The organism is Pseudomonas sp. AK106 (genome assembly GCF_053903055.1).
In genome coordinates this window covers 2,225,224-2,340,566 of record NZ_CP096426.1, presented here as the reverse complement: position 1 = coordinate 2,340,566, position 115,343 = coordinate 2,225,224, and the positions used below count along the sequence as shown (strand labels likewise).

General features: G+C 60.6%; 98 protein-coding genes, 2 tRNA genes and 3 pseudogenes (2 of these 103 only partly in view). 59 read left to right on the top strand and 44 right to left on the bottom strand.

The annotated features are described in order from the left end of the window. From M1E04_RS10585 to M1E04_RS10570, 4 genes are all read right to left on the bottom strand, one after another. Positions 1-719, bottom strand: the 5' portion of a protein-coding gene (locus M1E04_RS10585; RefSeq protein ID WP_065988834.1) for an ABC transporter substrate-binding protein. Its footprint begins 286 nt before the window's first position; the window shows 719 of its 1,005 coding nt (coding positions 1-719); the start codon lies at positions 717-719; its stop codon lies off the left edge, out of view. Further along, entirely contained in the window at positions 703-1,734 is a 1,032-nt protein-coding gene (locus tag M1E04_RS10580) for a LacI family DNA-binding transcriptional regulator (protein WP_369319628.1), read from the bottom strand. The genes M1E04_RS10585 and M1E04_RS10580 overlap by 17 nt, the downstream gene beginning before the upstream one ends. A 280-nt stretch (positions 1,735-2,014) precedes the next feature. Beyond that, complete coding sequence (locus tag M1E04_RS10575; protein ID WP_296313378.1) at positions 2,015-4,597, bottom strand: M10 family metallopeptidase C-terminal domain-containing protein; 2,583 nt, start codon at positions 4,595-4,597, stop codon at positions 2,015-2,017. Between the two features lie 151 nt (positions 4,598-4,748). After that, positions 4,749-5,063 (bottom strand): hypothetical protein, encoded by a 315-nt coding sequence (locus M1E04_RS10570; RefSeq protein ID WP_456293240.1) that lies wholly within the window; start codon positions 5,061-5,063, stop codon positions 4,749-4,751. Here M1E04_RS10570 and M1E04_RS10565 point away from each other — a divergent pair. Beyond that, positions 5,049-5,204: pseudogene (locus M1E04_RS10565) on the top strand (DinB family protein); the annotation flags it as partial. The gene M1E04_RS10570 and the pseudogene M1E04_RS10565 overlap by 15 nt on opposite strands. 131 nt (positions 5,205-5,335) lie before the next feature. Here the strand turns inward: M1E04_RS10565 and M1E04_RS10560 are convergent. After that, positions 5,336-5,650, bottom strand: coding sequence for an RcnB family protein (locus tag M1E04_RS10560; protein WP_065988829.1), 315 nt, complete (start codon positions 5,648-5,650; stop codon positions 5,336-5,338). 398 nt (positions 5,651-6,048) lie between these two features. Between M1E04_RS10560 and M1E04_RS10555 the strand changes: the two genes are divergently transcribed. Continuing rightward, the gene (locus M1E04_RS10555; RefSeq protein ID WP_192130298.1) at positions 6,049-7,227 is read left to right on the top strand and encodes an MFS transporter; all 1,179 of its coding nucleotides are present in this window, start codon (positions 6,049-6,051) and stop codon (positions 7,225-7,227) included. A 44-nt stretch (positions 7,228-7,271) separates the two neighbouring features. On the opposite strand, the gene M1E04_RS10550 is transcribed toward M1E04_RS10555, so the two are convergent. Then, positions 7,272-7,646, bottom strand: a complete 375-nt coding sequence (locus tag M1E04_RS10550) for a MerR family transcriptional regulator (RefSeq protein WP_456292921.1) — start codon at positions 7,644-7,646, stop codon at positions 7,272-7,274. A 149-nt stretch (positions 7,647-7,795) separates the two neighbouring features. On the opposite strand from M1E04_RS10550, the gene M1E04_RS10545 reads away from it, so the two are divergent. Continuing rightward, entirely contained in the window at positions 7,796-8,170 is a 375-nt protein-coding gene (locus M1E04_RS10545) for a hypothetical protein (RefSeq protein WP_456292920.1), read from the top strand. A gap of 52 nt (positions 8,171-8,222) precedes the next feature. On the opposite strand, the gene M1E04_RS10540 is transcribed toward M1E04_RS10545, so the two are convergent. Beyond that, complete coding sequence (locus M1E04_RS10540) at positions 8,223-9,110, bottom strand: LysR family transcriptional regulator (protein WP_456292919.1); 888 nt, start codon at positions 9,108-9,110, stop codon at positions 8,223-8,225. 103 nt (positions 9,111-9,213) lie between these two features. On the opposite strand from M1E04_RS10540, the gene M1E04_RS10535 reads away from it, so the two are divergent. The 3 genes from M1E04_RS10535 to M1E04_RS10525 all read left to right on the top strand — a co-directional run bounded on the left by M1E04_RS10535 (position 9,214) and on the right by M1E04_RS10525 (position 11,096). After that, positions 9,214-9,876 (top strand): NADPH-dependent F420 reductase, encoded by a 663-nt coding sequence (locus M1E04_RS10535; protein WP_456292918.1) that lies wholly within the window; start codon positions 9,214-9,216, stop codon positions 9,874-9,876. Between the two features lie 95 nt (positions 9,877-9,971). Continuing rightward, on the top strand, positions 9,972-10,601 hold the full coding sequence (locus tag M1E04_RS10530; protein WP_410928882.1) for a LysE family translocator: 630 nt from the start codon (positions 9,972-9,974) through the stop codon (positions 10,599-10,601). A gap of 60 nt (positions 10,602-10,661) precedes the next feature. Continuing rightward, positions 10,662-11,096: a GNAT family acetyltransferase gene (locus M1E04_RS10525; RefSeq protein ID WP_456292917.1), complete on the top strand. Its 435-nt coding sequence runs from the start codon at positions 10,662-10,664 to the stop codon at positions 11,094-11,096. Between the two features lie 87 nt (positions 11,097-11,183). Here the strand turns inward: M1E04_RS10525 and copM are convergent, their stop codons facing one another. Then, the gene (gene copM / locus M1E04_RS10520) at positions 11,184-11,525 is read right to left on the bottom strand and encodes a CopM family metallochaperone (RefSeq protein WP_065988821.1); all 342 of its coding nucleotides are present in this window, start codon (positions 11,523-11,525) and stop codon (positions 11,184-11,186) included. A gap of 452 nt (positions 11,526-11,977) precedes the next feature. On the opposite strand from copM, the pseudogene M1E04_RS10515 reads away from it, so the two are divergent. Next, positions 11,978-14,463, top strand: a pseudogene (locus M1E04_RS10515) (PAS domain-containing protein). Positions 14,464-14,494: 31 nt separating this feature from the next. On the opposite strand, the gene M1E04_RS10510 reads toward M1E04_RS10515, so the two are convergent. From M1E04_RS10510 to M1E04_RS10470, 9 genes are all read right to left on the bottom strand, one after another. Further along, positions 14,495-19,720, bottom strand: a complete 5,226-nt coding sequence (locus tag M1E04_RS10510) for a DUF4011 domain-containing protein (RefSeq protein ID WP_456292916.1) — start codon at positions 19,718-19,720, stop codon at positions 14,495-14,497. A 179-nt stretch (positions 19,721-19,899) separates the two neighbouring features. After that, positions 19,900-21,093 (bottom strand): ABC transporter substrate-binding protein, encoded by a 1,194-nt coding sequence (locus tag M1E04_RS10505; RefSeq protein WP_456292915.1) that lies wholly within the window; start codon positions 21,091-21,093, stop codon positions 19,900-19,902. Continuing rightward, the gene (locus M1E04_RS10500; protein ID WP_456292914.1) at positions 21,090-22,094 is read right to left on the bottom strand and encodes a CobW family GTP-binding protein; all 1,005 of its coding nucleotides are present in this window, start codon (positions 22,092-22,094) and stop codon (positions 21,090-21,092) included. Before M1E04_RS10500 ends, M1E04_RS10505 begins: the two co-directional genes overlap by 4 nt. After that, entirely contained in the window at positions 22,091-22,390 is a 300-nt protein-coding gene (locus M1E04_RS10495; protein WP_065989066.1) for a hypothetical protein, read from the bottom strand. Before M1E04_RS10495 ends, M1E04_RS10500 begins: the two co-directional genes overlap by 4 nt. A 67-nt stretch (positions 22,391-22,457) precedes the next feature. Further along, entirely contained in the window at positions 22,458-23,204 is a 747-nt protein-coding gene (locus tag M1E04_RS10490; RefSeq protein WP_065988816.1) for an SDR family NAD(P)-dependent oxidoreductase, read from the bottom strand. A gap of 60 nt (positions 23,205-23,264) precedes the next feature. Then, positions 23,265-24,026: an SDR family NAD(P)-dependent oxidoreductase gene (locus M1E04_RS10485; RefSeq protein ID WP_296311131.1), complete on the bottom strand. Its 762-nt coding sequence runs from the start codon at positions 24,024-24,026 to the stop codon at positions 23,265-23,267. Between the two features lie 24 nt (positions 24,027-24,050). After that, positions 24,051-25,391, bottom strand: a complete 1,341-nt coding sequence (locus M1E04_RS10480) for an MFS transporter (RefSeq protein WP_456292913.1) — start codon at positions 25,389-25,391, stop codon at positions 24,051-24,053. Between the two features lie 27 nt (positions 25,392-25,418). Further along, positions 25,419-26,300 carry a polysaccharide deacetylase family protein gene (locus M1E04_RS10475; RefSeq protein WP_065988813.1) on the bottom strand — a complete coding sequence of 294 codons (882 nt, stop codon included), beginning with the start codon at positions 26,298-26,300 and terminating at the stop codon, positions 25,419-25,421. Continuing rightward, entirely contained in the window at positions 26,300-27,712 is a 1,413-nt protein-coding gene (locus M1E04_RS10470; RefSeq protein WP_456292912.1) for an amidase, read from the bottom strand. The genes M1E04_RS10475 and M1E04_RS10470 overlap by 1 nt, the downstream gene beginning before the upstream one ends. Positions 27,713-28,053: 341 nt before the next feature. Between M1E04_RS10470 and M1E04_RS10465 the strand changes: the two genes are divergently transcribed. Beyond that, the gene (locus M1E04_RS10465) at positions 28,054-29,046 is read left to right on the top strand and encodes a GntR family transcriptional regulator (RefSeq protein WP_432213748.1); all 993 of its coding nucleotides are present in this window, start codon (positions 28,054-28,056) and stop codon (positions 29,044-29,046) included. 714 nt (positions 29,047-29,760) lie between these two features. Here the strand turns inward: M1E04_RS10465 and M1E04_RS10460 are convergent. After that, positions 29,761-30,944 (bottom strand): IS3 family transposase gene (locus tag M1E04_RS10460; protein ID WP_456291595.1). Its coding sequence is split into 2 segments (ribosomal slippage): positions 29,761-30,680 and positions 30,680-30,944, totalling 1,185 coding nucleotides; the frame shifts between segments, so codons are not numbered across the junction. Between the two features lie 450 nt (positions 30,945-31,394). Continuing rightward, the gene (locus M1E04_RS10455) at positions 31,395-32,447 is read right to left on the bottom strand and encodes a GGDEF domain-containing protein (RefSeq protein WP_456292911.1); all 1,053 of its coding nucleotides are present in this window, start codon (positions 32,445-32,447) and stop codon (positions 31,395-31,397) included. A 263-nt stretch (positions 32,448-32,710) separates the two neighbouring features. On the opposite strand from M1E04_RS10455, the gene M1E04_RS10450 reads away from it, so the two are divergent. Then, complete coding sequence (locus tag M1E04_RS10450) at positions 32,711-33,736, top strand: YrzE family protein (RefSeq protein ID WP_065988809.1); 1,026 nt, start codon at positions 32,711-32,713, stop codon at positions 33,734-33,736. Positions 33,737-33,835: 99 nt separating this feature from the next. On the opposite strand, the gene M1E04_RS10445 is transcribed toward M1E04_RS10450, so the two are convergent. Further along, complete coding sequence (locus tag M1E04_RS10445; protein WP_456293175.1) at positions 33,836-34,135, bottom strand: ArsR/SmtB family transcription factor; 300 nt, start codon at positions 34,133-34,135, stop codon at positions 33,836-33,838. Between the two features lie 85 nt (positions 34,136-34,220). On the opposite strand from M1E04_RS10445, the gene M1E04_RS10440 reads away from it, so the two are divergent. Then, the gene (locus tag M1E04_RS10440) at positions 34,221-35,342 is read left to right on the top strand and encodes an NADH:flavin oxidoreductase/NADH oxidase (RefSeq protein ID WP_456292910.1); all 1,122 of its coding nucleotides are present in this window, start codon (positions 34,221-34,223) and stop codon (positions 35,340-35,342) included. Between the two features lie 99 nt (positions 35,343-35,441). Then, positions 35,442-36,320, top strand: a complete 879-nt coding sequence (locus tag M1E04_RS10435; RefSeq protein WP_192130286.1) for a LysR family transcriptional regulator — start codon at positions 35,442-35,444, stop codon at positions 36,318-36,320. A 17-nt stretch (positions 36,321-36,337) separates the two neighbouring features. Here the strand turns inward: M1E04_RS10435 and M1E04_RS10430 are convergent, their stop codons facing one another. Further along, positions 36,338-36,763 carry a VOC family protein gene (locus tag M1E04_RS10430; protein ID WP_065988806.1) on the bottom strand — a complete coding sequence of 142 codons (426 nt, stop codon included), beginning with the start codon at positions 36,761-36,763 and terminating at the stop codon, positions 36,338-36,340. A 299-nt stretch (positions 36,764-37,062) separates the two neighbouring features. On the opposite strand from M1E04_RS10430, the gene M1E04_RS10425 reads away from it, so the two are divergent. The 13 genes and pseudogenes from M1E04_RS10425 to M1E04_RS10365 all read left to right on the top strand — a co-directional run bounded on the left by M1E04_RS10425 (position 37,063) and on the right by M1E04_RS10365 (position 57,684). Next, positions 37,063-37,575 (top strand): acyloxyacyl hydrolase, encoded by a 513-nt coding sequence (locus M1E04_RS10425; RefSeq protein WP_065989064.1) that lies wholly within the window; start codon positions 37,063-37,065, stop codon positions 37,573-37,575. A 333-nt stretch (positions 37,576-37,908) separates the two neighbouring features. After that, positions 37,909-38,895 (top strand): annotated as a pseudogene (locus M1E04_RS10420) (cache domain-containing protein); the annotation flags it as partial. Between the two features lie 63 nt (positions 38,896-38,958). Continuing rightward, positions 38,959-39,798 carry a methyl-accepting chemotaxis protein gene (locus M1E04_RS10415; protein ID WP_410929048.1) on the top strand — a complete coding sequence of 280 codons (840 nt, stop codon included), beginning with the start codon at positions 38,959-38,961 and terminating at the stop codon, positions 39,796-39,798. 137 nt (positions 39,799-39,935) lie between these two features. After that, entirely contained in the window at positions 39,936-41,147 is a 1,212-nt protein-coding gene (locus M1E04_RS10410; protein WP_456292909.1) for a diguanylate cyclase domain-containing protein, read from the top strand. A 415-nt stretch (positions 41,148-41,562) separates the two neighbouring features. Next, positions 41,563-47,178 (top strand): putative Ig domain-containing protein, encoded by a 5,616-nt coding sequence (locus M1E04_RS10405; protein WP_456292908.1) that lies wholly within the window; start codon positions 41,563-41,565, stop codon positions 47,176-47,178. Between the two features lie 1,455 nt (positions 47,179-48,633). Beyond that, entirely contained in the window at positions 48,634-49,989 is a 1,356-nt protein-coding gene (locus M1E04_RS10400) for an iron-containing redox enzyme family protein (protein WP_456292907.1), read from the top strand. Positions 49,990-50,036: 47 nt separating this feature from the next. Then, positions 50,037-50,987 carry a methyltransferase gene (locus M1E04_RS10395; protein ID WP_456293174.1) on the top strand — a complete coding sequence of 317 codons (951 nt, stop codon included), beginning with the start codon at positions 50,037-50,039 and terminating at the stop codon, positions 50,985-50,987. Beyond that, positions 50,984-51,295 (top strand): hypothetical protein, encoded by a 312-nt coding sequence (locus tag M1E04_RS10390; RefSeq protein WP_065988801.1) that lies wholly within the window; start codon positions 50,984-50,986, stop codon positions 51,293-51,295. The genes M1E04_RS10395 and M1E04_RS10390 overlap by 4 nt, the downstream gene beginning before the upstream one ends. Positions 51,296-51,439: 144 nt before the next feature. Then, positions 51,440-51,955, top strand: coding sequence for a DUF4142 domain-containing protein (locus M1E04_RS10385; RefSeq protein WP_065988800.1), 516 nt, complete (start codon positions 51,440-51,442; stop codon positions 51,953-51,955). A gap of 135 nt (positions 51,956-52,090) precedes the next feature. Next, positions 52,091-52,333 carry a hypothetical protein gene (locus M1E04_RS10380; protein WP_065988799.1) on the top strand — a complete coding sequence of 81 codons (243 nt, stop codon included), beginning with the start codon at positions 52,091-52,093 and terminating at the stop codon, positions 52,331-52,333. An 801-nt stretch (positions 52,334-53,134) separates the two neighbouring features. Continuing rightward, positions 53,135-55,834 (top strand): DNA ligase D, encoded by a 2,700-nt coding sequence (gene ligD / locus M1E04_RS10375; protein WP_456292906.1) that lies wholly within the window; start codon positions 53,135-53,137, stop codon positions 55,832-55,834. A 358-nt stretch (positions 55,835-56,192) separates the two neighbouring features. Continuing rightward, positions 56,193-57,440 carry a zinc-dependent alcohol dehydrogenase gene (locus tag M1E04_RS10370; protein WP_456292905.1) on the top strand — a complete coding sequence of 416 codons (1,248 nt, stop codon included), beginning with the start codon at positions 56,193-56,195 and terminating at the stop codon, positions 57,438-57,440. Positions 57,441-57,465: 25 nt separating this feature from the next. Then, positions 57,466-57,684 (top strand): hypothetical protein, encoded by a 219-nt coding sequence (locus M1E04_RS10365; protein ID WP_456292904.1) that lies wholly within the window; start codon positions 57,466-57,468, stop codon positions 57,682-57,684. 82 nt (positions 57,685-57,766) lie between these two features. Here M1E04_RS10365 and M1E04_RS10360 read toward each other — a convergent pair whose 3' ends face one another. Further along, entirely contained in the window at positions 57,767-58,624 is an 858-nt protein-coding gene (locus tag M1E04_RS10360) for an SDR family oxidoreductase (RefSeq protein WP_296310538.1), read from the bottom strand. Positions 58,625-59,068: 444 nt separating this feature from the next. Here M1E04_RS10360 and M1E04_RS10355 point away from each other — a divergent pair, with 444 nt between their 5' ends. Both M1E04_RS10355 and M1E04_RS10350 read left to right on the top strand, forming a co-directional pair. Beyond that, positions 59,069-59,449 (top strand): RidA family protein, encoded by a 381-nt coding sequence (locus M1E04_RS10355; RefSeq protein WP_192130274.1) that lies wholly within the window; start codon positions 59,069-59,071, stop codon positions 59,447-59,449. A 122-nt stretch (positions 59,450-59,571) separates the two neighbouring features. After that, entirely contained in the window at positions 59,572-61,566 is a 1,995-nt protein-coding gene (locus M1E04_RS10350) for a peptidase U32 family protein (protein ID WP_065988793.1), read from the top strand. A gap of 55 nt (positions 61,567-61,621) precedes the next feature. Here M1E04_RS10350 and M1E04_RS10345 read toward each other — a convergent pair whose 3' ends face one another. Next, on the bottom strand, positions 61,622-61,951 hold the full coding sequence (locus tag M1E04_RS10345) for a hypothetical protein (protein WP_456292903.1): 330 nt from the start codon (positions 61,949-61,951) through the stop codon (positions 61,622-61,624). A 286-nt stretch (positions 61,952-62,237) separates the two neighbouring features. Between M1E04_RS10345 and pcsA the strand changes: the two genes are divergently transcribed. Then, on the top strand, positions 62,238-62,957 hold the full coding sequence (gene pcsA, locus M1E04_RS10340) for a phosphatidylcholine synthase (protein WP_065988791.1): 720 nt from the start codon (positions 62,238-62,240) through the stop codon (positions 62,955-62,957). Positions 62,958-63,053: 96 nt separating this feature from the next. On the opposite strand, the gene M1E04_RS10335 is transcribed toward pcsA, so the two are convergent. Continuing rightward, positions 63,054-63,515, bottom strand: coding sequence for an Lrp/AsnC family transcriptional regulator (locus M1E04_RS10335; RefSeq protein ID WP_192130271.1), 462 nt, complete (start codon positions 63,513-63,515; stop codon positions 63,054-63,056). Between the two features lie 206 nt (positions 63,516-63,721). Between M1E04_RS10335 and M1E04_RS10330 the strand changes: the two genes are divergently transcribed. Then, entirely contained in the window at positions 63,722-64,882 is a 1,161-nt protein-coding gene (locus M1E04_RS10330; RefSeq protein WP_456292902.1) for an aminotransferase class V-fold PLP-dependent enzyme, read from the top strand. Positions 64,883-65,051: 169 nt separating this feature from the next. On the opposite strand, the gene M1E04_RS10325 is transcribed toward M1E04_RS10330, so the two are convergent. The 4 genes from M1E04_RS10325 to M1E04_RS10310 all read right to left on the bottom strand — a co-directional run bounded on the left by M1E04_RS10325 (position 65,052) and on the right by M1E04_RS10310 (position 70,648). Beyond that, the gene (locus tag M1E04_RS10325; RefSeq protein WP_456292901.1) at positions 65,052-65,279 is read right to left on the bottom strand and encodes a hypothetical protein; all 228 of its coding nucleotides are present in this window, start codon (positions 65,277-65,279) and stop codon (positions 65,052-65,054) included. Between the two features lie 9 nt (positions 65,280-65,288). Next, complete coding sequence (locus M1E04_RS10320; protein ID WP_456292900.1) at positions 65,289-65,573, bottom strand: Imm15 family immunity protein; 285 nt, start codon at positions 65,571-65,573, stop codon at positions 65,289-65,291. A gap of 103 nt (positions 65,574-65,676) precedes the next feature. Then, entirely contained in the window at positions 65,677-66,309 is a 633-nt protein-coding gene (locus M1E04_RS10315; protein WP_065988789.1) for a hypothetical protein, read from the bottom strand. A gap of 1 nt (position 66,310) precedes the next feature. Continuing rightward, the gene (locus M1E04_RS10310; protein WP_456292899.1) at positions 66,311-70,648 is read right to left on the bottom strand and encodes an RHS repeat-associated core domain-containing protein; all 4,338 of its coding nucleotides are present in this window, start codon (positions 70,646-70,648) and stop codon (positions 66,311-66,313) included. 783 nt (positions 70,649-71,431) lie between these two features. Here M1E04_RS10310 and M1E04_RS10305 point away from each other — a divergent pair. From M1E04_RS10305 to M1E04_RS10295, 3 genes are all read left to right on the top strand, one after another. Continuing rightward, positions 71,432-71,776, top strand: coding sequence for a YggL family protein (locus M1E04_RS10305; RefSeq protein ID WP_065988787.1), 345 nt, complete (start codon positions 71,432-71,434; stop codon positions 71,774-71,776). 376 nt (positions 71,777-72,152) lie between these two features. Then, positions 72,153-73,619, top strand: a complete 1,467-nt coding sequence (dacB, locus tag M1E04_RS10300; protein ID WP_065988786.1) for a D-alanyl-D-alanine carboxypeptidase/D-alanyl-D-alanine endopeptidase — start codon at positions 72,153-72,155, stop codon at positions 73,617-73,619. A 226-nt stretch (positions 73,620-73,845) separates the two neighbouring features. Beyond that, positions 73,846-74,478 (top strand): DUF5666 domain-containing protein, encoded by a 633-nt coding sequence (locus M1E04_RS10295; protein WP_456292898.1) that lies wholly within the window; start codon positions 73,846-73,848, stop codon positions 74,476-74,478. A gap of 126 nt (positions 74,479-74,604) precedes the next feature. Here M1E04_RS10295 and M1E04_RS10290 read toward each other — a convergent pair whose 3' ends face one another. The 3 genes from M1E04_RS10290 to M1E04_RS10280 all read right to left on the bottom strand — a co-directional run bounded on the left by M1E04_RS10290 (position 74,605) and on the right by M1E04_RS10280 (position 75,931). Next, entirely contained in the window at positions 74,605-74,949 is a 345-nt protein-coding gene (locus M1E04_RS10290; RefSeq protein ID WP_065988783.1) for a hypothetical protein, read from the bottom strand. Positions 74,950-75,042: 93 nt separating this feature from the next. Continuing rightward, on the bottom strand, positions 75,043-75,600 hold the full coding sequence (locus M1E04_RS10285) for a DUF4174 domain-containing protein (RefSeq protein ID WP_456292897.1): 558 nt from the start codon (positions 75,598-75,600) through the stop codon (positions 75,043-75,045). Between the two features lie 254 nt (positions 75,601-75,854). Continuing rightward, positions 75,855-75,931 (bottom strand) — tRNA-Val (locus M1E04_RS10280). Positions 75,932-76,243: 312 nt separating this feature from the next. On the opposite strand from M1E04_RS10280, the gene M1E04_RS10275 reads away from it, so the two are divergent. From M1E04_RS10275 to M1E04_RS10235, 9 genes are all read left to right on the top strand, one after another. Next, entirely contained in the window at positions 76,244-76,567 is a 324-nt protein-coding gene (locus tag M1E04_RS10275) for a hypothetical protein (protein WP_065988781.1), read from the top strand. Positions 76,568-76,742: 175 nt separating this feature from the next. Next, positions 76,743-76,964: a hypothetical protein gene (locus M1E04_RS10270; protein WP_244160351.1), complete on the top strand. Its 222-nt coding sequence runs from the start codon at positions 76,743-76,745 to the stop codon at positions 76,962-76,964. A gap of 233 nt (positions 76,965-77,197) precedes the next feature. Continuing rightward, complete coding sequence (locus M1E04_RS10265; RefSeq protein WP_456292896.1) at positions 77,198-78,154, top strand: tyrosine-type recombinase/integrase; 957 nt, start codon at positions 77,198-77,200, stop codon at positions 78,152-78,154. Between the two features lie 723 nt (positions 78,155-78,877). After that, positions 78,878-79,312 (top strand): hypothetical protein, encoded by a 435-nt coding sequence (locus M1E04_RS10260; protein ID WP_456292895.1) that lies wholly within the window; start codon positions 78,878-78,880, stop codon positions 79,310-79,312. Then, positions 79,312-79,596, top strand: a complete 285-nt coding sequence (locus M1E04_RS10255; protein WP_456292894.1) for a hypothetical protein — start codon at positions 79,312-79,314, stop codon at positions 79,594-79,596. The genes M1E04_RS10260 and M1E04_RS10255 overlap by 1 nt, the downstream gene beginning before the upstream one ends. 142 nt (positions 79,597-79,738) lie before the next feature. Continuing rightward, positions 79,739-79,972 carry a hypothetical protein gene (locus M1E04_RS10250; protein ID WP_456292893.1) on the top strand — a complete coding sequence of 78 codons (234 nt, stop codon included), beginning with the start codon at positions 79,739-79,741 and terminating at the stop codon, positions 79,970-79,972. A gap of 313 nt (positions 79,973-80,285) precedes the next feature. Beyond that, a complete protein-coding gene (locus tag M1E04_RS10245; RefSeq protein ID WP_456292892.1) occupies positions 80,286-81,419 on the top strand; it encodes a hypothetical protein in 1,134 nt (377 codons plus the stop codon). A gap of 296 nt (positions 81,420-81,715) precedes the next feature. Next, positions 81,716-82,072, top strand: a complete 357-nt coding sequence (locus tag M1E04_RS10240; RefSeq protein WP_456292891.1) for a hypothetical protein — start codon at positions 81,716-81,718, stop codon at positions 82,070-82,072. A gap of 186 nt (positions 82,073-82,258) precedes the next feature. Next, the gene (locus tag M1E04_RS10235; RefSeq protein WP_456292890.1) at positions 82,259-82,891 is read left to right on the top strand and encodes a hypothetical protein; all 633 of its coding nucleotides are present in this window, start codon (positions 82,259-82,261) and stop codon (positions 82,889-82,891) included. A gap of 442 nt (positions 82,892-83,333) precedes the next feature. Here the strand turns inward: M1E04_RS10235 and M1E04_RS10230 are convergent. After that, positions 83,334-83,410, bottom strand: a tRNA-Val gene (locus M1E04_RS10230). Positions 83,411-83,657: 247 nt separating this feature from the next. Here M1E04_RS10230 and M1E04_RS10225 point away from each other — a divergent pair. Further along, the gene (locus tag M1E04_RS10225; protein WP_192130265.1) at positions 83,658-84,941 is read left to right on the top strand and encodes an NAD(P)/FAD-dependent oxidoreductase; all 1,284 of its coding nucleotides are present in this window, start codon (positions 83,658-83,660) and stop codon (positions 84,939-84,941) included. Positions 84,942-84,966: 25 nt separating this feature from the next. On the opposite strand, the gene M1E04_RS10220 is transcribed toward M1E04_RS10225, so the two are convergent. Then, positions 84,967-85,668: a peptidase C39 family protein gene (locus tag M1E04_RS10220; RefSeq protein ID WP_456292889.1), complete on the bottom strand. Its 702-nt coding sequence runs from the start codon at positions 85,666-85,668 to the stop codon at positions 84,967-84,969. Between the two features lie 226 nt (positions 85,669-85,894). On the opposite strand from M1E04_RS10220, the gene M1E04_RS10215 reads away from it, so the two are divergent. After that, positions 85,895-86,071: a hypothetical protein gene (locus M1E04_RS10215; protein WP_167355791.1), complete on the top strand. Its 177-nt coding sequence runs from the start codon at positions 85,895-85,897 to the stop codon at positions 86,069-86,071. Positions 86,072-86,200: 129 nt separating this feature from the next. On the opposite strand, the gene M1E04_RS10210 is transcribed toward M1E04_RS10215, so the two are convergent. After that, on the bottom strand, positions 86,201-86,965 hold the full coding sequence (locus tag M1E04_RS10210) for a TerC family protein (protein WP_456292888.1): 765 nt from the start codon (positions 86,963-86,965) through the stop codon (positions 86,201-86,203). 117 nt (positions 86,966-87,082) lie between these two features. Between M1E04_RS10210 and nhaR the strand changes: the two genes are divergently transcribed. Then, positions 87,083-87,979 carry a transcriptional activator NhaR gene (gene nhaR, locus M1E04_RS10205; protein WP_456292887.1) on the top strand — a complete coding sequence of 299 codons (897 nt, stop codon included), beginning with the start codon at positions 87,083-87,085 and terminating at the stop codon, positions 87,977-87,979. On the opposite strand, the gene M1E04_RS10200 is transcribed toward nhaR, so the two are convergent. Next, positions 87,976-89,133, bottom strand: a complete 1,158-nt coding sequence (locus M1E04_RS10200; RefSeq protein WP_192130262.1) for an MFS transporter — start codon at positions 89,131-89,133, stop codon at positions 87,976-87,978. The two genes, nhaR and M1E04_RS10200, sit on opposite strands and share 4 nt — an antisense overlap. Positions 89,134-89,322: 189 nt before the next feature. Further along, a complete protein-coding gene (locus M1E04_RS10195) occupies positions 89,323-89,832 on the bottom strand; it encodes a DUF1993 domain-containing protein (protein WP_065988776.1) in 510 nt (169 codons plus the stop codon). Between the two features lie 108 nt (positions 89,833-89,940). Between M1E04_RS10195 and M1E04_RS10190 the strand changes: the two genes are divergently transcribed. Continuing rightward, on the top strand, positions 89,941-90,618 hold the full coding sequence (locus tag M1E04_RS10190; protein WP_456292886.1) for a YceH family protein: 678 nt from the start codon (positions 89,941-89,943) through the stop codon (positions 90,616-90,618). Between the two features lie 5 nt (positions 90,619-90,623). Here M1E04_RS10190 and M1E04_RS10185 read toward each other — a convergent pair whose 3' ends face one another. Continuing rightward, the gene (locus M1E04_RS10185) at positions 90,624-91,436 is read right to left on the bottom strand and encodes a shikimate 5-dehydrogenase (RefSeq protein ID WP_456292885.1); all 813 of its coding nucleotides are present in this window, start codon (positions 91,434-91,436) and stop codon (positions 90,624-90,626) included. A gap of 227 nt (positions 91,437-91,663) precedes the next feature. Here M1E04_RS10185 and M1E04_RS10180 point away from each other — a divergent pair, with 227 nt between their 5' ends. The 3 genes from M1E04_RS10180 (at position 91,664) to pbpG (ending at position 93,709) form a co-directional block, all read left to right on the top strand. Further along, positions 91,664-92,014, top strand: coding sequence for a hypothetical protein (locus tag M1E04_RS10180; protein WP_065988773.1), 351 nt, complete (start codon positions 91,664-91,666; stop codon positions 92,012-92,014). A 239-nt stretch (positions 92,015-92,253) separates the two neighbouring features. Then, positions 92,254-92,436 carry a hypothetical protein gene (locus tag M1E04_RS10175; protein ID WP_065988772.1) on the top strand — a complete coding sequence of 61 codons (183 nt, stop codon included), beginning with the start codon at positions 92,254-92,256 and terminating at the stop codon, positions 92,434-92,436. A 337-nt stretch (positions 92,437-92,773) separates the two neighbouring features. Beyond that, positions 92,774-93,709, top strand: coding sequence for a D-alanyl-D-alanine endopeptidase (gene pbpG, locus M1E04_RS10170; RefSeq protein ID WP_065988771.1), 936 nt, complete (start codon positions 92,774-92,776; stop codon positions 93,707-93,709). Between the two features lie 44 nt (positions 93,710-93,753). Here pbpG and M1E04_RS10165 read toward each other — a convergent pair whose 3' ends face one another. After that, positions 93,754-94,686 carry a magnesium transporter CorA family protein gene (locus M1E04_RS10165; protein WP_456292884.1) on the bottom strand — a complete coding sequence of 311 codons (933 nt, stop codon included), beginning with the start codon at positions 94,684-94,686 and terminating at the stop codon, positions 93,754-93,756. 4 nt (positions 94,687-94,690) lie between these two features. Beyond that, positions 94,691-96,274 carry a RimK family protein gene (locus M1E04_RS10160; protein WP_456292883.1) on the bottom strand — a complete coding sequence of 528 codons (1,584 nt, stop codon included), beginning with the start codon at positions 96,272-96,274 and terminating at the stop codon, positions 94,691-94,693. Between the two features lie 89 nt (positions 96,275-96,363). Here M1E04_RS10160 and M1E04_RS10155 point away from each other — a divergent pair, with 89 nt between their 5' ends. The 3 genes from M1E04_RS10155 (at position 96,364) to M1E04_RS10145 (ending at position 98,310) form a co-directional block, all read left to right on the top strand. Next, a complete protein-coding gene (locus M1E04_RS10155; RefSeq protein WP_456292882.1) occupies positions 96,364-97,482 on the top strand; it encodes a GNAT family N-acetyltransferase/peptidase C39 family protein in 1,119 nt (372 codons plus the stop codon). Positions 97,483-97,596: 114 nt separating this feature from the next. Further along, positions 97,597-97,728 carry a hypothetical protein gene (locus M1E04_RS10150; RefSeq protein WP_274605101.1) on the top strand — a complete coding sequence of 44 codons (132 nt, stop codon included), beginning with the start codon at positions 97,597-97,599 and terminating at the stop codon, positions 97,726-97,728. A 123-nt stretch (positions 97,729-97,851) separates the two neighbouring features. Beyond that, entirely contained in the window at positions 97,852-98,310 is a 459-nt protein-coding gene (locus M1E04_RS10145; RefSeq protein WP_456292881.1) for a DUF2214 family protein, read from the top strand. 29 nt (positions 98,311-98,339) lie between these two features. Here the strand turns inward: M1E04_RS10145 and M1E04_RS10140 are convergent, their stop codons facing one another. Then, the gene (locus M1E04_RS10140) at positions 98,340-99,590 is read right to left on the bottom strand and encodes an Nramp family divalent metal transporter (RefSeq protein WP_244160361.1); all 1,251 of its coding nucleotides are present in this window, start codon (positions 99,588-99,590) and stop codon (positions 98,340-98,342) included. Between the two features lie 183 nt (positions 99,591-99,773). Here M1E04_RS10140 and M1E04_RS10135 point away from each other — a divergent pair, with 183 nt between their 5' ends. After that, a complete protein-coding gene (locus M1E04_RS10135; RefSeq protein WP_456292880.1) occupies positions 99,774-101,207 on the top strand; it encodes an MFS transporter in 1,434 nt (477 codons plus the stop codon). A 1,021-nt stretch (positions 101,208-102,228) separates the two neighbouring features. Here the strand turns inward: M1E04_RS10135 and norR are convergent. Then, a complete protein-coding gene (norR, locus tag M1E04_RS10130; RefSeq protein ID WP_456292879.1) occupies positions 102,229-103,785 on the bottom strand; it encodes a nitric oxide reductase transcriptional regulator NorR in 1,557 nt (518 codons plus the stop codon). A 373-nt stretch (positions 103,786-104,158) separates the two neighbouring features. Here norR and M1E04_RS10125 point away from each other — a divergent pair, with 373 nt between their 5' ends. The 7 genes from M1E04_RS10125 to M1E04_RS10095 all read left to right on the top strand — a co-directional run bounded on the left by M1E04_RS10125 (position 104,159) and on the right by M1E04_RS10095 (position 111,194). Next, on the top strand, positions 104,159-105,610 hold the full coding sequence (locus M1E04_RS10125; protein WP_065988484.1) for a UbiA family prenyltransferase: 1,452 nt from the start codon (positions 104,159-104,161) through the stop codon (positions 105,608-105,610). Further along, entirely contained in the window at positions 105,607-106,923 is a 1,317-nt protein-coding gene (locus tag M1E04_RS10120; protein WP_456292878.1) for an FAD-binding oxidoreductase, read from the top strand. The genes M1E04_RS10125 and M1E04_RS10120 overlap by 4 nt, the downstream gene beginning before the upstream one ends. An 8-nt stretch (positions 106,924-106,931) precedes the next feature. Beyond that, positions 106,932-107,672, top strand: a complete 741-nt coding sequence (locus M1E04_RS10115) for an SDR family oxidoreductase (RefSeq protein WP_065988738.1) — start codon at positions 106,932-106,934, stop codon at positions 107,670-107,672. Beyond that, on the top strand, positions 107,669-108,655 hold the full coding sequence (locus M1E04_RS10110; protein ID WP_456292877.1) for a lysylphosphatidylglycerol synthase transmembrane domain-containing protein: 987 nt from the start codon (positions 107,669-107,671) through the stop codon (positions 108,653-108,655). The genes M1E04_RS10115 and M1E04_RS10110 overlap by 4 nt, the downstream gene beginning before the upstream one ends. A gap of 38 nt (positions 108,656-108,693) precedes the next feature. Then, positions 108,694-110,178 carry a DUF2723 domain-containing protein gene (locus tag M1E04_RS10105; protein ID WP_456292876.1) on the top strand — a complete coding sequence of 495 codons (1,485 nt, stop codon included), beginning with the start codon at positions 108,694-108,696 and terminating at the stop codon, positions 110,176-110,178. 78 nt (positions 110,179-110,256) lie between these two features. Further along, complete coding sequence (locus tag M1E04_RS10100; protein WP_065988487.1) at positions 110,257-110,571, top strand: hypothetical protein; 315 nt, start codon at positions 110,257-110,259, stop codon at positions 110,569-110,571. 356 nt (positions 110,572-110,927) lie between these two features. Next, positions 110,928-111,194, top strand: a complete 267-nt coding sequence (locus M1E04_RS10095; RefSeq protein WP_065988488.1) for a hypothetical protein — start codon at positions 110,928-110,930, stop codon at positions 111,192-111,194. Between the two features lie 91 nt (positions 111,195-111,285). On the opposite strand, the gene M1E04_RS10090 is transcribed toward M1E04_RS10095, so the two are convergent. Next, positions 111,286-112,047: a carbon-nitrogen hydrolase family protein gene (locus M1E04_RS10090; protein WP_456292875.1), complete on the bottom strand. Its 762-nt coding sequence runs from the start codon at positions 112,045-112,047 to the stop codon at positions 111,286-111,288. A gap of 142 nt (positions 112,048-112,189) precedes the next feature. Next, complete coding sequence (locus M1E04_RS10085; RefSeq protein WP_065988490.1) at positions 112,190-113,734, bottom strand: EAL domain-containing protein; 1,545 nt, start codon at positions 113,732-113,734, stop codon at positions 112,190-112,192. A 222-nt stretch (positions 113,735-113,956) separates the two neighbouring features. Here M1E04_RS10085 and M1E04_RS10080 point away from each other — a divergent pair, with 222 nt between their 5' ends. Continuing rightward, positions 113,957-114,349, top strand: coding sequence for a RidA family protein (locus M1E04_RS10080; RefSeq protein ID WP_065988491.1), 393 nt, complete (start codon positions 113,957-113,959; stop codon positions 114,347-114,349). Positions 114,350-114,450: 101 nt separating this feature from the next. Here M1E04_RS10080 and rlmKL read toward each other — a convergent pair whose 3' ends face one another. Then, positions 114,451-115,343, bottom strand: partial view of a bifunctional 23S rRNA (guanine(2069)-N(7))-methyltransferase RlmK/23S rRNA (guanine(2445)-N(2))-methyltransferase RlmL gene (gene rlmKL, locus M1E04_RS10075; RefSeq protein ID WP_456292874.1) — the end only. 1,378 nt of this gene lie beyond the right edge of the window; only the last 893 of its 2,271 coding nucleotides appear in the window; its start codon lies off the right edge, out of view — the gene reads right to left on this strand; its stop codon occupies positions 114,451-114,453.

Here is a 115,343-nt window from a genome sequence, read left to right as displayed (position 1 = left end):
ATGACGAAGGCGACATTGGCCTTGTCCTTGTAGCGGGCGCGGTAGGCGTTGAAATCGTAATCCACCAGGATCGGCAGCTCGCCTGAAAGCACTCGGGCGTAGGCGGTTTGCTTGGGCACGATCGGTGCGTTCTTCGCCAGTTTCTGGAAATAGTCGATGGCCGGCGCGAAGTTATCCAGGGTGCCGCCCATGGCCTGATTGATCGCCACGGCCGACACGTAACCGACGAAGGCGCTGGACGGATCAAGGTAACCGACCATGCCTTTGTATTCGGGTTTGAGCAGATCAGCCCAACTCTGCGGGACCGGCAAGCCGCCCAGTGCATCGACGTTGACCATGATGCCGAGGGTGCCGGAGTGGATCGCGAACCAGTGGCCTTCCGGGTCTTTCAGGCCTTCGGGAATCTGCTCCCAGCCTTTGGGTTTGTAGGTGCCGACGACGCCAGCCTTCTGCGCCTGCAAACCGAAGGTCACGCCGTAATACACGACGTCCGCCACCGGCGCGGCTTTCTCGGCCACCAGTTGCGCCAGGGATTGGCCGGAGTTCTTGTTGTCCAGCGGCACTTGCACGCCGGTGCTGTCGGCGATCGCCTTGAGCTGGGTGCCCCAGTCCGCCCACTCTGGCGGGCAGTTGTAGCAAATCGCGGTTTCGGCGGCCTGGGTCAGGCTGGCCACGCCACACAGCAGCAGTGCCGCCAGGGTTTTACTGAAGCGGATCATGGAGCGTCTCCTCGTAGGGCTGATTGTAGGGTTGAGTACTTTCGCCAGGCCGGATGTGGCACGGCAGGCAATGGGAAGTCGGGGCGGCGCCGGCAATCTGCGCCAGCAATTGATCGATGACGGTGGTCGCCAGCGCAGCGATGGGCTGGACCACGCTGCACAGGGTCGGGTGCATCTGAGTGCCGATGTCGATGCCGTCGAAACCGATGATCGACAGTTGCTGCGGCACTGCCCACCCGTGGCGGCGCAGTTCGGCGATCAGGCTGATCGCCAGCAAATCGTTGGAGCAGACCAGCGCAGTCGGCGCGTCAGGGCCGAGCAACAATGGCGCAAGCGCGCTGAAGTCGGCCTGGGTGTGGCTGGGCATTTCGATGATGGGCATGGCGGCCAGGCCGTGTTCAGCCATTGCGTCGCAGTAGCCGGCGTAGCGCTGCCGCGCCCGGTCGGACTGCAGCGTCGGCCCCGCGACCATGCCGATGCGTCGATGACCGGCCTCCAGCAGATAGCGCGTGGCCAGGGCCATGCCGGCACGGTTGTCCACCGAGACGGCGCTGTATTCGGTGCTGCCGGGCTGGTGATAGGCGAGAACAAAGGGCGTGTCTTCGGTGCTGAGGCTTTGCAGCACGCGGTTGCTGTGGACGTCGGTGACCGTCAAGACCAGGCCGTCGACCCGTTGGCGCAGCAGCTCTTCAACCACCGCGCTTTCCCGCTCGGCGCTGTAGTCGGTGGTCGCCAGCAGCAGGTTGTAGCCCCGCAACCGCGCGGCGCGCTCCATGGCTTGAAACTGTTCGGCGAACACCGGGTTGAGCAGGCTCGGCACGACGACGCCAATGAGCTGGGTGGTTTGAAGGCGCAACTGACGGCCGAGCAGATTGGGCCGAAAACCCAGTTCTCGCGCGGCGGCGAATACTTGGTCACGGGTTGTCGGGCGTACCACTTCGGGGGAGGCGAAACAGCGGGCGGCGGTCGCTCTGGAAACCCCGGCCACCCGTGCGACGTCTTTCAGGTCACTCATGATCACTCGCTTGAGATCGATCTCATTGGCGAGGACATTACGGTGTCAATGTGGCAGTTCAGGGGCGAGGATGTGACAGATTGGAGTCATTGGGTGAGGCAGGACTGACTGCCAGGCGGAAGTCGGACTGGCTCAACCCACTGTAGGACCGGCTTTGGCCGGGAAGGCGTCAGGTGTCACACCGCAAATGTGAGGGTGTGCGGACTGACTTCTTCCCGGCTAATGCCGGTCCTGCAATGAGATCGCGTGCAGCCTGAGAGACCGCATGCATTGAAGGCGATCAGGCGTCGGACAGCACCACATGGTCCATCGGCGCCGCCACGCCCACCACCTTGATCTCAGCCGCATTAACGGCGGCGCTGAAGGCAAAGTCCTCGGCCTTCAGACTGTGGCTGTAATCCCCCGCCAGGGTGACCTGGAATTTCTGGCCAGCGCTGTCCGCTTCGTTGCTGCGAACGTAGGTGCGGTCGCTGTTGGCGTTGTAACTGACCTGCAGAGTGTCGTTACGCCCGTCGCCCAGGCCGGTGAAGCCCAGCGCCGAAACATCCAGCGTGTCGTGGCCAGTGGTGAAATCAGTGATCAGGTCCGCCGCCCCGACGTAGCTGTCGCTGATGTGATCAAAGCGGAAGGTGTCCTCGCCCGATCCGCCGGTGAGCTTGTCGCTGCCGGCACCGCCAACCAGTAAATCATCGCCGACGCTGCCGGCCAGCACGTCGTCGCCCGCCAGGCCAAACAAGGTGTCGTTGCCCCAGTCGCCATACAGCGTATCGGCGCCTGCCGTGCCGGTGGCGTTCACCGAGGTCAGCGGCTGGGACGAATCGGTGCGCGTGTCATCGGGGTTGGCGAACAGCACGTTGCTGGCGGTCAGGTCATAGAGGTGATTGCCGCTGAGCAGGATTTCGAAGCGGTTGCCGTCGGCGTCCGGCTCCAGCGACTTCAATGCCGTTTGATCGCCGGCGAGGTTCAGCACCACTTTCAGCGTGCCGTCGTAGCCGTTGCCCAGGCCTTTGTAATTCAAGGCGGTGAGATCCAGGCGATCATGGCCGTTGCTGTTGAAATCCGTGATCAGGTCGCGTTGCGCGTAGCTGCCGCTGGCATCGTTGCGCAGGCTGTCGCTGACGCGGGTGTAGACGAAGGTATCTGCGCCTGCGCCACCGGTCAGCGTGTCGCCGCCGCTGCCGCCGATCAGACGATCCGCGCCGCCGTCACCGGACAACGTATCGCGCCCTGCACCGCCGAGCAGCACGTCGTCGGCAGCGGTCCCCAGCAGCTTGTCGTCATTGGCCGTGCCGGTGATCGACGAAAAGAAGTTCGCCGCGCTCAGGGAGCTCAGGTGGTTGCCGTCCAGTGCCAGTTGAAAACGGTTGCCGGCGGCATCGGCGTCCAGGCTGGCGAGGTAGGTGATGTTGGTGCCAGCGTTATAGGTCGCTTTCAGCGTGCCGTCGTGACCATTGCCCAGGCCGGACAATCCCAGCAGGGTCAGGTCGAGACGGTCGCTGGTGTCGTTGAAATCGGTGATGCGATCGGTGAATGACGTGGTGGCCGTGCGGTAACTGTCGCTGACCGAGGTAAAGCGAAACACGTCGCTGCCCGTTCCGCCGCTGAGGCGGTCCGCGCCTGCACCGCCCTGAATGACATCATCACCGGCGCCGCCATCGATGCGATCGCGCCCTGCCCCGCCACTGATGAGTTCGTCCGAGCGGCTGCCGATCAGCGTGTCGGCGCCCGCACTGCCGCGCACGATCAGCACATCGCTGTTGTTGTAGACCTGGCTTGCGTTGCCCGCCGCGCTGATGTCGCCGGCTTGAGTGCCGTTGATGACGTTGCCGAAGATCACGCTGCCTTCGACGCTCGCCACGTCCGACGGCACCTCGGCCACGCCCCAGGTCGATCCGTTGCCGCCGGTGATCAGGTTGTCGTAGACGAAATTCTGCGTGCCGTTATCGCTGCCCAGGTTGCGGATGGCCACTTCCGGCACGTCATTGCCTTGCGCATTGGTGTGGATGACGTTGTTGGACACCTCGATGTGGGTCGTGCCTTGCAGATTGACACCCGAGCCGCCGTTGCCGTGGATGTCGAGGCGATACACGCCGCCGTATTCGATGCCGCGCATGTGCACGCCATCGCCGCCGTTGCCGGAGACGTCGCCACCGATGACGCTGAAAAAGCCGGTGTCGACGCCACTTTCTTCATGGACGTAAATCCCGTCGCCAGCGTTGCCGGACGCTTGGTTGTCGGTCAGCGAAACCGCTACGCCGCCCAGGCCGACATTGATGCCGTTGGCGCCGTTATCCAGCGCGCGGTTGTCCTGAAAGGTCAGTGCGGGCAGCGAACCTCCCACTGCAAACCCGTCGGAGGCGTTGTCGGTGGCCGTGCTGTTGCGCACTGTCAGATGCACCGACGCGCCGGTCAGGTCGAAGCCACTGCCGCTGAAGTTCGTCGCGGTGACGCCGTCGATCAGCAGGTTGGTACTGTTGGCCCCCGACTGGGACCAGCCACTGACCTGCCCACCGCCGTTGGCCTGATTGCCATCCAGCGTAAGATTGCTGACGGTGGCGTCTCGCACGGTGCTGCCTGCCACCACGCCCAGCAGAGACGTGGTGTTCGAACCGGTGCCATCGGCCAACTGGAGCACGCTGTCACCGGCACCCTCACCGGTGAGGGTGACGTTGCTTTTCAGCGCGAGCGCGTTGCCCGAACCGTCGCTGTCCGACACCCGCCAGGTGCCGCCAGGAATGTAAACCTTGCCCCCACCCGCGGCGCTTGCGGCATCAATTGCCTTCTGGATGGCGACGGTATCGTCAGTAGTGGCATCGCCCTTGGCGCCATAATTGCGGATATCAAAAGTGGGGGTGATGCTCATGCGCTGCTCCTGCCTGGAAAACTGACGACCTGTGAGCCGGTTGTCGCAACCGGCTCGGGGAACAGCTTGGACCGGTGGAGTTCCTGATTGTTAGTTCCCTTGAAGGGGCTTTCGTCGGATGGGCAGCACGATCCGCGATAACAGCGGCTCGTCAGTCCGCCTCCCCCATCAAGGCCACCGCATCCGCGCCCGCCGCGATGCGCATCGGCGAAGCAGGGTCGTTCGCCGCCCCCCAGATGGCTTCGGCGACATCCTGGGCCTCGGTCACCAGTGTCGATCGCGACCACTCGCTAAACACGCGTTGAGCCAGATCGGCATACGCGTCCGGAATGCTGCCCTGCATGCGGGGCTGTGCGTTTTTGCCGAAGTCGGTCCCCGGTGCGCGCCCCGGCAGTACCAGGTTGACGCGCGCGTGTTGCAGGCGACAGGCGTTATTCCTGAACGGGTGGATCGCTTGCTGCTGCACTTATTCCAGCATCAGATTCACCACCGTGGACAGGTTCACGGCATGCTGTCCGGTACCCGCATATCACCGCCACAACTGGATGAATTTTATCTGGATGGGGATTTGCCCTTAAGGGCCGCCGACAAGCCTCTTCCCGGCTGAAGCCGGTCCTGCTAGACCACACACATCTAGTCAGGCTAGCGGTGAGCCCACTGTAGGACCGGCTTTAGCCGGGAAGGCGTCAGACGTCACGCATCATTGGTTGGCTGAAGATGAGGTCTCAGCCAATGGCGTTACTTGTGCCCTTTGGCCTTCGGCACCATCTGTTTGATCGTTCCGGTAGGGATGTCGATCAGGGCATATTTGTCCTTGATTTCCACCCACTGCTGGTTCTTGTCCGGTGCAGTCAGGTGGCGTGCGCGCCAGTCTTTAACGGCCAGACTCGGACGTTGGTACTGGTCAGGGGCATTATCGCCTTCCTTGATTTCCTTGACCCCTGCGCCCGGTCGATCCATCGTCACGCTTGGCTGTTCGGCAGCGTACGAAAAGCTGCTGACGGCGCATACGGCGGTGAACAGCAGATGAGGGAGGTATTTCTTTCCGAGCATGATCAAGTCCTCTGGCAAACGAGTGCCGCTAACGGAGTGGAGATAGGTGGTGCATCCGTCATGCTCTGACCGGGGCTGATTCGCAGGAGTTCGATCGGATCACGGAGGTTCAGATCCGCCTCACCAGCTTGCGCAGCCTCACTGGCAGGTGCCCTAGAGCGATGTACCGGTCTCAACCGGATGCACGACGGGCTCGGTTTGGAGCCAGGGGGTTGCCTGATACAGCAATTGCTTCCATGTTCTGGGAATTGACGCGGGACGAATGGCTGGCGATGCAAGCGCGGACCTCGGGATGATGCAACAGCCCCAATTTTCTAGGGACAGTGACTTGATTGCCTGTTGACCTGCCCCGTCTCAATCCCTAGGGTAGCCGGCCTTCTTTACCCCTCGGGAACCCCATGTCCAGCCGCAGCAAACTCCCTTCCACCGTCTACCTTCTGGGCCTGACGATTTTCTCGCTGGTGACGGCCGAGTTCATGGTCGCCGGCATGATGCCGGCACTGGCCGATGCGTTCTCGGTCAGTCTCGCCCAGGTCGGCAACCTGATCGCCTTTTACGCCTTGGGCATGGCGATCGGCGGCCCGCTTGTGACCGTCCTGCTGCTGTCAAAAGGCGTCAGCAACAAACGCTCTTTGATCGCGCTGCTCGTCTGTTATGTGGTCGCCGGCGCAGTCGCAGCGGCCGCGCAAAGTTATCTGGTGCTCGCTGCTGCTCGCGTGGTCATGGGCATCTCCAGTGCCGTCTGCATCGGTTTGTGCATGACGGTGTGCGCAGGCCTCGTGACGCCGGAACGTCGCGGTCGGGCGGTGTCGGTGGTCCTTGCCGGGCTGATGCTGTCGCCCGTCGTAGGCGTGCCGCTGACTACATGGGTCGAGCAACACTTTGGCTGGCGTGCGAGCGCCTGGCTGGTGGTGGTGCTGGCGATGCTGTGCACGGTGCTGGCGAGCAAGCGCCTGCCGGCGAGCGCCAACGGCAGCGAACCGCCACTGCGCCAACAAGTCGCCGACATGAAGAACCCGCCCCTCTGGGCGGCGTACGTCACCAGCGGGTTGATCATCGGCGCTACGTTTGCCGCCTTCAGCTATTGCACGCCCATTTTGATTCAGGAAGTCGGCGTCGCGCCGAAATTCGTCGCACCGCTGCTGGCGCTGTACGGCGTCGCGAACGTGCTGGGGAACTGGGTGGTGGGCCGGCTGGCGGACCGCTACATGATGGCGATCGTCGGCTGGGGCTTGGCAATCATGGTGCTGGCGTTATCGGGCTTCGCCCTGGCCGGGGATCATCTGTGGCTCAACCTGATGTGCTTCCTTGCCCTCGGACTGACCGGTGTGGCACTGAATCCTGCGATGGTGGCGCGCGTCATGAAAGCGGCCGAGCCCGGCGCGCTGGTGAACATCATGCACACCTCGGTCATCACCGCCGGACTGGCGTTCGGTAGCTGGGCGGGCGGTGTAACGATCGACGCAGGCCTGGGCTTGCGCTCGCCGCTCTGGGTCGGTGCGGCCATGGCCCTGGCAGGATTGCTGAGCCTGGTGCGGCCGATAGCGATGCGTCGCAGCCAGGCGCTGTGCGACTGAAGGCGGCGTTACGGACGGCCGGGCATTGCCAGGTGATGCGCCCTTCAGGGCGAGTCAGCGGCGCCATTGCCCAACAGCGGACAGACCTGCCCGGCCCGCTCGGCCAACAGATTGCGCAGCGCGTGCATCTGCCCGATGCGCTCGTCCAGCAACGCGATTTTCTCGCTGAATAATCGAGCGAGCAGGTCGCTGGAGACCTGCTCGCTGTTCCACAGCAACGGCAGGTTTTCGCCGATTTCCTTCAGCGAAAACCCCAGCTGCTGCGCCAGCTTGATGTACCCCACCAGCTGCAGGGTCTCCTGCGGATAATGCCGATAGCCATTGGCACCGCGCCGGGGCTTGATCAGGCCTTTCTCCTCATAAAACCGCAACGCGTCCACAGACACGCCAGCGTGCAGTGCCACTTCACCTATTTTCATAACGTTCAATGCTCACGTTGACTCTGGACCTAAGACCAGGCTTTAGCCTGCGGGCTCAACTCTGAGGGATGATCATGATCAACGCAAAGACCAACAGGCACCTTGTCAGAGGCAGCGCCGTTTACGACTTGATAATGACGGCAGGCTTCATGACGCCATGGACTGCAACATGGGTGTTCAGCGCCTTTGCCGCGCTTTCGGCCGCTCTGGCACTGGAGCGGCCCGTGCCTGTGCTGGACGTCAGCGGGATGCTGTTCGCCAACCTGCTTGGCAGCGTGGTGGTGGTCTGGTCGTTGTGGCGCCTCGCGCAACCGAGCCGTCGCGTCGGGTTATACGACGCACTGGCAAGGGCGCTGTTTGCGGCCTGGCAGCTTTATGCAGTCGCTCAGGGAGCGAGTTTTCTGATTCTCGGGTTTACGGTTTTCGAGGTGCTGTTTGTTGTTGCACAGGTCTGGCCGGTCTGGCATTCAGGACAAGCCAGCCAGAGGGAGAAACAGGTGCCAGCGTCGTCCGGGGGGCACTAAACGGAATAGCTGCGTCCTCGAACCAAGCGCGGCGCCCACCTGCACGAAGCGCTCAACCGAACCGCAGCAGTGCCGCATCAATAAACCGGCGCAGCTTGGCCGTTCGCTGCCGGCTCCCGGTGTACAGCATATGCAGAGGCCGGCTCGGCGCCTCATAGTCAGGCAATACTCGCACCAGCTCGCCACTGCGCAAAGCGGGCTCCAGGAATATCAGCGGGCCGAGCACGATGCCGAAACCGTCCAGCGCGGCCGAGAGCAGCGCGCGGCTTTCGTTGACCCTCAATCGACTCGCCACCTGAACCCGCTCCACCGTCGAGCCGTAGCAGAACACCCATTCGCGGTCAGTCGGCTGCGACCACCAGGCGTACCCTAGGCACTCATGCTGGCTCAGGTCTTGCGGACGTTGCGGCACACCGCGTTCTGCCAGATAGCCAGGCGCCGCGCAGGCCACCAGTTGGTAAGGCGCCAACGGCCGGGCGGTCAGGCTGGACACCTCCACCGGGCCGATCCTGAATGCGATGTCAAACCCCTCCTCCACCAGATCAACGAAGCGATCGGTCAATTGCAGATCGATTTCAATCTCGGGGTGCAGCCGCAGGAATGTCGTGACGAAGGGCATCAGGCGAGAGGAGCCGAAGGTGATGGGCGCGCTGATTTTCAGCTTGCCGCGCGGGGTGTCATTCATCATCTCCCCAAGGGAATCCGCCGCTTTCGCCTCACTGAGGATGTGCTTGCAACGTTCCAGATACGCCTGGCCCAGTTCGGTCAGGCTCTGGCGTCGAGTGGTGCGGTTCAGCAACCGCGCGCCGAGCCGATGCTCTAGCGCAGCGACATGTTTGGCGACCATCTGCGGCGACAGCCCCATTCGCTCGGCCGCTTTGGCGTAAGACCCGTACTCCGCCGCCGTGACGAAGGCTTCCATGCTGCTGAGACGGTCCATGATTCAACACTCCTGGTAGCGAGACTATGTGCCTGATGATTATTTATCTGCCGCTGGTTCGCAATCATCATGGCCGCTTCCAGCACATCATCGGAGTTATCACATGCGCATCGGCATCATCGGGGCGGGCTTCATCGGGCGCGCAGTGGCGCAGTTGTTCATCACGGCTGGCCATGAAGTCATGATCAGCAATTCGCGCGGGCCTGAAACCCTGGAAAATGTGGCCACCGAGATCCCGCAGGCTCAAATTGGCACCATCCAAGATGCGACACGCTTTGGCGATGTTGTTCTCGTGGCGATTCCCTTCAAGCACTACCCCACCCTGCCCGCCGAATGGCTTGCGGGTAAAACGGTGCTGGATGCCAACAACTACTATCCCGACCAGGATGGCCCTATCCCGGCGCTGGACAGGTTCGAAACCACCACCAGCCGGCTGCTCGCCGAGCATCTGCGTCGCGCCCATGTGGTGAAGGTGTTCAACGCGATCCTGGCCGATGACCTGATGCGCGATGCTCGCCCAGTGAAAGCGCACGACCGACGTGCCTTGCCGGTGGCCGCCGATGACCCTGGGGCGAAGGCGCTGGGCATACAGCTGCTGGACGAGGTGGGATTTGACGCGGTCGACGCCGGCAACCTTGATGAAAGCTGGCGATTCGAACGGGCCAAGCCCGCTTACTGCATTCCGTTACGCAAGGAGGCGCTGAAGGCCGCGCTGGCCAAGGCTGAACGGCAAATTGAATTACCCCATGGGTCGTGGCGCCACTGAATGACGTCATCCCGCAAAGCCCTCCAGAGAAGCGCCACCGTCCGGTAACATGCGTGCCTGCACTAGCCGTTTACATGACCTCGGGAAGGGACGTGATGATTGATCTCTCGGTATTACTGCTTTTCGCTGGCGCCTGCTTGGCGCTCACGCTGACACCGGGCCCGGACATGCTGTTGATTGCATCGCGGAGCATGAGCCAGGGCAGAGCATCAGGTTTCGTTTCACTGGCGGGCATTCAGGTGGGCACCTACTGTCACGCGCTGGCTGCCGCACTCGGGCTGTCGCAATTGTTGATCAATGTGCCCGCCGCTTACGACGCGGTGCGGTTCGCGGGGGCTGCCTATCTGGTTTTTCTCGCCTGGAAAGCGTTCAGCGCCCCGTCGCCGCTGCATGCTGATGCCGACCTTGCGCCCACGCCGCTTCTGAGTATTTTCCGGCAGGGATTGGTGACCAATCTGCTCAACCCGAAAATGGCACTGTTCGTCTTGGCGTTATTTCCGCAGTTCGTTGATCCAACGAAAGCCTCGCTGGTCGTGCAGATGCTGATATTCGCCACGGTTTTGAATGTCATCGGTTTACTGGTGAACGGCGCAGTCATCCTCCTGGCCAGTCGGATCGGGCACAAGCTGGCGACCAATGTCCGTATCGCCAAGCGGCTGAATCAGGTGCTGGGTGCGGTTTTTTTGGGGCTGGCCTGTCGGCTGGCACTGGTCTCGGGACGATAAGTCGCGAGTGCCAGCGCAGAAAATCCCTTCGCCCACTACCGCTGAATAAGGAGCCTGACCATGGTTGCCATTACCAACTACTCCGACGCGCTGCATCGCCAGGCCGTGATCGAACTCTGGAACGCTGTATTCGGCTACGAAACCGCCCATAACACGCCCGGCCTCGCCATCGACAAAAAGCTGGCGGTTGCGGACGGTCTGTTCTTTGTCGCCCTGACGGACAATGAGGTGGTGGGTACTGTTCTGGCCGGGTACGACGGGCACCGCGGATGGCTGTATGCGGTGGCGGTGCACCCCTCACATCGCAGAAAAGGCGTGGGCGTGCAGTTGGTTCGTCATGCCGAGCACGCCCTGACATTGCGGGGGTGCATGAAAATCAACCTGCAGATCGTCAGCACCAATGCCAGCGTCCAGGCGTTCTATGAGTCTGTGGGTTACTCAACCGAACCGCGCATCAGCATGGGCAAGAAAATCGACGCGAACATCACGAATTGATGCGCACGCAGCAGCGCCTGCGTTGTCCTGCCACGCCGCATGGGCGGACATCAGCGCCCCTGATCAGGGGCGCAGGGTTTTGCCGCTTTACTTGGCCGGATGCGCTTTCAGCCAGGCCTTCATCTGCGCAATTTCCGCCGCCTGCGCCGCCACAATCTTGCGGGCCAGTTCCAGCATCTCCGGATCCTTGCCGTATTTGAGCTCGATCTTCGCCATCTCCACTGCGCCTTCGTGGTGAGGCAGCATGCCCGCCGCGAAGGCAACGTCAGGGTCGTCGCTCATCATCCCGTGATGCATGTCGTCTTTCATGGCGCCCATCGATTGCTGGTAGGCCTCATGCATCTGTTTGACGTCCTCCGCCTGATCGGCCCTGACGGCGGTTACGGCAAGCAGAGCAATCACGCTGACAACGGCGGCAATCTTTTTCATGACGAAGCATCCTGGATGAGGGTTGAGACGAAGCGGTCACGCTAGACCTTTCCACTGCGGCAAGGTCAAGGGCATTGAGCAGCCCATCGCCGCAGGCTCGATCAACACCGCCAAAACCAACGGAACAGACGCCCCGTCGGGTCTGGCAAATCAACCCTGTGGCTGGAACCTTTGGCTTTCTGCGCGAGTCCTTTCTGAAGCCGAATTGCATTCTGCCAGCATGCAGCGTAAAACGCTGGCCGCCGATACTGCTGGATCAACCGGCTGATGCAGTCCCGGAGGGCCGATGGCGCCCCTCGGTCTCAGGTCATAACGTTACGTTTACAGGTGGACACTTGAAGCATTTGACCCGGGAAGCCCTTGAGGCTGAAGTCATGCAGTTGCGTTCGGCATTGAAGAAAAGTGAAGCCCTCAGGCTGGAAAGTCTGTGCACCGGCATTCGACAGAATGCGATGGCGGGCTCGATCGACACTGCGGTTGAGCCCGCAGTCGACGGCGTGGCCGAGCAAGCGATCGAAGAGGCTCAGACCCGCTACCGCCTCGCGGTAAAGGCCACCAACGATGCCATCTGGGACTGGGACCTGAAAGACAACCACGTCCTGTGGAACGACGCCCTGGAACGGGTCTACGGGCATCCGCTCGCCACCATCGCCATGACCGGCGCTGGTGGATGGCACAGATTCACGCCGATGACAGGCAGCGCATCGTCACCTCGATCCACGACGTGATAGACGGCAGGCTGACAGGCTGGAGCGAAGAGTACCGGTTTCGAAGGGTGGACGGCACGTACGCCCAGGTCCTCGACCGCGGGCACGTCATCCGGGATGCTCAAGGCCAGGCGGTGCGCATGATCGGCGCAATGCTCGACCTCACGCCCATCCGCGACACCGAAGCGGCCCTGCGTCAGAGCGAGGAACGGTTCAGGACCATTCTGGAGACGGTCGATGCCGCCTTCGCCATCGTTCAGGTCAAGTTCGATGCCAATGACTACCCGGTCGACTATCGCTTTGTTGAAGCCAACCCGGCATTTGAACGTGAGGCTGGCGTCAACCTGCGGGGCAAATGGGTCAGAGAATTTGCCCCGGATCTGGAGCAATTCTGGTTCGACACCTATGGGCGGGTGGCCAAGACCCGTGTACCGGCCACCTTCGAAAGCTATGCCAAAGCCTTTCAGCGCTGGTTTGACGTGCGCGCCGTGCCCGTCGGCGATCCCGCCGAATGTCAGATCGCGATCATCTTCAATGACGTGACGGGGCGGCGGGATGCCGAGGAACGTTTGCGCCAGAGCGAAGCCATCGCCCGCGCCAACGTCGAGCGCGTGCAGCTGGCGCTTGAGGCCGGGGCGATTTTCGGCACGTGGCACTGGGACCTGCCCAACGACAGTTTCACCGTGGACGAAGCCTTCGCCCGGGCCTTTGGACTCGATCCGATGCTGGGCCACGAAGGGCTTAGCCTGGAGCAGGTGGTGGCAACCGTCCATCCCGAAGACCGGGCGGGGCTCATGACAGCGATCAACGAAGCGCTGGGTCGCGGCGGTGCCTACGCCCATCAATACCGGGTGCGTCGGGCGGACGGCAAATACTACTGGATCGAGGCCAACGGGCGCGTCAACTTCAGCGAGGACTGTCTCCCCCTCAGTTTTCCGGGCGTCTTGATCGATGTGGAAGAGCGGCGTTCGGTGGAAGCCCAGCGCGACCTGGCGATCGCTGCCCTGCGCACCCTCAACGACACCCTTGAACAGCGCGTGGCTGAACGCACCGCAGCCTTGATGCAGGCCGAAGAGAAACTTCGTCAGTCGCAGAAAATGGAAGCAGTGGGTCAACTCACGGGCGGGCTTGCCCATGACTTCAACAACTTGCTCGCGGGCATCTCCGGCTCGCTGGAATTGTTGAGCGCAAGGTTTGCCCAGGGTCGTCTGACGGATGTCGACCGGTACCTGACGACGGCGCAAGGCGCCACCAAACGGGCTGCCGCCCTGACCCACCGACTGCTGGCGTTTTCCCGCCGGCAAACACTCGATCCGCGCCCTACCGAGATCAACAGCCTCGTCGAAGGCATGACCGAGCTGATTCAGCGCACCGTGGGCCCCAGCATCACCGTGCAGACCGTTGGCTCGCCGGACAGCTGCGTGGCCTTGGTCGACGCGAGCCAGCTGGAAAATGCGCTGCTGAATCTTTGCATCAACTCGCGGGATGCCATGCAGGACGGTGGCAGCATCACCATCGAAACCCGCTGGCAGGTCGTGGGCTCCGCCGATGCGCCGCTGCTGGAGGTCTCCGAGGGCGAATACCTGACCCTCAGCGTCACCGACACCGGAACCGGCATGCCGGCCAACGTCGTGGCGAAAGCATTCGACCCTTTCTTCACCACCAAACCCATCGGCCAGGGCACGGGCCTGGGCCTCTCGATGATTTACGGTTTCGCCAAGCAATCCGCGGGGCAGGTTCGTATCGCCTCTGTGGTCGGGCAAGGCACCACGCTGTGCATCTACCTGCCCCGCCACCACGGAAATCCCGGCGCCCATGAAGCGCACATCCCGAATGCCGCCACCCAGACGGCTGGCGTTGGCGAGACGATTCTGGTTGTGGACGATGAACCCACGGTGCGCATGCTGGTGACAGAGGTGCTGGGCGAGCTGGGCTATTCCGTCATGGAGGCGGCGGACAGTGCCAGCGGACTGACGCTGCTTCGCTCGGACGTGCGCGTCGACATGCTCGTCACCGATGTGGGCTTGCCCGGCGGGATGAACGGACGCCAGATGGCCGACGCCGCGCGCGAACTCCGTCCGGGACTCAAAACGCTGTTCATCACCGGCTACGCGGAAAGCGCGGCCATCGGCGCCAACCAGCTTGAGCCTGGCATGCATGTGCTGACCAAGCCCTTCGCCATTGAAACACTGGCCGCTCGCGTGCGCGAACTGATGAACACGCCGATCTGATCCTCACGCCGGCATTGGCTGATCAGGCGCCTTAAACGGGGTCCTTATCAGCCACTGCCGGCGCAGCGACGGCTTCATCAACCCGTTCGGCCGCGCTGTCCCGTCGTGATTGATCCAATAGATCGTTCAGCGCGACGTGCAGTTTTTGCAACGCCCCGTGTTTATCCACCCACCAGTCGGTGGACCACAGCCGCAGCAGGTTCCAGCCCAGTCCGGTGAGAATGGCTCCGCGCACTTTGTCCCGGTCCCGGGCAGTGGCCGCGCTGTGATAGGTGGCACCGTCGCACTCAACACCCGCCAGGTAGTCGCCCGGACGATCGGGGTGAACGATGCCCAGATCGATGCGGAAACGTGACACGCCGATCTGCGGTACGACCTGCCAGCCCAGACGCCGCAGCCCTTGGGCGACCGCCTCCTCGAACGGCGAGTCATAGCCGCCGACCGAGCCTTGTATCGCCTCGGCCAGCGCTTTCGGCCCACGTTGAGCGAACTCGATGAAGTGCTTCAAATCCCGCACGGCCCGCGCGTTGGTCCGATTGAGGTCGATCATCGACGGATCGAACGAGGTGAACACCAGCATTTCCCGCCGGGACCGGGTGATGGCAACGTTGAGCCGGCGCCAGCCGCCGTCCTTGTTGAGCGGCCCGAAGTTCATCGACATCACCGGCGCACCGGGTTCGGTGGGGCCATAACCAATGCCGAGCATGATCAGGTCACGCTCGTCGCCCTGGACCGTTTCGAGGTTCTTGACCACCACCGGCTCGGTCTGGGTGTCTTGGAAGAACGGCTCGATCTGCGGGTGTTGCTTGCGGGCCGCGTCCAGCAGGTCGTTGATCAGCTTCTGCTGATCGGAGTTGAGGGTGATGATGCCGATGGAATACCCCGCCGCCACAAACGCAGGGTCGGTGAGGCGCTTGACGGTTTCATCGACGATGGCCTGGGCTTCGGCCTGGTTGTAACGCCCTTTGCCTTTCGCGTAGACGCCCTCGACCTTGCGCCACTCGACCGCACTGGCGCGGGTTTCCGCGGCCGGGAAGGTGATCAGGTTGCTGTCGTAATAACGGTGATTGGAGAAGGCAATCAGGCTTTCATGGCGACTGCGGTAGTGCCAGCTCAGACTGTGGCTCGGCACCCCTGCCCCCAGGCATTCGTCGAGGATGCTTTCCATGTCTTCGGCGGTGTCGTCGTCACCGGCGTTCGGGCCACGGTTGAAGAAGTTAGTGGGCGGCATCTGCCGGGGGTCACCGGCGATGATCACCTGCTTGCCCCGGGCAATCGAACCGATGGCGTCCCACGGCGCGATTTGCGACGCCTCGTCGAAGATCACCAGGTCGAACGGCGGCTGATCGGCGGGCAGGAACTGCGCGATCGACAACGGGCTCATGAGCATGCAAGGGGCCAGGCAATTCAGCGCATCGCCCATCTCGATCGCCAGCTGCCGGACCGGTTTGTGCCGGCGCGACTTCTGCAGCTCGTGTTTGAGAATGGCAAAGCCGCTGCTTTTGGGAATGTCGTTCTTGGACGGAATCAATCCGCAGAGTTTGGCGCGGATGTAGCGCACGGTCAGTTTCGCCAGCTCGTCGTCCAGGCGCACGAAGGCGCTGATGTCACTCATGTGCTCGGCCGCGACGAAATTGCGCAGCAACGGTTCGCCGTCGATGCCCTGGGTGGCGAACCAATGGGCATAGGCCGTGACGAAGGTCTCCTCGGTGGTAGACGGCAACAGACTGCCGACTTCCAGTTCCTTGGCAAGATTGGCCAGGCCGGCCTCGGCCGCCTGTTCGCGCACCCGGCACCAGTCGCACCACGCCTTGAGCTGCTCTTCCTGCTGCTGGATGGCAAGTGACATCGCCCGAAGTGTCGCCACGCTCAGGGACGTTTGAGTGCTTGTGCACGCCAGCGCGGCGAACAAACGCACGGCCACCTCAACGCGGGACAACCCCTGCTGCAAGGTCGATACCGCGGTAGCGAGTTGACCATTCGGCGCCAGCATGTCGTTCGCGTCGATTACCAGACGCGCCACGGCGCCGCGCAGGGCAACCAGGTGTTCGGGGGAGTCGGCCATCCCGATCAGCCTGCTGCGCAACCCCTCGGCCAGGGTCACGGCCTGCAGCGTGCGCACCGGGTCGCTCTTCAGCCCTTGCCAGCCAGGGATCGATTGCATGTCGCTGGCCAACGCGTCCATTTCCAGCAGCTGGGCGTGCAGGCGTTCAAAAATAGCGAGGTCGCCGACGGTGTCCGGCAGGCCCGCCGCGCCACCGAGAGAGGCGAGTTTCTTCGCCACCTTTTTCTGGGCCAGCGTTCCCAGGAACCAGAACTTGCCCTCGGCCTCATGCCACCCGCTGCGCAGTTGCGCGACCGGCACACGGCGGCACGCTTCATCGGCGTAATCCAGTGACAGGGTCTCTTCAAGCTCCCGATAGCTCTCGAGCAACTGGCAACTGCGCCGGGCGGCTTCGATACGCGCGGCAGCGTCGGGTGCAAAGGCAAACGACAGGTTCAGGCCATGGGATTCAAGGATCAGGGCGACAAGATCATGCAGCTGCTGGACCTGAGCCACTTCAGCCACCGGCAACGGCACGTGGGTCAGTGCCAGCAGCCGCTCACTGGCGGCGTTCAATTCATCGAGCGACAGGGGCACTTCCCGTGCGGCACCGGCAATCTGTGCCTGCCATGCGTTCGACCATTGGGTCTGCGCCAGGGCGCCAAACTTACCTGACAGGTCGCGGGCGGCACTGCCATTGAGTCCCAGGCGACGGGCGAGATCCAGCAACCCGGCGTACTCGGCCCCATCGTGTTCCGTGCCCGTTTCCCAGGCCAGCCTTGGCGTCTGCGGGCTGTGGTCGCGAACCACCCGGCCGATGGACTGGTGCAGGGTCAGGCCGTTATCCCAGCGTCGGTGCAGCACGTCGACCAGCTGATTGAGCCGTGAGCGCAGGGCCTGCAACCGCGCGGCTTCACGCTCCCATTCCTCGGCGCTCAACGCTTCACTCACGTCCCAGGCGCGGTCCAGCTGCTTGAGCACTTCAACCTTCGACGCCTTGCTGGAATGCAGCTCCAGACAGAACTCGCCGAGGCCCTTTTCCGCCAGGCGCCTAAACACTACGTCAAGGGCCGCGCGTTTCTCCGCCACGAACAGCACCCGCCGGCCGAGGGCCAGGTTGTGGGCGATCATGTTGGCAATGGTCTGGGATTTACCGGTGCCGGGCGGACCGTCCATGACAAAGCTACGGGTGTTGGCCGATGCCACCACCGCTGCCACTTGCGACGAATCGGCCGGCAAGGGTGCGAACAGCTGCGCCGGCGTAACGGTCGCATCCAGACGCTCGGGCCGGGGGAATTCGGCCGAACCGGAAAAGCCTTCTCCCGCCGTGTCGGGGTCCAGCAGATGCTTGACCAGAGGGCTTTGCAGCAGCTGCGCCGCGTTGGCGTTCAGGTCTTTCCACATCAGGTATTTGGCGAACGAGAAGGTGCCCATCACCAGTTCGGTGCTCACCTCGAATCCGGGAATATCGCGCACGGCCCGGCGCACGCTGTTCCAGATGCCGGCCACATCAATGCCGCTCCCGTCGCTGGGCAGCTCACCGTCCAGCCCGGGAATGATCAACTCGAAGTCGTGGCGCAGCAGCTCAAGCAAGGTCAGGTTGAAACGCGGCTCTTCGTCGAGCAGGCTCAGGGTGACGCCGGACAAGGCGCTTTTACGCTCGAGTTTGACCGGCAACAGAATCAGCGGCGCGGAATAGGTTTTCGGGTCGTCGGCGCTTTTCTTCCACTTCAGGAAGCCGATGGCCAGGAACAGCGTGTTGGCCCCGCCTTCCTCCAGATCGCTGCGGGCCTTGCGGAACAGGTCGATCAGCGTGGCTTCCAGCTTGACCTTCTCCAGACTGGCCAGGACTTCGCCGCGCGCCAGTGCCTGACGGGCCACTTCGTCCACCAGGCTTTCGTTGTTCTGCTGTTCATACAGGGCCTCATCGCGGCCGCCGCTTTTCAGGTCTGGGACGGCCACCACGCGGATGCGCTGACCGCTGGAGAGCAGGTCTTCGAGGGCCGCAGGGTCGGGGCACAGCAGACGCACGCCTTTGGCGCTGTCCGGCAAATGCAGCAGACGATTGCGCGTGGTCAGGTCGAGCAGTTTGCGTTGCCACAGCGTCAGTTTCCCGGCCGGGCCCGAGGCGTCTTCATTGATCTCGACATCGAACCCCGGCAGCGACGGCGCTTCCTCCAGCCCCTCAAACACAGGCGGTGCATCGTCGGCCCCATCGACCGGGACAGCTGACACCAGCGCCATCGGGCGAATCTTCTGCATCCGGGCGCGGTGCACATCCACGGCCATGATGAACGGCTCATCGTCGAGCTCCCGTTCGGCGGCAGCCACCGCACGGGAAAAACTCGGCGCCGGCGCCTGGGTCGCCAGGGTCGTCTCGAACACCAGCATTTCTTTCAAATCGAGACGCTTGCGCACGGCCGACGCTTCATCGGTCAGCAACTGGGAAAATTCCTGCGGCTGCAACCAGACACCGGCGAACGCGTGCCCCTTGGTCATGACCAGCAACGCATTCAACCCGGCCTGCTCCAGCGCGGCCGCGAACAACAGTGCGGTATCCAGGCACGTCGCCACGCCGTTTTCCAGCACCACACTCGGCGGTCGGATTTTCTGGCCCTGCTGCTCAAAACTGGCGGGCGGCAGCGCATAGCTTAGTTGGAAGCTGCACACCCCCGACCAGATGGCGGAGGCCAGCTCCCAGGTGCGGGTGCGGGATTTGCTTTCGTAGCCGTCGATGCCGTCTTTCTTGCCGGCACGGCGCAAGACCTGCGAGGCGGCTTTGAGCACCCGGTCCACTGCGGGGTCGTTGGGCATGCAGAACGCGGCGAGCAACTCCGGCATCGCGCTCAACCCGCCCCATTCGGTGCGGGCGAGCACTTCGGTGGGGAAGCGCTGCTCGACGAGCACCGTCTCGCCCTGGGACACGCGCATGATCACGTCGGCGTTCAGGCTTTCCGTCAGGCCGGACAGGTAACCGGCGTTCAGCTTGATGTCGCGATCAGAGACGCTGAGGCGATCACCGGGATGGATGCGGTCAATATTCCAGCTTCGGCTTTCAACGAAGTCCGGGTCAGTGCTTAAGGTCAGTACCAGGTTTTCAAGGGTGGTTTCTTCCTGGTTCCAGAGGCTCAATTCGCGCACGAGGGGAACGGCATTCTGGTGGGAGGCGAAGCCGATCTTGCGGGCGATCAGCGCTTCAATCTTGATGTTCATTCACGGGATCCTGAAGCTACGAGCGCAGGCCTCCTGTAGAGGCCGCCAAATGGCGCCTATAGTCCATGAGTAATCGATGGTTGTGAACGTGTTTATCGGCTAATCAGCCAGCCGGGCATTTTGCAGGGACGCCAGCGCAGCGGTCCGCGACGCCCCGGCTTACGGCCCGCGCCAGGGCTTCACTGCTTGCGCGTGCCTTTGCTGCCGGCCCGGGAGATGTCCCCCCAGCGGCGCACCAGGTAGTTGTGTTCATCCATCACGGCATTCCACACCGCAATGTGGCCCATGCGCTGCTCGTAAGAGCCGCCATCGCGCACTTCGCCGATGTCGATCAGCGGCAAGCCGTCGCTGCCCATCAGCTGTTCCCGGGCGGGCAGCCCGGCGTACCAGTAATCCCACTCGGCGGCACTCAGGTGTTCGCGGCTGCGCGCCGGGTTGCCGATGTAATAACCCTGGCGGGCCATGACTGCGCCGGGCCAGCCGGACGGCCACCAGTTGAGGTACGCGTAGGCCGCATCGAGTACCGCGCCCTTGGCATGGCGCGACAGGGACAACCCGCCGAACCAGCCGCGATAGCCCTCACGCGGGACGGCGACACGGTATTTCACGCCGGCGCGATGCAAGCGCACCAGGGTCGGCGACCATAGGCTCTGGATGTCGATCGTCGGGTGCAACATCAGCTCCGCCGCTTCTTCATCGTCAGACCAGAACGCGCCGAACATGCCCTGCCCCTGCTTGCGCACGAGGATGTCGGCCAGCACGTCGATCTCTTCGATGCTCAGGTTGCCGATGTCACTGAACTGCGCCAGCCCCGCGCCTTGCACCGCCAGTGCAGCGTCCAGCGCGCCAATGGCCGCGTCGCTTTGCAGCGCCACCCGCCCGCACCACGCCGGATCAACCAGCCAGCCCCAGCTCTCGTCCGCCGAACTGAAACCGGCGGGAAGGCGCTCGGGTCGATAGGCGAAACTGTCGGCGTTGTGGGTCAGTGGCAACATGCTGATCCGCTCACTTACCGCGCTGCCGAGGCTGCCGTCGTGCTGCACGAACAACCGCTCGCTGGGCACGCTGCCGCTGCCGAGCCGGTCACTGGCTGACAGCCTGCCGCGCTTGGGCAAGTCATTGATCTCGTGCCACAAAGCGACACGGCGGGTGTCGATGGGCTGGATGGCGCGGGCGGGCCAGACGAAATCCACGTTGTGGAACCACTGGTCATAGAGGTCATAGCTGTCGGGCTGCATGACCGCGATGCGCTGGGCGGTCTGCACGTCATGCACCTGATACACCAGCTTGATGCCCAGGTCCTCTTCGGCGCGAACCCGCAGGGATTCAAGCAGCGTCACCGAAGTGCCCAAGACCCGCAGCGTCACCGTCATGCCAGCGCTTCCCGGGGTGCCGGCGCCAGGCGGTCGGTGAACGCCTCGAAGGAGCGGCGCAGCAGCGCGGTGTCCAGCCCGCGCACGATAAACACCAATCGCGAACGACGGTCGTCGCCGGGCCATCGCGGCAGGTGCACCGGCGCATGCAGGCAATGCTGCACACCATGAATGACGACGGGGGCATGGCTGTTGTTCACGTTAAGCAGTCCTTTGACGCGCAGGATTCGTTCGCCGTGGCATCTTAGCAGCATGGACAGCCAGACCCCGAAAGCGACCCAGTCCAACGGACGTTCGAAGGTCAGGCAGCAGACCTGCGCTTCGCCATGGCGGGCGGGTGTCGAGCGCACGGCCATCAGGTGCCAGCGCGCGACTTCCTGCGCGGGCTCACTGCTGTGCAGCCCGTCACCGAGCAGCAGCTGATCGCCGCTCTGAATGGCATCCGTGGTCAGCACCGGCGCGGGGTTGATCGACTGCAAACGCCGCTGCAGCGCTCGCAGCGCATCGTCATCGGCGAGGTCGGTCTTGCTGATCAGCAGTCGGTCGGCGGCGGCGACTTGGGCCATCCATTCCGGGTGCAGGCGTTCCTGCAGCGCGGCATGGCTGGCATCGACCACCGTCACCACCAGACCGATGTGCACCCGCCCGCGCAGGTGCGGGTCATTGTTGATGGTGGCGAGAATGGGCGCCGGATCGGCCAGGCCCGTGGTTTCCAGCAGGATGCGTCGGAACGCGGGCACTTCACCTTTTGCCCGGCGCTGGAGCAAGTCGGTCAGGGCATCGCGCAATTCGCCGCGAATGGAGCAACAGACGCAGCCGCTGGGCAGCAGGACGGTGTCCGGCGCGACCTCTTCCACCAGCAGGTGATCGATGCCGACATCGCCGAATTCATTGATCAACAGTGCCGTGTCGCCGAGGGTTTCGCCCTGCAGCAGGCGCTTGAGCAAGGTGGTCTTGCCGCTGCCGAGAAAACCGGTGATGACGTTCAGGGCGATGCTCATGGGTGCTGCTCCAGGTGGTCCAGCAGTCGTTCATCCAGTGGATCCAGCGGGCGGCCGATCAACTGCTCGGCCCGTTGCCACAGTTGGTCGAGACCGCTGGCCAGTTCCTGCTTGCCGGTGGCGCCGAGCAGCAGGTAGGAGACGCCCTGAAAGTCCTCGACCTTCAGACGAAACGGCGCCACCACCTTGTTGATCGCGGCGATCCGGCGCAGGCGTTCGCGGCGACGGGGCAATTCGTCGCCGAGGGGGTCGCTCCAGTGCACGTCTTCGCCCAGCAAGCCGCAGAGTCCACACATGGTCATTCGCTCCTGCTTTATTTGGTGATGAGCTATTCGCGGCTGCTCTGTTCTTCTCGCCTGGACATCAGGGCATCACATCGCCGGAGTTCGGCCCCAGGGTCTGGCCGACGAACAGATTGCCGCCGGGCTCGCTGGCCAGCAGCACGGCGACCGGCGCCACTTCTTCCGCCAGGCCAAAGCGCCCCAGGGGCAGCTCGGCGGCCTTGGCGGTTTTCCAGGCGCTGCTGATCCCGGCCACCAGCGGCGTTTCGATCGGGCCAGGCGCGATGGCGTTGACCAGCACGTTGTCCTTGGCCACTTCCAGGGCGAGGGATTTGCTGAAGCCGATCACCCCGGCCTTGGCCGCAGCGTAATGGGTCAGCTCGGCGCCGCCCTTGATGCCCAACTGCGACGCGACGTTGATGATGCGTCCCCAGCGCTGCGCCAGCATGTGCGGCAAGGCGCGCTGACTGGCGATGAACACGCTGGTCAGGTCGACCCGCAGCATGTCATTCCACATGTCCAGGGTCAGGTCGACACAGCGGGCCTGGGTGAGCATGCCGGCGTTGTTGACCAGAATATCGATGCCGCCAAAGTGCTGAACGCAGGCGTCGACGCCGGCCTGCGCGCCCTCGACGGTGCCGACATCGGCGACGCTTTCGACCACCTCGACGCCCAACTCGCGGCAGTGCTGGGCGGTGTTCGCCAGGGTGACGGCGTCGCGATCGGCCAGGACCAGCCGCGCGCCCTGCTCGGCATACGCCCGGGCGATGGCGGCGCCGATGCCGCTGCCTGCGCCGGTAATCACCGCGCGTTTATTGACCAGTTGCATGGTGCTTCCTCTTTCAGTCTGCGGCTTGTGGCGCAATCAATAGCGGATCGGCGCTACGCCCTACTCCGGCCAACGCACGGTCAGGCCGCCATCGATGACGATGCTTTGTCCGGTGAGATAGCTGGACTCGTCGCTGCACAGGAAGCGCACCAGCGAGGCGACTTCATCGGCCCGGCCGACACGGCCCAGCGGGATGGCACGGGCCGCCTTGGCGAGGCCTTCCGGTCCGAGTGAGTTTTTGCTGTCCAGCGATTGCGGTGTCTCGATCAACCCGGGGATCACGGCGTTGCAGCGAATCCCCCGGGGCGCCAGCTCCACCGCCAGCGAGCGGCACAACCCTGGCACACCGGCTTTGGCCGCGGCGTAGTGCGAGTGGTCCTGCCAGCCATAGACGCCCCCGGCAATCGACGAAATCGCCACCATGGAGCCGCCCTCGCCCATGTGCCGGGCCGCCGCGCGGAAGGTGCGCATCACGCCGGTGAGGTCGACATCGAGCATCTCGTTCCAGCGCTCGTCGGTCATCTCCAGCAACGGTGCGCGGCGCAGCAGGCCGGCATTGGCGACCGCGTAATCAATCCGGCCGAAGCGGCTGATCGCCTGCTCGGCCAGGGCGTCAACCGAGGCCGTCCGGGTCACGTCCAGCTCCGCCATCAGGCATTCGCCGCCGGCGTCGGCGACCAGCCGCGCCGTGATCTCGGGGTCATGGGGGTCGGCCGGGTAATAGCCGCCCACCACGGCAACGCCCTTGTGCGCGAACGCCACCGCCAGGGCCTGGCCGATCCCGCTGGCGGCCCCGGTAATCAACGCTACGGTGCGAGTCATGTTCAGCTCCTTATTGGACGGTTGCTATTGGACGGATTCGGGGCGCACATGGCGGGCGGCGAACATCAGTACACCGGACAGAAAGCACGGTACGGCACCGAAATACAGCGCCGATGTCTGCCAGTCGCCGCCGGCACTCAGCACCGTGGTCGCGCCGAACCCTGCGACCACCGCGCCAACCGGGCCCATCGCGTGGATGATCGCGCCACCGGTGGCGCGGATGCTGGTCGGGAAGCTTTCGCTGATGAAAAACAGGGCTGCAGAATACGGACCGATCAGGAAGAACAGCCCGAGGCTGTACAGGCCGACCACCGTGGGCATGTTGCTGGGGCCGAAGAGCATGCCGGTGAACGACAGACCACCGAGCATCCAGCCCAGGCCGATGACGTTGCGCCGGCCGATCTTGTCGCCCATCCAACCGTGGCTCAGGTAACCGCAGTAACCCACCAGGTTCGACAGCACCAGGATGATCAGCGAGTTCTCGAAGGAGATGTGGTGCACGCTGACGATCACGGAAGTGCCCAACACGCTGAACACTTGAATGGCCGCCCAGTTGAGCAGGATCGCTGCGCCGATCACCAGCGTGGCGCGCCGCGAGGTGCCCCGAAACGCTGCACCGATGCCAGCCGTGCGATGCTCTTCGTAGTCCACGCCGTAGGTCATCGCCACTTGCCTGGCCTGCTCAGCGTCGCCGGCCTTGCGCAGTTGGGTGATGCGCTGGTGTATCTGGAACTGTGGGCTCTCCTTGAGCTTGCGCGCCATGAACGCGATCACCAGCGCCGGGATCGCGGCGAAGACGAAGCAGCCCTGCCAGCCGATAATAGGCAGCAGCACCGCGGTCAGGCCGGCGGCAATCAATGCGCCGACCGGCCAGCCGCCCTGCACCAGGCTGTAGATGAAGCCACGGCGTTTGGCCAGGCGCGGGTCCTCGGAGGCCGCATAGATTTCGCTGAGGTACGTGGCGTTAACGGTTTCTTCGGCGTACCCCAGCCCGCTCAGGGAGCGGATCAGGATCAGCGGCGACTTGCCCCATGACCCGCCCAGTGCCGTCAGCGCCGAGCAGATCGCGGAACCGGTGACCGTGAAAATGATGCCCATGCGTCGACCGAGGCGGTCCACCAACGGCCCGATGGCCAGGGCGATGACTGCCGTGCCGACCGCAGCCCAGGTGGCGATTTGCGCCTGTTCCGCTTCGCCCCACTGAAAGTGCCGACCGATTTCCGGCAGCAAGGTGCCGAACAGGATGAAGTCGTACACCGCAAAGACCCACGCGAAAAAAGCGATCCAGGTGGCGTAGCGCACTTGCTCGGAAGTCAGTTGCTGGGGTTTCCAGCCGGTCAGATCAAGCTTGTTGTAGATGGACATGGGTCACGCCTCGGAATGAAGGGCCAATCAGCTGTGGCGAGGGTTACGGCGGACGAAGTCATCGGCGATTTCGTCGAACGTGACAAACTTGACGCCGGCATGGCTCTGGATGTGCTCGATCAGACGCTCCAGCATGAGCAGCACTTGCGGACGACCGGAGACGTCCGGGTGGATGGTCATGGTGAACACGGCGTGCTCGTGCTCGCGGTAGACCCAGTCGAACTGATCGCGCCACATCTCTTCCAGATGGCGCGGGTTGACGAAGCCGTGGCTGTTGGGCGCCTTTTTGATGAACATCATCGGCGGCAGGTCATCGAGGTACCAGTTGGCCGGAATCTCCACCAGGTCGGTTTCCTGACCGCGCACCAGCGGTTTCATCCAGGTGTCGGGGTGCTGGGTGTAATCGATCTTGGTCCAGCTGTCGCCCACGCGGACGTAGTACGGATGGAAGTCGTTGTGCATCAGACTGTGGTCGTACTTGATGCCCTTCTTGAGCAGCAACTCGTTGGTGACCTTGCTGAACTCCCACCAGGGTGCGACGTAGCCGGTCGGGCGTTTGCCGGTCATTTGGGTGATCAGCTCGATGGACTTGTCGAGCACGATTTCTTCCTGCTCGGGGGTCATGGCGATGGGGTTTTCGTGGCTGTAGCCGTGCACACCGATCTCGTGACCGGCGTCGAACACGGCCTTCATCTGCTCGGGAAACGTCTCCATCGAGTGACCGGGGACGAACCAGGTGGTGCGCAGGCCGTAGCGCTCGAACAGTTTGAGCAGCCGCGGCGCACCCACCTCACCCGCGAACAGGCCACGGGAAATATCGTCAGGCGAATCTTCGCCACCGTAGGAACCCAACCAGCCTGCCACGGCGTCGACGTCGACACCGAAGGCGCACAGAATTTCTTTAGCCATCATCGTTCTCCAGCGGAGTTATCGGATCCTTCGTTTCGGGACGTGCGCAACGCGGCCTCAACGGCCAGCGCTGCGCGTAATAAACGTGAATCTTCGCCACACGGCGCGCTGATCAACAGGCCCGTAGGCAGGCCGAGCGCGTCGCAGCCGCTGGGCAGCGACACGCCCGGCATGTCCAGCAAACTGCCCGGCATGGTCAGGCGCAACGTGGCCAGATTGGTGCGGATGAACAGGTCATCGTCGCTGAGCAATGGCGCAAGCGGCGGCGCCACATGGGCCACGCTCGGGGTGATCAGAAAGGCGCCATCGAGTTCGTCGCTCATCTGTTGCTGAAGGCGCTCGCGGGCGTTGTAGAGGTTGATCAAGTGGCTGGCCGGGAACGCCCGCGCCGCTTCAAGACGGCGTCGTACGCGAGGGTCGAGTTGCGCGGCCGCGTCGCTGTCGAGCAAGGCCTGATGCAGGGCGAACGCTTCTGCCGCGCCGAGCCAGCCTTGCTGCTGGATCAGATCAAGCGTGGTCTGAAAGGCAGGCGACGGACGCACCTCAATCAATGCGCCCTGGGCCTGCACCGCACTCACACCGCGCAGCAAATTGTCACGTACCGCGGGCTCGATGCGATCATCCTCAAGGACAGCCTGATCGACCCAAAACCGCTGGCCGGCCAGCGGGCGTGGCAGCAAAGAGGTCGGTTTCGTGCGACCCCGCAGGATGTCGTCAATGGCGATCGCATCGCGCACGCTGCGTGTCAGCGGGCCAAGGCTGTCGAGGCTGTGCGCGAGCGGAAAGACGCCGTCGCGGCTGTAGCGCCGGCAACTGCTGCGAACGCCCACCAGGCCGTTGAAGGCGGCCGGGATGCGGATTGATCCGGCCGTGTCAGTGCCCATGGCGACCGGGACGATGCCCGCCGCCACCGCCACCGCCGAGCCGGACGAGGAGCCGCCCGGAATACGCGGCTGGTCATGCCCGAGCGGATTGTGCGGCGTGCCGAAATGGGGGTTCAGACCCAGGCCCGAGTAGGCGAATTCACTGAGGTTGGTCTTACCGACGCTGACCATCCCGGCCCGTGACAGCAGGCCGACGGTCTGCGCGTCCAGCAGCGCCGGCGCGACATCACGGCGCACCGCCGCGCCTGCAGTGGTCGGGCTGCCGGCCACGTCAAACAGGTCTTTCCAGGCGATGGGCACACCGTCCAGCACGCTGGCGGGTTGCCCGGCCTTCCAGCGCGCCGCCGAGGCTTGAGCTTCGCGACGCGCCCGGTGGGTGGAGAAGGAAATAAACACGTCATCGACTGCAGCGGCCTGGTTCAGTACCGCGTCCAGGGCCTGCACCGGGTCGCTTCGGCCACTGGCGAAATCTTGTGCCATGGCCAGTGCGTCGGCGAGTAACGGATCCGGGAGGCGAGCGTCGGACATTTCATCTACCTTTAATGTACATATTAGGAAAATGTACATTTATCAAAGGCAGAAAGCGTGCCAGAGTGGGCGTACGCTGATATCTGGAGCGACCCGATGGACAAGCCTTCGGGCCAGGACGGCCGCGCTAGATACGTTGCCAGGCTTTTGAAGCTGACCGAAGGTGCGGGTTTACGAGCGTGAGGTGATGAGCGGCCTAAATAATGGATATTTACGAAAAGGTACGTTTTAGTGCAAAAAAGTAACAACGGCTCCAATACTGTGCGTTCTGACGTGACCCGCAGTGACAACCTGTCTTGTGCGAGAATCGCCGCCCGCCTCTCGAGAAGTGTATGAAATCGATGTCCGTCGAGGATTCCCGCACCCCGTCCCGCTACGCCACGATCCGGCAGGTCCTGCGCGATGCCATCGTCAACGGTGACGTGGCTGAAGGATTGGTGCTGCTCGAAGCGCCGCTGGCAGAGCTGTTCGGCACCAGCCGGGTGCCGGTGCGCCGGGCGCTGGACCTGCTCCATGAAGAAGGCCTGATCAGCCGATTCAACGGACGCGGTTATCTGGTCAATCCCGACGGCACCCACGTGGAGCCGCTACGACTGGCCCTGACCCACCACCAATTGGGTCTGGACAGCAGTGAAGAACTGGTCGACACCCGCCCGCTGGGGGAACGTATTTACGAGGAAATCGGCGCGGCGCTGTCGACCTGTATCGCGTTCGGTCATTACCGGCTCGACGAGCAGATTGCCGCCGAACACTATGGCGTGAGCCGGGCCGTGGTGCGCGAGGCGCTGATGCGTCTGCGTGATCGGGGGCTGGTAGAGAAAGAACCCTACTCCCAATGGCTGGCCGGGCCGCTTACGGCTCGGGAGGTGACCGAAGACTACGAGCTGCGCGCCTGCCTGGAGCCTGAAGCGTTGCGCCAGACCGCACCGGGACTGAGCCGCGACGACCTGGTCGCCATGCTTGCGCGGGTCGAAGCGGCGCAGAATAACCCGCAGTGCAGCCTGGCGGACATCGAGCGATTGGAGGAGGACCTGCATCACCACTGCCTGGCCGGCATCACCAACCGCAAGATCGCGACGTTGATCCGCCAGGGCCAGAGCCCGATGATCATCAGCCGGATTTTCTATAGCCAATTGGGTATCGGCCCTGACGACGCGATGCTGGCCGAACACCGTCTGATCCTGGAATTGCTGCTGCACGGCGCCTTCGATGCCGCCGCGCTGAACCTCAAGGAACACCTCAACCGCGCCAGCCAACGGATGCTGCAGCGGCTGAAAGTCCTGTCCGTGCTGCCTGAGCAGCCGGTCCCGGAATACTTGACCCGACTCAGTTGATGAAGAGCGGGCATGCGCGGAGTAGGACCGGCTTTAGCCGGGAAAGCGTCAGAGGCAATACCGCAGAATTGATGCCGCACGCACTGGCCTTTTCCCGGCTGAAGCCGGTCCCACTGAAATCAAAAGCAGCCGCAACACCGCGCGCATTCGTAGGACCGGCTTCAGCCGGGAAGGCGTCAGAGGCAACAACTCAGAATTGTTAGCGTACGCACCGACCTCTTCCCGGCTGAAGCCAGTCCCACTGAAATCAAAAGCAGCCGCCACACCCCGCGCATTCGTAGGACCGGCTTTAGCCGGGAACGCGTCAGAGGCAACCATCGCAGAATTGATGGCGCACGCACCGGCCCCTTCCCGGCTGAAGCCGGTCCCACTGAAATCAAAAGCAGCCGCCACACCCCGCGCATTCGTAGGACCGGCTTTAGCCGGGAGGGCGTCAGAGGCAACCATCGCAGAATTGATGGCGCACGCACCGGCCCCTTCCCGGCTGAAGCCGGTCCCACTGAAATCAAAAGCAGCCGCCACACCCCGCGCATTCGTAGGACCGGCTTTAGCCGGGAAGGCGTCAGAGACAGCACCGCAGAATTGTTAGCGGACGCACCGGCCCCTTCCCGGCTGAAGCCAGTCCCACTGAACTCAAAAACAGCCGCCACACCGCGCGCATTCGTAGGACCGGCTTCAGCCGGGAAAGCGTCAGGTGTAACACCGCTGTAGTGGTCAACTAATTCCGGACACCTCGATAGGTTGTTTCAAGGCCACCGTCCGTTCGTAAACGGTCGGTGGCAGATACCCCAGTTTTGAGTGCAGCCGCTCGTTGTTGTAATACCCAACGATATATTGAGTGATGTCGCGTACCGCTTCGCCATGGTTGGCGTAATTGCGCCGCCATACCCGCTCCATTTTCAGGCTCAGGAAGAAGCGCTCCATCACCGCATTGTCCCAGCAGTTGCCCTTACGGCTCATGCTTTGCTGCATCCCGTGCCTGGCCAGCAGCGATCTGTAGATTGCGCTCGCATATTGGCTGCCGCGATCGGAGTGAGCGATCAGGCCAGGCGGCGGTTGACGCTGCGCGACGGCCATCTGCATCGCGCTGCACACCAGCTCTGCAGGCATGTTTGGGGCCATCGCCCAACCCACGATCTTGCGCGAGAACAAGTCCAGCACCACGGCCAGATAGAGCCAGCCGCTGCGCGTTCCTATGTAGGTAATGTCGGCGACCCAGGCGGTATTCACAGCCTGCGGTTCAAACTGACGGTTCAACACATTTTCAGCGATTGGCAGGTCATGCTTGCTGTCGGTCGTATGCACAAACTTAGGTTTCCACGCCGAGCGCAAACCATGGGCTCGCATCAGGCGGCGGACTTTATAGCGGCCTATTTCCATGCCCTTGGCCCGCAGAGCCTTGGTTAAAGAGCGGCTGCCGGAGCAGCCGTCGCTCACGGCAAACGATGCCTTGAGCTGCGCGACAATGGGACAACTGAGCCGAACAGGTGCTTGTGCACGCTTACGGGCCTCGTAAAAACCTGATCGACTGACGTTCAGCAGACGACAGACATGCGCCACCGGATAAGCCTTCTGTTGCAGTTGCCGAACAAGCCGATACGTCACTTCAGTTCGCGGGCAAAGAAGGCGGTAGCCTTTTTTAGGATGTCGTTGTCCATCTTGAGCTGCCGGTTTTCCTGCTCCAGCTGCCGAATGCGCTGTTGCTCAGCCGTCAGCGGGTTTCCTATCCCGGCCTGGCCCAACTGCTCGGCGTCGTATTGGCGGATCCACCGTCGTACGGCCGTCTCACCGAGATTCTGGTCCTGGCAAACCTGCGGAACGGTCAGCCCCTGATCCCTGACCATCTTTACGACTTCCAGTTTGTAGCTGTCATCAAACCTGTTGCGTTTTCTGGTCATGTAGAACTCCTCGATAAATGTATTTTCCACTTATCGAGGTGTCCGGGGAAATTAGACCACTGCACCGCAGAATTGTTAGCGCACGAACCGGCCCCTTCCCGGCTCAAGCCAGTCCCACTGAACTCAAAAGCAGCCGCCACACCGCGCGCATTCGTAGGACCGGCTTTAGCCGGGAAGGCGTCAGAGGCAACACCTCAGATTAGCGGACGCACCGGCCCCTTCCCGGCTGAAGCCAGTCCCACTGAAACCAAAAGCAGTCGCCACACCGCGTGCATTGGTGGGACCGGCTTCAGCCGGGAAAGCGTCAGAGGCAACACCGCAGAATTGTTAGCGTACGCACCGGCCTCTTCCCGGCTGAAGCCAGTCCCACTGAAATCAAAAGCAGCCGCCACACCGCGTGCATTCGTAGAACCGGCTTCAGCCGGGAAGGCGTCAGAGGCAACACCGCACTCACTCCGCCCGCATCACCCGATTACGCCCCTCCTGCTTGCCCTCATACAAACGCTGATCAGCCCGGTTCAGCGCATCCCGGAACGTCTCGCCGTCTTTCAAGATGGCCACCGCAAGGGTCGCGCTGAGGGTCAGGCTCATCTGTCTGATCTCCCCGGCCTCCTCGCGAATGTGCGTCAGTATCCGCTCGGCGATCAGCCGCGCATCCTCGAAGGTGGTGTTGGGCATCAACACCAGAAACTCCTCGCCGCCCCAGCGCGCGGCGATGTCGGTGGTGCGCACGCACCGGGCGATGACGTCGGCCACCTGTTGCAGCACCACATCGCCCAGGTCGTGACCGTGCTGGTCGTTGATCTGCTTGAAATGATCGATGTCGATCAGCACCAGCGCCGTGGGTATCTCGCGGCGGCCCCCGCCCAACTGACGCAAGCGCTGCAGCACTCGCCGCCGGGTGTAGAGGTTGGTCAGGCTGTCGCGGTGGGCGGAGTGATAGAGGTTCATGTGCATGGACAGGTTGAAACGCACCGACAGCGCCGTGGCGTGAAGCAACAACGCTGTAGCGGTCAATGCGTTGGCGGCGCCGAACAGGTCCTGGGCGTGTTCGCTGACGCTGATCACCGGCACTTTGTTGCGCATGAGGTACCCGCCCACCGTGACAATAAGCACGGCAGCGCTCAGACAGCCGCGGCGTGCCGGCGAGGAATGAAAGCCGAAGGCGATGATCGGCACGATGCAGAAGACGTACAGATGGAAGTTGCTGTCCCAGCCCAGAACCCAGGTGGCGATGGCCGCATGGGCGATGATTTCGAGGCAGATCAGCATGCCGGCGCATCGATACAGGCGACGTTTGATCGCCAGCAGACAGGCGATGTACGCCGCGACGCTCACTGCATTGGTGACCCACATCACGGGCAGATCCACAATCAGGAACAGACCGAGCAGGAGCACGTGGAGCGCGAAAGCGATCTGCACGATCGGGATGATGTGTTTCCAGTATTCAACGGTGGCTTCCCGAGTGACCTGCGTGCGGTCATCGGCGGTGAGGGTATTCATCAGGATGTCTCGGAAAAAATAAGTGCGGTGGCATGGGCGGTTGCTAAGGACAGTGTGCGGGGTGACGCGATATCGCGATTCTGAATAGCACTAATTCCAATTTAGTCTGCTTGCAGGCCTTTGAATTTCCGGCATTTTTAAAGTTTAGGCATTTTGCCAGCATTTTATTTTTCGCCTGCATAAAACTAATTAAAAAGCCCGAGTGTCATTGAATTACGCGCAAGGACTCTTGCGTTCTGCCAATGACCAAAGGAACTGCCACTATGATTCGCGATGACCGAGTAACGCCCGCTGGCTACGATGATCCTGTCTACCGGGGCACCGCTGTTGCTCCCTTGCTCAAACGTATTTCCTGGGGCGCCATTCTGGCCGGTGTGGTACTCGCACTGGTGGTCTCGCTGATGCTCAGTCTGCTGGGCACCGCCATAGGCAGCGCCAGCATTGATCCGCTGCAGGAAGCCGACCCGCTGGCGGGCATGGGCAAAGGCACTGGCATCTGGCTGGGTGTCAGTATGGTCATTTCCCTGTTCATCGGTGGCTGGGCCGCTGGCCGGTTGGCCCATCGCGAAGGCGCCTTCCACGGCATTCTGGTCTGGGCCAGTGTTTCGCTGATCAGCGTTTACCTGGTGTCCAGCGCCGTGACCGGCGTCGTGCGGGGCGGTCTGAACCTGGCAGGCAGCGGCCTGTCGGCAGTGGGCAGCGGCATCGCACAAGTGGCCCCGGCTGTGGGCGGCAAGATTCAGGAGCAACTGCGGGCCCAGGGCATCGACTTCAATCTGGACGATATCCAGGGTGAAATCGAACAGGCCATGCGCCAGACCGGCAAGCCTGAACTGGACCCGAACAAGGTCAAGCAAGACGTCGCCACGACCCAGGAAGACGCTAAAAACACCGCCCAGCGCAGTGCTGAAGCCCCACAACAGGCCGACCAGCAACTGAGCGGTTTGCTGGACCGCCTGAAAGCCAAGGGCGACCAGGCGTGGGATGCGGCTGACCGCCAGGCGTTCGTCAACCTGATCAAGGCCCGCGGCAACAAGACCGACGCCGAAGCCAACCAGATCGTTGATCAGGCCCAGGCCAGCTACCGTCAGGCGTACGCCAAGTACCAGGAGCTGAAAGCTCAGGCAGAACAGAAAGCCCGTGAAGCGGCTGACGTGGCGGCGAAAAACATTTCCCGCGCCGCCTGGATCCTGCTGATCACCCTCGTGGTGTCGGCCCTTGTCGCGGCAGGCGCTGGTGCAATGGGTCGTCGTACCCAACCGGCTGCGAAGATCGTCGGCGCTGTCTAAGCGTCGCGTATAGCGCAAGAAAAAAATGGTCCGATCCTGTGATCGGGCCATTTTTGTTTCAGGTCAACCTCCCCGCCGTACATCTGAAAACCACCGCGCTCAATCCTGAGCCAGGATGCTTTGCAACAATCCCGGAAACCGTGCATCCAGCTCGTCAGTGCGCAGGGAATTCATGTGGGTGGTGCCGATATTGCGGGTGTGCACCAGGCCTGCATCCCGCAGCACGCGGAAGTGATGGGACATGCTGGACTTGGGCCGCCCGCCGTCGAGTTCGCCACAGGTGGCCTCGGACACCGAGGAAAGACAGCGAACGATTTCGAGGCGCACGGGGTCACTTAATGCGTAAAGCAAACGCTCAAGTGTGAGTTCGGTCGGTAACGGATGTTTGAAGGCGCGCATGCCGCCCATCATAGCGGGGGGTTTCATCCTTCGCCATATTTCGAATACTATCGAACAAGCGAATTCAATCATCAGGAGTATTTCCATGTCGGCATTGTTCGAACCCTTCACGCTGAAGGACGTAACCCTGCGTAACCGCATCGCCATTCCTCCAATGTGCCAGTACGTGGCAGACAACGGCGTCATCAACGACTGGCATCACGTTCACCTCGCGAGCATGGCCCGCGGCGGTGCCGGTCTGGTGGTCGTCGAAGCCACAGCCGTCTCCCCTGAAGGCCGCATCACCCCGGGCTGCGCCGGTATTTGGAGCGATGAGCACGCCCAGGCATTCATCCCTGCCGTGCAAGCGATCAAGGCCGCCGGTTCCATCCCCGGCATCCAGATCGCCCACGCCGGTCGCAAGGCCAGTGCCAACCGTCCATGGGAAGGCGACGACCACATGGCCGCCGATGACACCCGTGGCTGGCAGACCATCGCGCCCTCGGCTATCGCTTTCGGCGCCAACCTGCCGAAAGTCCCGCAGGAAATGACCCTCGACGACATCGCCCGGGTCAAGCAGGACTTCGTCGACGCCGCGCGCCGCGCCCGTGATGCAGGCTTCGAGTGGATCGAACTGCACTTCGCCCACGGTTACCTGGGCCAGAGCTTCTTCTCCGAACACTCCAACCAGCGCACTGACGCCTACGGTGGCAGCTTCGACAACCGCAGCCGCTTCCTGCTGGAAACCCTCGCTGCCGTCCGTGAAGTCTGGCCGGAAAACCTGCCCCTGACCGCGCGCTTCGGTGTGATCGAGTACGACGGCCGTGACGAGCAGACCCTCAGCGAATCCATCGAACTGGCGCGCCGCTTCAAGGCCGGCGGTCTCGACCTGCTGAGCGTCAGTGTCGGTTTCACCATCCCGGAAACCAACATCCCGTGGGGCCCGGCCTTTATGGGCCCGATCGCCGAACGTGTGCGCCGCGAAGCCGATATCCCGGTGACGTCGGCATGGGGTTTTGGCGATCCAAAACTGGCCCAGGCCGCCGTGCAGAATGGTCAGTTGGACCTGGTCTCGATCGGCCGTGCGCACCTGGCGGACCCGCATTGGGCGTATTTCGCCGCCAAAGAGCTGGGCGTCGACAAAGCGTCGTGGACCCTGCCTGCGCCTTACGCGCACTGGCTTGAACGCTACCGCAAGCGTCACGCGATACAGAATGCCGCCCCTTGAGGCGGCATTTTTATTTGCCGACGGCACTGGTTACTATCCGCTGCCGGCCGGCTGCCCATGCGCCCTGCCCGATTTGAATCCCCATCCCAGGACCTGACGATGATCAGAGAGTTGAAAACCTTTGTCTGCGTCGCGCGGCGAGGCACCTTTGCGGCGGCCGGACGTGAGGTCGGGCTGACGCAATCGGCGGTGAGTGCGCAGATCAAAAACCTCGAAGACACCCTCGGCGTGACCCTGTTCGACCGCACCGGCCGCGCCGCCACCCTCAACGCTGCCGGGCAGCGCGCCGTCGCACTGGCTGAAGAAATGCTGCAGTTGTTCGGGCGCATGGGCAGCCCCGACAGCGCCAACGATTTTCGTGGCGCGCTGCGCATCGGCGCCATCAGCACCGCACAGACCGGCATCTTGCCCCAAGCCCTGGTGGCACTGCGCAGCAAGGCGCCTTTTATCGAAGCCAGTCTGGTGCCGGGGGTGTCACTGAACCTGCTCAGCCAGGTGGACGCCGGCGAGCTCGACCTGGCGATCATGATCAAACCGCCGTTCGCGCTGCCCAAGGAGCTGCACGCGGAAGTCATCGCCAAGGAGCCGTTCGTGCTGATCACGCCGGCGAACATGCAAGGCGACGACCCACGGCAGATTCTCAGCGACCACCCCTTCATTCGCTACGATCAACGCTCGTTCGGCGGGCGCCGGGTGACGCAGTTTCTGCGCGAGCGCAAGCTCGAGGTGCGGCAAACCCTGGAGCTCGACGAGCTGGACGCCATCGTCAAAATGGTCCGCGCCGGGCTCGGCGTAGCGCTGGTGCCCATGGCCGGGTTGTGGCTGGAGCATGCGCAGGACGTGCGGATCATTGATCTGGGCGAGATGACCTTCTTCCGCGAGATCGTGCTGGTGAGCAAATACCTGCAGCGGCACACGCCACTGCTGGACCTGTTTCGCCGTTGCGTCATCGACACGCTGAATCAGCCGGCGCGCTGAGGGCCATCTGCAGACGGCTATTTGGCGAAGAGTTGACTCATGTCTTTGAAGGCCTTGAATTCCAGGGCGTTGCCGCACGGGTCGAACAGAAACATGGTCGCCTGCTCGCCGACCTGGCCCTGAAAACGGATATAGGGCTCGATCACAAACCGGGTTTCGCGGGCGCGCAGCCGCTCCGCCAGTGCTTCCCATTCCGCCCAGTGCAGGATGATGCCGAAATGCGGAACCGGCACGTCGTGACCGTCCACGGCGTTGGAATGCACGGATTCCTGGGAAGTGGTTTTCGGGTGCTCATGGATGACCAATTGATGGCCATAGAAATCGAAATCGACCCACTGCTCGCTGGAGCGGCCTTCGGAAAGACCGAAAACGTCGCCGTAGAAGTGCCGCGCGGCGGCGAGGTCGTAAACAGGAATAGCGAGGTGAAATGGCGAGAGGCTCATGGTCGATCCTTGGACGGGAATGATAGGAACGGATTGTTGACCGTGATCGACCGCTGCGAAAGCGGATATCTCTTCTGCTGAGCCTCAACTATTTCGATCAATCACGCCTTCTATTCAACGGCAGCGTTGAAATGTCCAAAGGCTCGGCAGTGGGGTAAGGCAGCTGGGCGTGCAAAAACGCCAAACGGCAAAGCAATTTTTCGCAGTGCCAATGGAACTTTAGTAGTGGCATTATGCCCTACATCCGCTCGGGCGATTTATCCCCCCCGGTTCCACTGACCTTCTTGGCTACCTCCACCATGAAAAAGCTACTGCTCGCAGCCCTTTGTCTGTCCTCTTTCGCCACCCATGCTGATGCCACGCAAATCTCCGGGGCACTGGGTGCCACCAGCCAGGGTGGCTTGACCGGCCGCGTTGCTCTGGGTTTCGACTGGGACAAGGCATGGCTGGAAAGCTCCACCGGCAAACTGACCGGCTATTGGGATCTGGGCTACACCTACTGGGAAGCGGGCAAACAGGCCGGCGCGCGCCATTCGGCGTCGTTTGCCCCGGTGTTCGTTTATGAGTTCGGCGGCGGCCCGGTCAAACCGTTTATCGAAGCGGGCGTGGGCGTTTCGCTGTTTACCGGCGCGTCCGCGGGCGATCAGACGTTTGGCTCGGCGTTCAACTTTGAAGACCGCCTCGGCGCCGGCCTGAAGTTCGGCGACGCCCAGCGCGTGGGTGTACGCGTGACGCACTATTCGAACGCGGGGATCAAAGAGCCCAATGACGGGATCGAGTCCTACGCGCTGGTTTACAGTCAGGCGCTTTGAGGGCTGAAGCTCCATGGGGCTGAGGTTCCAGCGGCAAGCGGCAAGGGGCGTGCCTGGCCCTTGAGCCAACGCCGGGCGGACGCCAGAGGGCTGCTTTTGCAGCCCTATATTTTGGGTCTCTGCCCAGGTCCCCTTGCCTGCCTCCTCGCTTTACACACCTTTCGCCTACCACCCTTTCATGACACGCCATCGGTATCACACGACCGATTGTCAGATTCCAGCGAGGCAGAGGCCTGTTTTAACCCGCAAGCCATTCATCTATGGCGCCGCTCGCCGATAGACCGGCAGACAGACTGCAATCCTTTCCCTGCAATCGCTTGAAGGCTCTACGGCATGACAAAATCCCTGAAATTCAGTCACAAGATTCTACTGGCGGCCTCGCTGGTGGTGATCGCCGCATTTACCTTGTTCACCCTCTACAACGATTATCTGCAACGGACGGCCATTCGGGATCAGTTAAGGGAAAGTCTGAATCAGACGGGCGAGAGTACGGCCGGTAACATCCAGAACTGGATGTCGGGACGCATCCTGCTGGTGGAAAACGTTGCCGAGGGCGCCGCGGTGTCGCCGTCGCCCGACGTGTTCAATCGCCTGCTGGGCCAGCCGACGCTGATCTCGACGTTCATGAGCATCTATCTGGGCAAGGCCGATGGCTCGTTCGTGACGCAACCGCCCGACGACATGCCCGGCGATTACGATCCGCGTACCCGCCCCTGGTACACCGACGCGCTGAAGGCCGGCAAGACCACCCTGACCGAGCCGTACCTGGACGCGGTCACCAAAGGCCTGATCGTGACGATTGCCACGCCGGTCAAAGGCCCCTCCGGCGTGGACGGCGTCGCGGGCGGCGACCTGAGCCTGGAAGTGCTGGTGAAGATGATCAGCGCGCTGCGCCTGCAAAACGACGGCCATGCCTTTCTGGTCGACGCCAACGGCCGCATCCTCGTGCATCCGGACACCTCGCTGGTCATGAAGACCCTGGCCGAGGTGTACCCGAACGACACACCGCGCCTGTCCCAGGACATCAGCGAAAGCGAGCACGACGGCAAGACGGAAATCCTCACCTTCGTCCACGTCAATGGTCTGCCGTCGGTCAACTGGTACGTCGGCATCTCGGTGGACAAGGCTCAGGCCTACGCCGCACTGGGCGATTTCCGTAACTCGGCGATCATCGCCACGATCATCGCCGTGGTGCTGATCATTCTGCTGCTGGGCGTGCTGCTCAGCGTGCTGATGCGTCCATTGAACACCATGGGCCGCGCCATGCACGACATCGCCGCGGGCGAAGGCGATCTGACCAAACGTCTGGAGGTCCTCAGCCAGGACGAATTCGGCTACCTGGGCAACGGCTTCAACCTGTTCGTGGAGCGGATCCATGACTCGATGCGCGAAGTGGCCTCCTCCACCGTGCAGCTCAACGAAGTCGCGTTGCGGGTGGTGAGCGCGTCGAACTCCTCGATGCTCAACTCCGACCAGCAGGCCAACCGCACCAGCAGTGTAGCGGCGGCCATCAACGAACTGGGCGCTGCCGCGCAGGAAATCGCGCAGAACGCCGCCATGGCCTCGGGCCATTCCAGCGACGCCCGCAACATGGCGTCCAACGGTCAGGCCGTGGTCGGTCAGAACATTGAGGCGATGAACCGGTTGTCGACGCGCATCAGCGGCGCCAGCGAGCAGATCGAACAGCTCAACACCAAGACCGCCAACATCGGGCAGATCCTCGAAGTCATCACCGGCATCTCCCAGCAAACCAACCTGCTGGCGCTCAACGCTGCCATCGAAGCCGCGCGCGCCGGGGAAGCCGGGCGCGGGTTTGCCGTGGTGGCTGACGAGGTCCGCAGCCTGGCGCATCGCACCCAGGAGTCGGCCAGTCAGGTGCAGAAAATGATCGAGGAGCTGCAACACGGCGCCCGTGAAGCGGTGGCAATCATGAATGACAGCCAGCGCGAGAGCCACGAAAGCGTGAGCATCGCCAACCAGGCCGGCACCAGCCTGGAAAGCGTGACGGTGCGGATCGGCGAGATCGACGCGATGAACCAGTCGGTCGCCACCGCCACCGAGGAACAGACCTCGGTGGTCGAAGCGATCAACGTCGACATCACCGAGATCAACACGCTGAACCAGGAAGGCGTGGAAAACCTGCAAGCCACGCTACGCGCCTGTTCCGACCTGGAACGTCAGTCGGCGCGCTTGACGCAGCTGGTGGGCAGTTTCCGTATCTGAGGCAAGGCGCAGCGCTGTTCGTCGCACACCTGACGCTTGATCGGTCAGCCCTTGCGAAATCAGCGCTCCGACGAAATGATGGCACTAAGACATCACCAGTGATGTCTTAGTCCGGTAACCCAGCCCTTTGGTGCAACATGCTTTCCTTTGTCCTCGATCGACCTGGCCCCCATGACGCGCAACTTCTTGCCGAGGTCGATCGCACCATCGCGTCGCGCTTTCGCAGCCTGCGTTTCAGCACCGAGCTGGAGCGTCGTTACGAGGCCGAAACGCTTGAGCAACGCCGCCAGTTTCTGTCCGCCGTGGGCATTGGCGGCATCCTCATCTACAACCTGTTCATGGTCAGCGACTGGCTGAGCCTGAACGATATGTTTACCTACGTGGCGCTGGGCCGTGTCTGCCTGATGACGCCGATCTTTATGATTCTGCTGGTCATCGCGCGGCGTGCCAGCACCCGGCGCATCGTGGAAGCGACGGCAGCCATCGGCACCGTGACGTGTTCGGTGATGCCGCTCATTGCGATGATCTACAGCGAAAGTCCGTTCCGCCTGCACTATCAACTGGGGATGCTGCTGATCATGGTGTATTGCACGGTGATCCAGCAGGTGCCGGTGCGCTGCGCAGCGGTGGCCATGGCGTGCATGCTGGTCATCCAGCTGGTAACAACCTACCTGGCTGACTTCGCTGACTTCCAGATCTGGCAGGCCAATGCGCTGTTGTTCTTCTCCACCGCGGCGTTGCTGATGATGGCGTCGTGGTTTCTGGAACACGGCAGCCGGTTGAGTTATCTGTTTGCGTTGCGCGGGCAGTTGCTGCGAGCGCAGTTGGTGGAACTGGCGCGCATCGATTCACTGACGCAATTGTTCAACCGGCGCTTTCAGGGCGAGGTGCTGGCCTCGTTGTGGAGCCGTGCGACGCAGACGCCCATGAACGTCGCGGTGATCCTGCTGGACATCGATCACTTCAAATCCTACAACGATAATTATGGGCATATGCAGGGCGACACCTGCCTGCGGCTGCTCAGTGGCGTGATTCAGCGCACAGCGCAGAAAGCCAACGCCCTGACCTTCCGCTTCGGCGGCGAGGAAATCCTCGTGCTCATGACCCACGCCCACCCGGCCCAGGCCAGGGCGCTGGCGGAAAACCTGCGCTCGGCGGTCGCCGCGCTGAATGTGCCACACCCGGTGCTGGGCGATGGCGCCAGAGTCACCATCAGTCTGGGCGTCGCCATCGCCAACGCACCCCAGACCAGCGCCGAAGTGCTCATCGCCATGGCCGACAAGGCCCTCTATGTCGCCAAGGGTGAAGGCCGCGACTGCCTGCGTTGCGCCCCGGCCGAAGTGGCCTAACGAGCTCTACCAATCGACCGCGTTCCTTTCAATCGACCGCGATCCCCCTGAATGACCGCCAACCCCCTGTAGGACCGGCTTTAGCCGGGAAAGCGTTAGATGCCACACCGCAAAATTGATGGTGTACACGCAGGCCTCTTCCCGGCTAAAGCCGGTCCTACCAATTGACCTGCATTCCTACCCAACGATACCCATCGTTCGCAGCACCCCCCCGCCCCACAAGTGCCAAAAAAGCACAGCCCCCAAAACGTCAATTAGGTGACGCGTAAAACCGCCCAAATGTGCCGGCCGTCACAAAACGACGGTTTCCCGACATACGGCGACAACTTTTCCGTTCAGTTAGGTCATACCTGCTGCAGTGCCGATTGGAAATTGGCACGCAGCGTGACCTCAGCCTGTGACCGGAGATAAGTACATGATTTATAACGTCCAAAATTTTGGCGCCAAAGGAGATGGCGTCTCTGACGACACCGCGGCCATCCAACAAGCGATTGATGCAGCTGCGGCGGCTGGCGGAGGACAAGTCTATGTACCCCCCGGGACCTACATCGTGTCGGGCGGTGAGGAACCGTCTGACGGCTGCCTCATGCTCAAGAGCAACGTCTACATGTACGGCGACGGCATGGGCGTCTCGAACATCAAGGTCGCGGACGGCTCCGACACGAAAATCACCGGCGTTATCCGCTCCGCCTACGGCGAAGAAACCCACGACTTCGGGCTGAGCAACCTCACCATCGACGGCAACCGCGACAACACCACCGGCAAGATCGATGGCTGGTTCAACGGTTTCATTCCCGGCAAGGAAGGCTACGACTCCAACGTCACCCTCGACGGCGTGGAGATCAAGGACTGTTCCGGTTACGGCTTCGACCCCCACGAACAGACCGTGAACATGGTCATCAAGAACAGCGTGTCCCATGGCAACGGTCTGGACGGCTTCGTCGCTGACTTCCTGAGCGACAGCACCTTCGAAAACAACATCGCCTACGACAACGATCGTCACGGCTTCAACGTGGTCACCAGCAGCCACGACTTCACCCTCAGCAACAACGTCGCCTATGGCAACGGCGGTGGCGGCATCGTCGTGCAGCGCGGCAGCGAGAACATCCCTTCGCCGAACAACATCACCATCACCGGCGGTGAGGTCTATAACAACGGTGCCGAAGGCGTGCTGATCAAGCTCTCCAGCGAAGTCACCATGACCGGTGTCGACATCCACGACAACGCCAGCGCCGGCGTGCGCATCTACGGCAGCAGCAACGTCGACGTGATCAACAACACCTTGAGCAACAACTCGCTGGGCGGCGGCGTACCGGAAATCATCATTCAGTCCTACGACGACAGCAACGGCGTTTCCGGCAAGTATTTCAACGGCAGCGACAACACCGTTCAGGGCAACACCATCACCGGCAGCGCGCTGTCCACCTATGGCGTGGCCGAGCGCAACGAAGACGGCACCGACCGCAACGCTATCATCGGCAACACCATCAGCCACACCACCAAGGGCGACACCCTGCTGTACGGCGATGGCAGCTACGTCAGCGCGACCGTGCCCGTTGTGGCCGTGCAAGGCACCGACGGCAACGACACCCTGCTGGGCAGCGACGCCAACGAGATCTTCTACGCCGGCGCAGGCAATGACACCGTCAACGGCGGTGGCGGCAGCGACATCCTCATCGGCGGTGCCGGGGTCGACAAGCTCACCGGCGGCGCAGGCGCGGACATCTTCCGCTTCACCAGCGAATCCGACAGCTACCGCACCGCGACCACCAGCTTCGACGACACCATCACCGACTTCGATCCGACCCAGGACAAGATCGACCTCGCCGGCCTGGGATTCACCGGGCTGGGCAATGGCCGTGGCGGCACCCTGCAGGTGAGTTACAGCGCCAGCAACGACCGCACCTACATCAAGGACTACGACGCCGACGCCAGTGGCAATCGCTTCGAACTGATCCTGGCCGGCAACCTGGTCAGCGCGCTGACCGCCGACAACTTCATCTTCAATCGCACCCTCACCGGCACCGAGGCCAACGATTCGCTGCAGGGCACTGACGGGGCCGACACACTGTTGGGCCTCGCCGGCAATGACAGCCTGGCGGGCGGCGGCGGTGACGATCGTCTCGACGGCGGCGCCGGGCAAGACACCCTCAGTGGTGGCGCCGGTGCTGACACCTTCGTGTTCTCCAGCCGCACCGACAGCTACCGCAACTACAACGCCGGCGGCGCGAATCTGGGCGACGTAATCACTGATTTCGACGTTACCGCCGACAAGATCGACCTCTCCAAGCTGGGCTTCACGGGCCTTGCCGACGGCATGAACAACACCGTCTACGCGGTGCTCAACGACGCCGGCGACAAGACCTACATCAAATCGCTGAACGCCGACGCCGAAGGCAACCGCTTCGAAGTCGCGCTGGTGGGCAACTACCTCGACAAACTGACCAGCGCCAACTTCGTGTTCGCCACCGCACCGACGGTGAATCAGGCCCCCGTGGTGGCCAACCCGCTGCTGGATCAGAACGCCACCGAGAACACGCCGTTCAGCTACGTCGTGCCGGGCACCAGCTTCACCGATCCGGACAACGACAACCTCAGCTACACCGCCACCCTGGCCGACGGCACCGCCCTGCCCGCCTGGCTGACCTTCGACGCCGTGACCCGCACCTTCAGCGGCACGCCGGGCAACACCGCGTCGGGCACCTACGCGATCAAGATCACCGCGAGCGACGCCAGCAACGCCACGGTCAGCGACAGCTTCACCCTCGCCGTGCAGGACGTGCCAGTCACGCCGGGCGAGATCAACGGCACGCCGGGCAACGACACGCTGACCGGCACCACCGGCAACGATCAGCTCTTCGGCGGCGCGGGCAACGACACCCTGAATGGTGGCGACGGCAACGACGTGCTCATCGGTGGCGCCGGTGCCGACAAACTCACCGGCGGCGCGGGCGCGGACGTGTTCCGCTTCACGTCGACCCAGGACAGTTACCGCACGGCGACCACCAGCGCCAGCGACCAGATCCTCGATTTCGATGCCGCCGCCGATAGAATCGACGTCTCGGCCCTGGGCTACAGCGGCCTGGGCAACGGCCTCAACGGCACGCTGCAGGTGACCTACAACGCCAGCACCAACCGCACCTACGTGAAAGACAACGTCGCGGACGCCAGCGGCAACCGTTTCGAACTGTCCCTGGCGGGTAATCTGGCCAGCAGCCTTAACGCCAGTCACTTTGTCTTCGCCAGCCAGAACGTGCCCGTCAACGTGGCGCCGGTGGTGGTGATTCCGCTGCTGGACCAGAACGCGACGGAAAATTCGCCGTTCACCTACGCGGTCACCAGCAACAGCTTCTCCGACGGCAACAACGACACGCTGACCTACACCGCGACCCTGGCCGATGGCAGCGCCCTCCCGGACTGGCTCAGCTTCGACAGCACCCGCCTGACCTTCAGCGGCACGCCCACCAGCACTGCCTCAGGCAACTACACCCTGCTGATCAAGGCGACTGATCCGTCGGGCGCGTCCGTCAGTGACAGCTTTGCCCTCGCCGTGGCCGATGCGCCGGCCAGCACCATCACCGGCACCGACAATGGCGAAGCGATCGCCGGCACCGCAGGCGCCGACCTGATCCTCGGGCTGGGCGGCAACGACACCATTCGCGCCGGCGCAGGACCGGACATCATCGACGGCGGTGCAGGTCGCGACTCGCTGTACGGCGGCGACGGTGCCGACACCTTCCGCTACACCAGCGTCCAGGACAGCTACCGCGACTACAACACCGGCGGCGTCACCGCCACCGACACGGTTTACGATTTCACCCACGGCGTGGACAAGATCGACGTCTCCGCCCTGGGCTTCCTCGGCCTGGGCGACGGCAGCAACGGCACGCTGTACCTGAGCCTGAACGCAGCCGGCGACAAGACCTACATCAAATCCAGCGTCCCTGACGCCGACGGTCACCGCTTCGAGATCGCCTTGAGCGGCAACTACGTGAACACCCTCACGGCGGACGATTTCGTGTTCGGCTCCCGGGCCGACCAGGACATCCTGTTCCTGCCGACCCTGGGCCAGTCCAACGCACGTCTGCTGCGCATGACCGAAGACGACAGCCAGTCCGGCACCACCATGCTGGTCGACGGCCTGAGCAAGTACACCACCTACGACGTGCGCAGCCAGTTCAACGACGCCGACGGCAATGGCATCGACATCGCGGTGGGCGGCAGCACCGTCAACGGCATGTCGACCCTCAGCGCCGACGAACTGAAACTGTGCTGGTGGCTGACCGACACCGACCAGCCGGGCCCTGCCTTGTTGCGCGCCGCGGCCCTGTTGAACGACCAGCTCACCGAGCTGAAAGCGGTCGACAACGTGACCATGGGCATCATCTGGGGCCAGGGCGAAGAAGCAGCGCAGGAAATCGCCCGCGCCTCGGACAAAGAGGCCGCCGCGGCGGCGTACAAGGCCGCGACTTTGTCGGTGTTCGATTACCTGCACGCGCAGTTCGGCAACTTCAACGTCTACATGATGGAAACCGGCCACTACGACCAGGACGCGGCCCGCGCCCGCGGTTTCTCGGAAGAGAAGATCGCCGGCATCGTCGAGGGCGTCGGCTATGTCCGTGCCACCCAGGAAGCGATTGCCGCCCAGCGTGACGACGTGAAGATTGCGGTGGACTACACCGATCTGCCCCTGCGCCACGAGGTCGACCCGCTGGTCTATCCCGATGACGTCTGGCACTTGCACGAAGAGTCTGCCGAGATCGTCGGTCAGCGTCTGGCCGACTACATCGCCGACGACCTGGGCTTCAAAGGCGACCCGAGCGACAACAACAGCGTGCAGGCCATCTTCGACGGCGCGCAGAACGAAGGCGGCCTGATCTTCGGCACCGACCAGGACGACACCCTGGTGGGCTCGGCCGGCAATGACACGCTGGACGGCGACCTTGGCGCCGACAGCATGACGGGCGGCGACGGCAATGACATTTACATCGTCGACAACGCCTTCGACAGCATCACCGAAAGCAGCGACTCGCCGTCGCAGATCGACACCGTGCAGGCGTCGGTCAGCTGGACCCTCGGCGCGAATCTGGAAAACCTGGTGCTCACCGGCGTTTCGGCCATCGACGGCAACGGCAACGAGCTGCGCAACTTCATCACCGGCAACGCGGCAGCCAACGTGATCGACGGCGCAGGCGGTGCCGACAGCATGAGCGGCGGCAACGGCAACGACACGTACTACGTCGACGACAGCGGCGACAGCGTGATCGAAAGCAACGCCGATCGCGTCTCCGGCGGCGTCGACAGTGTGCACAGCACCCTGGCGACGTTCACCTTGGGCAATAACGTCGAAAACCTGTACATCGACAGCATTGACGCGGCGAACGGCATCGGTAACGCCCTGGACAACGTGCTGTTCGCCGGCAGCGGCGATAACGTGCTGGACGGGCGCGGCGGCAACGACACGGTGTCCTACTACGGCGCGCAGGCCGGCATCACCGCCACCCTGTCGACCTCGGCGCAGCAGAACACCGGCGGCTCAGGCCTCGACACGCTGAAGAGCGTCGAAAACCTGATCGGCAGCGCCTTCGACGACAACCTGACCGGCAACAGCGGCGCCAACGTGCTCAACGGCGGTGCCGGCAACGACACGCTGATCGGCGGCTCGGGCAATGACCGTTTGATCGGCGGCGCTGGCACTGACACGCTCACCGGCGGCACCGGGTCGGACACCTACGTGTTCGACTCCATCGCCGACATGGGCGTCGGGGCGTTGCGCGACGTGATCAATGGCTTCAAGAGCGCCGAAGGCGACCTGCTCGACTTCAGCGCCCTGGACGCCAATCCGCAGACCCCGGGGATCGACGCGTTTACTTTCATCGGCAGCAACGCCTTTGACAGCAACGACGCGACCGGGCAAATCCGCTTCGCTGACGGGATTCTCTACGGCAGCATCAACGCCGACGCGGCCCCGGATTTCGAAATCCAGTTGGTCGGCGTCAAGGAGCTGCACGTCACTGACCTCGTTGCCTGATTGATCGCGTAACACAAAAACGGCCTCCGCAATGGAGGCCGTTTTTTTTAAGGATCGCTCACCTACCGGCTCCTTCCCGGCTGAAGCCGGTCCCACTAAAAGCATCGCGTGCCTCCAATGTGGCTGACTGAGTCCCGGACAGCGCGACCGCATATCCCTCGTAGGACCGGCTTTAGCCGGGAAGACGTCAGATGCCTCACCGCAAGATCCGCTGCGTACTCAATGGCCTCTTCCCGGCTGAAGCCGGTCCCACTAAAAGCATCGCGTGCATGCGATGTGACTGACTGAAATCCGGACGGCGCGACCGCATATCCCTCTTAGGACCGGCTTTAGCCGGGAAGACGTCAGATGCCTCACCGCAAAATCCGTTGCGGACTCAATGGCCTATTCCCGGCTGAAGCCGGTCCCACTAAAAGCATCGCGTGCCTCCAATGTGACCGACTGAAACCCGGACGGCGCGACCGCATATCCCTCATAGGACTGGCTTTAGCCGGGAAGACGTCAGATGCCCCAACGCAAGATCCGCTGCGTACTCAATGGCCTATTCCCGGCTGAAGCCGCTCCCACCAAAAGCATCGCGTACCTCCAATGTGACTGACTGAAACCCGGACGGCGCGACCGCATATCCCTCGTAGGACCGGCTTTAGCCGGGAAGACGTCAGATGCCTCAACGCAAAATTCGCTGCGGACTCAATGGCCTCTTCCCGGCTGAAGCCCGTCCCACTAAAAGCATCGCGTACCTCCAATGTGACTGACTGAAACCCGGACGGCGCGACCGCATATCCCTCGTAGGACCGGCTTTAGCCGGGAAGGCGTCAGGTGCCTCAACGCAAGATCCGCTGCGTACTCAATGGCCTATTCCCGGCTGAAGCCGGTCCCACTGAAAGCATCGCGTGCATGCGATGTGACTGACTGAACCTCGGACGGCGCGACCGCATACCCCCCGTAGGACTGGCTTTAGCCGGGAAGGCGTCAGGTGCCTCAACGCAAGATCCGCTGCGTACTCAATGGCCTCTTCCCGGCTGAAGCCGCTCCCACCAAAAGCATCGCGTGCCTCCAATGTGACCGACTGAGTCCCGGACAGCGCGACCGCATATCCCCTGTAGGACTGGCTTTAGCCGGGAAGACGTCAGATGCGTAAACGCAAGATCCGCTGCGGACTCAATGGCCTATTCCCGGCTGAAGCCGCTCCCACTAAAAGCAGACGGTTACAACGATCCATTTTAGGCATCAGCGGCAGACGCAAACCCAGTAGGAGCCGGCTTGTTGTGGCGGCTACCCTCCCGGCGGTCGGGTCACGCTGTACGATTTTCAGGCCACGCGGCGTCGATTGAATCGAAATAAGCGCCATTCATCTCCGACAGCTGTCGATCATCGACTGCCCTGCAACTCGATGGAATTTTCGCGAACTGCCTCCCTCTGACCTACATATCAAGAAAAGTCAGCAGGCTACCCATGACCTCTTTACAGCTACTGTCCGAGCGTTCTGCCACGGCGCACCTATCCAACGGCGCCCACCATTCGCTGTACGCCCGTCTGCTGCGCGGACAGGTGGACAGCGAGCGGGACAACGTTCGCGACTTCCTCCAGGAGCAACTGGAGAAGGCGAATACGCTGCCGTCAAACCTGCCTGCTGACCTCAACGATCTGTCGGCATGGGTGGCCAGTAACAGCCATTCCGTGGCCGAGCAGTATGGCGTCTATCTCGAGGAACGCCGCGCCGGCGGGCCCAGGAAGTTCTTCACCAACAAAGCTCACGCGCTGTTCTTTCTGCAAAGTGTTGCGCCGAGCAAGCTGGTAGATGGCGCCTGGCTGTACGGCACGGTGAAGCATGCCAACGACTGGCGCTATCACGGCTTGATCCGCACCTACCTTGAAGAGCTGGGCGACGGCGAGCCTGCGCTGAATCACGTCGTGCTGTACCGCAATTTGCTCACCGAACACGATTGCGCGCCCATCGCGCCACTGGATGATGCGCTCTATCTGCAAGGCGCCATTCAACTGGGGCTCGGCCATTTGAGCGACGAATTCCTGCCGGAAGTGTTGGGCTATAACCTGGGCTACGAACAACTGCCGCTGCACCTGCTGATTACTGCCTTCGAGCTGAGTGAACTGGGTATCGACCCGTATTATTTCACCTTGCACGTGACCATCGACAACGCCAGCTCCGGCCACGCCCATAAGGCGGTGCAGGCCGTGCTGGATCTGTTGCCGAACGACGACAGCAAGGATGAGTTCTTCCAGCGTCTGCGCGCAGGCTACCTGCTCAACGATCTGGGCATTGGTTCGACCGACATCGTCCGCGCCTTCGATCTGGAAGAAGAAGTGGTCTCGATGCTGGAGACCAAAAGCACCTTCGGCCAGCACATGCATTCCGATTACTGCCGCCTTGAAGGCCGGACCATCAACGACTGGCTCGCCACCCCTGGCCAGAGTCGCCAGCTGCTGAGTGCGCTGGAGGACCGTGGCTGGATCAAGCGCAATCAAGACCCGCAGGACAGCCGCTTCTGGCAACTGATCGACGGTCCCGGCGCCGTGATGTTCGGTGTGTTCAGCGGCTATGAGATGCAGCTGCTCAAAGACTGGATCGCCGGTGACTGGCAGGCCTCCGAGCAGAGCAATCCGTTTCGCGCGCGCTTTCGCCGTCGCCCGGTGGCCGCGGCCGACATCAGCCAGCCGCGCAATACCCCGTCCCTGCCGCTCGAGCGACTGGTCCAGTTGATCGCCCCCGATTCCCATTCAACGCCTGAAGGTCTGGCGGCCACTCGAATCTATGCTCGCCAGCTGGCGCAAGGAAGCCTGACGCAATGAACCAGCAGACACTGCTTGAACCGAACCTTGATCAGTCTGCGCCGGACATGCCGGAAATGACCGACGCAAGCCACGACCTCGCGCTGCTCCAACTGGGACATCGTCTGCAGGACGGCGGCTATCGTTTCACCACGGTCACGCCGCTGACCCATCAACGGGTCAACGCCCGTGAACAGAACCGCGAGGCCCGCAGCCTGCGCGACGTCTTCGGCTGGAGCCGCCCGTTCGTAAGCGGGTTGCTGGACGAAGCCGAACTCGAAGCACTGCTTGCCGCGGGTGTGCTGCGGGCCCACGCCGGCATGTGGGTCAGTGAAGTGCGTTGGTCGAGCCTTGATGACTTGCTGTTCGTCCACTCCGCCTTCCCCACCGTGGCTCACGATTCGGTGTTCTTCGGCCCCGACACCTATCGCTTTGCCCAGGCCATTGAAGAACACCTGCGCACCTCGACCCACCCGATTCGTACTGCCGTCGACATCGGCTGTGGCAGTGGCGTCGGCGCGATCCTCATCGGCCGTGCCCGACGGGATGCGAGTGTGCTGGCGGTTGACATTAACCCCACTGCCCTGCGGTTCACTGCCGTGAACGCGTCGCTGGCCCAGGCCGACAACGTGGTCGCTTACCACAGCGACATCCTGGCGGGCACCACCGGGGAGTTCGACTTGATCGTCGCCAACCCGCCGTACATGAAGGACACCCAGGAACGCGCTTACCGCCACGGTGGCGAACAACTGGGCTCCGAGCTGTCCGTGCGCATCCTGGCGCAAGCCATTGAGCGACTGGCGCCGGGCGGCAGCGTATTGCTGTACACCGGCGCGCCCTCGGTCGACGGCGTTGATCTGTTCCTCGAACAGGCGCGCGCACTCGTTGATCGTCCTGATCTCGCCTGGTCCTATCGCGAGATGGACCCTGACGTGTTCGGTGAAGAGCTGGAAACCGACACGTACCAGGACGCTGACCGCATCGCTGCCGTGGTGCTGACGGTCACGCGGATTCAGTGAAATACCCAACGACGCCGGACGGTCGCTATTTCGTCGTCAAGGGCCAACTGTGGCGCTGCAGCAACCCGGCCCTCGGCGAAGAAGAGCGCCAGCAGTGGGTCAATGCGCTGATGAAGGCGCGGCAGGCCGTCAAAGCCGCCAAACGGGCCGATGACGCTACCGCGCTCCAGGGGGCTCGCGCTTCGGTCAATGCGGCGAAGATTGCACTGGGCGAGCGCGGTCCGGTCTGGTGGTCGGACGGTGCGGCGGACTTCAATCGCTTCAAGGCTGTGAATACGCCTTATCGGAACTGGTTTGAATCGCTCTGACACAGAGTTGCGGACGGTTTAAGGCGTTCCACAGGCGACCTGACAGCAGCTGGTTATGAAATTCTCTGAACGATTAATGTGATCAGTGCGTCGGATTAGTTGCTGGCACTCAAGCCACGTCAAGGACAGAAGAGGAACTTCACTATGGCAAATCTTATTCAGACTTCCGCACTCGCATTGTTGATGGCTATCGGTAGCCAAGGCGCTTTTGCAGCCCAAGACAACGACGACTTCGTGGAAGATGCATCCGCCAAAGGTGTGGCAGAAGTTGAAGCCGGTAAACTCGCACTGGAGAAAGGCACTTCCGCTGATGTGAAAGCCTTCGCGGAAATGATGGTCAAAGATCACACGGCCGCCAATACCAAATTGAAAGGCATTGCTGACACCAAGAAGCTGGAAGTGTCTGATAACGCCATGCTCATGGACAAAGCCAAAGCGATGATTCTTGAGCTGCGCAGTTCGAAGTCGTTTGATCAGGCGTATGCGAACAACCAGGTTGTCGCCCATGAACAAACCATCGAGCTGTTCAAGAAAGAAGCCGCTGAAGGCAAAGACGCTGATCTGAAAGCGTTCGCGACCGCTACGTTGCCAAAGCTGGAAGAGCACCTGACCCACGCCAAGGCCTTGGCCAAAGCACACGGCGGTGACGCTGCTAAATAATTCGGAGGAAGCCTGTCACGGGCTGATTCGAATCTTTAGTTGAAGGAGGCAGGGTTTAGACACCCTGCCTTTTTCATGTCTGTCAGTGTGTGATCAAGCAATCCGCGCCTGCCCCCCTATAACGTGAGGCCCGACATGAGCAATGCGACCCGCAATCAAATGGCTGTTGTCCTCAATCAACTGGACGAACTTCGCGGCAGCGTTAACGAACTGTTCCGGCTTGAACTGGCCGAAGTCACCGAGCTGACCGGCCACCAGACGGTGGACGATAAACAGAGCATCGCCCAATGCTTTGCTACGCTGGAAGCGTCTATCGTGGACATGGAACAGACCCTGGCGATGCTGGCGGAAGCGACGGAGCAGCGTGGGGCTGTATAGCGCGTCTACGCTCTGCGCCAGGCCGTCGATTTTGCAGTGTCTTGGCCGACGCCTTCCCGGCTAAAGCCAGTCCCACTATCGGGCCGCGCTGCACCCGTAGGACCGGCTTCAGCCGGGAATTGGCCCGTTCAGGCGCGGATATTGTACGGTGTGCCAGTTGACGCCTTCCCGGCTAAAGCCGGTCCGACTATCAGACCGCGCTGCACGCGTAGGACCGGCTTCAGCCGGGAACTGGCCCGTTCAGACGCCGATATTTTGCGGTGTGCCACTTGATGCCTTCCCGGCTAAAGCCGGTCCTACTATCGGGCCGCGCTGCACCCGTAGAATCGGCTTCAGCCGGGAAATGGCCCGTTCAGGCGCCGATATTGTGCGGTGTGCCACTTGACGCCTTCCCGGCTAAAGCCAGTCCCGCTGTTGAGCCGCGCTACACACGTAGGACCGGCTTCAGCCGGGAATTGGCCCGTTCAGGCGCCGATATTGTACGGTGTGCCACTTGACGCCTTCCCGGCTAAAGCCGGTCCTACTATCAGACCGCGCTGCACGCGTAGGAACGGCTTCAGCCGGGAACTGGCCCGTTCAGGCGCGGATATTGTACGGTGTGCCACTTGACGCCTTCCCGGCTAGAGCCAGTCCGGCTGTTGAGCCGCGCTGCACCTGTGGGACCGGCTTCAGCCGGGAATTGGCCCGTTCAGGCACCCCCATTGTTGCGGGTGTCAGTAGAGGATCGAACCGATACCGGAACTCCGCCCGCGCCGCGAACTCTGCGTTTAACAGACACAGGCTGCAGGCTGAGGGATTTCCATGAGTGCCGGACTGGACGAATACAACCGCAAGCGCGATTTCGACGCGACGCCCGAGCCGTCAGGCAGCGCGAAGAAAAAACGCGCTTCGAGCAAAAAAGCAGCCCATGCCCTGCAGTTCTGCATCCAGAAGCATGACGCCTCCCGCCTGCATTACGACTTCCGCCTCGAAATCGATGGCACGCTGAAAAGCTGGGCCGTGCCCAAGGGCCCCTCGCTGGACCCGGGAGCCAAGCGCCTGGCGGTGCACGTTGAAGATCACCCGGTCGAATACGCCACCTTCGAGGGCAGCATCCCCGAAGGGCATTACGGTGCCGGCGACGTCATCGTCTGGGACCGCGGCGTGTGGACACCCCTCACCGACCCTGCCGAGGCCTACGCCAAGGGCAAACTCAAATTTGAACTGCAGGGCGAGAAGCTCGGCGGCGTGTGGAACCTGGTCAAGACGCACATTCCCGGCAAGCAGGAGCAGTGGTTCCTGATCAAGCATCAGGACGAATTTGCCCGCCCGGAAAGCGATTACGACGTGGTCAGGGAACTGCCCGACAGCGTGCTCAGCGAGCGCACCCTGATCCCCAAAAAACGCGGGAGCAAAACGGCAGCAACGTCAAAGTCGGCAGCGCCCAAGCCTGACAAGCCCAAAGCGGTAGAGAAAGTCCCCGCCCCCCGGAAGAAATCCGCCAAGGCGCAACTGGTCGGCGCCGAACCTGGTGATATCCCGGATCTCATCAAGCCCGAACTGGCGACGCTGGTTGAGTCCGCGCCGGAGGGCGACTGGCGCTACGAGATCAAGTTCGATGGCTACCGGGTCATGGCGCGAGTCGCCGAGGGCAACGTGCAGCTGTTCACCCGCAATGGCCATGACTGGACGCACAAACTGCCGCACCAGGCCGACGCCATCGCCGGACTGGGCCTTGAATCAGCCTGGCTCGACGGCGAGATGGTCGTCGCCAACGACGAAGGCGTGCCCGACTTCCAGGCCCTGCAGAACGCCTTCGAGGCCGGTCGTAGCGGCAACATTATTTATTACCTGTTCGACATGCCCTTTCTCAACGGCATGGACCTGCGCGAAGTGCCGCTGGAACAGCGTCGCGCCGCGCTGTCCAAGGTGCTAGAGCGGACCGACGACGAGGTGCTCAGGTATTCCGAAGACTTCGCCGAAGTGCCGGAAGTCCTGCTCAACAGCGCCTGCCAGATGAAAATGGAAGGCCTGATCGGCAAGCGCGCCGGCAGCCCTTACCTGTCGCGCCGCAGCGGTGACTGGATCAAGCTCAAGTGCAAGCGCCGCCAGGAATTCGTCGTCGTGGGCTACACCGATCCCAAGGGCGCGCGCAGCAAATTCGGCGCATTGCTCTTGGGTTTGCACGATGCCGACAGTGGCGAACTGAGGTACGCCGGCAAGGTCGGAACCGGTTTCAATGAAGCGACATTGGGCACGATCTACGACCAACTGGCGCCGCTCCACGGCAAGAAGGCTGCGGTGGTCAATCCGCCCACCGGCTTTGAAGCCAAGGGCGTGCACTGGCTCAAACCAGTGCTGCTGGCCGAAGTGGCGTTTGCCGAGATCACCAAAGACGGATCGGTCCGGCACGCTGTTTTCCATGGCCTGCGCACCGACAAGCCTGCGGAGTCGATCACCGAGGAGCTACCGGCGCCGGCGCCATCAACCGATCAAACGTCGAAGCCCGGGCAGGCGTCAGACGTGCCAGAAGCACGGTCGGAAGACACGCCAAAACCTGCGACCCCGCGTAAGCGCGCGAAGGCATCCAAGCCTGTCAACGCCGAAGAAGGTCCGCATGAGTCCGACGCCGCCGACACCCGAACAGGCAAGATTCGCCTGACCCACCCCGAGCGAGTGATCGATCCCACCAGCGGCGCGACCAAGCGCGACCTCGCCGATTACTACATCCGCATTTCCGAATGGCTGCTGCCGCAACTGGCCCAACGCCCGGTGGCGCTGGTGCGGGCACCGGAGGGCATCGGCGGCGAGCTGTTCTTTCAGAAAAACGCCGACCGCCTCGCCATCCCCGGCATCGAGACCATGGGCAAGGAATACACCGGCCATCCGGTGATGCTGATCAACAACATCGAAGCACTGATCGGTGCGGTGCAGATGAGTGCCATGGAGCTGCACACGTGGAACGCCGTCGCCAAGAACCTTGAGCGGCCGGACCGCTTCATACTTGACCTCGACCCCGATCCGGCGCTGCCCTGGAAAACCATGGTGGAAGCCACGCAACTGACCTTGGCTGTGCTGGATGAACTGGGGCTCAAATCGTTCCTGAAAACCAGCGGCGGCAAGGGGATTCATGTGGTCGTGCCGCTGACGCCGAAAGCGGACTGGGACGCCGTGAAGGATTTCAGTCATGCCATCGTCAAGCACATCGCCAGGCTGCTGCCGGAGCGGTTTTCGGCGGTGGCCGGGCCGAAGAACCGCATTGGCAAGATCTTCATCGACTACCTGCGCAACGGCCTCGGCGCCACCACGATTTGCGCGTACTCGGTGCGCACCCGGGAGGGCCTGCCGGTGTCGGTACCGATCTATCGCGAAGAACTGCTGGAGATCAAAGGCGCCAACGCCTGGGACATCAACACCGTCCACGAACGTCTCGCCGAACTGGACAGCGACCCGTGGGCGGACCTGGGCAAAACACGCCAGACCATCACCCCCGACATGCGCAAACGGGTTGGGCTTAAATAACCCATCCGCGACGCGGGCTTCCTGTAGAACCGCGATGACGTAGTAGGACCGGCTTTAGCCGGGAAAGGGTCGGCAGCCACACTGCAAAGATGATGGTGTCTACACAGGCCCCTTCCCGGCTGAAGCCGGTCGCACAGAAGCACCGCGATGACAGAGTAGGACCGGCTTTAGCCGGGAAAGGGTCGGCAGCCACACTGCAAAGATGATGGTGTCTACACAGGCCTCTTCCCGGCTGAAGCCGGTCCTACCAGCACCAAACGCACCGCTAATCCCCCACCGCTGCAAAGTCCTGAACTAAACCCCTCGCCGCCTGCTCCGCTACTTAGTTGCCCCTAATTAATCGCGGAGAAAAACCACAATGAGAGCACTCACCTACCACGGCGCCCATGACGTGAAAGTCGATACCGTCCCCGATCCGGTCATCGAACAGGCTGACGACATCATCCTGCGCGTGACCGCCACCGCAATCTGCGGCTCCGACCTGCACCTCTACCGCGGCAAAATCCCCACCGTCGAACACGGCGATATCTTCGGCCACGAATTCATGGGCATCGTCGAAGACACCGGTTCAGCCGTGACCGCCGTGCAGCGCGGCGACCGGGTTGTCATTCCCTTCGTCATTGCCTGCGGCGAATGCTTCTTCTGCAACATGGACCTGTACGCCGCCTGCGAAACCACCAACACCGGTCGCGGCGCGATCATCAACAAGAAGGCCATTCCACCGGGGGCTGCGCTGTTCGGCTTCAGCCACTTGTACGGCGGCATCCCTGGCGGCCAGGCCGAATACGTGCGCGTGCCGAAAGCCAACACCGGACCGTTCAAGGTCCCTGGCACGCTGTCGGACGAAAAGGTGCTGTTCCTCTCCGACATCCTGCCCACCGGTTACCAGGCGGTCCTGAACACCGGCATCGGCCAGGGTTCGAGCATCGCCATCTACGGCGCGGGTCCTGTGGGGTTGATGGCTGCGGCCGTGGCCCGGATGCTCGGCGCCGATCAGATCTTCATGGTGGACCATCACGCTTACCGACTGGCGTACGCCCAAGCCACCTACGGCGTGATCCCGATCAACTTCGATGAAGACGACGACCCGGCCGATACCATCATTCGTCAGACCAAGGGCATGCGCGGTGTGGACGGCGTGGTCGATGCGGTGGGTTTCGAAGCCAAAGGCAGCACCACCGAAACCATTCTGACCAACCTGAAAATCGAAGGCAGCAGCGGTAAGGCGCTGCGCCAGTGCATTGCTGCCGTGCGCCGTGGCGGCGTGGTCAGCGTGCCGGGTGTGTACGCCGGTTTCATCCACGGCTTCCTGTTCGGCGATGCGTTCGACAAGGGCCTGACCTTCAAAATGGGCCAGACCCACGTGCAGCGCTACCTGCCGGAATTGCTGGAACACATTGAAGCCGGCCGTCTCGCGCCCGAAGCGATCATCAGCCACCGCATGTCTCTGGAGCAGGCCGCTGAAGGCTACAAGATTTTCGACAAGAAACAGGAAGACTGCCGCAAGGTCATCCTGACCCCCGGCAGCCCGGACATCCCTTTGGCTGCATCCGTGACCGAAACTGAAACGGGTACTGCAACGGTTACCGGCATCCCCGCCATGTAATCCCGCGCGGAACGAGGACAATGAAATGGACACGCTGTTCTCGGCCGCCCTGGTGGTCATCATCCTTCTGATCGACGTGTGGGCCATCGCCAATGTCTGGCGCGGTCCCGAATCGCCCTGGACCAAAATCGGCTGGGTGGTGCTGATCTTCATTTCCCCAGTGATCGGCGTTGCCATCTGGGGCATCGCCGGGCCACGGGGCATAGCCAGAGCCCCCACGTCCAGGGTACGCCGCAAGGGCTGAAGCGCTGCGAGGGCTGCCTCCTCTGCTGCGCGGCGAGCAGGCGCGAGTCCTGGGCGCGACGCAGCAGTCCATCCATGATCAGTTACAGGATCGGCTTGCCGCCGGTCACCCCATAACGTGTGCCCGAAATGTAACTGCCTTCGTCGGAGCCCAGCAGTACGTAGATCGGTGCGACCTCCACCGGCTGACCCGGACGGCCAAGTGGCGTCTCCTCGCCGAAGCTTTTCACGTCTTCGTCGGTCATGGTCGACACAATCAGCGGCGTCCAGATCGGGCCGGGCGCGACGCTGTTCACGCGAATGCCGCGCTCACCGAGCAACTGCGCCAGGCCAGCGGTGAAGTTGGCGATGGCGCCCTTGGTGGCCGCATAAGGCAGCAGCGTCGGCTTCGGCGAATCGGAATTGACCGAACTGGTGTTGATGATCGAACTGCCCGCAGTCATGTGGGGCACCGCCGCCTTGCAGATGCGAAACATCGCGGTGACGTTGATATCGAAGGTTTTCACCCATTCCTCGTCGGAGATTTCCTCAAGAGATGCGTGGGACATCTGGAACGCGGCGTTATTGACCAGCACGTCGATGCGGCCGAACTTCCTCACCGTTTCATCGACGATGGCCAGGCACTGCGCCTTCTCGGCCAGATCGCCCGGCAGCAGCAGGCACTGACGGCCCGCCTCCTCCACCCAGCGTGCGGTTTCCTTGGCATCTTCGTGTTCATCGAGGTACGAAATCGCCACGTCAGCGCCTTCACGGGCGTAGGCGATAGCGACTGCACGGCCAATGCCGCTGTCGCCGCCGGTGATCAGCGCAATCTTGTTGCTCATGCGGCCCGAGCCCTTGTAGCGGGTCTCGCCGCAGTCCGGGTAGGGGTCCATTCGGCTCTGATCGCCAGGAACAGGCTGCTGTTGAGGCTTGAACGGCGGTTTCGGGTAATCAGTCATGGGGCTCTCCTTGAAATGTTCCAACCCAAACGGTCAGCGTTAAAAGTGGACTGAACGACCGGGGACGAGTTCGGAGTTTTTTTGCAGCGGCCCTGCTCGACGATTTGCCAGATGTTCCAGCGCCGGGGTTGATTGTTCCCGCAACGGAAACACTGTATTGCGAAATGATAGCTAGCTAACGGTTAACCTCACTGCTAGTTTCAATGACGTTGAATCCGCCGATTTGACAACCCCCCCGGAGCCGCCTTCACGTCAGAGATAACGTGACGGCGGCTCGCTTTTTGTGGACAGCCCCAGGCGCATTGGCACGAATTTTCTGATCGGACCCCTGCTCACTCGGCCGGCCACAACGCTGTCAAGCCTCCCTTTTCCCTTCCGAGTCGGACATCATGGCCGTCGGCCATTCCTGGCCGGTCATCCACACATTCGTAGAAGAGAACGCCCATGGCCAACCACGACATCACCTTCACGCCGGATCCTGACGCCGATTCCATCTCCTCGGACGTCGCCGGTTTCGGCGGTCTGCTGGTTTCCACGCAGATCCCAACGCGCGCCGACGGCAGCCTGGAACTGGGCGGTATCGTCGAGCAGAGCGAATGCACGTTGCAGGCGTTGAAAGGGGCACTGGAGCGGGCCGGCAGTTCCATGGACCGCGTGCTCCACCTGACCATCTACCTCACCGACATGGCCGATCGCGCCGCATTCAACGAAGTCTACACACGCTTTTTCGCCAAACCCTGGCCTGTGCGCGCCGCAGTGGGCGTCGCCGCGTTGGCCGTCGAAGGCATGCGCGTGGAAGTCACGGCGATGGCCGCCAAGGCCTGATCACGCGGGTTTCCGGCGCCCCCACCCCACGGGCGGGCGCCATCGGGCAGCAGACGGGTGCCGGTCAGGCGTTTCGCCGCTACAATGCGCGCCTTGACCGTGACCGTGCCGACTAAAAAAATATGTCTCTGCCCAAACATCACCTGGAATTGCTCAGCCCTGCCCGCGACGTGGCCATTGCCCGCGAGGCCATTCTGCATGGCGCTGACGCGATCTACATTGGCGGCCCGAGCTTCGGCGCGCGCCACAACGCGGCCAACGACGTCAGCGAAATCGCCCAACTGGTCGAGTTCGCCCGCCGTTACCACGCCCGCGTCTTCACCACCATCAACACCATCCTTCACGACAACGAACTTGAACCGGCGCGCAAGCTGATCCATCAGCTCTACGACGCTGGCGTCGACGCGCTGATCGTGCAGGACCTCGGCGTGATGGAGCTGGACATTCCGCCCATCGAGCTGCACGCCAGCACCCAGACCGACATCCGCACCATGGAGCGGGCACGCTTTCTCGATCAGGCCGGCTTCTCGCAGCTGGTGCTGGCCCGTGAGCTGAACCTCCAGGAAATCCGCGCCATCGCCGACGAAACCGATGCCGCCATCGAATTCTTCATTCACGGCGCGCTGTGCGTAGCTTTCTCCGGTCAGTGCAATATTTCCCACGCACACACCGGGCGCAGTGCCAACCGTGGCGACTGCTCCCAGGCCTGCCGTCTGCCCTACACGCTGAAAGACGATCAGGGCCGCGTGGTTGCCTACGAAAAGCACCTGCTGTCGATGAAAGACAACAACCAGAGCGCCAACCTGCGCGCACTGGTGGATGCCGGCGTGCGTTCGTTCAAGATAGAAGGCCGCTACAAGGACATGGGCTATGTGAAGAACATCACGGCCTACTACCGTCAGCGTCTGGACGAGATCCTCGAAGACCGTCCGGACCTGGCCCGCGCCTCCAGCGGCCGCACCGCGCACTTCTTCCTGCCGGACCCGGACAAGACTTTCCACCGGGGCAGCACCGACTATTTCGTCACCGACCGCAAGGTCGACATCGGCGCGTTCGATTCGCCGACCTTCACCGGCCTGCTGGTCGGCGTGGTCGAGAAAGTCGGCAAGCGTGACTTGCAGGTGGTGACCCATGAGCCGCTGTCCAACGGTGACGGCCTCAATGTGCTGGTCAAGCGCGAAGTGGTGGGTTTCCGCGCCAACATCGCCGAGCCAAAAGGTGAGTTCGAAGAAGACGGCGAGAAGCGCTACCGCTACCGCGTCGAGCCGAACGAGATGCCAAAAGGTTTGCAACTGCGGCCCAACCATCCGCTCAGTCGCAACCTCGATCACAACTGGCAACAGGCTTTGCAGAAGACCTCGGCCGAACGCCGCATCGGCCTGTCATGGGTGGCGCGCCTGCGTGAAGAGCGTCTGGAACTGGTCGCCACCAGCGAGGAAGGCATCAGCGCTCGCGTCGAGCTGAACGGCCCGTTTGGCGTCGCCAATAAACCGGAGCAGGCGCTGGAGCAGCTCCACGATCTGCTCGGCCAGCTCGGCACCACCGAATACCACGCGACTGCCATCGAGCTGGACGCGCCGCAAGCGTTCTTCATTCCGAACTCGCAACTCAAAGCGTTGCGCCGTGAAGTCATCGAGACCTTGACCGCCGCTCGCATCCAGGCGCACCCGCGCGGTGCCCGCAAGCCGGAAACGTCGCCGCCGCCGGTTTACCCCGAGGCGCACCTGTCGTTCCTGGCCAACGTTTACAACGAGAAGGCGCGGCACTTCTATCACCGTCACGGCGTGCAGTTGATCGACGCCGCGTACGAGGCCCATGAAGAGAAAGGCGAAGTGCCGGTGATGATTACCAAACACTGCCTGCGCTTCTCCTTCAACCTGTGCCCCAAGCAGGCCAAGGGCGTGACCGGCGTGCGCACCAAGGTCGCGCCGATGCAACTGGTCCATGGCGATGAGGTGCTGACGTTGAAGTTCGATTGCAAGCCGTGCGAGATGCACGTGATCGGAAAGATCAAAGGCCATATTCTGGGCCTGCCCCAGCCGGGCAGCGGCGTGCAGGTGGTGGGGCATATCAGCCCGGCTGATCTGCTGAAGACCATCCCGCGCGGGGCGCACTGATCCTGCTATCGCGTTGATTGCTCGCGCTGCACCTCCAGGGCTGCAGCGCGGTCAGTCAGCGCCGTGCGACTTCGTGCTTGATGCAGCCTTCGTAATACACCTGTTTGACGCTTTCCGGCCGCAGCCTCGAAGGGCTGTCGTAAGTCTGCTCGGTAATGCCCAGGGCACTTATGCGCATCCACTGCTGGGCGAAATGCTGGGCCTGCATCTTCTTGCGGGCGCCGTACAGCGTCAGGCCGGACAGTTTGTATTGTTGAGCGGTACCGGCCATCCCCGCGCCCCAGGTGCAGAGGTCGCGTTCGTTCTTGTTTGGACTGCGCGCGAAGGCCTGGGAAGTCACCGTTATGAGCACGCAGAAGGTCAGTAGAGTCTTGATAAATGACATGCGATTCCTTGCCTAAGTGACTGATCAGGCGTGGATTCTGACGAGGTACGGCGCCCACCGGGGCCAGCATATTGCCTTTTTTGTTTGTCAGCCGACCAATGACACCTGCACCCCTGCGCTCCACGGCACGGCGTCACATTTGAGTAACGAAAGCCTGCGCCGCCTGCTACCGTGTAGGGGTTACGTATGAACCTTATCGACCGATCCCCGGTCGATAGATGCACCTCTGGTTCCGTCGACCGTTGTTGTACCCGACCGAACCCGCTTATTTCCAGAAGGACCGTCCATGATTCCGATTCAACGCATCGCCTGGCTCAAGGCCTGGGGCGCCCATGGTTTTACCGCCACGGGCGTGGTGCTCGCCTTTCTCGCGACCATTGCTCTGTTCGACAACCAACCCAAGGCGTGCCTGCTCTGGCTGGGCTTCGCCCTGATCGTCGATGGCGTAGACGGCTCCCTGGCGCGCAAGCTGAACGTGCAGTCGGTTTTGCCGCACTTCGACGGCTCGGTGCTCGACCTGGTGATCGATTACCTGACCTACGTGTTCATTCCCGCCCTGTTCATCTACCGCTACATCCCGCTGCCGGAATACACCCTGCTGCTGACCACCTCGATCATCCTGGTGTCGTCGCTGTTCTGTTTCTGCAACGTCGAAATGAAAAGCAAGGACAACTACTTTCAGGGCTTCCCCGCCGCCTGGAACGTGGTCGCCCTGTGCGTCTACATCCTTTCCCCGGCGCCGTGGCTGACTTTCATCACGGTGATCTGCCTGGCGCTGCTGACGGTGACACGCATGAAGTTCCTGCACCCGTTCCGCGTCCGCCGCTTCATGCCCCTCAACATCGCAGTCACTGCCGTGTGGTTCTTCTGCAGCTTCCTGCTGGTGATGAATCATCCGTACAACGGATCGGTGGCCCTGTTCGTGTGGTTGGCCATGTCGGCGTACTTCCTGGGGATCTGCATCTGGCGCACGTCCATGGAATGGATCGACAAAGCCCGCGTCTGATTCGTCGGACGACTTTCTTCGACGCATAAAAAAGCAGCCCTCTTCGGAGGGCTGTTTTTTTTGCGCAGGATTTGAATGAAGCGTGCTGATGCGGGTTTACAGCGTGTAGCTCAACGGCAGCTGTGTCGTGGACTTGATCTGCTCCATGGCGAAGCTGGAACTCATGTCAGTGATGCCCGACAACTGGATCAGCTTTTTGTAAACGGCATCGTAGCCAGCGATGTCCGGCACCACGATCCGCAGCATGTAGTCGGTGTCGCCGGCCATGCGATAGCACTCCACCACTTCGGGCAGCGTGGCGATCAGATCATGGAAACGACCCAGCCACTGGGCGTTGTGCTGATTGGTTCGAATGGCGGCGAACACCGTTACCGCGACGTTCAACTGCGCCGGGTCAAGCAGCGCGACTCGCCCGCGAATCATGCCCTGCTCTTCGAGCTTTTGTACGCGACGCCAGCATGCGGTGCTGCCGAGGCCGACGCTGTCGGCGATTTCTGCAATCGGGCGGGTGCAGTCGTTTTGCAGAATGCTCAGGATGGCCTGGTCGAATTTGTCCATGGAACGCGCGGTGGCCTCGGTGAATTCATATGCCGGGAAGCGATAAGGATAGGCCAGAAAGGCCAGTTCATAAAATGATATTCCTTTTAATGAGCCTTTGATGGAAATTCATTCTAATCCGAGGGCAAATCTCCGTTGAGGAATCAATTTTTTTTCACCCTGACGCTAGTAGTATTTTCGGCACGACGGACAGCGCAGAACTCCCCATGAAAACACTCCCTTGCTATTTCGATTACGCCGCCACCACCCCGGTCGATGACCGCGTCATCCAGGCCATGGTCACCTGCCTCGGCCGCGAAGGTACCTTCGGCAACCCGGCCTCCAGCTCCCACGCCTACGGCAATCAGGCCCGGCAGTCCGTGGAGTTGGCGCGCCGTCAGGTTGCAGAACTGGTGGGTTGCAGTGCCGATGACCTGGTCTGGACCTCAGGCGCGACAGAGTCCAACAACCTGGCGATCAAGGGCATCGCGCTCAACCTCAACAATGGCGCCCGCCGTCACCTCATCACCAGCACCATCGAACACAAAGCCGTCATCGACACCGTTCGCCAGCTTGAGCAAGCCGGTTGCCCGGTGACCTGGCTCGAACCCGACAGCCGCGGCCTGATTCACCCCGACGCCGTGCGCCACGCACTGCGAGATGACACGCTGTTGGTGTCGCTGATGCTGGTCAACAACGAACTGGGCACCGTCACCGATATCTCGGCCATCGGCCAAATCGTGCGTGAACACGGGGCCCTCTTCCACGTCGACGCCGCCCAGGGCGCTGGCAAACTGGCGATCGACCTGAGCGCATTGCCGGCGGACCTGATGTCCTTCTCCGCGCACAAAACCTACGGCCCGAAAGGCATCGGCGCACTCTATGTCGGCGACCGCGCGCGATCGCTGCTCGAAGCACAGATGCACGGCGGCGGCCACGAACAGGGTTACCGCTCCGGCACCCTCGCCACCCACCAGATCGTCGGCATGGGCGCGGCGTACGCACTGGCCAGCGCCGAAATGGACGAAGAAGTCGCGCGCATCGCTGCGTTGTCCGCGCAGTTGCGCAAAGGCCTGCTCGGCCTGAGCGGCGTAAGCCTCAACGGCGATCCCCACCAACGCGTTCCCCATACGCTCAACGTCTGCATCGACAGCCCGGGGTTTAACGTTGCCAGCCTGGCGAGCGAACTGGCGGTTTCTTCGACCTCGGCGTGTAACTCCGCGAGCAGCAGCGTTTCTCACGTGTTGCTGGCGTTGGGGCTGAGTAAAGCCCAGGCCGGGAGCAGCTTGCGGTTAAGCCTGGGGCGGTATACCGAGGTGGGTGATGTGGAGAAGGCGATCGCAGTGATTGCCGGGAAGTTGACTGCGCCGGCGGCGACGTTTTGGTGAGGAAACTGGATCAGAAGCGAATTTGATCGTAAGGGGACGATTATAAGGGGACTGATTTATTTACAGCGCTTCACCGTAAATTAATCTGTCCCCGATAGCGGAAGGGGTTAAAGGTTCAAAAGGTCTCCGTCCCCTTTAACCCCCGACTAGGTAGAAGCGGCTAACCGCTTTAGGCTTCACTCTTTTTTGGAACTGCGTAGATCCTTGTTATGTCTTCGCCGCTAGCCGAGTCATAGAATTTACTTTCATAGAAATCAAAAATCGCCTCGAGATTGCATCTTGAAAAATGTTCTTTAACTTCACCCCTCTCTTGTGAGTCCTCACGCTTCTGTTTGGCTTTTATCTTTTCTAAAAATCCAGTTGAACCTGCCTCCGGAAATACGAAGATGTGCGGCATCAGTACGCCCTATTCTGCGAACAGATCAAAGTCAGGAAAACTTACTGCAAAAAATATATCCTCTCTATCTTTAGTTGCTGAAAGCGCTCTAATTGAGCCAATAAGAAAAAATGCCAGGCTGATCAAAAATTCCGAACTCTTGTCGCTCCCTATACTTTTCTTTAAGACCTTTAGCCGGTGATACCTAGAGATCAATGGCATTTCTTCGAAACTTTCGAATTCGGAGAAAAAAACGCTTAAATCGTTATAGGGTTCTTTGCTGATTATTTTACGGAATAGCTTCGTCAAATTCATTTTTTCGGAATACTCCATCCATGACCGTTCAGCCAGTCGATAGTCCCTCTTGAAAACCTGAGTTAAAGGAATCCGTCCCCTTTAACCTCTTTAATCTTATACATCAGTAATAGATCAGCTCGCGTACATTGTTCACGAAACGAATCTCGGCATCGTCGCCGACTATTCCCTCAAACTCTCTAAAAAAGAAGTCCAAGTCCTTTGAGAATGCAAAGAATGCATCGCGACCATGCTCTCCAGACACCAACGATCGTAGTATATAGTGGCAACTTTCATGTAGAGCTTCATACAGCTCTTTTCCGATTATTGATAAATATTGCTCCTCAATAATACTAGCAAGCATCGAACTTTTAGGCATTGTTGTGGGCCTATGCCTCGAGATCACGTTGTATTTCCTCAGATCTTTGTCATACTGCAGATGTTCTTGAACCAGCCTTTCAAATTTGCCGCCCTTATCTCGGAACAGGAGCCGAGGCATTCCTTCGACGTCTTCCGCCAATGGTATTTTTATACTCAAATGATTTATATCGACTGAATAGCATTTGGATACAAGCGCTTTTATAGCTGATTTACCTTGGGCCGTGGCTCCGAAGCCAACCCCTCCTTGCAGATTCGTAGCCATCACCAATGCGAACTCGTCAGTATCATCCGCGGACATTTCGCTTATAAAATCGTTAGCATGATTCTTAAACTCAGCAAATTCGGCTTTAAAGCATAAGATCTTGTAGTATTTCATATCAGATTCCTGTACGTCCTGCCGGGTAGGTGAACACTATTACCGCACCCTTTGTATTTGTGGCGTGAACATGTGGCATTTCATGGTGAGCTGGTTGATCATCTCCGACCAAGTCAGGATGCCCATCTGGATGATCGAACACTTCTGGTACCCCACCTTCACCCCTGCGCCCTAGCGTAGTGATCCCGCGACTTTTCATACAGTTGCAATTCACTCCATGGCTACTTAGGTTGAGATCTTTCATTGGGATCGCCTGCCCACCTCTACCTAACCGCGGTACCTGAGCATGTTGCTGAGCCTTTTTCATCGCAGCCCTACGGCTATTCGTTGCGACAACTTTTTGCAAACCGAGTGGGTCGATCCAACCCGTCGGGTTCGGCACGTAGTAATAGAGGTTTAGCCCACCACTGTAGCCAATCGGGTCCTTGCTGATAAATCGCCCGACCCTTGGATCATAGTATCGATGCCGGTTGTAGTGCAGGCCGGTCTCGTGGTCGTGGTATTGCCCCTGGAAGCGGATCGGGTTGGTCAGGCCGACTTGTTGGGCGAACTCCGAGCGCTGTTCGGTTGCTTCGCCCCACGCCTTGTACTGGGCGCTCCAGGCGGTGTTGCCGTTTTGGTCGGTGATTTCCTGGGGCGTGCCGAGGTGGTCGCATTGGTACCAAGCGAGGGCGTCGATGGGCAGTGCGACCGGCTTGTAGTTCCAGAGCGGGTCTTCTTTGAAGTTGTAGCGGCCCTGATAGGTCGGCTGGCTGACGAGACGAATCGTTTCGTGGCGGATGGCCTGGGCCACCGGGACGAAAGTGCCGGGCTCGTGGATGTAGTGGACGGTTCGGCCCAGGGCACCGGCGTATGGCGGAGGACTGCTTTCCCACGCCAGGTTGTCGCCGTCCCAGCCGTACAGGGTGAAGCCGCAGCCGAGTTCGCGCTCTTTTCGCGCGTGTTCGTTTTCGTTCCAGCCGGTGCCGGCTTCCGGGCGCGGTCGGTAGTGGGCCTTTGAGAGTTTGTAAAGGCGCCGTCCAAGGGGGTCATAGCCGAAGTCGACAGCCAGGCGCGAATCTCGGAAATGCGCGAGGCGATCGAAGAGATCCCAGTGCAGCTCGCTGCGCAGGCCGTTGGTCCAGCGCTCCGTCTGGTTGCCGCGTTCGTCGTATTCGTAGTGGTTGCCGGCGTAGTCGCGCAGCAGGTTGTCGATCAGCTTGTGGCGGACTGGCTCGGGATCTAAAGGTCGGCGGACTGGCGCGTCGCTGTCGTTTAGCAGGTTGCTGGCCGGGTCGAAAGCGAAGGTTTCCACGCCCAGGCGGCTGGTGGCATTGATTAGTCGGCTGACGGGATCGTATCGGTAGCTCAACTCCCCACGGCGGCTGTCGTTGATGTCGGTAAGTTGGCCGGCAGTGTCGTAGGTGTAGACGCGTTTTATGAGCGTGGATTTGTCGTCTGCTCGTCCTAGCAGTTGTTCTTGGAGGCGTCCCGCCGGGTCCCAGCTTTGGGTTTGCAGGAGTTGGTTGCCCTGGTGGCGGGCGACTTCGCGATGCAGGTCGTCACGCTCGTAACTGAGGAGTTCGTGCTCATCGAGCTTGAGGCCCAGCAGATGGCCGCTGCCATAAGTCAGCCAGCTGACGCGATGGCCGTCGGGACGCGTGGTCGCGACGCGGTTATTGAGCGCGTCGTACTCGTTCTGCCACACGGCAACCAGTGGTTTATCCAGATTTGAGTAATGCTGGTGCTCGCGCAGCAGATTCCCAGCCGGATCGTGAAACCATTGCAGCTTGCTGATGGCGTTGGTCGCCATGACCAGATGGCCGTTGCCATCGTAGGCAAAGGTTTCGCTTTGGGATTTCTCTCCCAGCGTGGCCCGGCGTTCGGTCAGGCGGCCCATGGGGTCGAAGGTCAAGGCAATGGAGCGCTGGCCGTTGATGGTCTGAGCGAGCCGCCCCGTGTCGGGGTCGTACTGATAGCGAGTCGAGCGATTGTCGAAGCCGCGTTCTTCCAGCAGCCTCCCGACCGGGTCGTAGTGAAAATGCGCGCTGCGTTCGTTTTCGTTTTCCAGCGCGATTAACCGGCCGAGCTTGTCCCAGCGGTAGCGCAGGGTTTGTTCGGCGGCATCGACGCGTTCAGCGATAAAGCCGGCAGCGTTATAGCGCCAGGTGGTGCAGCGTTCGAGACCATCAGAATGAGCCAGCAAACGACCTTCGGCATCGCGGCTAAAACGTTCTTCGGTTTTGTCCGGATGCTTGATCAACACCAACTGGCCGGCTTTGTACTCATACGTCGTGCTGTAGCCAGCGGGGTCGGTAAAGCGAACCATCTGGCCGCGTTCGTTGTACTCCCAGCTACTCACCTTGCCCGAGCAGTCGGCGTACTTAACGAGCTGACCCGCGTCGTTGTAGGCCAACGATTTGGTATTCCCGTAGGCATCCTTTATCGCCGTTGGAAGCCCGAACGAGTTGTAGGCGTATTCGGTAACGTTCTCTAGCGGGTCGATCGCCTCGATCAGATTTCCACGAAGGTCGTAGTCCCGCTTCCACAGTCCACCCTCGCCATCGCTGATCTTGATCAGATGGCTTTTATCGTCGTAGGCGTAGTTCATCACGCTGTGATCAGCGCGAGTGTGCTCCGTCAGATTGCTTAGCTTGTCGTAGCGATAACGATCGGTGCTGCCGTCGGTGTGGACGTGGCGAATGATGTTTTTCGCAGCATCACGGAAGAACCATTCCGAACGCCCGTCCGCATGGCAAATGCGATAGGTGTAGCCAAGGCTGTCGTAGTAGTGCCGGGTTTCGTGGCCCAAAGCATCCGTGACGTAGGTCAGACGGATGTTTTCATCCCACGTCAGCCGAGTATCAAAGCTGCCGTCATCGGCCCATTCACGAATGGCCTTGGCGTCGGCCCCCGTGCCTTGCCATTGCAAGTTCAAACCGCGATTGGTGCGGTCGGTATAACGAGTAATCAGGTGGTTTTGATACTGGTAGTGCCAGGCCGAACCGTTTTCGTCCTGCGCTAAAGTGAGATCGCCAGAAACGTCGTATTGATACGCGCACAGTTGACGTTTGACTTCGCCATCACGTATTTCCCAAAGGCCCGTCAGACGCCCTTGATCATCAATCAGAGTGCCAAGGCGAAGATGGACTTTGTTTACATCTTTCTCCGAGTAAGTCACCAACTCGGAAAGCACCAATCCCCCACCGTGCCGATGCTCGTAATGCAGCATCACCCCAGCGTCGTTGGGCAAAACCTTGTTGATCAGAACAAAACGACCACCCCGTCGAACATAGGTTTCCCTGTGCTCAAGCCCTCGCATCAGCAACAGCCGATCCTTGCCGAGTCGAATAACGGTTAGATTTTCAATGGCGTTGAAATGAAACAGCTTGACCTTGGGCAGAGGGAATTCATGGCTGCGACCGTCGGCATCGTGGAAGACCAGACGATCACCCACACAATCAAACCGCGTGGTAAACGGCGTAATCCACCGTGCACCGATTACGTCATGATCGAAGGCATCCAGACTGGAGCAATAAGTCCGCGTCCACTCAATCGGAAACGGCCCCGGCAGGCTGAAATCGGTATGACTGACCGACTCCGAACCCATCGCAAAGCTGATGCTCTTGATCGTCGACGCGCAGGCGCAATTCTTCTGTTCGTTGGGCCGACCCTTGGCAGGCCTCTCGTGCTGAACAACTTCGAGCTTGCCTTCGCCGGCCCGGCGCTTGGCCTGATTAACCATCCCCGGCTTGATGTTGAAAGACTGCCCATGCCCGTTGCGCGCCCGCCAGGAGACCACTGCACCCGCCAAAGTCTGCAGCAACGCCCCAATCGAGTTCTGGACCCCAGGATCCGCCAGACCATTAATCTGGGTCCGAAGCTCGGAGCCCATGGCACGCAGCGCTTTGGCCTGCCTGCGTACCGGGTCTTTCAGCACCTCAGGCACAAGATGTTCGACGGTGCCGTTGACGACGTGTTGGCCGGCAGCGATGTAAACGTCGGCAACCGCGATGAAGATATTGGAAATCGCGCCTTTGGGATCGTAGTCCCACTGCTGGCGCCCCTCGCTGATCAGCTCCACCGCCTCAAGCAGCGTGCCCTCGGCATCGAGATCGCCGTTGATCACGCTCTCCAGGCCCTTGGCGATCTCGTTCAACACGCCTTCGCCCAGTTTCCCCGCAGCGTCGAGAATCCCGGGAAGCTTGCCCTGCGCCTGGGTCACGAAGTCATCAAGCGTCCCAACGATGTCCGCATTGAGATGCCCAATCAGCACCTCAATCAGCGAATCCCCAAGCACCAACTTGCCCGCCTGCCGCATCTCCTGACGCACCAGAAACAGCGTCGGCCGCAGGCTCATTCGCGCTGCCGCCATGGTCGGCGGAATCGGCAAGACGCCAATCAGATTGATGCCCAGACTCACCCAATCCAGCGGATCGCGCGTCTCACTCGTCGCCAGCCGAACGATGTCATTCAGCGCATCGACCAGCGCCATGACGTTGCCCACCACCGGTAGAAAACCGGCAGCGCTCTTGATCCGCCCAAGCGAAACAACCCCGCCGCTGATGTCCTGCAGCCAGGCATCGACATTGGCCGCGCCAGCCCCGACGTCCTCAAGCTGGATCTGATCAAGCGGCACAACCGCCACTTCAGGTTCGCGTTTCTCACCACAAACGGGCAGATTTAAGGGGGTTGCCAAGGATGCTCTCCGTGCTCAAAAACCATCCGAAAAGGCGTGAATGCCGATCCGGGGGCGACGGAGATATCAAGGGCTATGCCAGCTATAAATTAGCCAAACAAAATCAACAGCTTAAGAGAAAAAACGGTAGGTTTAAGCGAACGCTCAACCCGAAAACAAAGAACAAGTGCGCAAGAAGTTGCGCACCCCTGTGCAACTTATTGCGCACTCGCCTGCACACCACGAACGACGCGGCCTCCAACCCACCAATCACCCCACTTCCAACAAACGAGTGCGCAACTTTTTGCGCATCATGACTAAGAGTCATCCCAAAGCTCTCGGCGCGAGCCCCTCCCCAACCCCAGGCACGGTCAGGAGTCCGAAAATCCCTGATCAGCATCAAGCAGGCGCCATCAGGACGAAGCTGATAGACTGCGCCCCGAAATTACTTAAGAGGAACGCTTCATGGCCACTAACCGCTCCCGTCGTCTGCGCAAAAAACTCTGTGTCGACGAGTTCCAGGAATTGGGCTTCGAACTGAAGCTGGGCTTCAAAGAGGACCTGGATGACGAAGCCATTGATGCTTTCCTCGACGCTTTCCTGACAGAAGCCATGGACGCTAACGGTCTGGACTATGTCGGCGGCGACGACTTTGGCCTGGTCTGCCTGGCCAACCGTGGTTCGGTCAGCGAAGAACAGCGCGCAGCTGTCGAAGCCTGGCTCAAAGGCCGCAGCGAGCTGACTGAAGTTGAAGTCAGCCCTCTGCAGGACGCCTGGTACCCGGAAAAGCCGATCAACGCGGCTGTCTGATTAGCGGTCGGGCCTTCCCGCCGAGCTGATACTGAAAAAGCCATCCCTCGGGATGGCTTTTTTGTGTCCGGGATTCAAGCATTCACGCGCCAGAAAACGTGTCCAGCTATCGCCCTCGCACTGCCAGGTGCAAAGCCCAGCCAGACACAGGCAGAGAAATTCACGGTTTAACGTGACTTTAAATGGGCAAGCGCAAAAAATAGCGCGGTTTGACGGCTGTACCCCGGCGCAAGTCACGAAAGCTTGGGGCATAATGCCGCTTTACCGAAACGCCAGTGTCACGCCCTGCTATCGGGCATTTTCTGGCGGTTCGTTCACAGTGCGAGGGAATTCACCCCCTCTTCATCTCCGTGTTTGCTGCAGTAGGGTTTATTGAATGATCAAGTCTTTGCGTCCGCTGTTTATCGCCACCCTGCTTTTGCCCCTCTCATTCTCCATCGCCGCCGCTCCCATCAACACCGCCCTGCCTCCCAAGGTCCAAGAAGCACTCAAAGCCAGCAAGCTGCAGAACGATGCGCTGTCGCTGGTGATGCTACCGGTCAGCGGACCCGGCACCCCGACTGTTTTCAACGCCGATGTGTCGGTCAATCCGGCCTCGACCATGAAGCTGGTGACGACTTACGCCGCGCTGGAAATGCTCGGCCCGACCCATCAGTGGAAAACCGAGTTCTACACCGACGGCACCCTCAGCAATGGCGTTCTGCGCGGCAACCTGTACCTCAAGGGCGGCGGAGATCCCAAGCTGAACATGGAACGCCTGTGGCTGCTGATGCGCGATTTGCGGGCCAACGGCGTGCAGCAAGTGACCGGTGATCTGGTCCTGGATCGCAGCCATTTCGTGCAACCGCAGCTGCCAGTGTTCGACGACGATGGCAACGACAAGAACAAGCCGTTCCTGGTGCGTCCCGACTCCTTGATGGTCAACCTCAAGGCCTTGCGTTTCGTCACCCGCAACGACGGTGGCAAGATTCTGGTCTCGGTGGAGCCGCCCATCGCCGCCATCCACATCAACAATCAGGTCAAGGCGCTGTCCTCCAGCAAATGCACTGGCGACGTGCTGTACAACCCGGTACCGGAAGCCGATGGCGGGATCACCGTAACGGTATCCGGCCAATTGGGCGACGGCTGCAATTCCCAGACGTATCTGTCGCTGCTCGACCACCCGACCTATACCGCGGGCGCCGTGCGTGCCATCTGGCAGGAACTGGGCGGGACCATTCTCGGCAAGGACCGTCTGGACGTGACGCCCGGCAGCGCCAAGCTGCTGGCCAGGGCGTTCTCGCCGGATCTGGCGGAGATCATCCGCGACATCAACAAATTCAGTAACAACACCATGGCCCAGCAGCTGTTCCTCAGTCTGGGCGCTGAGTTCCGCAACGAAGCCGACGGTGACGATGCCAAGGCCGCGCAGCGTGTGGTGCGCCAGTGGCTGGCCAAGAAAGGCATCATCGCAACGCACCTGGTGATGGAGAACGGTTCAGGCCTGTCCCGCGCCGAACGGGTCAGCGCGCGGGAAATGGCGCAGATGCTCCAGGCAGCGTGGAACAGCCCGTTTCAAGCCGAATTCATGAGCTCGCTGCCGCTGGCAGGGATGGACGGCACCATGCGTAAACGCCTGAAACGCACGGCCCTGCGCGGTGAAGCCCACATCAAGACCGGCACATTGAACACCGTTCGGGCGATCTCCGGATTCAGCCGCGACAGCAACGGTAACACCTGGGTCGTCGTGGCAATCCTGAACGACCCCCGTCCGTGGGGTGCGTCTTCGGTGCTGGATGAAGTGCTGGTCAGCCTGTACAACCAGCCGAAACTCGCGAGCACGTCGATTTCCCTTCAGCAGTAATCCCCCGCGCCGTGCTGTGCGAAGTCGTTCGACGACCGACGCACAGCCTGGCCGCAACCTTCCTGCCCCCCCGCCCTACGCCAACTCCGGCAAACCGAGCATCTGCTTGCGCAGGTCCACCGGATGCGCCGCTGCCAGGCTCCGCTTGCTGACGCCAATGTCATGCACTTGGACGGGCACTACCGCTATGCTCAGTGCTCAGCCCATCACAGGATTCGCGCTGCCAATGAAGACGCCCAGAACCCAGCCCCTCCGCCACTCCCTTCTCCTGTCCGGATTGCTCGGCGCACTGCTGTCGGCAGCGCTGCCCGCCCATGCCGAAGACGGCAAACCCACCCGCGTGCGCGGCGCCATCACTGCGGTCGAAGGCGATTCGCTGAAAATCCACAGCAATCGCGGAGAGGACCTGCAGGTTGCGTTGACCCCTGATACACAGATTCGTGGCGTGACCCTGGCGCAAGTGTCGGAAATCAAACCGGGCAGCTACATCGGCTCCGCGGCGGTGCCGTTGCCGGACGGTTCGCTAAAGGCGCTCGAGGTGCATGTGTTTCCGCCAGCCATGGCGGGCACGGGAGATGGCCATCGGGCTTTTGACCTGACGCCGGACAGCACCATGACCAACGGATCGGTTGGCGATCTGGTCGCCAGCACCGGACGCACCATCACGGTGAACTACAAGGGCGGGCAAAAGAAGATCGTCATCCCTGACGACGTGCCGATCGTCAACCTGGTGCCCGGCGATCGCAGCTTGCTCAAGCCCGGCGTGAAGGTGGTGCTGCAAGCGCAGAAAGGCGCGGCCAACACGCTGACCGCGCTGTCGATTTCTGCCGGGGAAAATGGCGTGACTCCGCCGATGTGAAGCAGGCGATGTCAAAAGCCGAGGTAAAGCGGCCAGGGTGAATCGTCTGTGTTGCTCAAAGCCTGCGCGACGCCGGGACATGATAGAACCGGTCAGCACGCGCAGGTCAGTGAATGCAGGCTCGATTCAGAGGCAGGTTGCGAGCACCGCGCCACGCTGCTCAACCACTTTGGCGCCCGGCTTGGCGTAGAAGTTGACGTTGGTCATGCCCGCCTTGCCCGCCACATCAGCGAAATACTCGCCTTCGGTGGTGTAGACCGTGAACGCGCCAGGATCCCCTTTGGCCATGAACACGTCCGCTACATCACCGAACAGCTGGACATTGGCCCAGGTGACCTTGATGCACTCGGCAACGGCAACCGCAGGCTTCTGACTGGTGTAAACCTGCGCCGGCCCTGCCGAGCGCGTCTGATTCAAGCTCATGCAGCCAGACAGCATGATCAATGCCACAGCGCCCGCCCAATGTTTCATGCCAGTCCCACTCATCAAACGTCCCTTTCGGTGAAAAAGGAGCGATGTTACCAGCAACGCCAAGCGAGCCCCATGGGTATGGCGTCTGAGCGGTTAATCATCCAGCCCGGCAGGCGGTGCAGCGGGCGCGGCCTTGCCAGGCTTGGCCGGCTTGCCCGACGGCGTTGCGGCCTTCGGCTCGGCGACCGGCGCAGGAGCCGCAGCGGCGGCCGCCTCTTTCTCAGCCATCGGCATCTGGTCGATGGTGCTGAAAATCTCCTTGGGATCGATGCGGCCGTTGTGGATCATTTTCTTCTCGCCGTCCTTGCCCACCAGAATCACCTGCGCCTGCTTGTCTGTCTGCGCGCCAAGCTTGAGCTCGCGAACCAGCGCCATGGTGGTCTGGGCATCGAGGTCCTTGCCGCCACGCTGACCGACCATGTTAATGATGGTGTAAAGGACCATGTCACGCTTGGCGAAACCCTCCTTGTTGGCGCTCTCATCCAGACTTTTTTTCAGACTCACCAGCGTCGGGTCCACCGAACTCGATGCGATGACGATCAATGGACGGTTCTTGCCGCGCTCCTGAGACAGTGGGCCATCACCGTCGGCAGCCAGCAAGGGGCTCGACAGGGCGAACAAAACGGCAAGGGTCAACGACCGGCTAAACATACACACCTCCTCTGGATTTCCATGCACTGATGATCGCGCATCATGGGAAAAGGTCCAGACGGTAGCGGGAAAAAAAACGGATTTTTTCACGGCCCAGCATGGTTCGTGAGGATGAAATCGGGTCGAAACGTCCGGCCATAGGGGCTATGGCTGAATCAGGCAAGGCAGGCATGACATAAAAGTTTCAGGCAATAAAAAAGGGCGAATCTTTCGATTCGCCCTTTTCTGTTACCGCCCAGCAGAGCGGATTTGTTTGGTAGGCGCGATTGGACTCGAACCAACGACCCCCACCATGTCAAGGTGGTGCTCTAACCAACTGAGCTACGTGCCTGCTGTGGGTCGGCATTCTACGGATATTCAAATAGCTGTCAACGTCTTTTTCGCCCAGTAAGCCTATGAATATGCAAATTATTTCCCCGGCACATCGACACGGACGGATTGACCTGACACGGCCCCTGTCGATCAGCCAGACCCGGAGGTCAATCCCCTGACACACAGGCTGATCTTCGCCACCCGGCTAGATCGAATGAGCGCATCCCGCCAATGACGCCCCCACCAACATGCCGCCTGTCGCCGTGATGGCACTTCGGACAAGGTTCAGATGCCAAATGAGCACAAGGAACCAAGACACGGAGATCACCTGATGAACAGATCACTTGCTGCATTCACGCTGGGCTGCGCGTTGTCCTGCACCTCCCTTGCCGCGCTGGCTGGCGCCACATCGCCGGACATGGGTCCGCCGCCTTCGCAGACGGGCATCGATCCGCGCGTACAAGGCAGCGACCCGGCTCGCCAGGGTGCTGATGTGGACGCGCAAAACAAGAAGGGCATCAGTATTGGTGGCGGCACGTCAATGAGCAATGGCACCGGCAACAAAGACGATGCGGATTTGCCCGGTGGCGATACCACGACGGGCGGCGGCAGCAAGGGCTCGGGTTCGTCGAGCGCGGGCGGCGCGGGCGGCTGAAGCATCACCCACGCATGAGCCGTGACACGAGGCATCCAAGGGCGCTTGAACAGCGCCCTTTTCGTGCCTGGTGGTCGTGGAAGGCCATCGTGCTTTGATATAGTGCGTCGCCGCCGCGGCTGAATCAGAGGCGCGGGCCCGGCGGTCATCAACAGTGGAGAGCGGCACCGTGGGCATGAAAAAATCAGCGCTGGAACTCAAGCGTGACCTGAGCGGCATCGCGGCCAATCTGGAAAGCACCGCTGGCGAAATCAGCCGGTTGGCCGAACGTGTCAACGATGTGGACGTAGTCGCCGTGCTGCACTTGATGAATCAGCAGTACAAGGATGCTGACCGGCTGCGCGCCTATGTGGACGAGATCAGGGCGGGCCGCATTACCCGCGCCAAGGGCGAGTGACCGGTCAGCCATAAAGGACCGCACGCCTGACGTCATTCGGATTCGAGCACAAAAAAAGGGTGACCCTCTCGGGCCACCCTTTTTTGTCACCGCCCAGCAGAGCGGATTTGTTTGGTAGGCGCGATTGGACTCGAACCAACGACCCCCACCATGTCAAGGAGAGGAACCAGATGACCTAGCCCATATGGGCTGTGGCCTTGAGAGAACGCCCATTCACATCATGAGGCGTCACCATGGCTAACATCCGCTCCCTTCCCTCAGGCAACTGGAACGCACAGGTAAGACTCAAGGGGAAACCTCCCCAGTCAAAGACATTCTCCACTCAGGTGGAAGCTCAGGCATGGGCTGACAAGCTTGAAGCTGTCATCAAGGAACACAAACATCACACCATCTTCACTCTGGGGATGACCTACTGTGATGCCCACCTCAAAGGCAAGGGTAGCTATGACCATGCCATTCAGATCGTTGAGCAACTGGCTAACGCCTTCCCTCAACCCATTCATGACATCACCCCCAAACTGATAAACGATTTCAAACTGATGCGCTTACAGAGCGTTAAGCCTGCAACCTGTAGGCATCAGCTAGCGTTCCTGTCTCGGTTCTTCAAATACGCTAAGCGTGGATTGCTAATCGACATCCCTAACCCTGTGAATGAGATATCACTTCCTAAGCCAGGTAGGTCTAGTGACAAGGTGGTGAGTCAGGGAGAGTTACGCCTGATACTCAATCAGCTATCACCTACCATGGCGCTCATTGCAGAGCTAGCCTATGAAACCGCTATGAGACGTTCTGAGATACTGAAGCTCACAGTTAACTGCCTGCACCTAGAGCAACGCATTGTCGATGTCATTGACGGTAAGAACGGAACACGTTCAGTTCCCCTTACCCTACGTGCTATTGAACTCTGCAAAGAGGCTCAGAGACGCTCTGTAGCTGATCGTATACCCAAGGGACGCCTGTTCACTGTAACGCCCCATAGCGTCTCACAGGCGGTCAGGCGAGCCCGCATTGCTACGAACTTAGACCCTAGCGTTAGGCTGCATCAGTTAAGACACACACGTATCACTAACGTGGCTAAGAAAGGATTCAACAACGCTCAGATAATGATTGTATCGGGACATAGGGATACTAGGTCAGTGGCCCGATACTCACACCTCAATGCCAAGGATGTATTACATCTGCTTGACTAAGCGCCTGTAAGCTCGCTGGGAGGCGTTAATATGCAGTCTTCCCTAGCTCACACCTTCTCAATGTGGCGCCTCCCATACAGCCTTATAGAGCGTCATAGTCATTATGCTAAGTGAGTAATGGAGTACAGACCAACACAGCATTAACCTTAGAAAATATTATACGAGTTGTTTTGTAGTCGTTTCCCAACGTAATGACTATAGTATATTACAAGACCCCCCGAATATAAAACGGGTCAAGATACAGGCTACACGATACAAGCTCTATTCTTGCAAGCCTAACATACTGCAGCCCTGCCTAGTCCATACACCGATTCATGGCACCTAACTACACTATGTCTGATGTATTGTGAATAACGTAGCTGGGGGATATAGGGGGAGGAAGTAAGAAGTAAGGAACCTAAACGCAACACATAAAAACCAAACCCATATAGGCATATTAATGAACATTACGCTAGAAGACATTGTCTCTCTGCAACATCAATTCTTAAACACCCTCTCTAGGAAACTCGTATACCTGATGATGGTCAATCGAGCTAACGAAGATGGCTGGGCAACTATCTCAGGCGCTGAGTTCTCACATGCTACTGCCCTCCCCCGCAGATCAGTTGAATTCGTAATCAAGCACCTAATCAAAACAGGAATGGTTGAACGTCGTAAGTCAGGCCCTAGCCATTCCTCACCCTATCAATATCGAGTCATCCCATACTAAACCAAGGAAGCATCATGAGAACAATTACCCCTAACGATATAATCGCCATTGCATCAGAGAGCGGTCGCTCTGTTGAACAAGTTAAGCAGATGGTAGAGGCAAACGGCTGGACTGTGGCTGATAACGCTAAGCCAACACGAGCGTTACACAACACCAGTGACGCTGTAGCCATGATGAAAAAGCTTAAACAAGAGACGATTGCCGAGCTATACCAGAACGATAGCTATATCCGTGAAGGCATTGATGCCCAATACGCTATTGAGCGCTCTAACGTTAACAGCTTTCAGCAGAAGCCTAGCAACAACACTTATGACGAGACTGGTAACTTTACTGGCATGAAGAAAAGCATTCTTAACGGTGCTAATGCCACTGTAAAGAATCAAGTGGAAGCAATGCGAGCTATCAAGGCCGATATTTACAAGAACTTTAACATCAAGGAAAACAACTAATGGGTTCAAACTATATTTCTGATGGTGAGCGTCAGTATCTAGAGCAACGTAAAGCGGCTTCTGAAGCTACAGAGCGTTGGGCTATCGCTAAGAATCTCAAGCTAGTAGGTGACCCTAAGACTTACAAAGGCGTCCGCTATCAGCAACAACAACGGGGCGCATTCATTTGTTTGAATGTTCCAGAGGATAGCGTTCTTCAAGGTTCCTTTACTACCGCCCTCACCCTACATAAGATCATTGATAGTCTGGAAGTCAACAAGACCCTTCCTCAACTCAAAGATTGAAAGCAGCCATAAGATTAGTGCTATCCACGCTAGCCCTTCTTACTATTCTGTTAGCGCTGCTCACTTTAGGGTGCGTGCTAGTCATGCTGTTAGCGCAATCACTTTAACTCTCTTTAGCTATCCCTTTTGGAAAGGTTAAGTTATGAACACTGATGATGACTGGATTAACGTCCCAAATATTAACAACTCAAAATTGTGGCTCATCCCCACTAGAGTTAAGAGGGGCGTAGCTAAGGAAATGATAGCAGCTAAGGGTAATAACAAAGCTATCTACGCCCTGTCCCTTAAGCATCGTATGTCTCTACAAGCTTGTGGTTATTTGTCTAGGACAGAACTGAAATACATTGATGATGCGGTGACCATCCCTTATGCTTAATAAGACTCTATACATTGCGGAAGCACTCCCAGGTAGTGGTAAGTCTACCAAGTTTATTGAGACCATCCCTCAACTCATCCTCGATAGTAAGATTATTTATGCAATGCCCACGAACGCGCTTATCAAGGAGCTAGCCCTAGACATCAGTGTACGGACTGGGATCTCGCCAGTAGTCATCACCTCTGACACTGTGGATCATGTGACTGTCCACCTAGAGAAGGTGCTAGCACAAAACACCTGTCCCTTGATCATGGTCACGCACGAAGCGCTACGTAGGGTAAACCCTAAACTCCTTGATGGTTGGGAGCTGGTCGTGGATGAGGTGCCTAGCGTCTCTGACTGTAAGGCTCATCTGTTTGACAGTGGTAGCTACCTTGGGAGTATTGCGAACTATCTAGATATCAGCCCCAACAAAAAGGCATCACTCAAACCTGAGTATACCTCGCTGATTGAAGGCATGATTAAATCTAAAGACAGCAGCGCCCTGAGCAATACTGCCATTGATGTATTGAAGGCTCTGACAGAACCCAAATGCAGCGTAGAGGTAGAAGCCCTATCTGCCAAGGGTAAGCGCCTAGTACGTATCGTAAGCTATAGAGACTTCCTACCGGCGTTCTCATATGCTAATAGTGTTCACATACTCGCCAACAATGTAAGAGACACCTTACTAGGTATTCATGCCACCTACCAAGGCTGGCAGTTTGAACCATCTATATTCACACCTGAGTTTGATGGCTATGGTAAGCGTGTTGAGCTACACCCATTCCTTACAGGCAAATACTCTAAGACCCAGAGCATGATGCAAAGGAACGGTAAGGCTGCTGAGTCTTGGGACGATGGAGTACAACTAGCTGACTGGTTACGCTGTGTCACTGCGATGATTGGAGATAAAGAAAGCCTAGCCTTTATGCACGAATGGGTTAAGTATAACTTCAAAGGTAATGTAACTACGCTACCGATTGACAGTAGAGGCATCAATGGTTATCAAGATAGACGCATCGCTATCTGCCTACAACATGGCAATGTAAGTCCTGATGACGCACTGAGCTTTCATAGCTTGAGTGATATGCTAGGCGTACCAGTACCAGACATTAGAAAGGCCATTGAGTTTGAACGCTTTTATGAGAGCACACTACAGGCCATTGCTCGTACCTCTCTGAGAGACAGAGACAACATGGAACCAGTTCTACTGTTCGTACAGAATATAGATATGGCGAATTACCTACAAGGTTTACTTGGAAGGTTGGCTGTTATCAACACTGAATTACTCATGACTCCTTGGGAGAAAGAACAGTCAGAGAAAAAGAAAGCTAAAGCGCTACTTGAGGCTGAGGCTATCTCTATGTTCATCGAGAAAGGCACTGATCGTAAGATCATAGCGGAGACGCTTAACGTTCCTTACCACCAGATCAGACGATGGACAGCCAAGCTAAAGCGGGCTGCTTAAACTGTGCAACGTCAGCATTATTTTGTGCACTTCTCCTTAAAGCCCCTTAAGAGAAATTGCACAATTCTATATAGCACCAACTATAGATGACTACATAAAAGCAAAAGCAACGTCGGCATAGCCGACAAAGAGCACGCATGTAAAGAGAGAATCAGAAGCGGAGCACATACCAGTAACCTGCTATTGATCTTTCTTTATTGCGTATGCCACTACGTGGCGTTGCTCTTGCTTCTGCTGTCACGCAGTGACCCCTGCTGGAAGCCCACTACTATAATTAAATTAATCAAAGAGACAACATGGACATTATTAATAACAATGAAAAGAAAGCATACATTGAAGCGTTCTCTCATTCTGACTTAGCTAAGAAGTTAGGTGTGAGCCTGTCGTTACTAAACGCTCATGCAGAATCAGAAGGATGGAAGGAAGAACACCGACTCTACTGGTTTGATAAATCAGTTGAGATACTGAAACAGGAACTTATCAATGGTAACGTATCAGCAGTGAAGGAAATGCTTAAGCTCACTGGCGTTATCAGACCTGTAGGTAGACCTCCTAAGGCAGATGTAGAGCGTCACTTAGCTATTGATGCTAAGGTAGCCAAGGAATGGGAAGATGACTTCACTAGATTGCGCTTGGTAGAGCAGAAGCAATAGAATTATTTATTTAAACAGTCAAGTGGTATTGCCCTGAGTATGTCACCACCACATTTTACTCGCAAAATAAGGGTATAGTCACAGCAGCTGCCGTCCGCTTATTAACCACCAGTATTCTTACCGGAAAGACATTCTACGCAGAACCGGCTATCATGTAGGCTGCTCGCCAACCCAACGAGGCACCTCATGGACAATCCCAACCCCCAAGACTTACAGCAGTACATATTAATATTGAAACAACTTAAAGAACTTACTCCAATACCAAATCCATGGATACCAGTTCTTTCAGCCATTGCAGGCGGGTTAATTGCTTCTGTCCCAACAAGCGTTGGCGCATTAATCAAAAGACGATCCACTCGACTAGCTGTAGAGAAGGCAATACTTGCGGAAGTAGCTAATGCGGCCGCCATGATTAGGAGAAGGGGTTACCTAGAACAACTGGAGAAAACGCGCATCGAACTATTGGAAATTAACAATCAGATCGCGAGCACTGACAGACATCACGACAATCCTAATAGTAACGCCACAGCAACGTTTGAAGTTGCAGTGTCAGACGACTACAACAAAATCTATAAAGCGAACCTCCAACATATAGGCATCATCGATAAAACCAAGTGCCTACAAATTGTTAGCTTTTACAACCTTATCGAATCTCTGATCCTAGACTTGAAAGCGTCCGGTACCTTGGGATCGGTTGGGGCTGTAGAGGACTACTCTGAAGCAATCAGCTTTTTGAAGGAGGCTTTGGCGATAGCGGACAGACTGACTGCTCAACCGCTGAATTTCTACCAGAAATTTTCTAGGCGCAATGCATTATAAGGAGCTTACCCCTAACCCCCTGCCTCCCCCTCCCGCGAACTCGCGCTCCACGCGCAAAGAATGCCTACCTGTTCATTAAAATCCACACCCTCAACGCTTGGTTGTTAGCGTCAATGCCATAGGCGTTCTAGACAGTGTCAGGCACGTAGCTCAGTTGGTTAGAAGCCTGCCATTGTGAGGCACGAGCAATGAGCACCACCTAGACAAGATAGTGTTCTAGCCTTACAGATCAATAGGTTAAGCAGGGTTATTCACAATATGTCGTGTGAACGCCTGTGTGAATGCAGTGTGAACGAGGGTGTGAACGGAATCTGAGGGAGGTATCACCGTTCTCATTGCAGAGTGTGAACGATGCCTATAGATTGTGAACGTTTTCTCAAGGCAACAAAAAAGGGAACCCTTTCGGATTCCCCTCTCGACCGCCCAGCAGAGCGGATTTGTTTGGTAGGCGCGATTGGACTCGAACCAACGACCCCCACCATGTCAAGGTGGTGCTCTAACCAACTGAGCTACGTGCCTGCTGTGGGGCGGCATTCTACCGAGATTCGCATCGCTGTCAACTTCGATTCAGCCCTAAGCCTATGAATGTCCGAGCTATTTGCGCCGGCACACTCCAATAGGTCCGAGTGGGTGCGCCTGTGCCTCAATGGCTATTGCCTTGCCAGCGTCTCGTCAACACCGCAAAGCTGCGGCGGTGGCTGGCCGCCCAATTTCATCTCAGGTACGATCCGCCCATTCGTAAAAAATATAAAACAGGGGTTACAGGATGACGAACACGCCATACCCACATTCCTACTACGCCGCTTCCGCCAACCCCGTTCCGGTGCGGCCACGGCTGCAAGGGGACGTCGAAACCGACGTGGTCATCATCGGCGCAGGCTACACCGGCCTTTCGAGCGCGCTATTTCTCCTGGAACACGGCTTCAACGTCACTGTGCTGGAAGCCGCCAAGGTCGGCTTCGGCGCCTCGGGGCGTAATGGCGGGCAAATCGTCAACAGTTACAGCCGTGATATCGACACCATCGAAAAGTCTGTCGGACCGAAGGAAGCGCAACTGCTCGGCCACATGGCCTTCGAGGGCGCGCAGATCATCCGCGACCGCATCGCCAAATACCAGATCCAGTGCGACCTCAAAGACGGCGGTGTCTTCGCGGCGATCACGCCCAAGCAGATGGGCCATCTGGAATCACAAAAACGCCTCTGGGAACGCTACGGCCATACGCAGCTGGAGCTGATGGACCAGCGTCGCATCCGTGAAGTGGTGGCGTGCGACCAGTACATCGGCGGCATGCTCGACCTGAGCGGCGGTCACATCCACCCGCTGAACCTGGCGCTGGGCGAAGCGGCGGCGGTCGAGTCACTGGGCGGGGTCATTTACGAACAGTCGGCGGCAACGCGCATCGATCGCGGCGCCAGCCCGGTGGTGCACACCGCCGAGGGCAAGGTTCGGGCGAAGTTCGTCATCGTCGCGGGCAATGCCTATCTGGGCAATCTGGTCCCGGAACTGGCCGCCAAGTCGATGCCCTGCGGCACACAGGTCATCACCACCGAGCCGCTGAGCGAGCAACTGGCAAGCACGTTGCTGCCTCAGGATTACTGCGTCGAGGACTGCAACTACCTGCTCGATTACTACCGGCTGTCTGGCGACAAGCGTCTGATCTTCGGCGGCGGCGTGGTGTACGGCGCGCGCGATCCGGCCAACATCGAAGCCATCATCCGGCCGAAGATGCTCAAAGCCTTTCCGCAACTGAAGGACGTGAAGATCGATTACGCCTGGACCGGAAACTTCCTGCTGACCTTGTCGCGGTTGCCCCAGGTGGGCCGGCTGGGGGACAACATCTATTACTCCCAGGGATGCAGCGGCCACGGCGTGACCTACACCCATCTGGCCGGCAAAGTGCTGGCCGAAGCCCTGCGCGGCCAGGCGGAACGATTCGACGCCTTCGCCGGCCTGCCCCACTACCCGTTCCCGGGCGGGCAACTCTTGCGCACGCCGCTGACGGCATTGGGTGCCTGGTATTACAGCCTGCGGGACAAGCTGGGGTTCTGAATCAGAGGTGATGAACGGCCAACCGTTAACGGGCCGCCGGATTGTTCAGCGCCTTGACCGCCTCGCCCGCCGCCTGTTCTTGCCCGGCCTGGGCCAGATCATTGGCGGCTTTCAGCCAGCGGTCACGGTCGACCGGCACTGGCACCTGACGCGGGCTCTGGATCAGCACGGCCCAGTTGCCGGCGTCGTTCCAGTCCGAGGTAAACGAATCGAAGCTCGTCGTCACCCGCCCTGGCCCGGTATAGATCAGCACCGTGCGCTTGTTCTGATCGAACCCGACCAGCACCCCGTAGCGCTGCTCTTTCCACAACAGGGAGCCGTCCGAAAACCGCACCATGACTGGATACCCCGCCGACACCTGGGCCAGCAGGTCCGGGAGACCATGGTCGACGGGATACACCACAAAGCCGTATTCGCGGGCCAGATTCAGCATGCTGCGGTCGAGCTTGTCTTCGGCGCCCGGCAGTTTCAGCGGCTTTTCCAGCAGGCCCGGCGTGGTCTGGACGCCATGCACGGTCAGCATGCTGGCCAGCGCGAACGGTCCGCTCTGGTAATCCTTGCCCCGGAACGACGGCACCGCGTTGATTTCCACTCGGTCGGGCAGTGCCTTGTACATCGGCGGGTAGCCGGGCTTCCAGTTGTGGGCGTTCGAGCAGCCTGCCAAGACCAGCACGGCGGCAAGCGCCAGCCATTTGCGTCGACTTGCAACGCTATCCAATCGCGTCAATGCCCGCACGTTCTTCACTCACTTGACTGATGGCAACGGATCCCGAGATCCGGCCGGAACGCGGATGATAGAGCCGCCACCGATTGTGGTATAGCCCGAAGCGCTGTCAACGCGAGTGGATAGAACGAATCGGTCATGCAATTCCTACCACCGGTCAATTTTTGGCAACAACAGCGAGACTAGACTGTCGGTAACTAAGAGACGAAGAGAAGAGCCGGAGGAAGCCATGAGCCTCGGAATGACCATTGTGATGTTGATCGCTGCCTGGCTGGCCGTTGCGGCTGCCATGTTGTGGGGGGTGATGCGCATCTCGCGTCGCCATCATCCGCATTATCGGGAAACCGAAGCCGCGAAATCCGTAGAGCGTGCACAACGCAAAATCCGTCCTGTCACGGCGCACTGACGATGTGACGACGTGAATGCGGAAAGGACAAACGAAAACGGTCGGTAATGGCAATCCATTCCCGACCGTTTTTTATTGACCTGCTTTTTACGGCCCCGCCCTCGATAGCCAGGCGGAGCCGTCCAGGCGTCAGAACTTCTGGCCCTGCGCCTCAGCGTCCAGGCGGCGCTGGCGGGACCGACGAACCAGCATGTTCAGCACTTCAATCAGGGCCGAGAACGCCATCGCGGTGTACACGTAGCCTTTCGGAACGTGGGCGCCGAAGCCTTCGGCGATCAGCGTCATGCCGATCATGATCAGGAAGCCCAGCGCCAGCATGACCACGGTCGGGTTGTCGTTGATGAACTTGGCGAGGGGCTCCGACGCCACCAGCATCACAACCACGGCGGCGATCACGGCGATCACCATGATCGGCAAGTGCTCGGTCATGCCAACGGCGGTGACGATACTGTCGATGGAAAACACCAGGTCAAGCATCAGGATCTGACCGATCGCGGCAGCCATGCCCAGCGTGACGGCGCTGGAAGCGGCTTTTTCGGCTTCGCTCTTTATGTCGACGCTGTGGTGGATCTCGGTGGTTGCCTTCCAGACCAGGAACAGGCCACCGGCGATGAGGATCATGTCCTTCCAGGAGAAGGTCTGCCCGAACACTTCGACCACTGGCGCGGTCAGCTGGACAATCCAGGCCACAGTGGTCAGCAGGCCCAGACGCAGGATCAACGCCATGCTGATACCGATCCGGCGCGCCTTGGTACGCTGATGAACCGGCAGCTTGTTGGTGAGAATCGAGATAAAAATGAGGTTGTCGATACCGAGCACGATTTCCATGACGACCAGTGTCGCCAGAGCGATCCATGCCGTTGGGCTTGCAGCCAGTTCCAGAAGATATTCCATATAGCGAGTGTCCAGGATCAGTTCAGGGGATAGGGCAGCATTCTAGGGACGGAAACACTTCAGCAAAATTCGTATTTTTCAGGCGTATACTTCGGTTTTTCCGAAGTGACGACGCCCATGCTCAATTACCGACAGCTGCACTATTTCTGGGTCGTGGCCAAGACCGGCAGTATTGTCCGCGCCTGCGAGCAATTGAACCTCACGCCCCAGACCATCAGCGGGCAGATCAGCCTGCTGGAGCAGACCTACGGCGTCGAGCTGTTCAATCGCGTGGGCCGTCAACTGGAGCTGACCGAAACCGGTCGCGTTGCCCTGCCCTATGCCGAACAGATGTTCCAGCTGGGTGGGGAACTCGAAGCCGTTCTGAGCGCCCAGCCCGACGAGCAGCAAATCCTCTTTCGCGTCGGCGTCGCCGATGTCGTGCCCAAGTCCATCGTCTATCGTCTCATCGCGCCGAGCATGGCGCTCAACGAACTCGTGCGCATCAGTTGCCGGGAAGACCAGCTCGAACGCCTGCTGGCGGACCTCGCGATTCAGCGCCTGGACCTGGTCATTTCCGACAGCCCCATGCCTTCTCATCTGGACATTAAAGGCTATAGCCAGAAGCTCGGCGAATGCGGCGTGAGTTTTTTCGCCACCCGCGCCCTCGCCGCCCTGTACGGCAAGCACTTCCCCCACGGCATGCAAGGCGCGCCGCTGCTGGTTCCGGGCCAGCAAACGGTGGTGCGCAGCCGGCTGATGCGCTGGTTCGCCGAGCAGAATATCCAGCCGAAGATCGTCGGCGAGTTCGACGACAGCGCCCTGATGAAAGCCTTCGGCAAGTCCGGCAGCGGGATTTTCATTGCGCCGAGCGTGATCGCCGATGAGGTGATCGAGCAATATGACGTCGAGCTGATCGGTCACACCGACGCCGTGACCGAGTCGTTCTACGCGATCTCGGTGGAGCGCAAGGTCAAGCATCCCGGCATTGTGGCGATCACTGAAGGCGCACGCCGCCAGTTGTTCCCGGACTAGGCGTCGCAGGTCGCCGGGTTTGGGCGGACTGTCATCAGCAGCAAGGCCAGCAGAATCGACAGCAGGATGATGCCGGCCGCCGCGAAGCCCAGGCTGCCAAGGCCCAGGTGATCGATCACCCGTCCGCCGATGATCGCGCCAATGCCGATGCCCAGATTGGCCCCCGCGATGTTCAACGAGGCGGCGAAGGCCGGGGCCTGTGGCGCGGCTTTCATCAGCCGCACATGGCTGACCAGAAACAGCGCCGCCTGGGTCGCGCCCCACACGGCCAGCGCCAGGGCCAGCGCAGGCAGCGAGTGCATGCTCGGCACCACCATGACCATACCGCCGATCATGAAAGTGCAGAAGGTCAGGCTGGCGATCAGCGGATGGCGGTCCACCAGGCGCCCGCCCAGGGAATTACCCAGCAAGCCCACCGCGCCGAAGCCCATCAGGCACCAGCCGACCACGGTGCCGTTGAACCCGGCGAGTCGCTCGAGCATGTCCGCCAGGTAGGTGTACGCGGTGAACATGCCGCTGAAAACCAGCACCGACAGCAGCACGTGGCCTTGCATCAAAGGACTGCGCAGAATCCGGAACTGGCTGCGGAAGGAGGCCTGATCCTTGTGCACGCTGCGGGGCAGGTAAATGAATAGCAGCAACGCCTTGGCGAACGCCATCACCGCGAGGACGGCGAAGGCGCTGCGCCAGCCGATGGCGTCCGAGATCAAGGTGCCGACGGGGATGCCGAACACCGTGGCGCAGACGATGCCGAAGCCGATCTTGGCAATCGCGCGGCCGGCATGCTTCGGTCCGACGATGTCCACGGCGGTTTCGCTGGCCAGGGCCCAGAACACCGGCAGCCCGAGGGCCGGGATCAGCCGCGCGGCGGCCATCACCCAGATGTTGGGGGCCAGCGCTGCAACAACGTTTGAGACGCCAAACATGATCAGCACCGAAATGAACAGGCGCTTGCGCTCGAAGCGGGAGAAATACGCGGTCAGGAACGGCCCGAAGCAGGCCACCGTAAAGGCGAACAGCGTGACCAGCAAGCCGGCCTGGGGGATGGTGACGGCCAGGTCGCGGGCGATCGCGGGCAGCAGACCGACGATGACGAACTCTGTGGTCAGCACGGTAAAGCCGGCGGCCGACAGCAGGTAGATGGGGAAGAACATGAAATCTCCAGAACGACAAAACGACCAGTCCTTGCGGAGCGGTCGATCGGATGTGGCGTGAATCAGGATGCGGAGGGTATCAGAGCCGTGCGTCTGGCTGGCAGACGCCGGACGAAACACGTGTCGCTGCCCGGTTAGCGCCGGGCAGCGATTCAATCAGGCTGTGATCGCGTCAGGCAATCTGACCGATCAGTAAGCGCCCATGTAGTCGCGCTTGCCGACTTCCACGCCGTTGTGGCGCAGCAGGTCATAAGCGGTGGTGACGTGGAAGAAGAACTGCGGCAGCGAGTAATGCAGCAGGTAGGTCTGGGTGTCCAGACGCTTTTCTTTTTCGGTGCCCGGGCGCAGCACGATTTCGCGCGCTTCGTTGCCATCGACCTGTTCGGCCTTGATCGTGTCGAGGAACGCCAGCACTTTGGTCAGCAGCGCTTGCAGGTCGGCAAAGGTGGTTTCGGTGTCTTCGTACTTCGGCGGCTCAAGGCCTGCCAGTCGTGCGCCGGCGCCCTTGGCGAAGTCAACGGCGATTTGCACCTGACGCACCAGTGGGAACATGTCAGGGAACAGACGCGCCTGCAGCAGGGCATCCGGCTGAATGTTTTTTGCAGTGGCGTGGGCTTCGCCTTTGGCCAGCACGGCACCGAGGGCGGTGAGCATTTGCTTGAAGACAGGAATCGAAGCGGCGTAAAGAGAAAGGGTCATGGCAGTTCCTGGGAAATGAGTCGCACGGAGGCGGACGCGAACGCGGCTTGTCTTTTACCTCATCCAGCCCCTACCCTCATAGCCTTTTCAACGCTTGGGGAATGGGTCATGTCTGACGAGCTGGATTCCGAAAACACCGTTGAAGCCTCGGATGCGATGCAGCTGAGCAGCACCGAAGTGCGCATTCTGGGCTGTCTGATCGAGAAGCAGGCCAGCCATCCCGAGACTTACCCCTTGACCCTCAACGCCCTGGTGCTGGCCTGTAACCAGAAGACCAGTCGCGAGCCGGTGATGAACCTGACGCCCGGCCAGGTCGGCCAAAGCCTGCGCGCGCTGGAAAGCCTGCAACTGACGCGCCTGGTCATGGGCAGCCGGGCGGACCGCTGGGAACAGCGCGTCGACAAGACGCTGGAGCTGGTGCCGGCGCAACTCATCCTCACCGGCCTGCTGTTGCTGCGTGGCCCGCAAACCGTCAACGAGCTGCTGACCCGCAGCAACCGCATGCACGACTTCGAAGACGCCGACGCGGTGGTGCATCAGCTTGACCGGCTCATAGGCCGTGGGCTGGCGGTATTGATCCCGAAACAGGCAGGCCAGCGCGAAGACCGCTACCTGCACGCACTGGGCGATCCGGCTGACAGGGAGACAATCCTCGCCGCCCGGGCACACCCGACCGAGCGCAACAGTTCAGCCAGCCCGGGCAGTTCGGCGCTGGCCGAGCGGGTCGAGGCCCTCGAAGCCCGCATCGCCGCCCTGGAAGAACGGCTGGCGTTGCTGGAGGGGTAAGCGCGCTAGCCCCGCGCGAACGCCGCCGCTGCGTGATACTGCTCCTGGGTTGGCGTCACACCGGTGTAAAGAATGAACTGCTCCAGGGCCTGGATTGCCGCGACCTGGTCGCCGGTGATCAGGCGTTTGCCGAGCCGCTCGGCCTCGACGATGAACGGCGTGCGCGCCGGCGTGGCGACGACGTCAAATGCTGTGTCGGCGTGTTCGAGGGCGGACACCTCAAAAGCCAGCGCCTCGGCCTGATCACCGGCCATACCCAGCGGGGTGACGTTCACCAGCAGCGGCGGGCGTTCACTGCCCAGTTCGGCTTGCCACGCAAAGCCGCACGTCTGCGCGAGCGCCCTGCCCGCCTGCTCGTTGCGCGCCACGATCAGCCCGTCGGTGAAACCGGCGTCGCGCAGGGCGCAGGCGACGGCCTTGGCCATGCCGCCACTGCCACGCAGCGCAAATCGCGTGCGCGGCACTTCATGGGTGTCCACCAGTTGGGCGATGGCAATGTAATCGGTGTTGTACGCTTTCAAACGGCCATCGGTATTAACGATGGTGTTGATGGATTGAATGGCGGCGGCGGACGCGTCCAGTTCATCGACCAGCTCAAGAGACGCTTCTTTGAAAGGCATCGACACGCCGCACCCGCGAATGCCCAATGAACGCATGCCGGCGATGGCGGCGGACAGGTCGGTCGGCGAGAAAGCCTTGTAATAGAAGTTCAAGCCCAACTGTTGATAGAGGTGGTTATGGAAGCGCACGCCGAAGTTGCCCGGACGTCCGGCCAGTGACATGCACAACCGCGTTTCCTTACTGGCAGTGACCAACATGAAATCTCCCGAGTGGTATTAGAAGACGCCTGGGGAAAGGCGTAGAATTGCAACGCTTCGCCGGAATGGGCACAGCTGTTGTTATTAAAGTTGTCGAATACCTTACACAAAATTTACGCAACGGCCTCGCAGATATTTCCTGAGCCGTTGTCTGAGAAGTTATCCCGTGGCAGTGCCTGAGCGTAACGCAGGCTCGCGACAACGGGACTGAACACCGAGGAACAGTCATGATTCGTCAGATCCCCAAAGTTGCCCTGTTGTTAGGCGCCCTCGCCCTGGCAGGCCAGGCTGAAGCCCATGGCGGCGGCCCGGGCTGGGGTGGAGCAGCCGTGATCGGCGCGGTCGTCGGCGGTGTCGTCGGCGCGGCAGTGGCGTCCGGTCCGGTTTATGCGTCGCCCGCTCCTGTGTACTACTCGGCCCCGGCGCCGGTTTATTACGCGCCACCGCCACCGCCGCCGGTTTACTACCAGCCGGCTTATGTCGTTGAACGCCCGGTCGTCTACGCCCCGCGTTACTACGGCCCGCCACGTTATTACGGCCCACCACCGGGCTACTACCACGGTGGCGGTCGCTGGTAACAGCGGTTTGCTCCTGGCCCGAGGGCTGTGGCGTTAGCAGCCCCAGCCTCACGTAACACTGACCCCGCCCCTCCGGCGGGGTTTTTGTGTCCGGGCGTTTTATACCGGACGCAAGTGCGGTTTAGAGACCCGTTCCATCACCGCCCCTACCCGCTCATCAATGACGACTATCGAGCGCGTTGATTTCTGGATCAACCTGTCGCGCCGTACAGTGGCGCCATAGATTGATGGAGGCCCCTATGACCAAGGTACAAATCATGTCGGTTGTCGGCAGCGCAGTACCCGCCCAGCTTCGTGAGCGCGGTCTGCTGGCGTGCTGGTACTTGATGCACGATGGCGAACCCGTCAGCGGCCCTTTGCCTTCACTGCCGGCCGCGCAAGCGCTGTCGCAGCAGCTTGAACACCCCCCGCTCAACAGCTGAAGCCCTGTTCCCTTATCCCTGCGAATCGTGCGTTGCTCCGCACACCCCTTTAGCCCGCCTCTTTAATGACGCGGGCTTTTTTTTGCGAGCCAATCCGGTTTTGATGCACGGCCATGACCGTCTGGCGCGCCATAAACAGCAATCCGACCCTTTTAAATACAGGCTTTTTGGATCCGCCACCTGAACCTGAGCTATACAACAGCGGTTTATTAACGAAACCCCGCGCCAGGCCATCGACAACTTCAGAAACTTGCTCCTAAAATGCGCCGAACGTGTTGTCGTCCTTGAAGAAAGTCCGACGTTCCACGCTATTTCCATCATTAAGTGAGCGTTGCTCTTGAAAATTCGCCCAACCGTCATCGGCCTATTATTTGCACTTACAGGCTGCGCACTTTCCACCGTCACGCTGGCCAAAGAATCACCGACCTTCAATCGCGATCCGGCCAATCTGCATCTGGCTTCAGGCAGCGCCATGATTACCGACCTGCAGACGGGTCAGGTGCTGTACGCGAGCAACCCCGACATCGTCGTGCCGATCGCCTCCGTGACCAAGCTGATGACCGCGATGGTGACCCTCGACGCCAAGCTGCCCATGGACGAGATGATCAAGGTCGACATCTCCCAGACCGCCGAAATGAAAGGCGTGTTCTCCCGGGTCAAGCTGGGCAGTGAGCTGAACCGCCACGACATGATGCTGATCACCCTGATGTCGTCGGAAAACCGCGCCGCAGCGAGCCTGGCCCACAGCTACCCGGGCGGCTACCCGGCCTTCATCCGGGCGATGAATGCCAAGGCCAAGGCGCTCGGCATGAACCACACCGTGTACATGGAGCCCACCGGCCTGTCGGTCTACAACGTTTCCACCGCGCGGGACCTGACCAAGCTGGCCCTCGCCGCACGAAATTACCCGATGCTGCGCGAGCTGAGCACCACGCCTGAGAAAACCGTGACCTTCCGCAAGCCGAATTACATCCTCGGCTTCAGCAACACTGACCACCTGGTGCGTAAATCCAACTGGGACATCAAGCTGACCAAGACCGGCTTCACCAACCAGGCCGGCCACTGCCTGGTGCTGTTGACCAGCATGGCCAATCGTCCTGTGTCGGTGGTGATTCTCGATGCCTTCGGCAAATACACCCACTTCGCCGATGCCAGCCGCATGCGCTTGTGGATGGAGACCGGCAAAAGCGGTCCGGCGCCGGAAGTCGCCCTGCAGTACAAGAAGGAGAAGAACCAGGTGCTGAGGCAGAAAGGTTTGCAGGCGTCGGAATAACACCTCCCGCCACGTTCAGTGGGAACCCGCCGGGCTCCCACTGATCACTGACTCGCCCGCGCCATGCGCTTGAGTATCACCACCATCCCCACGCCCAGCCCGGCCATCCCGACCAGCAATGCCGGGTAACTGAGCCACCACGGGACGGGCGTGGTCATCATGCTGAATTCCGACATCCCGCCAATCCCCGCCACCAGATTCAATGGCAAGAACACCACGTTGATCAACGTCAGCTTGCGCAGCAGGTTATTGGTGTTGTTGTTGACCAGATTGCCCCGCGCGTCCATCAGGCTGGCGAACACCGTGGAATAGATGTTCGCCTGTTTATGGCACTGCTCGTTCTCGATGATCATGTCTTCGATCAGCGCCAGGCTGTCGCCGGAAAACTGATGTTTGTGCGCATGATTGCGCAGGCGCGTCAGCACCGAGCCGTTGCTGTCGATGGCGTTGATGTAATAGACCAGGCTTTCGCTCAGGTTGAACATCTGCACCAGGTGGCGGCTGTCCATCGAGGCATTGAACTGCTGTTGCAGTTCCCGTGCGATCATCTTGATCACCTTGAGGTGACCCAGATAATGATGGATGTTGTGGAACAGCACCTCCAGCAGCACGTCGAGCAACGTGTGCATGGGCCGCTGCAGTCCCAGGTCGCTGATCTGCTTGTTGTCGGCGCAGATCAGGACCATATGATGGGGGCTGAGCAGCACACCGAACGACGACACGTCGAAGGAAAAGGTGTCCTTGCCCGAGTAGTTTTCCGGGCGCTTCCAGATCATGAACAGCGCGTCCGGGTGAAATTCGATGCGCGACACCTCGTCGGGGTCGAGCGCCGAGGCCAGGGCGTGGTCGTCCAGATTGAAGCGCTCCAGCAGCAGGGTCTTTTCCGCTGCGTCCGGATCGCTGAACCACAGCACACTCGCATCGGCTTCGGCGCATTCCCGTAACCGGCCCGCCTCAAGGCGGTGACCCTTGACCACCGCCCTAACCCGCCAGACCGCGACGTTTGATGTCGAGCCGGCGAATGAACTCCTCCAGCACCAGCGCGTACAAGTCGTCCTGCAGCCAGGCGTCTTCGATGCCGGCGTCGAGGTTGGGGTTGTCGTTGACTTCGATCACCACCACGCGGTCGCCGGATTGCTTCAAGTCGACGCCATACAGCCCATCGCCGATCAGGTTGGCAGTCTTCACCGCCAGCTCCACCACGGCGCGCGGCGCATCATGAACGGCCAGGGTGCGGCACTCGCCGTTGATCTCCGCGTCGATGGCCTTGTGGTTGTAAATCTGCCAGTGCCCCTTGGACATGAAGTACTGACAGGCGAACACTGGCTTGCGATTGAGCACGCCAATGCGCCAGTCGTACTCGGTGTAGAGGTATTCCTGGGCCAGCAGCAGCACCGAGTGCTCGAACAGCTCCCGCGCCGCATCCTGCAACTGCTTCGCGTCCTGCACTTTGATCACGCCCTTGGAAAAACAGCCGTCGGGGATTTTAAGCACCAGCGGAAAGCCCAGTCGTGCCGCGACGTGCTCCAAATCATCCGGTCGCTCCTTGTAGAGGATTTCCGTGGCCGGCATGCCCAGCTTGTGGCTCTTGAGCAGGTCGGTCAGGTAGACCTTGTTGGTGCAGCGCAGGATTGACGCCGGGTCATCCATCACCACCAGCCCTTCGCTCTCGGCCTTCTTGGCGAAGCGGTAGGTGTGGTTGTCGACGCTGGTGGTCTCGCGGATCAGCAGCGCGTCGTATTCGGCCAGCCGTGAGTAGTCCTTCTTCTCGATCAGCTCGACGTCCACGCCCAGTTGCTGGCCGACGCGGATGAAGTTGTCCAGCGCCTTGGGATTGGACGGCGGCAGCGCTTCCTGCGGGTCGTGCAGAATCGCCAGGTCGTAGCGATAGGTACGACGTGACCGCGGCTGGCGCCAGATCTTGCGGCTGAAACTGTCCAGGGACTGGGCGAACTGGTCCTGCTGATGATCGCGCAGGCGGGTCAAGGCGCCGGTCTTGATGCCGACGATGTGCCAGTTGTCGCGCTTGCGAAACTCCACCAGCAGGATCGGCGCCGGAAACGCCTCGAACAGCTGACGGGCCATATCCTGCAACGGCGCGAGATCGGTCTGACCGAAATACAGGCTCAGGGTGAAGCCTTCGGTTTCGTCGTACGGATGGTCACGCAGCGCGTGTTCGAGGCGCTTGTCGAGGTCATCCAGCGCCAGGCCGTAGAGGGATTTGCGGGTCAGCTCGCTGATGGTTTTCACCGATGGAATCACGTGGTGACCCCGGGCTTCGGCCAGCAGCGAGCAGTAATAGCCGTGGCCGAGGTAGCGATAACTGCGGCACAGGTTAATCACCTGCACCCGCTGACCGGCATTGTTCTGAGGCGGGTTTTCAAGATAGTCCTGGGCGCTGATCAAGTGTTCGCTGGGCAAGTAAGACGACCAGTCTTCGAGCCGCTCCACCACAATCAACAGTTGGCTTCGGGTTGAAACAGGTTTCAGCGGATTGACATTTAAAGTTGCCGAACGCTGAGGTTGTGCTGATACTTCGTCGGTCTTCACCGGCACCGCATTCATGAGTTGATCCTTCGGGAAACAGTCCTTTCTATAAAACATGGCTTTGTAGAAATGTCCCGTTTCGTTACTCACTCTTTACGGTGCCTGACATGAACTTTATATATCGCCTCGCCCAGCCGGCCGATGTGGACGAACTGCTGGTGCTGGAAAACCAGTGCTTTGAATCCGACCGCCTGAATGCGCGCAGCTTTCACTGGATGGTCACGCGGGCCAACGCGCGATTGATCGTGGCGCTGGGTGATCATCCAGAACAACGCCTGGCCGGTTATGCGCTGGTGCTGTTTCATCGCGGCACTTCTCTGGGCCGGCTTTATTCCCTGGCGATCAGCGACGATGCCCGGGGTCAGGGCCTCGGGCAGCACCTGTTGGCCCAGGCTGAACAGCATGCCCTTGAGCGTGAGTGTGCCTATTTGCGGCTCGAAGTCCGGCCGGACAACGCCCCGGCGATTCGTCTTTACGAGCGCAACGGCTATCGGCTGTTCGACCGCATCGACGACTACTACGAAGACCACGCCCCGGCATTGCGCTACGAAAAACGCATCCGCGAACACGCCACCGGCGTCACTCGCCACGTGCCCTATTACCCGCAAACGCTGGACTTCAGCTGCGGTCCGGCGTGCCTGCTGATGGCCATGAAAGCCCTGCAACCGCCGCGCGCCATGCAACGTCACGAGGAACTGCAGATCTGGCGCGAGGCGACCACGGTGTTCATGACCTCCGGCCATGGCGGTTGCAGCCCCCAGGGTCTGGCGCTGGCGGCGTTGCGCCGTGGATTCGAGGTCGGCCTGCAGGTGTCGGTGCGCGGGCCGTTGTTTCTCGCCGGTGTGCGCAGCGAAGAAAAGCGCGAAGTCATGCGCCTGGTGCATGAGGAATTCAGCCGCGAGCTGGCTGAAAGCGCAGTTCGTCAACTGGGCAGTGCGCCGCTCAATCTCTGGCAACTGCAACAGGACCACGGTCTGGCGCTGGTGCTGATCAGCAGCTATCGGTTGACCCGTTCCAAGGCACCGCACTGGGTGCTGGTCACGGGGTGCGATGACGATTTCGTTTACTTGCACGACCCCGACATTGATCACAGCCAACAGCGTCAGGCCATGGACTGCCAATACATGCCGGTCAGTCATAAAGAGTTCGCCGGCATGAGTTGTTTTGGTGCCGACAAACTTCGCGCAGCGGTTGTTCTTTATTCCCAAGGGCAGGCGCCTATATAAACGGCGTCAGTCAAGACGTCGTTCGCGTAAAGATCCCGTCGTATTGATTGCAGTTGCACCTGCAAACGGAATGAATAGGCGCTCGGCCTTTTGGCGATGGGTGGAATAGGCGTGATGGATAACTCGGTGATCGGTCTGGTGATTGTTTCGGTGATAGCGGTATTTGGACTTTCGGCGTTTTACTTTGATTTCGTTCATCCGCGTCGCAAGCCACGCCTGGAAAAACGACGCCACCTGCAGAAATGAGCGACGGCGCCCACGACGGATTATTTTTCTTGTCCCACTTGATCGGTCAAGGCGTAACGCCAACGACCCGCTACGCTTGTGCAGGTGACGCTTGCTTCGCACATCGCTCGGGGGAGTTCAAACATGCTCATCAAATGGGTACTGGCTGCGGTGCACCTGCTGGCGTTCGGTTTTGCGATAGCGGCGGTGCTGGCGAGGGGACGGGCGTTGCGGCGACTGCGCACGGACGATCCGAGATCGTTCAGGGATGTGTTCGTGGTCGACAATATCTGGGGCGTCTCAGCAGGGGTTCTGCTGGTCACCGGGGCATTTCGGGCGTTCGGCGGGCTGGAAAAAGGCTCGTACTATTACCTGCATCAGCCACTGTTTCACCTGAAAATGGCGGCGTTCGTGGCCATGCTCGCGCTGGAAGTGGTGCCGATGTTCGCGCTGATCAAATGGCGCATCGCATTCAAAAAGAACCAGCCCGTTGATACTTCCCTGTCGCGCCGTTTCGCCCGAATCAGCCACATGGAGGCGTTGCTGATGGTCATCATCGTCATCGCCGCCACGGGCATGGCGCGGGGGATATTGCTGAGTTGAGGCCGGGGCGATGCCCTGACCTCTGTCTGTCAGACCACCCAGAAATACATGAGGGTCAGGTTCGCGCCCGAGATCAATCCGAACAGCCCCCAGGCCAGGGTTTTGGTCAGGCGACTGTTGGCGAACGGGCCCATCAATTGTTTGTCGCTGGTGAAGCGGATCAGCGGCCACAGCGCGAAGGGCAATTGCAGGCTGAGGACGACCTGGCTGAGCACCAGCATCTTGCCCACCGCGCCGTCGCCGAACCAGATCACTCCAATGAACGCCGGAATCAGCGCCAGGCCACGGGTGGCCAGACGGCGTTGCCAGCACGGGATCTTCGCCTTGAGAAACCCTTCCAGCACCACTTGGCCGGCGATGGTGCCGGTGAACGTTGAGCTCTGCCCTGCCGCCAGCAGCGCGACGCCGAACAGCACGCTGGCGACCGCGCCGCCCACCAGCGGATCCAGCAGATGGTAGGCGTCCTGGATTTCCACGATGTCGGTGTGGCCGGTGCCGTGGAACGCGGCAGCCGCCAGAATCAGAATGGCCGCGTTGATCACCAGCGCCAGGCTCAGGGAGGCGATGGTGTCGACCCGGGCGTAACGAATGGCGCTGGCCTTGCTTTCCACCGACGTGCCGTTGACCCGGGTCTGCACCACCGATGAATGCAGGTACAGGTTATGGGGCATCACGGTCGCACCGAGAATGCCGATGGCGATGTACAGCGGTTCCTGATTACTCAGCATCTCCCACGACGGCTTGAGCCCTGCGACGACGTCCGGCCAGAACGGTTTGATCAGCACCAGTTCGATAAAGAAACACGTCGCGATGGTCGCGATCAGCCCCAGCACGATGGCTTCGAGACGCCGGAAATTGGCCCCCTGCAAGGCCAGCACGATGACCGTATCAAACGCCGTCAGCGCCACGCCCGTGGTGATCGACACCCCCAGCAGCAAGTGAAACGCCAGCGCAGCACCCAGCACTTCCGCCAGATCGGTCGCAAGGATCGACAGCTCGGCGAGAACCCACTGGCCCATGCCGACCCGGCGGCTGTAGTGCTCGGACGACAGCTGCGCCAGATCGCGGCCGGTGGCGATGCCCAGGCGCGAACACAGATTCTGCAGCACCATGCCCGACAGACTGGCCAGCACCACCACGAACAACAGCGAATAACCGAAGCGCGAGCCGGCCTCGATGGCGGTGGCCCAGTTGCCGGGGTCCATGTAGCCGATGGAAATCAACAGGCCGGGGCCGACGAACAGCATCAGCTTGCGCAGGAAAGACGCATTGGCGGGAATGGCGACGCTGTCGGTGGTCGCCGACGGGCAGAATGGCGCGGTGGCCGTGGTCGGGAGTTTGTACTTCACAGGAATCCGAAACGTGGTGGCAGTCAGTCCCGGAGCTTAAACGTGCAGAAATGTTTTGTCTTGAATCTCTGGGGCACTAACATGCTGCGTCTCACCGATCCGGAAAAAACAATAATGCATGCCGTGCCCGATAGCCCTGACAACGCCCATTCGACCCGTGACGGCGTCGACCCGATACGTGCTGCGCGGATTTCCGCGCGCATCGACCGACTGCCCGCCGTCGCCACGATCTGGAAGCTGGTGGCGCTGTTGTCCATTGGCGGTTTCTTCGAGCTCTACGATTTGTTTCAGACCGCCTATATCAGCCCCGGTCTGATTCGCGACGGGCTGTTCGCCACAGGGGCCCAGGGCGTGTTCGGCTTTTCCGATCAGGCGGCGTTCGCCTCGGCCACCTTTCTGGGACTGTTCCTCGGTGCCAGCCTGCTGAGCCCGATCGCCGACCGCTACGGCCGCCGCGCGATCTTCACCTTCGCGTTGATCTGGTACACCGTCGCCACGGTGCTGATGGGCATTCAGACCTCGGCACTGGGCATCATCTGCATGCGCTTTCTGGTGGGCATCGGCCTGGGCATCGAGCTGGTGACCATCGACGCGTACCTCTCGGAACTGGTGCCCAAGCGCATGCGCAGCTCGGCGTTTGCCTTCGCGTTTTTCGTGCAGTTCCTGTCGGTGCCGTCGGTGGCATTGATGTCCTGGTGGCTGGTGCCCCAAGACCCGTTCGGTATCGCGGGCTGGCGCTGGGTGGTGTTGGCCAGTGCACTGTTTGCGCTGTTCATCTGGTGGCTGCGCTCGCGCCTGCCGGAATCACCGCGCTGGCTGGCGCAACACGGCCGCTTCAGCGAGGCCGAAAAGATCATGGACGACCTCGAAGCCCGCTGCGTGAAGGATCACGGTCAGGCGCTGGACGAACCTGAAACCCACAATGTAGCGGTCGAAGGCAAAGGCCGTTTCGCTGACATCTGGCAACCGCCGTACCGCCGCCGCGCGCTGATGCTGATTGTCTTTCATGTGTTTCAGGCGATCGGCTTTTTCGGTTTCGGTAACTGGCTGCCTGCGTTGCTGTCGGGTCAAGGCGTGAGCGTGACCCACAGTTTGGCGTATGCCTTCGTGATCACCCTCGCCTATCCCCTTGGGCCGTTGTTGTTTGTGAAGTTCGCCAATCGTTTCGAGAATAAGTGGCAAATTGTCGGCTCGGCGCTGGGCTCGATGATTTTCGGCACGCTGTTCGCGCAGCAGACGACGGCCGTGGGGCTGATTTTTTGCGGGGTCATGATTACGTTTTGCAATGCGTGGCTGAGTTTCAGTTATCACTCGTACCAGAGCGAGTTGTTCCCGACCAATATCCGCGCCCGGGCGGTGGGGTTTTGTTATTCGTTCAGTCGTCTGTCGACGGTGTTCAGCAGTTTGTTGATCGGGTTGTTTCTGGACCATTTCGGCACGCCGGGGGTGCTGACGTTCATTGTGATGAGTATGTTGATTGTGATCATCACGATCGGGGGGTTTGGGCCGAAGACGCGGAATCTGGCGCTCGAAGATATTGCTCATTAGTAGCGGAGTCCTTTTTACAGCAGCCAAGATCAAGAGCGTCTGCCTAAGGGCAGACGTTTCGCCTTCGGCGAGTTACTTGGAAAAGCACCCCAAGTAACCAAGGGTGCTTGCTCCTGGTTGGGCCCGACTTCGTCGGGTTCCTTCACTCCGGTCCCGCTCCGTGGGCCCGCTGCCATCCGCCATCCATGGCGGGGGGCAGCTCTCGCCGCATCCATGCGGCTCGGCCCACTCCGCGAGACCTGCGTTCAGCCTGCACCCAAGTCGCGATTGGCGGTGACCGGACTTTTTGCGTATGAAGATCAAAAGCAGATCACAAGCAGATCAAAGGCTTCCCGGCTGAAGCCGGTCCTACTAACAGCGCGCGGTGTGTCAGCCGATCGTTCCCCCGCTCCGCGTGGGAATGCATCCCGTGACGCTCTGCGTCACTTGTCCGGCCTAAATGTGCGTCGTCTGCGGGACGCAGAGCGTCCGGGGCGGCGTTACCACGCGGAGCGTGGGAACGATCAGAAATAGAACGCATTTTTTCTGTAGGAGCCGGCTTGCTGGCGAGCGCGGTGGGTCAGGTATGAAGACATCGACTGACAGAATACATTCGCCAGCAAGCCGGCTCCTACAGTGTGAGCTGGGTACAGTCAGTGGGACCGGCTTTAGCCGGGAAGCTTTTGATCTGCCTCTGCCTCTGCCTTTGATCTTGATCTTGATCTTGATCTTCAAACACAAGAAGTTCAGTCACCGCCAATCGCGACTTGGGTGCAGGCTGAACGCAGGTCTTGCGCAGTGGGCCGAGCCGCATGGATGCGGCGAGAGCGCCGTCAGGACATGGATGTCCGTTCGGCGCGGGCCCACGGAGCAAGACCGGAGTGAGGGAACCCTGACGAAGGAAGGGCCCAACCAGGAGCAAGCACCCTTGGCTGCTCTTTAAAACCGAGAGGGGGGTGCTTTTCCAAGTAACTCGCCGAAGGCGAAACAGTCTGCCCCCAGGCAGACGCTCTTGACCTGAAGTATCTTGATCTGAAAAAACCTACCGAATCCCCAATCGCCTGGCCAGCCGACTCAAATTCGCCCGATCAACGTCCAGCTCCCGCGCCACATCCGCCCATTTGCCCTGATGCCGCTCCAGCGCCTCGCCGATCAACCGCTTCTGAAACCCGTCCACCGCCCCCTTCAACCCCTCCCCCGGCCGAATCACCGCCGTGCCGACGGATACGTCCAACGAAGCAGGCGCAACCACCCGCACCTCCTCAAGCCCCAACACATCCGCCTCGATCGTCAAAATCCGCGGCCGCTGACCCTGCACCGACAGCGCCTTGAGCACCGCGCGACTGATCAGATGCTCCAGCTCCCGCACGTTCCCCGGCCATGCATACGCCAACAGCGCCGCCTGCGCTTCCGGGCTCATGCGCAAACTGCGCAGCCCCATCCGCGCCCGGTTCTCCTCGAGGAAATACCCCGCCAGCAACAACACATCGCGCCCCCGTTCGCGCAACGGCGGCACCACCAACGGGTAAACGCTCAGGCGGTGATAGAGATCCGCACGGAAGCGCCCGGCGCGCACTTCTTCTGCCAGATCACGGTTGGTCGCGGCGATGATGCGCACGTCCACGCGATGCTCCTGATCGGACCCGACGCGCTGCAACTGGCCGCTCTGCAACACCCGCAGCAACTTCGACTGCACCGGCAGCGGCAGCTCGCCGACCTCGTCGAGGAACAACGAACCGCCATGGGCCAGCTCGAACTTGCCGCTGCGTCCGCTGACCGCTCCGGAGAACGCGCCTTTCACATGGCCGAACAGCTCGCTCTCCACCAACAGTTCGGGCAGCGCGGCGCAGTTAAGGCTGATCAGTGGCCTCGCCGCCCGCGGCGACTGAAGGTGAATGGCCTCCGCGACCAATTCCTTGCCGACGCCGGTTTCGCCCGTGATCAGCACCGTCAGCGGGCTGTTGCCCACCAGCTGGATTTCCTGCTGCAAACGCTTGTGCACCGGGCTTTGCCCGATCAGCTCCCGAGGCCCGCGTCCGCCTGCGGCACGTTTGTACACCTCGGCCAACCGGCGCTGATCCTCAAAGCCACGGGCCAGTTGGCTGATCCGTTCGCTGGCCATCACCGTTGCCGCCGCCAGGCTGGCAAACGCCTGGAGATTGCCCAGATCGGCCTGGCCAAAGCGTGCAGGATCCAGGGAATCCAGGGTCATCACCCCCCACAGCGTGTTCTGCACGTACAGTGGACAACCGAGGCAATCGTGCACTTCCAGGTCGCCGTGCACGCCTTCAACCAGCCCGTCGTAAGGGTCCGGCAGATCGCAGTCGGTGGAGAAGCGGGTCGGTTCGCGGTTTTGCAGAATGATGTCCAGCCGCGGGTGCTCCCCCAGCCGGAACCGTCGCCCCAGGGTATCCGGACTCAGTCCCTCGACCGACAAAGGCACCAGCGCCTCATCCTCCAGCTTGAGCAACGCCACGGCGTCACACGGGAATAGCTGGCGCAGTGACCGCAGCAGGCGTCGGTAGCGCTCATCGTCCGGCAGGTCCCGGGACAGGTCGGCGACCAGCGGAGTGAGCGCCAGCAGCAAAGGATGGGTCATGAGAACTCCCGGCAACGGCATGGGAAGGGGGCAGTGGCGAGTCATTATGACTGCGATGCCAGTCGAAACGACAGCGCCGTCGCCAACGCAGCTCCCGCCGGTCTGCAGGAAGCACGCTACACACACATAGCCGTGAATCGCCGTATTAAACACGGCACTAAACCGTCATTGCCGAGAAGTCATTAGTTGGTCGCCAATTCTCCGGCAGCGCTTGTGTAATAAATGAAAAACTGCCGCGCTCACTTTTCTCAAAAACTCGCTACTTAATTCTGACGCCACCTCGCCGACGTCACGCCCGGGGCCCTTTAATTTAAATGAAGTTGTGAACATCCGATTTTGTTTATAGTCAGCCGACCCCACAGGAGCACTCACTATGGCCAGAATTCAGGGACGAGTTCTTGAAACTTACCCTCCCTTGGTAGTTGATCTCGACGGCACGTTATTGCGCTCGGATTTGCTCATGGAGACGGCCATGGCGTTCATTCGCGGCCAGCCGCTGAAAACCCTGAAAATGCTGGGCTGGCTGTTCAAAGGCAAAGCCGCGCTGAAAGAAGGCCTGGCGCTGAGCACCGAAATAGACGTCTCCGTGCTGCCTTACGATCCGCAGATCATCGAAATGATCCAGCGCGAACGAGACACCGGCCGCATGGTGGTACTGGCCACGGCGAGTCATGTAAGCCTCGCCGAGCGAATCGCCGAACACTTGCAATTATTCGATCTGGTGCTGGCGTCCAATACCCACCGCAACTTGTCCGGCCACAACAAACGTGACCTGTTAGTTGCGCACTTCGGCGAGGGCGGATTCGATTACATCGGCAACTCGAAAGATGACTTGCCCATATGGGATGTGTCCCGCCAGGCCTATGTGGTCAATCCCGACAGAGGCGTGGAAGCCCAAGTAAAAGCACAAGTCAGCGTCGAGCCGACTATCCGCAGCAACTCGCCGGGCCTGCGGGACTGGCGCAAGGCCCTGCGCTTGCACCAGTGGTTGAAAAACGCGCTGATCTTCGTGCCGCTGTTGGCGTCCCATCGCTTGGCGCAGTTCGAGTTGATGCGCGACGGCGTCATCGCGTTCCTTTGTTTCGGCCTGTGCGCCTCCAGCGTCTACATCCTCAATGACCTGCTGGACCTGTGCGACGACCGCCATCACAAAAGCAAATGCAACCGACCGTTCGCCAGTGGCCGCCTGTCGATCAAGACCGGCCTGGTGATGGTGCCGGCGCTGCTGGCGATGGCCTTCGGCGCCGCGATGCTGCTGTTGCCGTGGCAGTTTTCAGCGGTGATGGCCGCCTACTACGGCCTGACCCTGACCTACTCGCTGAGACTCAAACGCCTGATGGCCTGGGACGTGATCGCCCTGGCGATGCTCTACACCGCGCGAATCATCGCCGGCGTCGCGGCGTTCAGCCTCACTCTGACGTTCTGGATCCTCGCGTTCTCGATGTTCATTTTCCTCAGCCTGGCCATGGTCAAGCGTTACGCCGAGCTGCGCGATGCCCGCGCCCGGGAGATCAATACGTTGGCGAGGGGCCGCGGTTACCACCCCGGCGACCTGGACATGATCGCCTCACTGGGAGCCTCGTCGGGTTACCTCGCGGTGATGGTCCTGGCGCTGTACATCCAGGACGCGAAAACCACTGAGCTGTACGTCACCCCGCACATCATCTGGCTGGCCTGCCCGCTGCTGCTGTTCTGGGTGACGCGGGTGTGGATGCTGACCCATCGCGGGCAGATGAACGAAGACCCGGTGGTGTTCGCCATCCGCGACCGCACCAGTCAGCTGATCGGCGCGGCGTTTCTGATGATGTTCTGGATCGCCGCATGAGCACGCCGTTGTATTCCTGGGGACGTTTCCCCCGTCGTCCGCAACGCGGTCATGGCTGTGTGTGGCTCGACGAATTGCCTGCGCAGATGGACCGCGTGATCGGCGCCCACCGCAGCAGCCTGCCCTACGGCAACGGCCGCAGTTACGGCGACAGTTGCCTGGCGGCCAGCGATGAGGTGCTGCACATGCGCTCGCTGGACCGGCTGATCGAGGCCGACTGGAGCACCGGCGTGATCAAGGCCGAGGCCGGCATCACCCTGGCGGAAGTGCTGGCCGTGGCCATCCCCCAAGGCTGGTTTTTGCCAGTGACGCCCGGGACCCAGTTCGCCACCCTCGGCGGCGCCATCGCCAATGACGTTCACGGCAAAAACCATCATGTGCGCGGCACCTTTGGCCGCTACCTGCTGAGCTTCGGCCTGTTGCGCCACGGCGAGCCGGAGGTGGTCTGCTCGCCTGAAGATCAACCAGCCCTGTTCGGCGCGAGCATCGGCGGGCTCGGCCTGACCGGGGTCATTCAATGGGCGCAGATCCAGTTGATGCCGATCCGCGCCAGCCAGATCGACACCACCACGGTGCGCTTCGCCAATCTGGCCGAGTTTTTTGCGCTGTCGGCCGAGCTGGACGCGCGCCACGAATACAGCGTCGCCTGGGTCGACTGCCTGGCCAAGGGTGCAGAGACCGGACGCGGTGTGTTCATCGTCGGTGGCCACGCGCAGTACGGCTCCCTTGACGTCGGTCAGCGCAAGAAACTCAGCGTGCCGCTGACGCCGCCGGTGTCGCTGATCAACACAGTCTCCCTCAGCGCCTTCAACAGCCTGTACTGGCGCCTGCACACCCGCCAGCGCAAGCAGGGCCGCAGCGCCTACGAACCGTTCTTCTACCCCCTCGACCGGATCCTGCACTGGAACCGGATTTATGGCCGCCGGGGGTTTCAGCAATACCAGTGCGTCGTGCCTGCGGCGAATGCCGAAGCGGCCATGGGCGAACTGCTGCGCACCATTGCCAAGGCTGGCCAGGGGTCGTTCCTTGCCGTGCTCAAGCGCTGTGGCGATATAGCCTCGCCGGGGCTGCTGTCGTTCCCCCTTGAAGGCACTTCCCTGGCCCTGGATTTTGCCCAGAGCGAGGCACTGGAAAAGGTGCTGTTCCCGCGTCTGGACGACATCGTTCGCGCCGCCGGCGGGCGCTTGTACCCGGCCAAGGACGCCCACATGAGCGGTGCCGATTTCCGGCGGGCCTACCCCGCCTGGGAGCAGTTGGAAGCGCTGCGCGATCCCTCTTTGATGTCCCGTTTCTGGAGCCGTGTGATCCTATGAAAACTGCAGTGAAGAAAGTCCTGATCATCGGCGCCACCTCCGCCATCGCCAGCGCGTGCGCACGGTTGTGGGCCACGGAAGGCAGCGATTTTTTCCTGGTGGCGCGCAACGTCGAGAAGCTGCAGCAGACCGCCGCCGACCTCAAGGCGCGCGGAGCGACCCACGTCACGCTGCACGAGATGGACGCCAACGACATCGAGGCGCATCCGCTGATGATGGGCCGCTGCCTGACTGCGCTGGGACAGATCGACATCGCCCTGATCGCCCACGGCACGCTGCCCGATCAGAAGGCCTGTGAGCGCGACGTGCACCTGGCGCTGAAGGAATTCGCCAACAACTGCACCTCGGTGATCGCCCTGCTCACGGTGCTGGCGATGCAGTTCGAAACCCAGCGCTGCGGCAGTCTGGCGATCATTTCTTCGGTAGCGGCTGACCGGGGTCGCCCTTCCAATTACCTCTACGGCAGCGCCAAGGCGGCGGTGTCGACCTACTGCGAAGGCTTGCAGGCGCGGCTGTTCAAAGTCGGCGTGCACGTCACCACCATCAAACCGGGCTTTGTCGACACGCCGATGACCCAGGGGCTGTCGTTGCCGGCGGCCCTGCTGGCACAACCGGCGCAGGTCGCCCAGCGCATCGTCAAAGGCATCGCCAACAAGGTGCCGACGCTCTACGCACCGGGTTTCTGGGCGCTGATCATGCTGGTCATTCGTTCGATCCCGCAGCCGGTGTTCAAGAGGCTGAACCTGTGAGCGAAGCGGTGCCCGAGACTTCGCACCTGTCCGGCTGGCGCTACCGCGCGGTGGTGCTGTCGGTGGTCGGCTCGGCGTTGGGCTATCTCGGCTTTTCGCTGTGGGGCGGCTGGCAGGCAGTGGGCGCTGCGGTGAGCGAGGTCGGGCTGGTGGGCATTGTCATCGCGCTGCTCATGTCATCGGTCAACTACGGCCTGCGCTTTGTGCGTTGGCAGACCTACCTGAAAGTGCTCGGCCATCCCATGCCGTGGCGGCCGAGCCTGAACATTTATCTGGCCGGCTTTGCCCTGACCACCACGCCAGGCAAGGCCGGAGAAGCGTTGCGCGGCGTGCTGCTGAAACGCTGGGCCGTGCCCTACCCGCAGAGTTTCGCGGCGTTTTTCAGCGAGCGGCTGTCGGACCTGTTCGCGGTGGTCTTGCTGACCCTGTTCGGCCTGTCGCTGTACCCCCAGGCATGGCCGATGATCGTGGTCGGCGTGGCGCTGGTGGCGGTCGGGCTGGTGGTGCTGTCGCAACGTCGCCTGCTTGAGCGGATCACCGACAAGGTGCCAGTGGGTGGCGGCAAGGTGCTCGGGCTGCTGCGCCATCTGCTGCAAGTGCTGGTGCATGCGCAGCAATGCCATCGCCTGCGCCTGATGCTCGGGCTGACCGCATTGAGCGTGGTCGCCTGGAGCGCCGAAGCCCTGGCGTTCGACTGGATTCTGAAATGGATGGGCGCGGATATCCCGCTGACGTTCGCGGTGTTTGTCTACGCCCTCGCAATGCTGGCCGGCGCAGTGAGTTTCATGCCTGGTGGACTGGGCGGCGCGGAGGCGGTGATGGTCGGCCTGCTGGTCTGGAAAGGCATGGACAGCGCCGACGCCGTGGCCGCCACCGTGCTGATTCGTCTGGCCACGCTGTGGTTCGCCGTGGCCATCGGCGCGGTGATGCTGATCAGGCTCAAAAGCGAGGCTGCAACGCCTCAGGCTCAACCGGTTCAATAACGCTTTTCGACGGGATTAAAGGGACAGGAGTGCAAGTCATGGTGGCAGCAGTACGTTATCGAGCGTTATTCGGCATTCCCCTGTTGCTGGCGGTGGCCGCCGTGGTCTGGAGCTTTCTGGCCTCCAGCGGCCCGATTCAATGGATGGACAACGGCATCTTCATCGCCGACGCCTCGCAGGGTCGCTATTTCAGCGACACCCTCGGCCCGCTGGATCACCCGTTGTACCTGTTCGTGACCACGGCGCTGTTCGCTCACTTCGGCCCGCTGGTGCTGAGTTTCATGAACTCGATGCTGCTGATCCCGCTGGGCTGGGCGATCTTTCGTCTGGCCAGAGGCGTCGGCGCGACATCGCAGCAGGCCTTGCTGGCGATTGCCGCGGCGGTGTTGTGCCATTGCGTGTTCTGGGTCTCGACCAAAGCCGAGGTTTATCTGCTGCACACGCTGCTGGTAACCCTGGCCTACATGGTGCATTTTCGCGATAAATCGCGCTTGGGCCTGCTCACCGCGCTGTTCGTCATCGGCATCCTCACCGGCCTCGCCGCCGCCATTCACCAACTGACGTTCATCGTGCTGTTCCCGCTCTACGTGCAGCTGGTCTGGCAGCACAGGGCGCGGGTGCTGTTGACGATCCCGGGGTTTGTGCTGGGCTTTGCGGTGGCGATCCCCGGTATTTTGCAGGAGCTGCAAAACGGCTTGAGCCTGATCGACATCGGCCACCGTTACCTGATTGGCATCCCCGACAAGACCACGGAACAGAGCTGGCAGGGTTCGCTGTTTCGCTTCGACGACATGTGGCACGAGAAGAACTCGGTGGTGCTGCTGATGCTGTCCCTGCTCGGCCCGCAACTGGTGGCGCTGGTGCTGTTCCCGAAAAGCCGGCGGCTGCGGCTGCTGTGGTGCGCGGCGGTGCTGAACTTCCTCTTCGCCGTGTCATACAACGTCACCGACCGCTTCACGTTTTTTCTGCCGGGCGCGGTGCTGTTGAGCATCATCGGCGTGATCCATGTGCAGGCGTGGCTGGCGCGGCACAATGCCGCCGTTGTCGCCTATGCCCTGCCCCTCAGCGGCCCGGTGACCCTTCTGGCGGTGTACGCGATTTACGCCAGCGGTGTCGTTGCGCTGCCCACCCACAAGGAAGCGCTGCCTTTCCGTGACGATATCCATTACTTCATGGCGCCATACCTGCGCGATCGTTCGGCGGAGGCGTTCGTGCACAGTTACGAACAATCAGCTCCCCCAGGCGCGCTGATTGTTGCGGACTGGACGCCCAACGGCGCATTGCGTTCGGCGCAAGCCAGCGGCCTGCTCAAAGGACGAACCGTGGCGCTGTGCGAAGGCGCACAAAACATCGAGTCGTACTTGAATGGCCCGGGTGCCTTCCTGGCGCGGACCAGTTACTGCTCGAGCATCTCGGATCGCTTTGATCTGCAGACGTTGGCGGTGGGGTACGAATTGCGCGCGAAAAAAGCGGACGGGCAAAGCAGCCCAAACGTGCTCGTGAATCCACTGAGAGGCGGATGACCGTCCGTCGGATCGAATGCACCTCTTGCGTTGGCGGGTTGACCAATAGGTATCCATGACAACAAAGGGATTCACATCATGATCAAGACTAAATTGACTGCCCTGACACTCGCTGGCCTGATGGCTGTTGCTACTGGCTCCGCGTTCGCTGGTTCCACCGGCCCAACCGATCCGATCGACAAGAACGGTCCGAAGCCAAGCACTTCTACCAGCGGTCAAAACAACGACGGCAGCTCCCCGGGCACGTCGACCCCTGGCACCAAAGGCATGGGCAGCACCAACGGCACCAACCGTGGTGACGCTGACGGCGGCGGCATGACCAATGGCAGCGGCATGGGCGGCAGCGGCGGCGGTACCGGTGGTGGCGCGAGCGGTTCCAGCGGCAGCAAGTAAATCGCTGTGCTGACCGTGTGCCTCTGAGCGAGCTTAGCGCCGAGGCAGCACTGAATACGATGAAGGGCCGAATAAGATTCGGCCCTTTTTTCGTTTCTCGTTCCCGGAAAAGGCCGACCTCCTCACGCCACTGCCCAAATGTCATCAAGGGTGGACCACCCGGCCTCTTCCCGGCTGAAGCCGGTCCTACGATGGAATTGCGGCATTGCGCAGGACTGCTTTAGCCGGGAAAGCGTCTGACTTTTCATTGCAAAACCCGGGGAGAAACACGGGCCTAAATTTTCCGCCGTCGCTGTCGATACGCTATTTGTAGAGCCCCAATAGCGGGTTGGACCCGATCAGTGAAAGGCAAAAGCATGTACACAAACATTTTTCTGCTGGTAGAGCATGGCCGCGATCAAGGTGAAGTATCTGTTTTGGGCTGGTTCGATGACGAACGCGCCGCGCAGGACACCGCCGAGGCCATGGAGTGGAAAGCGTATCGCGACGAAGCCAAACGTCATCATCAATGGTCGAGCCAGCCGTTGCTGCCGCCGGACCAGACGGCCCATCGACGGTTCTGGGTCAAAGGCATCTCCAAATTCAGCCACACCCCGGCGCCCCGTTCGTGGGCGGTGCATTGATCCCTGTTGAGCAGAAACTCAGCGCAGCGGGCACCGCCGAGGTGCCCTGCTACTTGTAATTGCCCGACGCTGGCTCGTCAGCAGAACTGATTCAAGACAGAGTCGGTCGCTCGACAACCTCGCCCTCCCACACGCCTTCATGCCGACGGGCAATCACCAGGCAGTCGCCCGTACCCGTCGCGCTTACCACCCGCTCACCTCCGGGTGACCAAAATGCGCTGCGTCCCGCGCAGGCCCAGCCTCCCGACGGCCCGCCATGGTTGGCCATCAACACGCCCATCGAATGCGCACAGGCATAGCTCTGCAGCAATTCAGCGTCTCGCGCATAGCCTTCTTCGCTGATCAAGACGCTGCTGGCGTACAGACTGGCGCCAACTTGCGCCGCTGCCTGGGCGTGGGTGGCGTGGGTAAAATCCGCACAGACCGACAGCGCAATGCGCTCGGCGCCCATATCCACCAGCGCACCGCCCTCCCCGCCACTGAAAACCGCCTCTTCTCCCGGATGAAGATGCTGCTTGGTGTAGACCGACTGCGATCCATCGGCGGCCATCACCAGTGCGCCAATCAGGATGATTTCGCTGCCGGGTTGACGCAGTGGCAGCCCCACCACGGTGGTCATCCCTGACTGCGCCGCGAGCTCTCGCAGCGGTTGCAAACACTCGGCGTCAGGTGTCTGAGCGAGTTCGCGCGCGAGGAACGGCTCGTAGCCGGTCAAGGACAACTCGGGGAACAGCAGAAACTGAACGCCATGCTCGACCGCGCGGCGCATGGTGTGAAGATGCCGGTCGATGTTGACGTTGATGTCACCGGCGACCGAGCAGTATTGAGCAGCACATATCACGAGGTTTGTCATAGGAACTCGTTTTTTTCAGACAGCGAGGGAGTGACGAATGCTTCGATCAACTGACGTTGCCGCGGCGGCAAGCGGTCAGGCACGCGCAGTGTATTCTTCACGCTGCACAGCTCCTCGACCCGTCTGACATCGCGGAGACTCCCTAGCGGTTTTTCTGGGTATTAACAAAGTTTAGAAAATCCTGAGAGGGCAATGCTTTCGAATATAACCAGCCCTGGGCGTAATCCACCTTATACAGTCGCAGGTAATCTGCCTGATGGGGGCTCTCGATGCCCTCGGCAACAATTTCCAGACCCAGCGTTTTAGCCATTGCAATAATATGCGTCACCACCGAACTGGACGCTGAAGATTTATCGATGGCGTCCACGAAGGATTTATCAATCTTGAGCACATTGACAGGAAGGCGCTCAAGATATTGCAAACTGGAGTAGCCCGTACCAAAGTCATCGATTGCAATCTTGAAGCCCAGCGCCCGCGCTTTTTTTAGTGTCGTAACGGCCGATTCAACATCGATGAAGCCTCGCTCAGTGGCCTCTATCCATATTTGACTGTTGTTAATCATCGAGCCTTTCAGTGCCTGATCAAGCGTGTCAAGAAAACGCCCGGATTTTAGATCATCTGCACAGATGTTGATGGCCACATGAAGACGGCGGTTATCTCGTAGAAGTTGCGCCATGTCTCTGACGACGCCTTGGATGACTTGGTCAGTGATAGGCAAAATCAGCCCTGTTTCTTCAGCCAGCGGAATGAACTGATCAGGGGCCACAACCGTGCCGTCTGGTCTCAGCCACCGAACCAACGCCTCGGCCCCAATACATGCTTCTGTTTCAAGATCAATAATCGGTTGATAGTGAACAGTGAACTCCCGCTGGGCGATTGCGATCTGCATCTCGGCCATCGGCGAGAGTCTGATTCGCATGATCCGGATGACTGACAATACGACAATCAAGCCGATCCCAAGGCCTATGGGCAGCATCCAGGCCAACTCGCTATAAAAGCTGGTGTCGACGCTTTTTATCGGCTCAGCCACAAGGGCGGACCAGTCGTCTTGAGTGGAAACAGCATAGAGATAGTCTTTACTTTTGCGATCTCGGTTTGATACGAGTTGGGAAATCGTCTTCTCATCCGCTCCCTGAGAAATATTCACCAATTGGCCTTGGTAGAAAACACCGAGTTGCATTCGATCATCCAGAATGATGTCGCTGAGCCTTCCCGCATTTATAAGGACGCGGTAGGCGCCACGATGCATGATCGTGATCGGCTGGATCCCCTGGTCACTCGGGATCAGGCGAACATTGATTTTATAGCCTCTCGCATCGGTATAAGTCGACGTCGTCGATTCAGACAGTATCGACGTGCCCCCCCATGATGTGCAGGCAAGCGACCCTCGCTCCAGATAATCAATTTCTTCGACCGCACGGGTGTTCACGGTCGCTTTTCGCATTAACGAAATATGCTCTGGAGAACACGGCACCCCAGCCCAGTTCTCCATCTGCGCTATAACATTGAGCCCTTGTTGCAATGACAAGCTAATGTTTTTGAGCGCTCGCTCGGAGTAAGTCGCCAAATGAGTCCTTTCTTTGGCCAGCGCCCTTTCCCAGGAAATGTAAGCCATCGTGATCATAGGAAGAACTGCCCCTATCAGCCCTGACAGGGTGGCTATGATGATGACTCTGGATTTACGCATTCCCTTGCCTCAAAAAATGGACTCATCCTGTACTGATGCTCATTACCTCTCGTTCAGAGTGTGATTTATCCGGAACGACCGAGCAAGAAGGCGCGGAACGTTTTCACCCCTAAGACATTCTGTACACCCCATCGCCGCTCGAAAACCCAAAGGCCACTCACTGGACGGACGTCCGGCACCTGAGATAGCGTGCGGCTCCGACCGACTTCCAGGCAGCCTCCCATGACCGACCGTCAACTCATCGTCCCGGATGAAATGCGCCTGCTCGCCGAACGCGCAGGCTATGCCCCTGCCGTCAAGGTCGGCAAAACCCTCTACTGTGCCGGCCAGGTCGGTCGAACCCATGAGCTGGCCGTGATCGAAGACCCGGAGCAGCAATTCCTGGCAGCGTGGGAAAACCTGCGGCGTGTATTGGCCGCTGGAGGATGCACCTTCGAGGACGTCGTCGATCTGACCACCTACCACATCGATCTGCACCGCCATATGCCCGTATTCAGGGCGGTCAAGGACAGCGTCTTCCCTCGGGGCACCTGTGCATGGACATGCCTGGGCGTCAGCGACCTCGCAAAGCCTGGCCTGCTGGTGGAAATCAAATGCGTCGCGGTGCAGCGCTGATCATGAAGGGGGTGCCTTGCGCGGGACACGCAAGGCGAAAGGGCTCGGATAACGCAGGCTGACCCGCCGGGTATTCCGACACGTCAGCCTGGCGATTTGCCTCAACGCGCGGTGATTTTCCAGGCGCGGTGAATTTTGCCGTTGCGTGCAAAGTCCGGGTCGACCGTGTGCTGGGTGATTTCTTCCACCGCATAACGCTCGACCAGCGTCTCTTCGAGCTGGAATTTGCGGAAGTTATTGGAGAAATACAGCACGCCGCCCGGCGCCAGGCGCGCCATCGCCAGGTCGATCAGTTGAACCTGATCGCGCTGCACGTCGAACACGCCTTCCATGCGCTTGGAGTTGGAGAAGGTCGGCGGGTCGATGAAGATCAGGTCGTACTCATCGCGACTGGCCTCCAGCCACACCATCACGTCGCCCTGCTCCAGACGGTTCTTGTCCGAGAAACCGTTCAGCGACAGGTTGCGACGCGCCCAGTCCAGATAGGTTTTCGACAGGTCGACGCTGGTGGTGCTGCGCGCTCCGCCCTTGGCCGCGTGCACGCTGGCGGTCGCGGTGTAGCAGTAAAGGTTGAGGAAACGCTTGCCCGCCGCTTCGCGCTGAATGCGCATGCGCATCGGCCGGTGATCGAGGAACAGGCCGGTGTCCAGGTAATCGGTGAGGTTGACCAGGAGCTTCACGCCGCCTTCGTTGACCTCATTGAATTTGCCTTGGGCGCTCTGGCGTTCGTACTGCTTGGTGCCGCTCTGCCGTTCGCGGCGCTTGACTACCACGCGGCTCTTGTCGATGCCGAGCGCCTGGGGAATGGCCGCCAGGGCGTCGAACATGCGGATCGAAGCCTTTTCCGGGTCGATGGACTTCGGCGCGACATATTCCTGAACGTGGACCCAGTCGTGGTACAGGTCGATGGCCATGGCGTACTCGGGCATGTCCGCATCGTAGACGCGGTAGCAATCGATGCCTTCGCGCTTGACCCACTTGCCCAGCGCCTTGA

What these genes read in the sequence shown, in the direction of transcription:
- M1E04_RS10380 (WP_065988799.1), top strand. Translation starts at nt 52,091, where the DNA reads ATGAGCAATGCGACCCGCAATCAAATGGCTGTTGTCCTCAATCAACTG.
- norR (WP_456292879.1), bottom strand. Translation starts at nt 103,785, where the DNA reads ATGACCCATCCTTTGCTGCTGGCGCTCACTCCGCTGGTCGCCGACCTG.
- M1E04_RS10395 (WP_456293174.1), top strand. Translation starts at nt 50,037, where the DNA reads ATGCCGGAAATGACCGACGCAAGCCACGACCTCGCGCTGCTCCAACTG.
- M1E04_RS10445 (WP_456293175.1), bottom strand. Translation starts at nt 34,135, where the DNA reads ATGCGCGCCTTCAAACATCCGTTACCGACCGAACTCACACTTGAGCGT.
- M1E04_RS10500 (WP_456292914.1), bottom strand. Translation starts at nt 22,094, where the DNA reads ATGAGCATCGCCCTGAACGTCATCACCGGTTTTCTCGGCAGCGGCAAG.
- M1E04_RS10190 (WP_456292886.1), top strand. Translation starts at nt 89,941, where the DNA reads ATGTCTGACGAGCTGGATTCCGAAAACACCGTTGAAGCCTCGGATGCG.
- M1E04_RS10090 (WP_456292875.1), bottom strand. Translation starts at nt 112,047, where the DNA reads ATGACAAACCTCGTGATATGTGCTGCTCAATACTGCTCGGTCGCCGGT.
- M1E04_RS10430 (WP_065988806.1), bottom strand. Translation starts at nt 36,763, where the DNA reads ATGAGCCTCTCGCCATTTCACCTCGCTATTCCTGTTTACGACCTCGCC.
- M1E04_RS10530 (WP_410928882.1), top strand. Translation starts at nt 9,972, where the DNA reads ATGATTGATCTCTCGGTATTACTGCTTTTCGCTGGCGCCTGCTTGGCG.
- M1E04_RS10335 (WP_192130271.1), bottom strand. Translation starts at nt 63,515, where the DNA reads ATGGACAAATTCGACCAGGCCATCCTGAGCATTCTGCAAAACGACTGC.
- M1E04_RS10085 (WP_065988490.1), bottom strand. Translation starts at nt 113,734, where the DNA reads ATGCGTAAATCCAGAGTCATCATCATAGCCACCCTGTCAGGGCTGATA.
- M1E04_RS10475 (WP_065988813.1), bottom strand. Translation starts at nt 26,300, where the DNA reads ATGGCTAAAGAAATTCTGTGCGCCTTCGGTGTCGACGTCGACGCCGTG.
- M1E04_RS10255 (WP_456292894.1), top strand. Translation starts at nt 79,312, where the DNA reads ATGGGTTCAAACTATATTTCTGATGGTGAGCGTCAGTATCTAGAGCAA.
- M1E04_RS10185 (WP_456292885.1), bottom strand. Translation starts at nt 91,436, where the DNA reads ATGTTGGTCACTGCCAGTAAGGAAACGCGGTTGTGCATGTCACTGGCC.
- M1E04_RS10485 (WP_296311131.1), bottom strand. Translation starts at nt 24,026, where the DNA reads ATGACTCGCACCGTAGCGTTGATTACCGGGGCCGCCAGCGGGATCGGC.
- M1E04_RS10545 (WP_456292920.1), top strand. Translation starts at nt 7,796, where the DNA reads ATGACGCCATGGACTGCAACATGGGTGTTCAGCGCCTTTGCCGCGCTT.
- M1E04_RS10125 (WP_065988484.1), top strand. Translation starts at nt 104,159, where the DNA reads ATGGCCAGAATTCAGGGACGAGTTCTTGAAACTTACCCTCCCTTGGTA.
- M1E04_RS10385 (WP_065988800.1), top strand. Translation starts at nt 51,440, where the DNA reads ATGGCAAATCTTATTCAGACTTCCGCACTCGCATTGTTGATGGCTATC.
- M1E04_RS10550 (WP_456292921.1), bottom strand. Translation starts at nt 7,646, where the DNA reads ATGAAAATAGGTGAAGTGGCACTGCACGCTGGCGTGTCTGTGGACGCG.
- M1E04_RS10155 (WP_456292882.1), top strand. Translation starts at nt 96,364, where the DNA reads ATGAACTTTATATATCGCCTCGCCCAGCCGGCCGATGTGGACGAACTG.
- M1E04_RS10560 (WP_065988829.1), bottom strand. Translation starts at nt 5,650, where the DNA reads ATGCTCGGAAAGAAATACCTCCCTCATCTGCTGTTCACCGCCGTATGC.
- M1E04_RS10195 (WP_065988776.1), bottom strand. Translation starts at nt 89,832, where the DNA reads ATGACCCTTTCTCTTTACGCCGCTTCGATTCCTGTCTTCAAGCAAATG.
- M1E04_RS10260 (WP_456292895.1), top strand. Translation starts at nt 78,878, where the DNA reads ATGAGAACAATTACCCCTAACGATATAATCGCCATTGCATCAGAGAGC.
- M1E04_RS10225 (WP_192130265.1), top strand. Translation starts at nt 83,658, where the DNA reads ATGACGAACACGCCATACCCACATTCCTACTACGCCGCTTCCGCCAAC.
- M1E04_RS10145 (WP_456292881.1), top strand. Translation starts at nt 97,852, where the DNA reads ATGCTCATCAAATGGGTACTGGCTGCGGTGCACCTGCTGGCGTTCGGT.
- M1E04_RS10370 (WP_456292905.1), top strand. Translation starts at nt 56,193, where the DNA reads ATGAGAGCACTCACCTACCACGGCGCCCATGACGTGAAAGTCGATACC.
- M1E04_RS10495 (WP_065989066.1), bottom strand. Translation starts at nt 22,390, where the DNA reads ATGTGTGGACTCTGCGGCTTGCTGGGCGAAGACGTGCACTGGAGCGAC.
- M1E04_RS10345 (WP_456292903.1), bottom strand. Translation starts at nt 61,951, where the DNA reads ATGTCATTTATCAAGACTCTACTGACCTTCTGCGTGCTCATAACGGTG.
- M1E04_RS10120 (WP_456292878.1), top strand. Translation starts at nt 105,607, where the DNA reads ATGAGCACGCCGTTGTATTCCTGGGGACGTTTCCCCCGTCGTCCGCAA.
- M1E04_RS10320 (WP_456292900.1), bottom strand. Translation starts at nt 65,573, where the DNA reads ATGAATTTGACGAAGCTATTCCGTAAAATAATCAGCAAAGAACCCTAT.
- M1E04_RS10425 (WP_065989064.1), top strand. Translation starts at nt 37,063, where the DNA reads ATGAAAAAGCTACTGCTCGCAGCCCTTTGTCTGTCCTCTTTCGCCACC.
- M1E04_RS10505 (WP_456292915.1), bottom strand. Translation starts at nt 21,093, where the DNA reads ATGACGGTGACGCTGCGGGTCTTGGGCACTTCGGTGACGCTGCTTGAA.
- ligD (WP_456292906.1), top strand. Translation starts at nt 53,135, where the DNA reads ATGAGTGCCGGACTGGACGAATACAACCGCAAGCGCGATTTCGACGCG.
- M1E04_RS10405 (WP_456292908.1), top strand. Translation starts at nt 41,563, where the DNA reads ATGATTTATAACGTCCAAAATTTTGGCGCCAAAGGAGATGGCGTCTCT.
- M1E04_RS10575 (WP_296313378.1), bottom strand. Translation starts at nt 4,597, where the DNA reads ATGAGCATCACCCCCACTTTTGATATCCGCAATTATGGCGCCAAGGGC.
- M1E04_RS10330 (WP_456292902.1), top strand. Translation starts at nt 63,722, where the DNA reads ATGAAAACACTCCCTTGCTATTTCGATTACGCCGCCACCACCCCGGTC.
- M1E04_RS10240 (WP_456292891.1), top strand. Translation starts at nt 81,716, where the DNA reads ATGGACATTATTAATAACAATGAAAAGAAAGCATACATTGAAGCGTTC.
- M1E04_RS10470 (WP_456292912.1), bottom strand. Translation starts at nt 27,712, where the DNA reads ATGTCCGACGCTCGCCTCCCGGATCCGTTACTCGCCGACGCACTGGCC.
- M1E04_RS10315 (WP_065988789.1), bottom strand. Translation starts at nt 66,309, where the DNA reads ATGAAATACTACAAGATCTTATGCTTTAAAGCCGAATTTGCTGAGTTT.
- M1E04_RS10555 (WP_192130298.1), top strand. Translation starts at nt 6,049, where the DNA reads ATGTCCAGCCGCAGCAAACTCCCTTCCACCGTCTACCTTCTGGGCCTG.
- M1E04_RS10490 (WP_065988816.1), bottom strand. Translation starts at nt 23,204, where the DNA reads ATGCAACTGGTCAATAAACGCGCGGTGATTACCGGCGCAGGCAGCGGC.
- M1E04_RS10210 (WP_456292888.1), bottom strand. Translation starts at nt 86,965, where the DNA reads ATGGAATATCTTCTGGAACTGGCTGCAAGCCCAACGGCATGGATCGCT.
- M1E04_RS10580 (WP_369319628.1), bottom strand. Translation starts at nt 1,734, where the DNA reads ATGAGTGACCTGAAAGACGTCGCACGGGTGGCCGGGGTTTCCAGAGCG.
- M1E04_RS10235 (WP_456292890.1), top strand. Translation starts at nt 82,259, where the DNA reads ATGGACAATCCCAACCCCCAAGACTTACAGCAGTACATATTAATATTG.
- M1E04_RS10325 (WP_456292901.1), bottom strand. Translation starts at nt 65,279, where the DNA reads ATGCCGCACATCTTCGTATTTCCGGAGGCAGGTTCAACTGGATTTTTA.
- M1E04_RS10285 (WP_456292897.1), bottom strand. Translation starts at nt 75,600, where the DNA reads ATGTTTAGCCGGTCGTTGACCCTTGCCGTTTTGTTCGCCCTGTCGAGC.
- M1E04_RS10215 (WP_167355791.1), top strand. Translation starts at nt 85,895, where the DNA reads ATGAGCCTCGGAATGACCATTGTGATGTTGATCGCTGCCTGGCTGGCC.
- M1E04_RS10440 (WP_456292910.1), top strand. Translation starts at nt 34,221, where the DNA reads ATGTCGGCATTGTTCGAACCCTTCACGCTGAAGGACGTAACCCTGCGT.
- M1E04_RS10250 (WP_456292893.1), top strand. Translation starts at nt 79,739, where the DNA reads ATGAACACTGATGATGACTGGATTAACGTCCCAAATATTAACAACTCA.
- M1E04_RS10310 (WP_456292899.1), bottom strand. Translation starts at nt 70,648, where the DNA reads ATGAGCCTGCGGCCGACGCTGTTTCTGGTGCGTCAGGAGATGCGGCAG.
- M1E04_RS10525 (WP_456292917.1), top strand. Translation starts at nt 10,662, where the DNA reads ATGGTTGCCATTACCAACTACTCCGACGCGCTGCATCGCCAGGCCGTG.
- M1E04_RS10295 (WP_456292898.1), top strand. Translation starts at nt 73,846, where the DNA reads ATGAAGACGCCCAGAACCCAGCCCCTCCGCCACTCCCTTCTCCTGTCC.
- M1E04_RS10200 (WP_192130262.1), bottom strand. Translation starts at nt 89,133, where the DNA reads ATGTTCTTCCCCATCTACCTGCTGTCGGCCGCCGGCTTTACCGTGCTG.
- M1E04_RS10160 (WP_456292883.1), bottom strand. Translation starts at nt 96,274, where the DNA reads ATGAATGCGGTGCCGGTGAAGACCGACGAAGTATCAGCACAACCTCAG.
- M1E04_RS10410 (WP_456292909.1), top strand. Translation starts at nt 39,936, where the DNA reads ATGCTTTCCTTTGTCCTCGATCGACCTGGCCCCCATGACGCGCAACTT.
- M1E04_RS10450 (WP_065988809.1), top strand. Translation starts at nt 32,711, where the DNA reads ATGATTCGCGATGACCGAGTAACGCCCGCTGGCTACGATGATCCTGTC.
- M1E04_RS10535 (WP_456292918.1), top strand. Translation starts at nt 9,214, where the DNA reads ATGCGCATCGGCATCATCGGGGCGGGCTTCATCGGGCGCGCAGTGGCG.
- M1E04_RS10095 (WP_065988488.1), top strand. Translation starts at nt 110,928, where the DNA reads ATGTACACAAACATTTTTCTGCTGGTAGAGCATGGCCGCGATCAAGGT.
- M1E04_RS10360 (WP_296310538.1), bottom strand. Translation starts at nt 58,624, where the DNA reads ATGACTGATTACCCGAAACCGCCGTTCAAGCCTCAACAGCAGCCTGTT.
- M1E04_RS10510 (WP_456292916.1), bottom strand. Translation starts at nt 19,720, where the DNA reads ATGAACATCAAGATTGAAGCGCTGATCGCCCGCAAGATCGGCTTCGCC.
- M1E04_RS10180 (WP_065988773.1), top strand. Translation starts at nt 91,664, where the DNA reads ATGATTCGTCAGATCCCCAAAGTTGCCCTGTTGTTAGGCGCCCTCGCC.
- dacB (WP_065988786.1), top strand. Translation starts at nt 72,153, where the DNA reads ATGATCAAGTCTTTGCGTCCGCTGTTTATCGCCACCCTGCTTTTGCCC.
- nhaR (WP_456292887.1), top strand. Translation starts at nt 87,083, where the DNA reads ATGCTCAATTACCGACAGCTGCACTATTTCTGGGTCGTGGCCAAGACC.
- M1E04_RS10465 (WP_432213748.1), top strand. Translation starts at nt 28,054, where the DNA reads ATGTCCGTCGAGGATTCCCGCACCCCGTCCCGCTACGCCACGATCCGG.
- copM (WP_065988821.1), bottom strand. Translation starts at nt 11,525, where the DNA reads ATGAAAAAGATTGCCGCCGTTGTCAGCGTGATTGCTCTGCTTGCCGTA.
- M1E04_RS10275 (WP_065988781.1), top strand. Translation starts at nt 76,244, where the DNA reads ATGAACAGATCACTTGCTGCATTCACGCTGGGCTGCGCGTTGTCCTGC.
- M1E04_RS10135 (WP_456292880.1), top strand. Translation starts at nt 99,774, where the DNA reads ATGCATGCCGTGCCCGATAGCCCTGACAACGCCCATTCGACCCGTGAC.
- M1E04_RS10175 (WP_065988772.1), top strand. Translation starts at nt 92,254, where the DNA reads ATGACCAAGGTACAAATCATGTCGGTTGTCGGCAGCGCAGTACCCGCC.
- M1E04_RS10365 (WP_456292904.1), top strand. Translation starts at nt 57,466, where the DNA reads ATGGACACGCTGTTCTCGGCCGCCCTGGTGGTCATCATCCTTCTGATC.
- M1E04_RS10455 (WP_456292911.1), bottom strand. Translation starts at nt 32,447, where the DNA reads ATGAATACCCTCACCGCCGATGACCGCACGCAGGTCACTCGGGAAGCC.
- pcsA (WP_065988791.1), top strand. Translation starts at nt 62,238, where the DNA reads ATGATTCCGATTCAACGCATCGCCTGGCTCAAGGCCTGGGGCGCCCAT.
- M1E04_RS10355 (WP_192130274.1), top strand. Translation starts at nt 59,069, where the DNA reads ATGGCCAACCACGACATCACCTTCACGCCGGATCCTGACGCCGATTCC.
- M1E04_RS10350 (WP_065988793.1), top strand. Translation starts at nt 59,572, where the DNA reads ATGTCTCTGCCCAAACATCACCTGGAATTGCTCAGCCCTGCCCGCGAC.
- M1E04_RS10105 (WP_456292876.1), top strand. Translation starts at nt 108,694, where the DNA reads ATGGTGGCAGCAGTACGTTATCGAGCGTTATTCGGCATTCCCCTGTTG.
- M1E04_RS10415 (WP_410929048.1), top strand. Translation starts at nt 38,959, where the DNA reads ATGCGCGAAGTGGCCTCCTCCACCGTGCAGCTCAACGAAGTCGCGTTG.
- M1E04_RS10080 (WP_065988491.1), top strand. Translation starts at nt 113,957, where the DNA reads ATGACCGACCGTCAACTCATCGTCCCGGATGAAATGCGCCTGCTCGCC.
- M1E04_RS10435 (WP_192130286.1), top strand. Translation starts at nt 35,442, where the DNA reads ATGATCAGAGAGTTGAAAACCTTTGTCTGCGTCGCGCGGCGAGGCACC.
- M1E04_RS10480 (WP_456292913.1), bottom strand. Translation starts at nt 25,391, where the DNA reads ATGTCCATCTACAACAAGCTTGATCTGACCGGCTGGAAACCCCAGCAA.
- M1E04_RS10100 (WP_065988487.1), top strand. Translation starts at nt 110,257, where the DNA reads ATGATCAAGACTAAATTGACTGCCCTGACACTCGCTGGCCTGATGGCT.
- M1E04_RS10270 (WP_244160351.1), top strand. Translation starts at nt 76,743, where the DNA reads ATGAAAAAATCAGCGCTGGAACTCAAGCGTGACCTGAGCGGCATCGCG.
- M1E04_RS10150 (WP_274605101.1), top strand. Translation starts at nt 97,597, where the DNA reads ATGGATAACTCGGTGATCGGTCTGGTGATTGTTTCGGTGATAGCGGTA.
- M1E04_RS10265 (WP_456292896.1), top strand. Translation starts at nt 77,198, where the DNA reads ATGGCTAACATCCGCTCCCTTCCCTCAGGCAACTGGAACGCACAGGTA.
- M1E04_RS10400 (WP_456292907.1), top strand. Translation starts at nt 48,634, where the DNA reads ATGACCTCTTTACAGCTACTGTCCGAGCGTTCTGCCACGGCGCACCTA.
- M1E04_RS10540 (WP_456292919.1), bottom strand. Translation starts at nt 9,110, where the DNA reads ATGGACCGTCTCAGCAGCATGGAAGCCTTCGTCACGGCGGCGGAGTAC.
- M1E04_RS10290 (WP_065988783.1), bottom strand. Translation starts at nt 74,949, where the DNA reads ATGAAACATTGGGCGGGCGCTGTGGCATTGATCATGCTGTCTGGCTGC.
- M1E04_RS10305 (WP_065988787.1), top strand. Translation starts at nt 71,432, where the DNA reads ATGGCCACTAACCGCTCCCGTCGTCTGCGCAAAAAACTCTGTGTCGAC.